This is a genomic window from Fusibacter fontis, from assembly GCF_055378735.1.
In genome coordinates this window covers 1,211,101-1,326,443 of record NZ_AP042445.1, presented here as the reverse complement: position 1 = coordinate 1,326,443, position 115,343 = coordinate 1,211,101, and the positions used below count along the sequence as shown (strand labels likewise).

At 38.7% G+C, this 115,343-nt stretch carries 113 protein-coding genes, 1 pseudogene, 1 riboswitch and 1 other annotated feature (2 of these 116 only partly in view); of the genes and pseudogenes, 71 read left to right on the top strand and 43 right to left on the bottom strand.

Annotation, left to right across the window (positions count from 1 at the left end; translation table 11 throughout):
• The 8 genes from ACZ41W_RS05980 to ACZ41W_RS05945 form a co-directional block, all read left to right on the top strand.
• Positions 1-401 carry the final stretch of an aminopeptidase gene (locus tag ACZ41W_RS05980; protein WP_464313976.1) on the top strand. 1,027 nt of this gene lie to the left of the window's left edge, so 401 of the gene's 1,428 nt are visible here — the last part of the coding sequence; its start codon lies beyond the left edge, outside the window; its stop codon occupies positions 399-401.
• A gap of 159 nt (positions 402-560) precedes the next feature.
• Positions 561-1,247 carry a response regulator transcription factor gene (locus tag ACZ41W_RS05975; protein WP_464313975.1) on the top strand — a complete coding sequence of 229 codons (687 nt, stop codon included), beginning with the start codon at positions 561-563 and terminating at the stop codon, positions 1,245-1,247.
• 9 nt (positions 1,248-1,256) lie between these two features.
• Positions 1,257-2,663, top strand: a complete 1,407-nt coding sequence (locus ACZ41W_RS05970) for a sensor histidine kinase (RefSeq protein WP_464313974.1) — start codon at positions 1,257-1,259, stop codon at positions 2,661-2,663.
• A 251-nt stretch (positions 2,664-2,914) separates the two neighbouring features.
• On the top strand, positions 2,915-3,331 hold the full coding sequence (locus tag ACZ41W_RS05965; protein ID WP_464313973.1) for an Hsp20/alpha crystallin family protein: 417 nt from the start codon (positions 2,915-2,917) through the stop codon (positions 3,329-3,331).
• A gap of 23 nt (positions 3,332-3,354) precedes the next feature.
• Positions 3,355-4,818 (top strand): S1C family serine protease, encoded by a 1,464-nt coding sequence (locus ACZ41W_RS05960; RefSeq protein ID WP_464313972.1) that lies wholly within the window; start codon positions 3,355-3,357, stop codon positions 4,816-4,818.
• 197 nt (positions 4,819-5,015) lie between these two features.
• Positions 5,016-6,359 (top strand): 23S rRNA (uracil(1939)-C(5))-methyltransferase RlmD, encoded by a 1,344-nt coding sequence (gene rlmD / locus ACZ41W_RS05955; RefSeq protein ID WP_464313971.1) that lies wholly within the window; start codon positions 5,016-5,018, stop codon positions 6,357-6,359.
• Between the two features lie 286 nt (positions 6,360-6,645).
• Positions 6,646-7,515 carry an SRPBCC family protein gene (locus ACZ41W_RS05950; protein ID WP_464313970.1) on the top strand — a complete coding sequence of 290 codons (870 nt, stop codon included), beginning with the start codon at positions 6,646-6,648 and terminating at the stop codon, positions 7,513-7,515.
• Between the two features lie 590 nt (positions 7,516-8,105).
• Complete coding sequence (locus ACZ41W_RS05945; RefSeq protein WP_464313969.1) at positions 8,106-8,414, top strand: putative quinol monooxygenase; 309 nt, start codon at positions 8,106-8,108, stop codon at positions 8,412-8,414.
• 147 nt (positions 8,415-8,561) lie between these two features.
• Here the strand turns inward: ACZ41W_RS05945 and ACZ41W_RS05940 are convergent, their stop codons facing one another.
• Positions 8,562-8,894 carry a winged helix-turn-helix transcriptional regulator gene (locus ACZ41W_RS05940; RefSeq protein ID WP_464313968.1) on the bottom strand — a complete coding sequence of 111 codons (333 nt, stop codon included), beginning with the start codon at positions 8,892-8,894 and terminating at the stop codon, positions 8,562-8,564.
• A gap of 278 nt (positions 8,895-9,172) precedes the next feature.
• Here ACZ41W_RS05940 and acgA point away from each other — a divergent pair, with 278 nt between their 5' ends.
• From acgA to ACZ41W_RS05850, 18 genes are all read left to right on the top strand, one after another.
• Positions 9,173-9,349: an ACGX-repeat peptide gene (gene acgA, locus ACZ41W_RS05935; RefSeq protein ID WP_464313967.1), complete on the top strand. Its 177-nt coding sequence runs from the start codon at positions 9,173-9,175 to the stop codon at positions 9,347-9,349.
• A gap of 105 nt (positions 9,350-9,454) precedes the next feature.
• Entirely contained in the window at positions 9,455-10,495 is a 1,041-nt protein-coding gene (acgM, locus tag ACZ41W_RS05930) for a radical SAM/SPASM domain protein, ACGX system (RefSeq protein ID WP_464313966.1), read from the top strand.
• Positions 10,492-11,457, top strand: a complete 966-nt coding sequence (locus ACZ41W_RS05925) for an alcohol dehydrogenase catalytic domain-containing protein (RefSeq protein ID WP_464313965.1) — start codon at positions 10,492-10,494, stop codon at positions 11,455-11,457. The genes acgM and ACZ41W_RS05925 overlap by 4 nt, the downstream gene beginning before the upstream one ends.
• Before the next feature lie 26 nt (positions 11,458-11,483).
• Positions 11,484-12,272, top strand: coding sequence for a protein-ADP-ribose hydrolase (locus ACZ41W_RS05920; protein ID WP_464313964.1), 789 nt, complete (start codon positions 11,484-11,486; stop codon positions 12,270-12,272).
• Positions 12,265-13,089 carry an SIR2 family NAD-dependent protein deacylase gene (locus tag ACZ41W_RS05915; RefSeq protein WP_464313963.1) on the top strand — a complete coding sequence of 275 codons (825 nt, stop codon included), beginning with the start codon at positions 12,265-12,267 and terminating at the stop codon, positions 13,087-13,089. The genes ACZ41W_RS05920 and ACZ41W_RS05915 overlap by 8 nt, the downstream gene beginning before the upstream one ends.
• Positions 13,090-13,371: 282 nt before the next feature.
• Positions 13,372-13,467: riboswitch (guanidine-I (ykkC/yxkD leader) on the top strand.
• Between the two features lie 274 nt (positions 13,468-13,741).
• Positions 13,742-14,449 (top strand): B3/B4 domain-containing protein, encoded by a 708-nt coding sequence (locus tag ACZ41W_RS05910; RefSeq protein WP_464313962.1) that lies wholly within the window; start codon positions 13,742-13,744, stop codon positions 14,447-14,449.
• 681 nt (positions 14,450-15,130) lie between these two features.
• Positions 15,131-16,807: an S-layer homology domain-containing protein gene (locus ACZ41W_RS05905; RefSeq protein WP_464313961.1), complete on the top strand. Its 1,677-nt coding sequence runs from the start codon at positions 15,131-15,133 to the stop codon at positions 16,805-16,807.
• Positions 16,808-16,899: 92 nt separating this feature from the next.
• Positions 16,900-18,396: a hypothetical protein gene (locus ACZ41W_RS05900; protein WP_464313960.1), complete on the top strand. Its 1,497-nt coding sequence runs from the start codon at positions 16,900-16,902 to the stop codon at positions 18,394-18,396.
• Between the two features lie 39 nt (positions 18,397-18,435).
• Positions 18,436-19,260: a hypothetical protein gene (locus tag ACZ41W_RS05895; protein WP_464313959.1), complete on the top strand. Its 825-nt coding sequence runs from the start codon at positions 18,436-18,438 to the stop codon at positions 19,258-19,260.
• A 160-nt stretch (positions 19,261-19,420) separates the two neighbouring features.
• Positions 19,421-20,395 carry a helix-turn-helix transcriptional regulator gene (locus ACZ41W_RS05890; RefSeq protein WP_464313958.1) on the top strand — a complete coding sequence of 325 codons (975 nt, stop codon included), beginning with the start codon at positions 19,421-19,423 and terminating at the stop codon, positions 20,393-20,395.
• A gap of 78 nt (positions 20,396-20,473) precedes the next feature.
• Positions 20,474-20,962 (top strand): cysteine hydrolase family protein, encoded by a 489-nt coding sequence (locus ACZ41W_RS05885; RefSeq protein WP_464313957.1) that lies wholly within the window; start codon positions 20,474-20,476, stop codon positions 20,960-20,962.
• 107 nt (positions 20,963-21,069) lie between these two features.
• Positions 21,070-21,990 carry a helix-turn-helix transcriptional regulator gene (locus ACZ41W_RS05880; RefSeq protein ID WP_464313956.1) on the top strand — a complete coding sequence of 307 codons (921 nt, stop codon included), beginning with the start codon at positions 21,070-21,072 and terminating at the stop codon, positions 21,988-21,990.
• Between the two features lie 66 nt (positions 21,991-22,056).
• A complete protein-coding gene (locus ACZ41W_RS05875) occupies positions 22,057-22,818 on the top strand; it encodes an RNA polymerase sigma factor (protein ID WP_464313955.1) in 762 nt (253 codons plus the stop codon).
• 78 nt (positions 22,819-22,896) lie between these two features.
• A complete protein-coding gene (locus ACZ41W_RS05870; RefSeq protein WP_464313954.1) occupies positions 22,897-23,322 on the top strand; it encodes a DUF3795 domain-containing protein in 426 nt (141 codons plus the stop codon).
• A gap of 147 nt (positions 23,323-23,469) precedes the next feature.
• Positions 23,470-24,075 carry a TetR/AcrR family transcriptional regulator gene (locus ACZ41W_RS05865; protein WP_464313953.1) on the top strand — a complete coding sequence of 202 codons (606 nt, stop codon included), beginning with the start codon at positions 23,470-23,472 and terminating at the stop codon, positions 24,073-24,075.
• Between the two features lie 153 nt (positions 24,076-24,228).
• On the top strand, positions 24,229-25,071 hold the full coding sequence (locus ACZ41W_RS05860; protein ID WP_464313952.1) for a 4Fe-4S binding protein: 843 nt from the start codon (positions 24,229-24,231) through the stop codon (positions 25,069-25,071).
• A gap of 18 nt (positions 25,072-25,089) precedes the next feature.
• Positions 25,090-25,980, top strand: a complete 891-nt coding sequence (locus tag ACZ41W_RS05855; protein WP_464313951.1) for a hypothetical protein — start codon at positions 25,090-25,092, stop codon at positions 25,978-25,980.
• Positions 25,981-26,209: 229 nt separating this feature from the next.
• Positions 26,210-26,698 carry a DUF2798 domain-containing protein gene (locus tag ACZ41W_RS05850; RefSeq protein WP_464313950.1) on the top strand — a complete coding sequence of 163 codons (489 nt, stop codon included), beginning with the start codon at positions 26,210-26,212 and terminating at the stop codon, positions 26,696-26,698.
• A gap of 123 nt (positions 26,699-26,821) precedes the next feature.
• Here ACZ41W_RS05850 and ACZ41W_RS05845 read toward each other — a convergent pair whose 3' ends face one another.
• Entirely contained in the window at positions 26,822-27,217 is a 396-nt protein-coding gene (locus tag ACZ41W_RS05845) for a pyridoxamine 5'-phosphate oxidase family protein (RefSeq protein ID WP_464313949.1), read from the bottom strand.
• Between the two features lie 296 nt (positions 27,218-27,513).
• Between ACZ41W_RS05845 and ACZ41W_RS05840 the strand changes: the two genes are divergently transcribed.
• From ACZ41W_RS05840 to ACZ41W_RS05815, 6 genes are all read left to right on the top strand, one after another.
• Positions 27,514-27,885 (top strand): winged helix-turn-helix transcriptional regulator, encoded by a 372-nt coding sequence (locus ACZ41W_RS05840; protein ID WP_464313948.1) that lies wholly within the window; start codon positions 27,514-27,516, stop codon positions 27,883-27,885.
• 47 nt (positions 27,886-27,932) lie between these two features.
• Positions 27,933-29,546, top strand: coding sequence for a diguanylate cyclase domain-containing protein (locus ACZ41W_RS05835; protein WP_464313947.1), 1,614 nt, complete (start codon positions 27,933-27,935; stop codon positions 29,544-29,546).
• Between the two features lie 153 nt (positions 29,547-29,699).
• A complete protein-coding gene (locus tag ACZ41W_RS05830) occupies positions 29,700-30,605 on the top strand; it encodes a hypothetical protein (protein WP_464313946.1) in 906 nt (301 codons plus the stop codon).
• A gap of 173 nt (positions 30,606-30,778) precedes the next feature.
• Entirely contained in the window at positions 30,779-32,269 is a 1,491-nt protein-coding gene (locus ACZ41W_RS05825; RefSeq protein ID WP_464313945.1) for an EAL domain-containing protein, read from the top strand.
• 176 nt (positions 32,270-32,445) lie between these two features.
• Entirely contained in the window at positions 32,446-33,810 is a 1,365-nt protein-coding gene (locus ACZ41W_RS05820; protein WP_464313944.1) for a S41 family peptidase, read from the top strand.
• Between the two features lie 171 nt (positions 33,811-33,981).
• Positions 33,982-35,205 (top strand): HD-GYP domain-containing protein, encoded by a 1,224-nt coding sequence (locus tag ACZ41W_RS05815; protein ID WP_464313943.1) that lies wholly within the window; start codon positions 33,982-33,984, stop codon positions 35,203-35,205.
• A gap of 24 nt (positions 35,206-35,229) precedes the next feature.
• Here the strand turns inward: ACZ41W_RS05815 and ACZ41W_RS05810 are convergent, their stop codons facing one another.
• The 5 genes from ACZ41W_RS05810 to ACZ41W_RS05790 all read right to left on the bottom strand — a co-directional run bounded on the left by ACZ41W_RS05810 (position 35,230) and on the right by ACZ41W_RS05790 (position 42,172).
• Positions 35,230-37,053 carry an HD-GYP domain-containing protein gene (locus tag ACZ41W_RS05810; RefSeq protein WP_464313942.1) on the bottom strand — a complete coding sequence of 608 codons (1,824 nt, stop codon included), beginning with the start codon at positions 37,051-37,053 and terminating at the stop codon, positions 35,230-35,232.
• 82 nt (positions 37,054-37,135) lie between these two features.
• Positions 37,136-38,137, bottom strand: a complete 1,002-nt coding sequence (locus ACZ41W_RS05805) for an aspartate-semialdehyde dehydrogenase (RefSeq protein ID WP_464313941.1) — start codon at positions 38,135-38,137, stop codon at positions 37,136-37,138.
• Positions 38,134-39,120 carry a homoserine dehydrogenase gene (locus ACZ41W_RS05800; protein ID WP_464313940.1) on the bottom strand — a complete coding sequence of 329 codons (987 nt, stop codon included), beginning with the start codon at positions 39,118-39,120 and terminating at the stop codon, positions 38,134-38,136. Before ACZ41W_RS05800 ends, ACZ41W_RS05805 begins: the two co-directional genes overlap by 4 nt.
• A gap of 32 nt (positions 39,121-39,152) precedes the next feature.
• A complete protein-coding gene (locus ACZ41W_RS05795) occupies positions 39,153-40,892 on the bottom strand; it encodes a homoserine O-acetyltransferase/O-succinyltransferase family protein (RefSeq protein ID WP_464313939.1) in 1,740 nt (579 codons plus the stop codon).
• Complete coding sequence (locus ACZ41W_RS05790; RefSeq protein ID WP_464313938.1) at positions 40,892-42,172, bottom strand: O-acetylhomoserine aminocarboxypropyltransferase/cysteine synthase family protein; 1,281 nt, start codon at positions 42,170-42,172, stop codon at positions 40,892-40,894. Before ACZ41W_RS05790 ends, ACZ41W_RS05795 begins: the two co-directional genes overlap by 1 nt.
• Positions 42,173-42,232: 60 nt before the next feature.
• Positions 42,233-42,474 (bottom strand) — a binding site (T-box leader).
• A gap of 206 nt (positions 42,475-42,680) precedes the next feature.
• On the opposite strand from ACZ41W_RS05790, the gene ACZ41W_RS05785 reads away from it, so the two are divergent.
• From ACZ41W_RS05785 to ACZ41W_RS05775, 3 genes are all read left to right on the top strand, one after another.
• Positions 42,681-43,283, top strand: a complete 603-nt coding sequence (locus tag ACZ41W_RS05785; protein ID WP_464313937.1) for a DNA-3-methyladenine glycosylase family protein — start codon at positions 42,681-42,683, stop codon at positions 43,281-43,283.
• 157 nt (positions 43,284-43,440) lie between these two features.
• Positions 43,441-43,905, top strand: a complete 465-nt coding sequence (locus ACZ41W_RS05780) for a flavodoxin family protein (RefSeq protein WP_464313936.1) — start codon at positions 43,441-43,443, stop codon at positions 43,903-43,905.
• 104 nt (positions 43,906-44,009) lie between these two features.
• Entirely contained in the window at positions 44,010-44,702 is a 693-nt protein-coding gene (locus ACZ41W_RS05775) for a CatA-like O-acetyltransferase (protein WP_464313935.1), read from the top strand.
• A gap of 122 nt (positions 44,703-44,824) precedes the next feature.
• Here ACZ41W_RS05775 and ACZ41W_RS05770 read toward each other — a convergent pair whose 3' ends face one another.
• The 3 genes and pseudogenes from ACZ41W_RS05770 to ACZ41W_RS05760 form a co-directional block, all read right to left on the bottom strand.
• Positions 44,825-46,675, bottom strand: coding sequence for a methyl-accepting chemotaxis protein (locus tag ACZ41W_RS05770; protein WP_464313934.1), 1,851 nt, complete (start codon positions 46,673-46,675; stop codon positions 44,825-44,827).
• Between the two features lie 231 nt (positions 46,676-46,906).
• Complete coding sequence (locus ACZ41W_RS05765) at positions 46,907-47,854, bottom strand: amidohydrolase family protein (RefSeq protein ID WP_464313933.1); 948 nt, start codon at positions 47,852-47,854, stop codon at positions 46,907-46,909.
• Between the two features lie 20 nt (positions 47,855-47,874).
• Positions 47,875-48,222 (bottom strand): annotated as a pseudogene (locus tag ACZ41W_RS05760) (winged helix-turn-helix transcriptional regulator).
• Positions 48,223-48,525: 303 nt separating this feature from the next.
• Here ACZ41W_RS05760 and ACZ41W_RS05755 point away from each other — a divergent pair.
• The 5 genes from ACZ41W_RS05755 to ACZ41W_RS05735 all read left to right on the top strand — a co-directional run bounded on the left by ACZ41W_RS05755 (position 48,526) and on the right by ACZ41W_RS05735 (position 52,443).
• Entirely contained in the window at positions 48,526-49,026 is a 501-nt protein-coding gene (locus ACZ41W_RS05755; RefSeq protein ID WP_464313932.1) for a nitroreductase family protein, read from the top strand.
• An 11-nt stretch (positions 49,027-49,037) separates the two neighbouring features.
• Positions 49,038-49,667: a flavodoxin family protein gene (locus ACZ41W_RS05750; protein WP_464313931.1), complete on the top strand. Its 630-nt coding sequence runs from the start codon at positions 49,038-49,040 to the stop codon at positions 49,665-49,667.
• Positions 49,668-49,822: 155 nt separating this feature from the next.
• Positions 49,823-50,380, top strand: coding sequence for a hypothetical protein (locus ACZ41W_RS05745; RefSeq protein WP_464313930.1), 558 nt, complete (start codon positions 49,823-49,825; stop codon positions 50,378-50,380).
• Between the two features lie 46 nt (positions 50,381-50,426).
• Complete coding sequence (locus ACZ41W_RS05740) at positions 50,427-51,101, top strand: response regulator transcription factor (RefSeq protein WP_464313929.1); 675 nt, start codon at positions 50,427-50,429, stop codon at positions 51,099-51,101.
• Positions 51,094-52,443 (top strand): sensor histidine kinase, encoded by a 1,350-nt coding sequence (locus ACZ41W_RS05735; RefSeq protein WP_464313928.1) that lies wholly within the window; start codon positions 51,094-51,096, stop codon positions 52,441-52,443. Before ACZ41W_RS05740 ends, ACZ41W_RS05735 begins: the two co-directional genes overlap by 8 nt.
• Here ACZ41W_RS05735 and ACZ41W_RS05730 read toward each other — a convergent pair.
• Positions 52,398-53,351: a LysR family transcriptional regulator gene (locus ACZ41W_RS05730; protein ID WP_464313927.1), complete on the bottom strand. Its 954-nt coding sequence runs from the start codon at positions 53,349-53,351 to the stop codon at positions 52,398-52,400. The genes ACZ41W_RS05735 and ACZ41W_RS05730 overlap by 46 nt on opposite strands.
• Before the next feature lie 247 nt (positions 53,352-53,598).
• Here ACZ41W_RS05730 and ACZ41W_RS05725 point away from each other — a divergent pair, with 247 nt between their 5' ends.
• The 3 genes from ACZ41W_RS05725 (at position 53,599) to ACZ41W_RS05715 (ending at position 57,638) form a co-directional block, all read left to right on the top strand.
• On the top strand, positions 53,599-54,663 hold the full coding sequence (locus ACZ41W_RS05725) for a heparan-alpha-glucosaminide N-acetyltransferase domain-containing protein (protein ID WP_464313926.1): 1,065 nt from the start codon (positions 53,599-53,601) through the stop codon (positions 54,661-54,663).
• 311 nt (positions 54,664-54,974) lie between these two features.
• On the top strand, positions 54,975-57,029 hold the full coding sequence (locus tag ACZ41W_RS05720; protein WP_464313925.1) for a methyl-accepting chemotaxis protein: 2,055 nt from the start codon (positions 54,975-54,977) through the stop codon (positions 57,027-57,029).
• A 204-nt stretch (positions 57,030-57,233) separates the two neighbouring features.
• The gene (locus ACZ41W_RS05715) at positions 57,234-57,638 is read left to right on the top strand and encodes a DUF2177 family protein (protein WP_464313924.1); all 405 of its coding nucleotides are present in this window, start codon (positions 57,234-57,236) and stop codon (positions 57,636-57,638) included.
• Between the two features lie 63 nt (positions 57,639-57,701).
• On the opposite strand, the gene ACZ41W_RS05710 is transcribed toward ACZ41W_RS05715, so the two are convergent.
• The gene (locus ACZ41W_RS05710) at positions 57,702-58,733 is read right to left on the bottom strand and encodes a YeiH family protein (RefSeq protein WP_464313923.1); all 1,032 of its coding nucleotides are present in this window, start codon (positions 58,731-58,733) and stop codon (positions 57,702-57,704) included.
• A 176-nt stretch (positions 58,734-58,909) separates the two neighbouring features.
• Here ACZ41W_RS05710 and ACZ41W_RS05705 point away from each other — a divergent pair, with 176 nt between their 5' ends.
• Positions 58,910-59,797 carry a LysR substrate-binding domain-containing protein gene (locus ACZ41W_RS05705; protein ID WP_464313922.1) on the top strand — a complete coding sequence of 296 codons (888 nt, stop codon included), beginning with the start codon at positions 58,910-58,912 and terminating at the stop codon, positions 59,795-59,797.
• Between the two features lie 22 nt (positions 59,798-59,819).
• Here the strand turns inward: ACZ41W_RS05705 and ACZ41W_RS05700 are convergent, their stop codons facing one another.
• On the bottom strand, positions 59,820-61,391 hold the full coding sequence (locus tag ACZ41W_RS05700; RefSeq protein WP_464313921.1) for an HD domain-containing phosphohydrolase: 1,572 nt from the start codon (positions 61,389-61,391) through the stop codon (positions 59,820-59,822).
• Between the two features lie 4 nt (positions 61,392-61,395).
• Positions 61,396-63,882, bottom strand: a complete 2,487-nt coding sequence (locus ACZ41W_RS05695) for an ATP-binding protein (protein ID WP_464313920.1) — start codon at positions 63,880-63,882, stop codon at positions 61,396-61,398.
• A 244-nt stretch (positions 63,883-64,126) separates the two neighbouring features.
• On the opposite strand from ACZ41W_RS05695, the gene ACZ41W_RS05690 reads away from it, so the two are divergent.
• The 17 genes from ACZ41W_RS05690 to ACZ41W_RS05610 all read left to right on the top strand — a co-directional run bounded on the left by ACZ41W_RS05690 (position 64,127) and on the right by ACZ41W_RS05610 (position 79,627).
• Positions 64,127-64,804, top strand: coding sequence for a TlpA family protein disulfide reductase (locus tag ACZ41W_RS05690; protein WP_464313919.1), 678 nt, complete (start codon positions 64,127-64,129; stop codon positions 64,802-64,804).
• Positions 64,797-64,946, top strand: coding sequence for a CD1871A family CXXC motif-containing protein (locus ACZ41W_RS05685; protein WP_464313918.1), 150 nt, complete (start codon positions 64,797-64,799; stop codon positions 64,944-64,946). Before ACZ41W_RS05690 ends, ACZ41W_RS05685 begins: the two co-directional genes overlap by 8 nt.
• 54 nt (positions 64,947-65,000) lie before the next feature.
• Complete coding sequence (locus ACZ41W_RS05680; RefSeq protein WP_464313917.1) at positions 65,001-65,846, top strand: 4Fe-4S binding protein; 846 nt, start codon at positions 65,001-65,003, stop codon at positions 65,844-65,846.
• A gap of 99 nt (positions 65,847-65,945) precedes the next feature.
• Positions 65,946-66,644, top strand: a complete 699-nt coding sequence (locus ACZ41W_RS05675) for a response regulator transcription factor (protein WP_464313916.1) — start codon at positions 65,946-65,948, stop codon at positions 66,642-66,644.
• On the top strand, positions 66,641-68,047 hold the full coding sequence (locus tag ACZ41W_RS05670; RefSeq protein WP_464313915.1) for a sensor histidine kinase: 1,407 nt from the start codon (positions 66,641-66,643) through the stop codon (positions 68,045-68,047). Before ACZ41W_RS05675 ends, ACZ41W_RS05670 begins: the two co-directional genes overlap by 4 nt.
• A gap of 146 nt (positions 68,048-68,193) precedes the next feature.
• Positions 68,194-68,871 carry a DUF2202 domain-containing protein gene (locus ACZ41W_RS05665; RefSeq protein WP_464313914.1) on the top strand — a complete coding sequence of 226 codons (678 nt, stop codon included), beginning with the start codon at positions 68,194-68,196 and terminating at the stop codon, positions 68,869-68,871.
• 314 nt (positions 68,872-69,185) lie between these two features.
• Positions 69,186-69,575 (top strand): C-GCAxxG-C-C family (seleno)protein, encoded by a 390-nt coding sequence (locus tag ACZ41W_RS05660; RefSeq protein WP_464313913.1) that lies wholly within the window; start codon positions 69,186-69,188, stop codon positions 69,573-69,575.
• A 291-nt stretch (positions 69,576-69,866) separates the two neighbouring features.
• A complete protein-coding gene (locus ACZ41W_RS05655) occupies positions 69,867-70,235 on the top strand; it encodes a NifB/NifX family molybdenum-iron cluster-binding protein (protein ID WP_464313912.1) in 369 nt (122 codons plus the stop codon).
• Between the two features lie 2 nt (positions 70,236-70,237).
• Positions 70,238-71,125 carry a nucleotide-binding protein gene (locus ACZ41W_RS05650; RefSeq protein ID WP_464314277.1) on the top strand — a complete coding sequence of 296 codons (888 nt, stop codon included), beginning with the start codon at positions 70,238-70,240 and terminating at the stop codon, positions 71,123-71,125.
• Positions 71,125-71,988: an ATP-binding protein gene (locus tag ACZ41W_RS05645; protein WP_464314276.1), complete on the top strand. Its 864-nt coding sequence runs from the start codon at positions 71,125-71,127 to the stop codon at positions 71,986-71,988. Before ACZ41W_RS05650 ends, ACZ41W_RS05645 begins: the two co-directional genes overlap by 1 nt.
• Entirely contained in the window at positions 71,985-72,860 is an 876-nt protein-coding gene (locus tag ACZ41W_RS05640; protein WP_464313911.1) for an MBL fold metallo-hydrolase, read from the top strand. Before ACZ41W_RS05645 ends, ACZ41W_RS05640 begins: the two co-directional genes overlap by 4 nt.
• Before the next feature lie 49 nt (positions 72,861-72,909).
• Positions 72,910-73,269 (top strand): NifB/NifX family molybdenum-iron cluster-binding protein, encoded by a 360-nt coding sequence (locus ACZ41W_RS05635; protein ID WP_464313910.1) that lies wholly within the window; start codon positions 72,910-72,912, stop codon positions 73,267-73,269.
• A 187-nt stretch (positions 73,270-73,456) separates the two neighbouring features.
• Positions 73,457-74,311: an AAA family ATPase gene (locus tag ACZ41W_RS05630; protein ID WP_464313909.1), complete on the top strand. Its 855-nt coding sequence runs from the start codon at positions 73,457-73,459 to the stop codon at positions 74,309-74,311.
• Between the two features lie 22 nt (positions 74,312-74,333).
• The gene (locus tag ACZ41W_RS05625; protein WP_464313908.1) at positions 74,334-74,582 is read left to right on the top strand and encodes a hypothetical protein; all 249 of its coding nucleotides are present in this window, start codon (positions 74,334-74,336) and stop codon (positions 74,580-74,582) included.
• Between the two features lie 156 nt (positions 74,583-74,738).
• Positions 74,739-75,353, top strand: a complete 615-nt coding sequence (locus ACZ41W_RS05620; protein ID WP_464313907.1) for a TetR/AcrR family transcriptional regulator — start codon at positions 74,739-74,741, stop codon at positions 75,351-75,353.
• Between the two features lie 195 nt (positions 75,354-75,548).
• Complete coding sequence (locus ACZ41W_RS05615) at positions 75,549-77,606, top strand: efflux RND transporter permease subunit (RefSeq protein WP_464313906.1); 2,058 nt, start codon at positions 75,549-75,551, stop codon at positions 77,604-77,606.
• 2 nt (positions 77,607-77,608) lie between these two features.
• Complete coding sequence (locus ACZ41W_RS05610; protein ID WP_464313905.1) at positions 77,609-79,627, top strand: hypothetical protein; 2,019 nt, start codon at positions 77,609-77,611, stop codon at positions 79,625-79,627.
• A 163-nt stretch (positions 79,628-79,790) separates the two neighbouring features.
• On the opposite strand, the gene ACZ41W_RS05605 is transcribed toward ACZ41W_RS05610, so the two are convergent.
• The 4 genes from ACZ41W_RS05605 to yedE form a co-directional block, all read right to left on the bottom strand.
• Complete coding sequence (locus ACZ41W_RS05605) at positions 79,791-80,690, bottom strand: HD-GYP domain-containing protein (protein ID WP_464313904.1); 900 nt, start codon at positions 80,688-80,690, stop codon at positions 79,791-79,793.
• 194 nt (positions 80,691-80,884) lie between these two features.
• Positions 80,885-82,456, bottom strand: coding sequence for a 4Fe-4S binding protein (locus tag ACZ41W_RS05600; protein WP_464313903.1), 1,572 nt, complete (start codon positions 82,454-82,456; stop codon positions 80,885-80,887).
• Positions 82,457-82,670: 214 nt separating this feature from the next.
• On the bottom strand, positions 82,671-82,874 hold the full coding sequence (locus ACZ41W_RS05595; RefSeq protein WP_464313902.1) for a sulfurtransferase TusA family protein: 204 nt from the start codon (positions 82,872-82,874) through the stop codon (positions 82,671-82,673).
• A gap of 10 nt (positions 82,875-82,884) precedes the next feature.
• Positions 82,885-83,964 carry a YedE family putative selenium transporter gene (yedE, locus tag ACZ41W_RS05590; protein WP_464313901.1) on the bottom strand — a complete coding sequence of 360 codons (1,080 nt, stop codon included), beginning with the start codon at positions 83,962-83,964 and terminating at the stop codon, positions 82,885-82,887.
• Between the two features lie 280 nt (positions 83,965-84,244).
• Here yedE and ACZ41W_RS05585 point away from each other — a divergent pair, with 280 nt between their 5' ends.
• From ACZ41W_RS05585 to ACZ41W_RS05575, 3 genes are all read left to right on the top strand, one after another.
• A complete protein-coding gene (locus ACZ41W_RS05585) occupies positions 84,245-85,201 on the top strand; it encodes a DMT family transporter (RefSeq protein WP_464313900.1) in 957 nt (318 codons plus the stop codon).
• A gap of 74 nt (positions 85,202-85,275) precedes the next feature.
• Positions 85,276-86,340, top strand: a complete 1,065-nt coding sequence (ppk2, locus tag ACZ41W_RS05580) for a polyphosphate kinase 2 (protein WP_464313899.1) — start codon at positions 85,276-85,278, stop codon at positions 86,338-86,340.
• Positions 86,341-86,458: 118 nt separating this feature from the next.
• Complete coding sequence (locus ACZ41W_RS05575) at positions 86,459-87,562, top strand: DEAD/DEAH box helicase (protein WP_464313898.1); 1,104 nt, start codon at positions 86,459-86,461, stop codon at positions 87,560-87,562.
• A gap of 78 nt (positions 87,563-87,640) precedes the next feature.
• On the opposite strand, the gene ACZ41W_RS05570 is transcribed toward ACZ41W_RS05575, so the two are convergent.
• Both ACZ41W_RS05570 and ACZ41W_RS05565 read right to left on the bottom strand, forming a co-directional pair.
• The gene (locus ACZ41W_RS05570) at positions 87,641-89,083 is read right to left on the bottom strand and encodes an alpha/beta hydrolase family protein (protein ID WP_464313897.1); all 1,443 of its coding nucleotides are present in this window, start codon (positions 89,081-89,083) and stop codon (positions 87,641-87,643) included.
• Positions 89,084-89,093: 10 nt separating this feature from the next.
• Positions 89,094-89,672: a TetR/AcrR family transcriptional regulator gene (locus tag ACZ41W_RS05565; protein WP_464313896.1), complete on the bottom strand. Its 579-nt coding sequence runs from the start codon at positions 89,670-89,672 to the stop codon at positions 89,094-89,096.
• 481 nt (positions 89,673-90,153) lie between these two features.
• Here ACZ41W_RS05565 and ACZ41W_RS05560 point away from each other — a divergent pair, with 481 nt between their 5' ends.
• From ACZ41W_RS05560 to ACZ41W_RS05530, 7 genes are all read left to right on the top strand, one after another.
• A complete protein-coding gene (locus ACZ41W_RS05560; protein WP_464314275.1) occupies positions 90,154-90,435 on the top strand; it encodes a metal-sensing transcriptional repressor in 282 nt (93 codons plus the stop codon).
• Between the two features lie 27 nt (positions 90,436-90,462).
• On the top strand, positions 90,463-91,155 hold the full coding sequence (locus tag ACZ41W_RS05555; RefSeq protein ID WP_464313895.1) for a SanA/YdcF family protein: 693 nt from the start codon (positions 90,463-90,465) through the stop codon (positions 91,153-91,155).
• Positions 91,156-91,232: 77 nt separating this feature from the next.
• Positions 91,233-92,018 (top strand): hypothetical protein, encoded by a 786-nt coding sequence (locus tag ACZ41W_RS05550; RefSeq protein WP_464313894.1) that lies wholly within the window; start codon positions 91,233-91,235, stop codon positions 92,016-92,018.
• 212 nt (positions 92,019-92,230) lie between these two features.
• Positions 92,231-92,464 carry a 4Fe-4S binding protein gene (locus ACZ41W_RS05545; RefSeq protein ID WP_464313893.1) on the top strand — a complete coding sequence of 78 codons (234 nt, stop codon included), beginning with the start codon at positions 92,231-92,233 and terminating at the stop codon, positions 92,462-92,464.
• Positions 92,465-92,956: 492 nt separating this feature from the next.
• The gene (locus ACZ41W_RS05540) at positions 92,957-93,649 is read left to right on the top strand and encodes a Crp/Fnr family transcriptional regulator (RefSeq protein WP_464313892.1); all 693 of its coding nucleotides are present in this window, start codon (positions 92,957-92,959) and stop codon (positions 93,647-93,649) included.
• Between the two features lie 31 nt (positions 93,650-93,680).
• Entirely contained in the window at positions 93,681-95,273 is a 1,593-nt protein-coding gene (rlmD, locus tag ACZ41W_RS05535) for a 23S rRNA (uracil(1939)-C(5))-methyltransferase RlmD (RefSeq protein WP_464313891.1), read from the top strand.
• Positions 95,274-95,614: 341 nt separating this feature from the next.
• Positions 95,615-96,283, top strand: coding sequence for a DUF2202 domain-containing protein (locus tag ACZ41W_RS05530; RefSeq protein ID WP_464313890.1), 669 nt, complete (start codon positions 95,615-95,617; stop codon positions 96,281-96,283).
• A gap of 80 nt (positions 96,284-96,363) precedes the next feature.
• Here the strand turns inward: ACZ41W_RS05530 and ACZ41W_RS05525 are convergent, their stop codons facing one another.
• The 23 genes from ACZ41W_RS05525 to ACZ41W_RS05415 form a co-directional block, all read right to left on the bottom strand.
• The gene (locus ACZ41W_RS05525) at positions 96,364-97,926 is read right to left on the bottom strand and encodes a recombinase family protein (protein WP_464313889.1); all 1,563 of its coding nucleotides are present in this window, start codon (positions 97,924-97,926) and stop codon (positions 96,364-96,366) included.
• A 4-nt stretch (positions 97,927-97,930) separates the two neighbouring features.
• Positions 97,931-98,344 (bottom strand): recombinase, encoded by a 414-nt coding sequence (locus ACZ41W_RS05520; RefSeq protein WP_464313888.1) that lies wholly within the window; start codon positions 98,342-98,344, stop codon positions 97,931-97,933.
• A complete protein-coding gene (locus ACZ41W_RS05515; RefSeq protein ID WP_464313887.1) occupies positions 98,345-99,907 on the bottom strand; it encodes a recombinase family protein in 1,563 nt (520 codons plus the stop codon).
• A 49-nt stretch (positions 99,908-99,956) separates the two neighbouring features.
• Complete coding sequence (locus ACZ41W_RS05510) at positions 99,957-100,178, bottom strand: SHOCT domain-containing protein (RefSeq protein ID WP_464313886.1); 222 nt, start codon at positions 100,176-100,178, stop codon at positions 99,957-99,959.
• A 132-nt stretch (positions 100,179-100,310) separates the two neighbouring features.
• Positions 100,311-101,006 carry an N-acetylmuramoyl-L-alanine amidase gene (locus ACZ41W_RS05505; RefSeq protein WP_464313885.1) on the bottom strand — a complete coding sequence of 232 codons (696 nt, stop codon included), beginning with the start codon at positions 101,004-101,006 and terminating at the stop codon, positions 100,311-100,313.
• Positions 101,007-101,420, bottom strand: a complete 414-nt coding sequence (locus tag ACZ41W_RS05500) for a phage holin family protein (RefSeq protein ID WP_464313884.1) — start codon at positions 101,418-101,420, stop codon at positions 101,007-101,009. It lies immediately after the preceding gene.
• Between the two features lie 114 nt (positions 101,421-101,534).
• Positions 101,535-102,896 carry a hypothetical protein gene (locus ACZ41W_RS05495; RefSeq protein ID WP_464313883.1) on the bottom strand — a complete coding sequence of 454 codons (1,362 nt, stop codon included), beginning with the start codon at positions 102,894-102,896 and terminating at the stop codon, positions 101,535-101,537.
• Positions 102,897-102,922: 26 nt separating this feature from the next.
• On the bottom strand, positions 102,923-103,114 hold the full coding sequence (locus tag ACZ41W_RS05490) for a zinc finger domain-containing protein (RefSeq protein WP_464313882.1): 192 nt from the start codon (positions 103,112-103,114) through the stop codon (positions 102,923-102,925).
• A 1-nt stretch (position 103,115) separates the two neighbouring features.
• Positions 103,116-103,889 (bottom strand): hypothetical protein, encoded by a 774-nt coding sequence (locus ACZ41W_RS05485; protein WP_464313881.1) that lies wholly within the window; start codon positions 103,887-103,889, stop codon positions 103,116-103,118.
• Positions 103,886-105,913 (bottom strand): hypothetical protein, encoded by a 2,028-nt coding sequence (locus ACZ41W_RS05480; protein ID WP_464313880.1) that lies wholly within the window; start codon positions 105,911-105,913, stop codon positions 103,886-103,888. Before ACZ41W_RS05480 ends, ACZ41W_RS05485 begins: the two co-directional genes overlap by 4 nt.
• Positions 105,914-105,928: 15 nt before the next feature.
• Positions 105,929-107,308, bottom strand: coding sequence for a hypothetical protein (locus tag ACZ41W_RS05475; RefSeq protein WP_464313879.1), 1,380 nt, complete (start codon positions 107,306-107,308; stop codon positions 105,929-105,931).
• The gene (locus tag ACZ41W_RS05470; RefSeq protein ID WP_464313878.1) at positions 107,305-107,673 is read right to left on the bottom strand and encodes a hypothetical protein; all 369 of its coding nucleotides are present in this window, start codon (positions 107,671-107,673) and stop codon (positions 107,305-107,307) included. Before ACZ41W_RS05470 ends, ACZ41W_RS05475 begins: the two co-directional genes overlap by 4 nt.
• Complete coding sequence (locus ACZ41W_RS05465; protein WP_464313877.1) at positions 107,673-109,952, bottom strand: phage tail protein; 2,280 nt, start codon at positions 109,950-109,952, stop codon at positions 107,673-107,675. The genes ACZ41W_RS05470 and ACZ41W_RS05465 overlap by 1 nt, the downstream gene beginning before the upstream one ends.
• A 203-nt stretch (positions 109,953-110,155) precedes the next feature.
• A complete protein-coding gene (locus ACZ41W_RS05460) occupies positions 110,156-110,542 on the bottom strand; it encodes a hypothetical protein (protein WP_464313876.1) in 387 nt (128 codons plus the stop codon).
• A 14-nt stretch (positions 110,543-110,556) separates the two neighbouring features.
• On the bottom strand, positions 110,557-111,147 hold the full coding sequence (locus ACZ41W_RS05455; RefSeq protein WP_464313875.1) for a major tail protein: 591 nt from the start codon (positions 111,145-111,147) through the stop codon (positions 110,557-110,559).
• Positions 111,148-111,150: 3 nt separating this feature from the next.
• Positions 111,151-111,489 carry a hypothetical protein gene (locus tag ACZ41W_RS05450; protein WP_464313874.1) on the bottom strand — a complete coding sequence of 113 codons (339 nt, stop codon included), beginning with the start codon at positions 111,487-111,489 and terminating at the stop codon, positions 111,151-111,153.
• On the bottom strand, positions 111,486-111,917 hold the full coding sequence (locus ACZ41W_RS05445) for an HK97-gp10 family putative phage morphogenesis protein (RefSeq protein ID WP_464313873.1): 432 nt from the start codon (positions 111,915-111,917) through the stop codon (positions 111,486-111,488). Before ACZ41W_RS05445 ends, ACZ41W_RS05450 begins: the two co-directional genes overlap by 4 nt.
• Complete coding sequence (locus ACZ41W_RS05440) at positions 111,910-112,242, bottom strand: head-tail adaptor protein (RefSeq protein ID WP_464313872.1); 333 nt, start codon at positions 112,240-112,242, stop codon at positions 111,910-111,912. The genes ACZ41W_RS05445 and ACZ41W_RS05440 overlap by 8 nt, the downstream gene beginning before the upstream one ends.
• 2 nt (positions 112,243-112,244) lie before the next feature.
• Positions 112,245-112,553: a head-tail connector protein gene (locus ACZ41W_RS05435; protein ID WP_464313871.1), complete on the bottom strand. Its 309-nt coding sequence runs from the start codon at positions 112,551-112,553 to the stop codon at positions 112,245-112,247.
• A gap of 24 nt (positions 112,554-112,577) precedes the next feature.
• Positions 112,578-112,805 (bottom strand): Head fiber protein, encoded by a 228-nt coding sequence (locus ACZ41W_RS05430; protein ID WP_464313870.1) that lies wholly within the window; start codon positions 112,803-112,805, stop codon positions 112,578-112,580.
• A 12-nt stretch (positions 112,806-112,817) separates the two neighbouring features.
• Complete coding sequence (locus ACZ41W_RS05425; RefSeq protein WP_464313869.1) at positions 112,818-114,026, bottom strand: phage major capsid protein; 1,209 nt, start codon at positions 114,024-114,026, stop codon at positions 112,818-112,820.
• 19 nt (positions 114,027-114,045) lie between these two features.
• A complete protein-coding gene (locus ACZ41W_RS05420; RefSeq protein ID WP_464313868.1) occupies positions 114,046-114,744 on the bottom strand; it encodes a head maturation protease, ClpP-related in 699 nt (232 codons plus the stop codon).
• Positions 114,741-115,343: the end of a phage portal protein gene (locus tag ACZ41W_RS05415; protein ID WP_464313867.1), read on the bottom strand. 654 nt of this gene lie beyond the right edge of the window; the window shows 603 of its 1,257 coding nt (coding positions 655-1,257); the start codon falls outside the window, past its right edge; its stop codon occupies positions 114,741-114,743. Before ACZ41W_RS05415 ends, ACZ41W_RS05420 begins: the two co-directional genes overlap by 4 nt.

Here is a 115,343-nt window from a genome sequence, read left to right as displayed (position 1 = left end):
TCTCAAATACTCAAGTTTTATCAGGTGACGTAGGTGCTGCTTACGATCCAAACTTTGCTGGTGCATATGAAAAGAAAAACTCGGCTCATGTCAGCAAAGGGGTTCAACTTGTGAAATACACTGGCGCTAGAGGAAAAGGCGGCTGTAACGATGCCAATGCTGAATTCTTAGGCGAAGTCAGAAAAATGTTTAATGACAATGATATCGTATGGCAAATTGGCGAACTTGGAAAAGTGGATCAAGGCGGCGGCGGTACAATCGCATACATCTTAGCAAATTCAAATGCTGAAGTCGTTGATTGTGGCGTTCCAGTATTGAGCATGCATGCACCATATGAAATTGTCAGCAAAGTAGACGTTTATATGACGTATAAAGCGTACAAAGTATTCCTAAACAGATAAGAATACAGCATCAACACAGCCGACACAATTTGTTTACATCCTGTTCAATAGATTGGTTGGAACTTGTGATAGTTATATTGTATAATAGAATATATTAAATGTGAAAGTGAGCATTATCTTAACGATAAATGCTCATTTTTTTTAAGGAGGCCATTTAAAATGGAAAAAAAGATTTTTGTTATTGATGATGATGAGAATATTAGAGAATTAATCACACTTTATTTGACAAAAGAAGGTTACTCCGTAGAACAATTTGAAAGTGGTGAAAAAGGTCTAGAAGGATTTAAAACAACGACTCCCGACCTTGTTTTACTTGACATAATGATGCCGGGCATGGATGGGTACGATACGTTAAAAGCGATTCGAAAACTAGGACAAGTACCCGTGATCATGGTGACAGCGAAAGATGAAACATTTGATAAAGTATTGGGATTAGAATTAGGTGCAGATGACTATATCGTAAAACCGTTTGATCCTAAAGAGCTTACTGCGCGTGTAAAAGCAGTTGTAAGAAGATTTCAAAATGCAGATAAAGTGGAGCAAGATGGCATCATCAATGTTCCAAATTTGACCATTAATATGTCGGATTATAACGTGGTTTATTTCGGAGACGTATTAGAATTGCCACCTAAAGAGATTGAACTTCTCAATTACCTTGTAAGTCACCCAAATCGCGTGTTTACACGGGAACAACTTCTCGACCATATCTGGGGATACGATTTCTTTGGTGAAACGAGAACCGTAGACGTTCATATTAAACGATTAAGAGAAAAATTTGAAAAACCTGATAACGGCTGGGAAATTAAAACCGTTTGGGGGGTTGGATACAAATTTAAGCTCGATTAGAGGTGAAAAATGAAGACGATTTTTCACAAATTTGCGTTTTTGTACATTATGATTTTTTTAGTAGCATTTATCTTGATTATCATCGGTGTACGAACCGTATTAGATTATTACTTTGTGACGCATGAAAACGAATTGATCGTTAAACGGGTATCGAACTATGAAGAACTCGTAAACAATACCTACGTCAACTCGTTGAGCCTCAACATTTTGCAGGAGCAACTCTTGTTACTGGATGGATATACCGGTGCAAATATTTGGCTTTTCCAAGAAGATGGCGCTATTTATACAACAGATACAGAACGTAATTTTTTAGATGTCAAAAAATATCCACAATTGGCTCAGGATTTAAAGCAAGTTTTTGACGGAGAAACGACGACTCGCGAGATTGAATTGAACGATATCAACATGTTGCAAGTCGGTTATCCTTTTCATGTGGGCAAAAATATCTATGCGATGTTTATCAATGTGCCCATGCCTGAAATAGAAGATACCATCTCAAAAGTATCTGTCATTATTTTCGTATCATTATCGATTTCAGGTGTGCTTGCCGTTATTTTGATTTTCTTAATCACGCGACGAATGGGCTATGAAATCAATATTATCAACGAATCTGCTAAGTTTATCTCAAAAGGAAATTTTGAGAAAAAAATAATTATTAATAGAAAAGATGAACTCGGAGAGTTGGCGGAAAGTTTTAACATCATGGCGGATGAATTGAATCGTCAAGAAAATACAAAACGGATGTTTATTTCAAGTTTATCTCACGATTTAAGAACACCTCTGACGACTATTAAAGGCTATACTCAGGGAATTCTTGATGGAACAATTGATACAGATAAGCAAGATCGTTATCTTAACATCGTATTAAACGAAAGTGATCGACTTATCAAGATGATTAATGACTTATTAGACTTATCCAAAATGGAAAGTGGCGCATTGGTACTCAATAAAACAGATTTTGATATCAATGAAATGCTGGTCAATGTCCTTGATAATTTTGAACATAAAATTGTCGATAAACGCATTAAACTGACCATTGACTTGATGAAAGATAAAATCCTTGCACATGGGGATTATACAGCGATTCATCGCGTCATCTATAATCTACTTGATAACGCCACAAAATTCGTCGACGAGGATGGCTCTATTAGCATACGTTCAGAGTTGAGAGGCGATAAACTTTATATTGGAATTAGTAATAGTGGTCGCGTTCTCAATGAAAAAGAACTGGGTCAGATTTGGGATCGATTTACGAAACTGGATAAATCACGAGGACTTGAGAAAAAATCTTCTGGTCTTGGACTTTCCATTGTAAAGGAAATTATCAAAGCGCATAATGAAAAAATTGATGTATTTTCAAACGAAGATATTGGCGTTGCATTTATCTTTACATTGTCGACGCAGATATTTAAGTAGAGTATGTCATTTGAAAATCGTAAGCATATAGTCAATGATATAAGTGATCATAGTCATATAAAGAGGTAGCAGTCTTATATAAGATAGCAGCATATAAAAGATAGCTGCATATAAAAGATAGCAGTCAATATAGAATGATTATAGGAATGGATATGGAAGATAAATTTTACATGAAATTAAAATTTAATTTTGTTTTTGTTCAAAAAATGTTAAAAAATTTGCCTTATTGTTAGTAAAGGAGGTGTGTAAAATTGTTGAAAGCGAATAATGGTTCAAAACATAGATTGGCATTGGATCAACTGTTTTACGATGTCATGGAGGAGAAAGTCAGCTGTACGATCAAAAAAGGCGAAAATGTCATCAATACCTTTGATGTTGATGTACGAGAAAATGAGACGCGCTTCATCGTTGAAGCAGATTTGCCTGGCTTTACCATTGATAACATCACGATCGTATATGAAGATAGTTATCTGAGTATCATCGCACAAAAACAGGATCATAGCCAAGGGCAAGAAGACGATTATGATTTTATACGCCGCGAGCGAAAATTTGGGATGTTTAGACGCACTTTTTTAGCGAAAGACGTTGATAAAGAAAATATACGAGCGACGTTAAAAAATGGCATTCTAAAAATTGAACTCCCAAAATCAACGCATACGATGTTATAAAGATAAGGCGAGGTGTTAGTTTTATGGATGAAAGTAAATGGAATCAAGAAGATGAAAAAGAAGATGAATTAAAAAGTGAAACTACATTGGAACATGATACGAGAGTGGAAAATGAACTCCATTCAGAAGTCGAAGAAATTTCTGAGAATGGAGTTGATCGTGCTGAGTACGAATCTGCTAGGATAAAAACTGAGGGTTATGAATCAGTAGACCAGAGCACTCAATATACTTCAGCGCCAGAATCGGAACGACCATCAAATGATATTCGGATTGAACATGTGCATTCAGAAGCGGTTGTGCCTGTCGTTAAGTCGAAAAAGAAATTTTTAGGTAAGGCACTTGCGTTTGTTTTAGCAGCTGCTTTAGTAGGTGGCACCACATACACAATCGGATATTACCAAGGTAAAATTCATATTGAAGACGATTTGATTAACGATCGCGTTGAAGCTTTAATTCAAAGTAATTACGACGCAGAAATTTATAACTCAGTGAAAGATTATATCGAAACATCTGGAATCAGCGCAGCTCAAACAGATGCAGATGTGAAAGAAATTTATAAAAATGTAAGTAGTTCAGTTGTAGGCATCACTAGTAAAACATACGTGTACGATTGGTTTAACAATAAAACAGAATCTCCTGTTAGTGGGTCTGGTGTGATCATAGATCAAACAGCAGATGAATTCTACATTGTAACTAATTATCACGTTGTGGAAAATTCAGAAGATGTCGTTGTTGAAATCGCTAAGGACAAAGTCATCAATGCTAAAATAAAAGGTGTCGATGAAGTGACGGATTTGGCAATCCTCGAAGTGAAAAAATCCGATATAGGCGATGAACTTCTCAAACAGATTAAGCCTATTGTAATTGGAAAATCTGAAGAAGTGGCAATCGGTGAGATGGCCATCGCTATAGGAAATCCATTAGGATACAACGATTCGATTACAAAAGGTATTATCAGTGCAGTGGAGCGTCAAGTCAATGAAGAAGATGATGTGATGTACATTCAGACAGATGCGGCTATCAATCCTGGTAACTCAGGTGGTGCACTAGTGAATGGCAAAGGTGAACTCATCGGAATCAACACTGTTAAAATTGCTGAAACAACGGTTGAAGGTATGGGTTTTGCGATTCCATCGGATACGATGACGGCTATTGCAAAAGATTTGATCAAAGATGGCTTTGTATCAAGACCATTTATAGGGATCGGTGGAGCGGATGTGGATGAAAATACTGCAAAACTCTACAATATTCCAATGGGTGTCCTCGTTAAATACGTCTATGAAGATTCACCGGCTGAAGAAGGTGGACTTAAGGTAATGGATTTAATCGTTGGCATCAATGATGAAAATGTTTATAATATGGATGATTTGATGGAAATCGTATCAAAATATAAGCCGGGTGATGAGATTACATTGAAAGTGATTCGAGACGAAGATGAAAAACTTGAAATCAAAGTCACACTTGGAAATCGTGGAAAAATGCAATAAGACTCAATAAGATACAATAAAACTAGGATAAACCACAATAAAATTTAATAAATGTGATTAAAGGCAGCTGAGTATACAGAGATATTTTGTGTACTGAGCTGTTTTTCATTTTTTGAGGGTAAACTATGATATAATAAGGAATCGAAAAGTTAAAGATCGGTCAAGGTTACTTAAAGATCAGTATAAATGGAGGGCATATGAAAGTTAAGATAGAGATTATCGACATGAGTGAATCTGGCGAGGGGATTGGAAAACATGAAGGACTTATTGTCTTCGTTCCAGACACAGTTCCGGGTGATGTGGTAGAATGCGAGATTTATGAACAAAAGAAAAATTATGCAAAAGCGAGAAAAGTGAAACAAGTCAGTGCATCAAAATTTCGAGTTGCTGCACCTTGTCCATGGTTCAGCCAGTGTGGCGGATGTCAACTACAAGAGCTTAAATATGAAGCACAATTGAAGTTCAAAACTCAGCTCGTTGAAGATGCACTTAAACGCATTGGTCATTTTGAAGAGGTGAATGTAGAGCCAATTATAGGCATGAATGAGCCTTTCAGATATCGTAATAAAGGATTCTACCAGGTGCAAGGAACATTTCAGCACCCAATTATTGGGTTTTTCAAGAAAAACTCACATGTGGCAGTCGATATTGAGGATTGTTTGTTACAAGACAAGCAAAATACTGAGATCATTAAGACGATTAAGCACTATATGAAAGAATTCAAAGTGTCACCTTACTCGACTAAAACCAAAGAAGGTACGATTAAGAGTGTGATGATCCGAAAGTCGGAATCAACCGGTGAAATCATGGTAGTTATCGTAACTGCTGGAAAAAAACTTATGATGTCAAAAGTACTTGCAGACTTACTGGTTAAGGCAAATGCTCAAATTGTATCTGTAATTCAAAATATTTTACCGGGACAAAGCATGAGTGGTTTAGGTGAAGAAAACAAGTGTTTGTACGGTAAAGAGACGATTACAGACAGAATAGGAAAGCTCGAGTTTGAACTGTCTGCGCATTCATTTTACCAAGTCAACGCGAAACAAACGGAAGTGATGTATCAGAAAGCCCTTGAATTTGCAGCACTTACAGGAACTGAAAATGTCTATGAACTCTATTCTGGAACAGGAACCATCTCGTTGTTTTTAGCGCAACAAGCAAAACAAGTATACGGCGTCGAAAGCGTAGAAGAGGCTGTTATCAATGCACGTGCAAATGCTGTGAAAAACAATTTATCAAATGTCCAGTTCGTTCTAGGTAAGGCAGAAGAAGCATTTGTCGCTTTATATGAAGAAGGACGTACAGCAGATGTAGTAGTGGTAGATCCACCACGCTCTGGCTGTGATGTGGCAGTCCTTGAAACTATCCTGAAGATGTCACCACAGCGAATTGTCTATGTTTCTTGCAAACCGTCTACATTAGCGAGGGACTTAAAGATTCTTTGTGAAAGTGGAATGTATCAAGTGAAACAGGTGCAGCCTGTGGATGTTTTTGGGCAGACGACGCATGTTGAATGCGTGGTGAAGTTGGAGAAGCGGTAGAAGTAAGTAATAGGAATGATTAAAACCACTGAGTGTTATAAAGACGCTGAGTGGTTTTTCTTATATGAACTAAAGAAAGTAACGACTTAAAACAGACAGTTTGTCTTGTGGAGCATTGTAATAGAATTGTTAGAATACATTTATACGTAAAGGAAGTTTATTTCGTAAAGAAAATCAAGGTATTCAGTTTATTCAGATGATGAGCAGGGTATAAAATATTTATGATAATCGTTATCAATTACAACAACATAAAAGAATTTAGCATCTCAACCAAGGAGGAAAATCAATGAAAAGAATCCATTTAGAACGAAAATTCAATCTAACACCAGAATATTTATGGGAAATGATTGTAGATTCAGATCACTATCGCAAATGGTCAGAAGCTTTTCATGAAGGATCAGATTTCGACGGCAAATGGATTAAAGGACATAAAATCCGCTTTATTTCTGAAGATGAAAATGGGCTTCAAACGGGGATGCTCTCTGTAATCGAAGAGTGCAACTATCCCACATTTATATCTATTAAGCATATTGGTTTAGTGATGAATGGTATAGAAGATTACGAATCCGAAGAAACAAAGCGATGGACACCAGCTTATGAAAATTACACTTTAACACCCAGTGATGATGGTGGATGCATCTTTGCTCTCGATCAGGATATGGTCGAAGAAGAGATTCAAGGTTTTATAGAAATGTGGGAAAAAGGTTTTGATTATATGCAAAGGTTAATCGATACTCAAGCATCCTTGGGTAAAGTGATTACCCTAAGAGAAAAGTCGTCCCTAACCCCAGAAGAAATTTGGCAAAAGCTCGTAACGCCAGAAAAAGTGATGACTTGGAACTTCGCTTCGGAAGACTGGCATTGCCCAAAGGCAAGCAATGAGCTTAAAATCGGTGGAGAGTTTCACTATGAAATGGCCTCAAAAGATGGGGAAGTGTCTTTTGACTTCTGGGGGCGTTACACGGTCATTGAGCCCGCTAAAAGATTGTATTTTACACTGGGTGATGGTAGATTCGTGCGCATTGATCTGATACAAAAACCTTATGGAACACTGATCGAAGAACGATTCGAAACAGAAACTACGTTTTCTTTAGACATACAGCGGCAGGGGTGGCAAAGTATTCTGAGTCATCTTGCCAGTGATGTTACCGTATGATAAGAGTCAGTCATTAATAAAGGTCAGCTACTTAGGCAAGGTCACGCTATGGCGTTATGGAGATATTTTATTATACATCAATGGATTGCAACTAAACATTATTCGATATAAAAAAAGATATCCGCGAAGATCATTAGATTCTCACGACATCATTTATCTCTTCACAATGCACGTGGAAACGATGATTCTGATGACGCGCAGTGGTTCGGGTGAGAAAAAGTAGAGTTTTACCACAACATATAGTGATTTTGTCTGAGGTTTGGACAAAAAACAGACGGAAAAATGACGTTTATGTCCCCGAAAAAAGGCGAAAATATAGATGATATAGTCGAAATCGAAAAAAAACGATGGTTTTGCTTAAGTTTTGATAACACAATTGAATATATAAGAAATGAGTAATTATGAGGCAAAGTCTACTGGTCAATTAGAAAGACCAATCAGCATTGCCTCATTTTCTTGTCTAAAGCACAACGTGAGCGATGTCAGATTTATAACTGGTTAAAGTCGAGTAGTAACAAAAAGGTGCGTACTTTTATTTTGTGTGTAATTAAGTATACTTTATTTATAAATCGCATGAAAAGGAGATTATTATGACACAAAATATTTCTTGGATGTTTGAGCTTACATTGAAAGAAGGACAAATAGGCAACTTTAAAAAAATAATGGAAGAATTGGTTGAGGCGACAAGTAAAAATGAGCTTGGGACAATGGGCTATGAATGGAGTATCAGTGAGGATCAAAAGAAATGCCATATCAATGAACGTTATAGAGATTCAGAATCAACACTAACCCATTTAGCAACTTTTTTAAGTCAGTATGCAGCAAGGTTAATGGAAACAGGTAATGCAACAGAGTTTGTCGTTTACGGAAATCCAAACGATGAAGTAAAAAAATATTAGATGGTTTCAATGCCATCTACATGCAACCTATAGGCGGTTTCATTCGTTAATTTAAGAAATGATTGCCTTATAACAACATAGATAATCCATAAAATAAATCAAAAAGAAGAAACCCAATTGCAGGGTTTCTTCTTTTTTTAGAAACTACTATTCAATTGTAATAGAATCCTTATAGGCCATTCCCCACATTTCCATTGAAGTTAAGATTGGGCGCATAGATTCTCCAAGTTCGGAAAGTGAATATTCAACACGTGGCGGTACTTCAGGATATACCACTCTGATGATAATGCCATCTGCTTCCATTGAGCGTAAACTGTCAGTTAAAATCTTTTGACTTATTCCCTCTAAACTTTTTTGTAGTTCATTAAACCGCCAAGGGCGTGCTAATAAATTTCTCATAATTAGCAGTTTCCACTTGCTCCCGATTAATTGAACAGTGGTTGCAACTGGACATGCAGGTAAATCTTTCTTTGGAATCATATCATACCTCTCCTTTATGTGATGTTACATTAATATTTTATGTTACATTAAATTTTAATGTGTTGAGAACAATGCGTCAAGTAAATTGATACATGGTATAAATGCTAGAGTGATTTCGAAAAAAAAATAATCCGTGAAACCGTTGAAATTATCCTTTAGTTACAAAATTGTGCGTATCCAAACAAAATAGTGCGTACTTATATGACTTGGAATAAGGCAATAAAATAAGAATCACAAGGACGATAACAGACCTTGAATAACTTATGGAGGTATACATTATGTCATTATCTAATTTATCTGATTGGAACCAAAAGGAAGCTGCTTCTTCATGTGGTGCATCTGATAAACCAGCAGCATGTGGCGCTTCTGACAAACCAGTGGAAGCTCCTGCTGCTTGCGGTGCAGCTGACAAACCTGAAGAAAAGCCATCTGCATGTGGTGCTGGAGAAAAGTAAACCCAGACTTCTGTTATCGGTAGGTACACTACCGATAGCACTTGCCTATTATTTTCGGATACATCCGAATTCATATAGATATTGCATATTAAAGGAGTACTAACAATGAAACAATATTTTGCTTTTCAGTGGCACATCACGGATGAATGTGATCAAAGATGTAAACACTGTTATATTTTTTCTGAAGACAATTGCAAGCCATTGGATTCTATGAATTGGAACCAGATTCAGCAAGTTTTTGATAATTGTATTGATATGTGTGAAACATATAATAGATTGCCCTATTTTTACATCACAGGGGGAGATCCAATTCTACACCCAAACTTTTGGGAACTTCTCCAACTTCTCAAAGATAAATTGATTCCATTCACCATACTAGGAAACCCCTTTCACTTATCGGATGCCGTGTGTAAGAGGTTGAAAGAATATGGTTGTGAAAAATATCAGTTATCCTTAGATGGTATGAAAAAAACCCATGATTGGTTCCGTAAACCGGGATCATTTGATACGACGTTAGAAAAAATTGCCTGTATTAAGAAAGCGGGTATTCGTTCAGTCATTATGTCTACCGTTTCTGGAACAAACATAAATAGTATTCCTGAAATTATTGACACTGTGGTAGAGCATGGTGTGGATATATTTGCCTTTGCACGTTATTGCCCTACAGGTGAAGAAAAGAAAACGGGAATGACACCTCAGGCATATCGGAATTTACTTGAAATCTGCCAAAGAAAATTTGATAAGTATGAGTCAGAAGGTTGCAATACCTATTTCAACAAGAAGGACCATCTTTGGACACTTTACGATTACGAGAAGGGTAACTTTAAAAGTCCCGAAGGTGTTGAAGCGGGCACAATTTATGGTGGCTGTAATTGCGGAAATTGCCATTTGACCATTCTCCCTACTGGTGATGTTTATGCTTGTCGGAGGTTTGAAAGTAAGGTTGGCAATGTCTTTGAAGACAGGATTGCAGATGTGTGGGTTTGTGATCAAATGGAATCCTATCGGGATTATACAAAGTTTAAAAAATGTTCTAAGTGCGAGCTTATAAGTTTCTGTAGAGGCTGTCCTGCTGTAACCTATGGAACAACTGGTGATTTTTATGGTGCAGACCCACAGTGTTGGAAGGAGGTCGATCTTTTATGACCCTCATGAAAGCTGTTTCATTGTCCGTTCCAACAAAAGGGAAGGATATTACACTAACTGAAAGAAATATACCAGAGGTTAAACCAGGGTGGGTCCTAGTTCGCGTCTATTCTTTTGGGCTCAATCATTCAGAAAAATTGCTGCGATTATCAGAAATAAATGCATCCTATATCCATAAACCAATAATCCCAGGAATTGAGTGTGCTGGTGAAATCATTGACCCATCAGATACCTCATTTCAAGTAGGTCAAAGGGTCATTGCACTAATGGGGGGAATGGGGCGCAGTTTCGATGGAAGTTATGCAGAGTACGTTTTATTACCGGCGCATCATGTTTTCTCAGTGAAGACGGATTTGACTTGGGTACAGCTTGGGGCCATACCAGAAACCTACTATACAGCTTGGGGTTCATTATTTGATTGTCTACATTTGGAACGAAGTGACAAACTTCTGGTCAGAGGTGGAACTTGTCCACTAGGATATGCAGCGATACAGATTGCAAAGACTCTAGGTTGTGAAGTGGCAGCCACAACTCATCGGATAGACAAATTCGATTTACTCAACGATTGTGGTGTAGATCAGATTGTTCTGGATGATGGCGAAATAAAAGGAAAAGTTTCTGGCATCACCAAGGTACTTGAGCTTGTTGGGGCAAAGACCCTGAGAGACTCTCTTAAGAGTATAGAGTCAGCCGGCATAGTCTGCAATACGGGTATTCTAGGTGGTCAGTATGCTCTTGTTGGATTTGACCCGATAAAAGAAATCCCAAACGGTGTTTACTTGACTGGCTTTTATAGCAACAGCCCAACGCAAAAAGCTATTGATAAGATGATGAAATTTATGTGTAAGGATAATCTTTCTCCACATATTGGCCGTGTCTATGATTTTTCACAAATAGCTGAAGCAATTGAAGCATTTGATTCAGGAAAGGTCGATGGCAAAATTGTTATTAGTGTAGTTTAATAACCTTTTTCAAATATGAGGCATCAATGAATAAATTGGCTTTATTAAAAAAACTCAATAATATGCTATTAGAAGAAATGCCACAGTACGTAAAATTTGCATCCCATTATTCAAATGAAATATATTCTCAACGGCAACTATTTCGATCTCTTATGAATGTACGTCCTCCAATGGTTTTAAGCGAAGAGTATATTGAGCTACAGAACATACTTCTTTCTCTTGAGAAAGAGGAGCGAGATGTAGTTGATGTGTCAGCTTTACCGAATACATTTCATCCAAACATCATATTGTGGCGTGGAGACATTACAAGGCTTAGTTCGGACGCTATTGTTAATGCGGCGAATAGTGAACTCTTAGGGTGTTTCCACCCTTGTCACAGCTGTATAGACAATGCGATTCACTCAGCCGCAGGATCACAGCTGCGTGATGAGTGCAATCGAATTATGAAGAAACAGGGATTTGAGGAGCCAACGGGACAGGCCAAGTTAACAGGAGCCTATAATCTACCTAGCAAATATGTTATTCATACCGTCGGGCCAATGATATCAGGATTATTGACTGAACAAGATTGCAAACGATTGAAATCCTGCTATTGGTCTTGTTTGTCACTAGCCGAAGAAAACCAGCTCAAGTCCATTGCATTTTCCTGTATTTCCACAGGAGAATACCGATTTCCTCAAGAAGAAGCTGCAAAGATTGCAGTAAATACGGTAAGGCAGTATTTTAAAAGCAACCCTAGTGAAATGAAGGTGATATTTAATGTCTATAAAGAATCAGACGAAGCCATCTATCGAAAGGAATTGGAGTATGATTGAAAAACTTCAAGAAGCAATTGATCAGGCAGAAGCGGTGTTAATAGGGGCAGGAGCTGGATTATCAACATCTGCAGGTTATACCTACTCGGGTGAACGGTTTCAAAGATTTTTCCATGATTTTAGTGAAAAGTACGGAATCCAAGACATGTATACCGGTGGGTTCTATCCGTTCGAAACTATTAATGAACATTGGGCATACTGGAGTCGATTTATTTATTATAACCGATACAATTTAGATCCCCAAAATGTCTATAAAGATTTGCTACAAATGGTTAGAAAGAAGAACTATTTTGTTCTAACCACTAATGTAGACCATCAGTTTCAATTGAGTGGATTTGACAAAAATCGTCTGTTTTATACGCAGGGAGACTATGGCCTTTTCCAGTGTGCTACACCATGTCACAAAAAGACCTATGAAAATGAAAATGTCATTATGCAGATGGTTCTAAATCAAGTCGATATGAAAATCCCAAATGCTCTGATACCAAAGTGTCCAATCTGTGGGAATCAGATGACGATGAACTTACGTTCCGATGACAGATTTGTTCAAGATGTGGGCTGGCAAGTAGCCGCTAATCGATATGCTGAGTTTGTTCAAAGGAACCAAAATACTCGAATACTATATTTAGAGCTAGGCGTTGGCTTTAATACGCCAGGCATTATCAAGTATCCGTTTTGGAGAATGACTGCTCAAAATCATAAGGCAATTTATGCATCTATCAATCTGGAAAAGTCAAGTTACCCCAAGGAAATTGAATCTCAAGCAATTTGTATAGATGCTGATATTGGTTATGTATTACAGGGTCTGAAATTATAAAGAACAGATATATATCGCCGAACAAATAGGTATTCTTTTGATCCAAATAGAGTAGTGGTTGGTTTTCTTGAATCGGATCTTAATGATTCGTTTTCGAGAAAATACCCCTCCGCCAAGGCACCCAATGAGTCCTCACGAGATCATTTATGACTACTCAAGACACGTGGAAACGATGACTATGATGACACTTAACAATTTGTTTGGTATAAGAATTAATTTGACATTTTAAAAATCAGATGTTATGATTCAATAAAAGTTGCAACTTTTCATTTAAAACAGCATAACAAAGTTTTCTAGGGTTCCGCAGTGTAAGCTGGTCAGGTCCAAGAGAAAACGCACAATGAGTTGTGTACACGGAAGGATAAAAGCCTGGGAGATATTTTAAATAATATTTCCCAAGGCTTTTTTTTATTAGAAATTATTAAAAAATGAACATGGGTATTTAAAAAAGGAAAAGGAAAAGATTCTTACGACTGCAAAATTTATTCCTATCACCATGGTTGTAATATCTGTGGAAATTGCATAATTACCTTTTCGGTGTGAAAATCATGTGTTGATAAAATTAAATGGCTCAATCACGCCATTTCAAAAATTGAGATTCTCACAAATAAGAATTATACAATTTTATAATCCAATTTAAGGAGGAAGAGTCATGAAAAAATTTATCATTGAAGAAGCATTTTGGGAAGTCTTTCCCAATGCGAAAATAGGGATTATTTTGGTTCAGGGCATAAATAATCATTTAGGAAATTCCGAACTCTATGAGCAAATGTTATTATCATCAGAAAAAGAAGCAACCAAGTTTTTTGTCGAGCCAGAGTTTAGTAACAACACTGTCATCAAGGTGTGGCGCGAAGCTTTTCAACAGTTTAAAACTAAAAAGGGTGCAAGATCTTCAATAGAAGCACTACTAAAACGAGTGAACAATGGCAATCATATAGGAACAATCAATCCATTGGTGGATTTGTACAATTCAATTTCAATGAAATATGCGATGCCATGTGGTGGAGAAGATATGGATACTTTTGTAGGGGATGTGAAACTCACAAAAGCAGCTGGAGGCGAACCTTTTATTACACTTGGGAGCGATGAAGATGCACCTCCTTATGAAGGAGAAATTGTCTATAAGGACGATGCGGGAACAATTTGCAGATGTTGGAATTGGAGAGAATCGGTAAGAACGATGTTGACCGAGAAAACAGAAAATGCTTTTCTGTGCATTGAACTTATAGATGAGAAAAGGGAATCTGAGTTTCATGAAGCTTTGAAAGAATTAGCAGAGCTAACACAGAAATATTTAGGTGGTTCGTACAAGTTACATGTTTTAGATAGAGAACATTTTGAGATTTTTATCAATTAAAACTATGCTTTTTTCTCATTTATGTATATCCTGATGATTGTACTTGCAATGTTTTTAGATGTCATTATTATAAGAATGTATCGCAATAAGAGCATTCCAGTTTATCATTTGATAGCGGTTTTAATATTAGCAGCTGGAAGCTTTACCAAATTAGGGTTAAGTATTTATGGACTGTTTACGAAATCAAGTGATAAAACGCAGTCGCTTTTGTTATCATCATAATAGGGATCAAAGGAATCATAACGGTATCTCGATGGATGAATTGAAAATGCAATGGCAGGCATTAAGAATCGGTTCAGATACTCATGACACACAACATTTAGCGGATCATAGTTCTGATGTTAAAAAGGAACTAAAAAAGTTAGGTTTTAATAAATACTGTACTTATGAAAAAATGATACCGATTTATCACGAATTATAAGCACTTCGATTTATGCAAAATCATACTATACTTATCAAGAAATGCTTTGCTTTAAAACTTCAGATAGTTTAAAACAAAAATGACTACCGTCTAATTTTTCAATAAATTAGCCCGATAGTCATTTTTTTCTATTACCAATAGCACTGTGATAAATCGACGGACTTCATTAAAATTAAAGTATAACCTAAAACGACATAGAAACATTAGTTTAGGGGCTCATTATAAATCAATTAACAAATAAGTTAAGAGGAGATATTTCTATGAAGAGAACATTAAAATCAGTCGTGTGGACCTTTGTGTTTGTGGCAATGATTATGATGCAGATCGCTCCTGGATTTGCTACAGACGGTCCAAGCGCTGTCATTAGCGCAGGTAAAGGTTTAACTTTTGTGATTAAAAAAGATGGCAGTCTATGGGGCTATGGAAGTTCAATAGGCGGTGTTGGAACGGGCAATAAAGAAACTGTGACGAGTCCTGTAAAAGTGATGGACGATGTAAAATCGGTAGTAACCAATGACATGACGAGTTTTTGTATTAAGAAAGACAATTCATTGTGGGCATGGGGGAAAAACGGAGGTAATTTTGGCAATGGAGATAGCAAAGGAAGCGACGTTCCAGTTAAAGTTTTAGAGGATGTCGAAATGGTTGCTTCAGAAACTGAATACACTCTTGTTATCAAAACGGATGGATCACTGTGGGGTACAGGAAATGTTCCCGGGATGCTTCCAGGATTTGATGGGTCAACTGTTTATGAGTTCAAACCAATTATGGCTGGAGAGACATTTAAGTTCATCTCTGTTTGTGGTTATTATGCCATGGCAATAAAAGAAAATGGAGAACTCTGGGGCTGGGGGAATAACGGTTACTCAGCACTTGGAATAAGTGGTGTAGATTCTATCAAAGTTCCTGAAAAATTAATGGATCAAGTGGCATTTGTTTCGACGAGTAGTTTTAACTCAATGATCGTTAGAGAAGATGGCTCATTATACATGAGTGGTTCAGGGTATAATGGAAAATTTTACGATGGTCAAAAAGTAGTGACTATGATCAATGGCGATGGAATTGTTAGAACGCCTATTAAAATTATGGACAATGTTTTATATGCACAAACAGACGGAAATCGCTGGATGGTGGTAAAAAAAGATGGATCACTTTGGTGTTGGGGATCGGATGCACAATTTGGACTGATGGGTCCACTTACAAAAAACACCATGATTCCGGTTAAACTAATGAGCGATGTGAGTTATATCTCAAACGGATCTAGACATTTGATCGTGCTCAAAAAAGACCAATCGCTTTGGACGGGTGGACAAAATGCTTCGGGTGGAATTGCAGGTCATGAAGCAGCTTACAAAAATTATCCATTACAACTTGATGTAAAAGATGTCATGGATGCTCCTGCTGCATGGGCATTTAACGATGTAAAAGAAGCCATAGAAAAAGGCTTAATTCCAACAGAACTTCAAAGTGATTATGCGAAACCACTTACGCGAAAAGAGTTTGCAAAATTAGTTGTTACTTTAATTGAAAAAAAATCTGGGAAAAGCATCAACGACTTTGTTGCTGAAAAAGGACTTAGCATACCCGCTCAAACACCGTTTACAGATGTCGACGATTTCTATGTGAATGCTGCGTTTAGTTTATCTATATTAAGTGGTGTTGGAAATAATCTATTTGCACCAGATAAGAGCATCAATCGTCAAGAAGCCGCTAAAATGCTAACTTCTACTGCAGAAGTACTCGGATACCAAACAAATGCGACGATGCCTGTATTTGCTGATGTGGATCAGATTAGTCAATGGGCAAAACCTTATATTGGCTATATGTTTGAAATTGGTGTTATGAAAGGTTCCAACAATCGTTTTGATCCAAAGGGCACTTATGTGAGACAAATGGCATTTGTTACGATGAATCATATTTTTGATAACTTAAAGTAAACTGTGATGAACAGAAAAATCAAATGAGACTGCATGATTTTAATAAGCGATGATGATAAGCGAGTTTTATGAGGTAACTTAGGATGGTGAAAATGAAGAGAATTATCATATTGAGTTTGATCTGTATTTTCGTACTTATGACAACTGGATGTCAAAGTGTGACGACTCCAAAGCCACCGAGTTCAGCTCAAGGTGGCGATGCTGCAAGTAGTGGTGCTGCGGATAGCTCGCTAGGTGATTTTGAAGATCATCCGGAAATTACAGATAATATTGACAGTATTATTGTAGACATTTCTGATGCACTCGGCGAACCACCAGAGGATGTGGTCGGATTTGGCGTAGGGTACAGAAGAAAAACAGCGATTAATCCAAGTGAAAATGAAGCATTACTGTCTTTATACAAGTCAAAAGCAGCAACTTTTGAGGTGTATAACATGGGCTGTGATGCATTTTACCAATCCGTGAATAATACGTGGATCGGCAAGGCGGGGTTTAATAAGTACGATCGATTGGGTAATTTAGACAAGTCAATTGGCAAAGCAGAGTTTGATATTGTGAGTCTCGATAAAACAGTTAAAAATGCATCCTCTGAAAAAGCACAAGCAGAAATTGATCGAGGGAGTATTTATGCATACTGGATCGTAAGTCTCCCGGATGATAATGATTTAGAAGGTGTCGTTTACGATCGAGGAGCAGATCATAATTTGGATCCTGTAAAAAAAGGCGTTCTACACTTCGAGAGAGTGGGTCCAGGTCCATCTTCAGTAGACGTACAAGTAAAGGTGGATGAGGCTGGAAAGTATACGGTTGAAGGCGAATTAACTGCGGGTCATTATAAGGTAAGTTTTGATCCGAAAGATGGCAAAGAAGAAGAAATACTCAACAATAACTGGCTATATATTCCTGGAGAGACACCTACTCAGGATTGGGAAGTTCTGGTGAGAAAGACTTATACAATTACGTACGACATCATTCATACTGCCGCTAGTGATAATTCCAAACTTTTTGAAGCCCATATGGAATGGCATCATATCCCGATCGATTGGAGCGTAGAAAGTGAGGAAGCACTTGAATTAGGGACACTACTGAGCTTTGACGGTATGTACTGTTTAACGCATGACTATTATGAAAACAATGTAGATGCACTAGAGCCACCGGATGAATCAGAAGATGAAAATGAAACGACGGGAACACCTGGTTATGAACCAAGTGTTCTTGAAGAAAACTCGCCGAAGAGTAGTGACGGATCAATCAAGATCACTCAAAAACCAACGCTATCATTCTTTAGGGCAAACAAAGGCAGTCTTTATAAAGAAGACGCATATTATATGAATTTAGAATATGGGGTATCAATGATAACCGGTGGTATGACAATCGATGTGCCACTTGCATTTGAAATCAGCCCATTGCCATATGACAATGAAGTTCAACTCTCAAAACAAGGATGGGGCGAACTTGCGAGAATTGCAAGGCTAAAAGATGAAGCGATAGAAGATTTAATTGAGAGTGACTCACCACTTGTTTTAACGTACGAAGACAAAGCACCCAATACGATTCGTGTCAAAGTTACTATAAAACTTGAAGAATAAAAAGTTCATGACAGAATGAACATAAAGAGGAGAATGTAGATGAATAAAAGAATTTCGATTATCCTATCAATCATCTTGATTTTGGGACTCATGATATCAATAACGGCTTGTGGCAATAAGGATGAGGAAAGTTCAGATGATCTCTTGGACCTTGCGAGCCAGTTAAATGAAGAAGCAGAAAAGTTAAAAGAAGACGTAGAAGAAATAAGCGAAGATGCGGAAAGTGCATCGGGCGTACTTGAGTATAGCTGGCCAGATGAAGCAAGTGTTTTCGGAGTTCCAGAATTAGAAGCGGGTAAAATAGAAGGATTAGGAATCACCAACAAGTCTATTGCAGTTGGTTATGCCGAGTTAAAAAAAGAAGACATCATGAATTATATCGATCTATTAGTCAGCGAAGGGTTTGTAGAAGGAATACAGTATCCAGGTGGTACGATGTGGAACTACTTTAAAAATAACGATGATGGAGCAGTAGATGTAACGATTGCATTTGGCGGTACAGATGGTAGAGCTTCTATTGTCATCAATCCTCAAACTGAAAGCATGACAGCATCGACTGAAGCATCTAGTGAACTTAAATGGTTAGATGCGATTCCAAAAGAAGTCCCTGAATTTTCTAAAGGGACCATTAAGGAAGCTATTAACAGCGATATGTTCATAACCATGGAATATGATGATGTAAAATCAGCCGATGTCGAGGCGTATAAAAAACAATTAATCGATGCTGGATTCAAGCTTGATGAAGCAGATTCGTCAGAAAACAGAACACAATTTGAGAAGGAAGATGTGGCGAAAATGTCGATCATTATTATTGAATTAGATTTTAATGATGGCTATCTAATTTTATCCATTGCATCGAACTAGGAGCGATTACAACAGTCTCCTTATTTTCAAATAAAAGGGCAGCTTAGCTGTCCTTTTTGATTTTGTATTTATGAAATCCTTGTAAACTAGAGTTATATATGACACTATAATAAGGTGAAATAGTTTCACTATAGCATCTAAACTTATGGAGAACATATCTATGTCAAAAAATGATCAAATGTTGGCAATCCTCTGGATGCTGAGTTCAAATAAAAAAATAACGGCAAAGCAAATTGCTGAAAAACTAGAGCTCAATATACGAACTGTTTACAGGTATATGGACTCTTTAAGTGCAAGTGGTGTGCCAATCATATCAGATTCTGGTCACAATGGCGGGTATTCCATAATTGAGGATTTTCACGACGCGCCTTTGATTTTTGATCTAGACGAGAAAAAGGCACTACTTTATGCAACTGCTGAAGCCCAAAACTCAGGATATCCTTTTAGTGATGCATTGAACCGAGCGTTGGAAAAACTAAAAAGATACTCAACCGATGAACAAGATGCCATTTTGACACGTCATTTAACGAGTTTTGAAGTTTCAAAACAGCAGATTTCTATGCAACTTAGGGAATTGATCGAACAGTTGACAGCAGCAGTAACGGATGAACAAACAGTCGAAATAGACTATCGGACTAAAACTGAAGACATACACCAACCCAGAAAGATCAATCCATATGGGGTTCTGTTTTGGCGAAATAAATGGTATGTGGTGGGATTTTGTCATCTTAGGCAAGCGATACGGAGTTTTAGAGTTGAGAGAATCCGCCAATTAACAACTTTAGAGAGTCACTTTGATCGTCCAAAGGATTTTTCTGCAAAAGAATTTTTTATGAATAGCCTGTTACCAGAAAATGAGCGCGGCGCGGATAAAATTTCACTAGTGATTACAGGCAGAGCAGAGTCATTGGATGACCTTTGTAATCATTGGTTGATGTCGTATTACTTAACGGAAAGAACTTTAAATCAAGCGATATTTGTGATGGAACCGACGGTTTTACTTACATATGTAGCGCCTATTATAATGACGTACGGCAAATCCATTCAAGTGTTAAGTCCAGAAAGTTGTAAGCGAAAGTTATTTGAATTGGCATCAGATTTAATGAAATATTATCAAATAGATGAATTTAACTGACAGTAAGTGTCAGTGAATGTATGGTATTCTTAAAACAATGATAGACTAATTTAAACAAACAAAATAAGGAGAAAACACATGAAAAATACAGCATTAGTGGTGATTGATCTTCAGAATGACATCACAAAAAACTACAAAGAAATTATCGACAATGTCAATGGTGCAATCGATTGGGCAGTTGATCAAAATATGACCGTTATTTATATTCGGCATGAAAATATATCGCCGGGTACAAGAACATTTAAGCCCAATACTCAAGGGGCTGAGCTCGTTTCAGACATGAAAATCGTATCCGATCATATTTTTACAAAAGTGAAAAGCAATGCATTAACGAGTGATGAATTTGCTACATTTATTAAGGACAATGCACTGGATACTTTTTATATTGCTGGTGCCGATGCAACGGTATGTGTCAAGTCAACGTGCTTTAATTTAAGAAAAGCAAATTATACAGTCAATGTGTTTTCAGATTGTATAACGAGTTATGATAAGAAGAAAATGGGCGAAATGCTCGAGTATTATGAATCTAAAGGTTGTCATGTGATGACAATCAGGCAATTACTATGAAAAAGGTGTCGATAGAATGCATTTCATTAAGGTGAAAATTTCTTAGCAATTACAGTCAAGAAAAATAAACCTCATTAGATTATACTCTAGTTGCAGGAGGTGAAAAAATGGATTCAGTTGAAGACGTGCAAGCTATTCAAAAGATGCAAGCAGTTCAGAGGATGCAGGAGCGAATTGAGCGATGCATACATCAAAAAATCACGTTAAAAGAACTTGCGAATGAAGCCGGGTATTCTCCTTGGCATGCTGAGAGGATTTTTAAGGAAATCACGGGAAAAACGCCTTTTGAGTATATTCGTGCCATGCGATTAACTCAAGCTGCGCTTATTTTACGTGATCATGATGAGCGAATTATTGATGTCGCACTTGATTTTGTATTTGATTCACATGAAGGGTTTACACGTGCTTTTACAAGAGCATTTGGACTATCACCAAGTCAATACAATAAAAATACGCCCCCGATTCAACTGTTTATGCCGTATAAAGTTTTTGATACCTACCGAGCATTTCATAAAGGAGAGAAAACAATGAGTGAGACAATTAGAACAAAATCCGTTTTTGTACAAGTGATTGAAAGACCGTCGCGCAAAGTACTTATAAAAAGAGGAATAAAAGCAAAAGAGTATTTTGCCTATTGTGAAGAAGTAGGTTGCGACGTTTGGTCGGTTTTGACAAGTGTTAAAGAAGCACTTTATGAACCAATCGGTATGTGGTTTCCGAATCATTTGATTCAATCAGGTACTTCTCAGTATGTACAAGGGGTCGAAGTTCCAATATCCTATTCAAATGAGGTTCCAGAAGGCTATGAACTGATAGAACTTCCACCCTGTAAAATGATGATTTTCCAAGGTGAACCTTATGATGACGAGGATTTCATGGAGGAAATTGGAGCGGTTTGGGCGCATATTGAAAAGTTTGATCCAACACTATATGGATACAAATGGGCACCAGAAATTGCACCAAGATTTCAACTTGCACCTATGGGATATAGAGGATATATAGAAGCAAGGCCTGTTCAAGAAAATTAAACATAAGAAAACAAATTAAGTCGGTTTATTGAAGCAAATGAATCCATAAAGTTGAGGACAAAATGTATGGAGATTAAAAGACAACTGGAAGTATTAATTGATGAAAAATACGATAAGTTATATGCTTGTGCATACCGAATGTTGGGCAATCATCATGATGCCGAGGACGGCTTACAGAATGCATTGCTAAAAGCCTATAAAGGATTGGATCATTTTAGAGGCGATTCGGAGCTGTATACGTGGGTGTATAGAATTGTTATGAATGAATGTAATCGTTCGTATCGAGTCATAAAAAAACTTCCAGTTGTCAGAATTTCAGAAAATTTAGGGATGAGTGAGTCTGAGTTTTTTTCGACGCTTAAGTTTACTCCAAACTTTGAGGATCAACTTATTATGGATGAGATGCGAGAAAAATGTTTGCATGCATTTTTAAAGTGTCTTCCTAAAAATCAGAGAATTTGCTTCATCCTTAAATCATGTTTGCATCTTAATTATGATGAAATCAGTCAAGTCATGAACATCTCTATCGAAAATGTGAAAGTGACACTATATAGAGGTCGTAAACGACTGCAAGAATTGTTTGAGATGCGCTGTAGTTTGATCGATCCAGAGAAGCCTTGCGAATGTCACCTATGGATTAAGTATATGAAAGATCATCATTTGCCACTTCCTAGCGGATATCATCAACCTAAAACAGAGACTTTAAAAACAGAACATTATAATAATATGTCCTTAATCCATAAAATGGACTACCTCTACACAGTTGAAGCAGTCATATCAAAAGATGAATTTATCGAGAATCTGAAAAAAATTACTGAAAACATGTAACTTTTTACGTCTTCAAAGGTCTAATTATATATCACAGGGAGTGTATACGACCTGTAAAAATATAAGGAGGCTTTCGAAATGAATAAAATAATTGCACCATGTGGTATTGATTGCTTTAACTGTGAAATGTTTGAAGAAAATGTGACGGACGAATTTCAAACTAGACTTTCTGAGAGCATGCATATTCCTAAGGAGTACATCACCTGTAAAGGGTGTAAGGATGGAAATGTGTGTCAGTTTCTCAAATTAAGTGGTAAAATATGCAAAACACTTGATTGTGTACAGCAAAAGAACGTGACGTATTGTTTTGAATGTGACGGTTTTCCTTGTGATTTGTTGATGCCATTAGCAGATGGCGCATCAAAATTCCCTCAAAATATCAAACTTTATAACCTGTGTTTAATGAAAAAAATTGGGGTAGAAAAGTGGGCTGAACAAGCAAGTGACATACGAAAAACTTATTTTACGAAGAAGATACAGATTGGTGAAGGTGGGAGTAAATAATCTGAATCCTATCATAGAATGTAAATGTAAGAGGATGATTCCGAGAAAGTTCGGAGTGATTCTCTTTTTTTATGAACTTCCAGTTTGACAAAGGATTTTTGCTGATGTATAATGAATGATGATTTATTCATCCAAAAGGAGTCTGAAATGCCCAAGTCTAAAAAACAGTGTGAAGAAATTAAAGAACAAACAAAACAAAAAATACTTGAGAAGTCTATTTTATATTTTTCTAGAAATGGATTTTCTGGAACGAAGATAAGTGATTTATGCCAATTTATCGGTATAGCACCTGGGAGCATTTATAACTATTTTGAGTCAAAAGAAGAACTCTACGATGAAATAAGAAAAATTGCTAAGACTTTTGATATTGATCCGATGAAAAATCTTCTAAAACTGCCTTTTGATGCGAGAACGAAAATATTATATCTGTCAAAGTACATTATTACACAGTTAGAAAGCAATCAGATGTTTGCAGCACAGATTGCACTTGGAACACAAGACGCGTTAGAAAAAAATCAAAACCATGCATCACACTTGCCTTATGAACTGGAAGTGTACACATTGCTTCATACTTTAATCGAAAAGGGACAAAGCGAAGGAACTGTCGTATCAGGAGATGTGTTGAAACTGGTCGATTATTACTGGAGCGTTGTGTACTTATATGCACTTAAGAAACTATTTACTGGAAATGAACTCATGATTCGTTCAGATGATTTGGCAAGAATCGTCTTAAAAGATCCGACAAATAAATGACTAGTCATACAATGACAAATCATATAATGACAAATCATATAATGACAAATCATATAATGACAAATCATTCAATGACAAGTCACTCAATGACAAGTCACTCAATGAAAAGTCACTCAATGACAAGTCACTCAATGACAAGAAAAGAGGGATAACTTGAAATTAATAAAGCAAATTAAAAACTATATGCTGCCAATTATGATGTTCTTGATTTTTGAGAGCATCGCCGTTATATTGTGGCAAACACTGGATAATGCATTTTATTTATACAACTTTACCTATATTGGTGGTTTCATATCATTGGGATTATTTCTTTATATAAAGAAATTTAAACACGCGCGATTGATCGTTCAATTGGGTGTAGGTCTATATATGTTTTTATATTTAGGCATCATTTCTAGAGAAAATATGCAGATTGAAAGATTTTGGTACTATCTTTTTTTAGGTGTTTTTGAAGCGGCGACCATTCATTATGCTGTCGCAAAAATTTTTGGACCGTTTCTGTTCGGAAGAGGTTGGTGTGGGTATGCATGCTGGACAGCGATGATCCTTGATTTGTTTCCATTTAGGACGCCAAAAACAGGTCGAAAGTCAATTGGATATATTCGTTACCTGACGTTTCTTGCGTCGTTTCTATTTGTCATGGGGCTATTTGTATTTAAAGTATCAGGAACAGAAAAAATCATTTTTTATAGTTTTATCATAGGAAATTTAGTTTATTTTTTAGTGGGCATCCTGCTGGCATTTGCCTTTCGAGATAACCGTGCTTTTTGTAAATACATATGCCCAATTCCTGTGTTTATGAAGCCTGCAAGTTATTTTTCCGTTCTTAGAATCAAGATAGATAAGAGTTTATGCAATGGATGTAATCTATGCAAAAGAGTGTGTCCAATGAATGTGGATATGACCAATTCGTCTAGAAAAAGAGCGAATGGTACAGAGTGTATTTTGTGCTTTAAATGCATTGAGCAGTGTCCTCGAAAAGCCTTACATTTATAATGACCGGGAGATTGAGTGATGAAAAGACATGAAAAAAGACATCAAAAAAGACATGAAAAAAGACATGAGAAAATTCAAAAATCAGATACTTCTTCTTTTGAAAATGTAAAGCGAAAACGTTCACTGAAAAGAATACTATTGGTTATTATAAGCATTATTTTAATTGTCATTTTAACGGGAGTTGGCTACTTTTGGAATCGATATGCAAACAAAAATAGTTTGATTGCAAGATTTGAAACCCCTGAAGGTCAAACAGTTTACTTACTTGGAACTATTCATAAAGAGCATTTTAATAAGTATCTTGGATATTCCATGGAAGATATCGTGAGTGCAATTGAAAATTTAGACGTGGACTCAGTTTTCATTGAAGCGAGAGAAGTCATTTATGAAGAGTATGGTGTGGTAGATGGCCCTGTTGATATGGCTGTGGCCTATAGTTATTGCGAGGAACATGGCATCTCAACAGAAATGATTGACTGGTGGGTTGTGGACAATGACTTCAAGTCGAACTCTACGAATCGAAAAAGAGATGATCGAATATTTGAGAATATTACGCGTAAATTAGAACAGATTCCACAAGGTAAAAAAGTACTCGTAATCTGTGGTTCTGGTCATTTTCATGAACAGTATAGCAGATTTGTCAAAAGCGGATTTATAGCAAAATCGATTCAAGAGAAAAGTCAGATTTTCAAGAGTTCCTCATCAAAATTTGAATATCCAGTAGGAATAGAAGCGGTTTGGGAAAAACGTGCATTTTTTTACGCCTACACACTACCTGAAATTGTATCAAAGGATGAACAGCTAAATCCGGAGATTCAAGCAGAGTTTACAGAAGGGAATCATGATGCGTTTTATATAGATCAAACGACCTATTGTGATTTATTTAGAAAGAATCAATTGTTCGAGTAAAAGCGGTCTGATCGGTTATGACCAATTGAAGGACAGGTAGACGAACAGGTATATAAACAAGAATGACATTCGGTTTGACTTAAATGATACTTTCATGTACAATAGTTGAGAAGTTAATAAAATCAAAATGCAAATGGTAGTGAAAATGATACAGATGGATCATTCCAGCGAAAGTTAGGAATGGGCATGCTGTATTTTTTTTTGCCAAATTAGAAAACGGAGGATTAATATGCCACAAAACAAAAGAGAAAGTGTCGTCTTTACCATCATGATGTGTTCATTCATGGTACTCATTATGAGCAACTATAATACAGCTTTGATTTTAGGTCAAGTGTCTGCGGAAAGCGTTCAAAAAGCTTTGCTAGGATTTCCGGTTGCATTTATTTTTGCGATGATTTGTGATTTAATGATTGTCTCACGTGCAGCGAAATGGTTCGTGTTTCGATTTGTAGTTAAACCTCAAGATGCCATGATTAAAAAAGTGTTGAGTATGTCTTGTGCGATGGTTGTTCCAATGGTAGTGATTATGTCATTTTATGGTGCTATTGAATTTGCTATTTTTACTGGCAATTGGCAATCGTTAGGGCTTACGTGGCGGATGAATATCCTAAAAAATATCATTGTAGCGCTTCCACTTCAACTACTCATAGCAGGACCTTTGGTAAGAAAAGCTTTTAGATGGATATATCCAATCACTTTAGTTGATGTAAATCAATAGATAAAATTAAATTGAGAATAAAATCAATATGATTGAAGAATCCCCCTTGCAAAATGTTAAACAATCAAGGGGGATGGATTTATACATTCAATTATGAATGTACCGTGGGTCAGAGTTGTTAGCTTAAAAAGTATAAACTACAGGCTCTGAAGTAAACGAAAAGAGTGTTGCAGTTGCATTTTTAAGAAAAAATACTTCCATTAACTCATCATCAACAGTGTAAAGACTTGATAGCGCTGCGGTGTTATCATCCATCATAGCCACACGTGCTTCTCTTCTTGAATCAAGGACAGCTTCTGCTTGTACACGCATCCAAGTCCCTTTATACATACCACAAATTTCAAGTTTTGGGATATTGCCCAGTTGAGAATATACTTTTTTTCGATTATTTGTTACGAGATAAAGTTTTTCTTCGAATTCACAGACCGCTCCAAATGGGCGCACATGAGGTTGATCACCTTCAATAGTCGCGAGGTAAAATGTTCCACAAGATTTGAGATAATTGAGTACTTCTTTCATTGGATGTTGCTCCTTTCAGTTTTTAACTTGATTTGATTACACACTTATTATATAATGTGTGAAAGTAATATCAAGTACGATATTTTATGATACCAGTATCAAAAACGATACTTAAGTTCAAAAGCAATGCATAACAAATTGCTAAAGCATAACAAATTGCTAAAACAAAACAAACTGCTAAAGCATAATACATTACCAACGCATAATATATTGCCAAAGAAAACTATATTGTTAAAGTATGATATATTTTCAAAGCATAATATGATGTAAGCAGATTAAATAGAAAGGATGCTCATATGCCTAAAAAAGAGTTGTTTGGAAAATGTCCATATGTAACCTCCCAAAAAGTATTAACCGGAAAATGGTCTATTTATATTCTCTATTTACTATCCACTGAAAATTCCATTCGGTTTAATGAGCTTTTAAGACGTATGCCAGAAGAAATGACGCACACCACTTTATCTCGGCAGTTAAAATTATTGGAAGACGAAGGTTTGATTACAAGAACAGAATTTTCGCAAATTCCGCCAAGAGTTGAATATTCGTTGAGTGAAATTGGATACAAATTTGAAAAAGTGCTAACGGCATTAGGCGAGTGGGGAGAATCCTATATTGAATATATTCATACGAGTCAGGAATATGCACGTTTGAATCGCTTGAAGTCGTGAGAAAAGGGTATTATCTATTTAATACTTTAAGAATGGCGGTGACATTGATGAATCAAGAGACTCAGCAGAATCGTAAAAGATTTATTGGATATTTTATCATATCTTTCCTTCTCGTATTTGTAAGTTCTTTTCTTATTTTGTTTTTTGTTGAAAAAGAAGTTCGTACGACACAAGTTGAGGCTATTAAAACTCAAGAAAATCGAGTTGTCGCTTTAGAGAACGACTATGTAGGCCGTGAGTTTCGCATGATATTATCAGACCTTCATTATTTACATCACGCATTTGAATCAGATTTAGTAAATGGAACAGACTATGAAAAAATAGCACAGAATTGGGTTCCCTTTTCCTCACAAAGGCTTATCTACGATCAAATTCGATATATAGACGTTCAGGGAGATGAGAAGATTCGGATTAATTTAGCTGAAAATGGCGCATACATCGTACCTAACTCAGAACTTCAAAATAAAAGTGATCGCTATTATTTTATTGAAACTATTCAACTTACAGACGAGAGTGTGTATATTTCACCATTGGATTTAAATGTTGAACTAGGGAAAGTCGAAATCCCTTATAAACCGATGATTCGATTTTCAACTCCAGTTTTTGATGAGAATCATCAATTGAAAGGAATCATTGTTTTAAATTATCTGGCTGAAGACTTACTTTCTGTGTTTAGAGTATTAGCTGAAAATAGTCAAGGAGAAATGATTTTACTTAATTCAAACGCGTATCGATTGTCTTCGGATACACCAGAAAAAGACTGGAATTTTATGTTTGACGAGACCAAAGGTCAGACATTTGAAAGCGAGTTCCCCGAAATATGGAAATTCATTCTTGAAGGAAATACACAAGTAGCAACTCAAGATGGTTTTTTTACAATTGCACCGGTCATATTGAGTCATAAACTCATCGATGAAGAAATGAAATCACATGGTTCTAAAATTGTGTTTGGAGATGTGAGCTGGTATATCGTGTCAGTGATCGATCAAAATCAAAAAGTGGGTGCACTTTTTAATCAAAATGTGTGGACAATGATACTTGATGTGTTAATCAAAAATAGTTACTATTTTATCGTTATTGCCATCATATCAGCATTGGTTGGTTTCTTAGTTTACGTGAATCGAAAAACATATGTAAAAATCAAATACTTTTCTGAATTTGATTCTTTGACAAAATCTTATAATCGACGCGCTGGAATTAACAAATTGAATGAGTTGTTTCCTTTAGATGAAAGACGACATTTCTTAGTAAGTCTATGTTTTATTGATATCAATGGTCTAAAAGAAGTCAATGATACCCTTGGTCATAAAAAGGGAGATGAGTTGATTCAAACAGTTGCAGAAGTGATTAAAAATACCATCCGAAAACAAGATTTTCTTATTAGATTGGGTGGCGATGAATTTCTAATCGTTTTTAGTGGAATTAAGATAGATGTAGCAGAGACCATTTGGAATCGAATCGTTCAAGTATATGATCGGATCAACCTTGAAGAAGATCGAGCTTATCTCATAAGCGTCAGTCATGGCGTAGTGGATTTTGATAATCAACAAAAGGCTTATGTCGATGATTTGATTCATTCAGCAGATGAAAAAATGTATCATGAGAAGAAAATCATTAAAGCAAATTTGAGTGTCATTAAATCATCCGTCAAAAATGAATAGCGACATTTGGAGTCCAATTAATTAGAAGGATTTAAATTTTAATATGACACAATATGAGTTAAATTATAAAGTGACGCAATAACTTTTCCAACAATGATTTGCACATGGTTTTATCAAAATTCTGACATTGATCTGAGGAGAAACCTGTTTTATATGGAAAAAAATCAAGGATTCATTAAAGAAATAGAAGAAACACAAATACAGGAAGCGGCACTATTTGCATGGAAAGTATATCAAGATGAATCAAAACGTACGACGCCACCTTATCATGATTTACAAGATATGGTCGCTCAATTTGAAAAAAAGGTAAAAAGTGTTTATCAAAGATTGTTAGCCTATACAGAAGATCAACAGCTCAAAGGTGTGTTTTCGGTTGATGTCAACGATGCTGAGAAATACATCGGAACCACGGGTGGACCCTATATAGAAGACATAGAGCGTTACGATGAAATTGCAGATGCTTTTATGGGATATTTAGAACAACACTGTAAAGGTTATGTATGCTATTTTGGTACGACTAAACCTAATGTTCGCTCTCAAATGTATTTAGAATCAAAAGGATTTGTTTGTACTGAAGATACAGTTCAAACGCGAATCGTACTAGAAAATTTAATGAGCGAAGCAACTCAGATAGTAACTCACAATGGTGAAAGTAATCAAGTCGAGCTATTAAAAGAGGAAGATTATGCGTTATACAGCCAGTTCCACAAAACTCATTTTCCTGATTATTACTGGACTGCGGATAAGATTTTTGAGGTCATCGACAAATGGCGAATCCATGTTGTTAAGCGTGAAGGAAAAATAATTGGATGCGTCTTTACTATGAAACAAACTGATATAAGTGGAGAAGTGTATGGCGCTACCGTTCTTCCAGAGTATGAGAAGACGCTTATGCTTGATCAGTTATATTATGCAAGTGCACAAGCGTGGTTTGAATGTGGCGTTCTTGAAATTGTGAATTTCATACCAGAAGGGTATATGCTAGATGCTGCAATCCGTGTGGGCTATCAGCCTTATGACACGTATATGTGTTACTATAAAGAATGTTTAATGGGTTAGAAAAGCAATGGTACTCATTCTAATTTTAATTCATGTAAAATGGTAATTATAAAGTTTTCAATTGTTAATGATAATTAATATCAATTAGATTTACAAAAGTAGCGCACTTTGTTATAATCTTAACAGATAGCACGTATGAGCCATCTGAATCTATTATACAAGGGAGCGCTATTTTGAAATTTCATAAAGGTTTGATGATTATACTCATTTTATTATTTATTTCGTCGGTGAGTCGCTATTTTTATACGTACCATTACGATTCAAATGATGATCCGAATCAAGAAATCTCACAAATGAATGAAGACTCAAATCTAGAAGGGACATCTAATCTCATTGAAATAATGATTATTTTTGTTCCTCTAAGTTGGATGATCATCATCAAATTTCTTGGTATGAGAAGTGAGCGATTAGGTTCTATGGATTTTTTAACAAAACTATCGAATCGAAGAGCTTTAGAAAAAAGAAAATCTCGGTATGATATAGACACAACTTCAGTTTTATATTTGGATTTAGACAATTTAAAGAAGATCAATGATACCATTAATCACAAGGAAGGCGATAAGCTTATTGTCAATTTCACAGATCGTTTAAAATCTATTTGCTCACACAAAAATATATACAGGGTTGGTGGCGATGAGTTTATAATCATCCACAAAGGAAATGTTGAACCTTTATTGTCAAAGCTTCAAAATGTGTTAAATAGTGAAGAAGATGAACTTCAAATTAAGAAGTTTTCATTCTCGGCGGGTGTCGTTGTCATGAAAGACTTGAAACTGTCCTCTTTTGAAGAGGCCATTAGTATCGCAGACTATACGATGTATGAGGCGAAAAATAGCGGCAAGGGAAATATTCTGATAGCGAATCAGGAACATGTAGAAGCGTTTAGACTCATTCATTATATCAAACTTCATCTTGAACGCACGTGCCAATCGCACGGTTTTATTCCGTATTTTCAACCGATTATTGATGGTGAGACTGGGCGGATAAAAGGGTTTGAGACGCTTGTTAGGATGCGTATTGGAGATCATTTTGCCCCGAATGACAGTTTAATAAAACAAGCAAGAGAACTCAACTTGCTCAGTATGATTGATATGCAAATGTATGAAGAAAGTTTGAAGTTTGCCCGTTATCTATTTAATCAAGGATTTGCGAATGATCAGTGGATTTTCAATTCGAACTTTTCTGCTCATACCCTATCAAGGGTGAAGATTGAGAAGTTGAAAGCGATTGCAGATTTATATGAAATCAACCCCAATCAAATTGTCATTGAAATTACAGAAGATGAACTGCTAGAAAAATCTATTCAAACATTTTTGTCGAGCTATAAGCAGTACGGGTTTAAGATTGCAATCGACGACTTCGGAGCTGCATATTCTTCGTTTGTTCGATTACTAGAAATAAAACCGGATATCATGAAAATAGACCGCTCTCTTCTAACCATGGATATCGCCTGCAATCAAGATGTGAAAAATATCTACAACAACATTGTGCATCTTGGTAGAGACTTAAACTCGACAATCACTGCTGAAGGCGTGGAAAATCTAGAGCAGATCGCATTGCTAAAATCGTTTGGAGTAGAGTCTTTGCAAGGGTATCACTTTTCGAGACCTGTTCCTAAAAGCGAATTTATTCGACTTCTTGGTGAACAGTTCAACAAAGCATAATCATCCTAGTTCTGCAATATCAAGCAACCTATTTCAGCTTTAATAGGTTGTTTTTTATGTCCATAAATCTAATTACTCATATTGATTTTACCAGATTTTAACTTGAGGTATAGAGAGTGGTTCGATATAATTCATAGTGGTTATACTTAAACAATTGAAAGAAGGTGTTATATTTCATGCAAATCATTAAAGTTGGAATTTCAAAAATCATCGGTTCTATAATCATACTTGTTGCAATCATTGTAGGCATCTATCTAATTTATCATAGACAATACAATGGGATATGGGAAATGAAAGGGTATGGATTTTCACTTAAAATAAACCATGGATGGGTTCAAGTTTTTGAAACAACCGAGCATTATTATTGCGAAGAAGAAGCTTATAAAGGCATTGTTTTTGGAAGAACTTTGTTCTCTGGTATGGGTAAATTTCAACTTGTTAAAGAGGGGGAAGTCCTTAAACTAAAAGACATGGGATCGCAAGTGACCTATGAATTGACAAGAAAATCTAGTCAATATTATGAGGATAAGCATCTCGTAAAAACAGGTGAACAAGTTGAAAAATTAGGGATGTTTTATGAGATGTATCAGGAGAATTATGCGTTTCAATCACTTTATCATACTGACTTGAGAAATCAATATGAGAAAATCAAGCAGACGATAACTCCTGAAAGTTCAGATGAAATGCTATATGAAGCAATGAAATCATTGGTATCAGATTTAAAAGATGGGCATGTGTCTGTTGAATTTGGAGATCAATCATATTGTCCAAAAGATTTTGTTCCTACATGGTACAAAAATCGCGATCAACTTGAGTTATTTTCGAAAGTTATCACGGAAAATTATGCAAAATCATATTATAAGTTTGAAGATTGCATGATTCGCTATGGGTATTTATCAGATGATGTTGGTCTTATTTTGATTCGTGGCATGGGAGTTGAATCCCTAGAAAAATCAAAATCAACTCAGGAAGCTATGAATCGAATCATTCGAGAATTTAATAAAAAAAATATTGGAAAAATTGCAATTGATCTTCGCTTTAACAGCGGTGGATTTGATGAAGCTTCACTTTGTATTGCGGGCTATTTCACAGACCAGTCCTATGTTGCTTATCAAAAGCAAGCTTTTTATAAAGAGAATTTTACAGAGTTACAAAGTATCTCCGTTAAACCTCAATCGGAATATTTTATGGGGGATGTATATGTCTTGACAAGCGGATTTACCATAAGTGCTGCTGAAACGTTTACGCGAGCTTTGTTGGCCAACCCAAATCACCATGTAACGATTGTAGGAGAACAAACAGCTGGATTTTATTCGGATGCAATACCGAGAACTTTACCAGATGGTTTTTCATACTCGCTTTCAAATGAGCGTTATATTGGGAAGACAGCATATCGTATGACGATAAAATCAACTTCATCTGATTCAGATGAAGTGTTCGAAGGACAGGGGATTGTTCCAGATTATATCATTCCAGTTTCAATGGAATCTGTGAGTCGTGGAAAAGACGATGCATATGAGTGGATATTACAACAACCATAAATAATCAAATGAATGAGTGCTTGCATATCATGATGAAATCATTGCATATTATGATAGATGCGTTGTATATCATGCAGATGCATGAGTGAATTGTTTAATTGACTTTTCGTGCGGTATACATTAAGAGAGGGATTAATTGAGTCTTTTGCTGTGCGGAAGTCAGGTGTCTACATGATTAAAAATATTTATCAAAATCAACCAACTGAGTATCAACCAAATTTTAAAAGCGAAATGATCCGATCGAACTTTAAAACGGTTTATTATGTTCTATTGGTATTAGTACCAGTTGCGGTTTTTATGCTTTTTATGTCTGTGATGATACACGATAAGACCAACATTATCATCGCAAATAGCTTCTTGCTAATCACGAGTTTCTGTTTATTAATGGGGCATAAGCGGATTCAGAAAAACGACTTTGGGTATTCTTTAAAATCTGCAAAAATAGTTACTCATTTAACTTATACCGTGATCTTACTTTGGGGAATGCATATGGTTGGATATAATCCGGATCAAGTGATTTTTGTGATGGATATGGTTCTTTCCATTTATACATTGGCTTTTTTATTTATGACGACTTATCAGGTATTGACGCTTTATTATGGTTTTAGCTTGATTTACTTAATGTTTTTTACGCCTTATTCAGAAGGCTTACTGACAGATCTACCTAAACTCATGTCGCCGATCCTCATCATGATTTCCGCATTTTTTATCTCGAGAATGCTCTATCTACAAATGATGGAACGTTTTGTGATGAGTGAAAAGTTAAAGGAAAGTCATATGGGATTGACTTCAGAACTTTTTAGAACCCTTGAAAAGTTACGTATGACAGAAAAAAGTATGAGTGATGATATCATTCGTACACTTGTAAAAGTATTGGAATATCATGATTCTTATACGCGAGGTCATTCTGAAAATGTGGCAGATTTCGCAGCTCAAATTGCCAGACAGATGGCGTTTTCTCAAGAGCAAATTGACGAACTGATCGTATGTGGCTTAGTACATGATATCGGAAAGATACTGATTCCATCTGATTTACTCAATAAGACGTCTGTTTTAACTGCCGAGGAGTATCAAACGATTAAACAACATAGCAGATTTGGATATAACATGCTGATAGAAGCGAAATATCTTAAGCGCATTGCTAAAATAGTGTTACATCATCACGAAAGATGGGATGGTAAGGGGTATCCTGATGGTCTAAAGGCAGATGAAATTCCACTTGAATCTCAAATTCTTGTGGTTGCAGATGCTTGGGATGCTATGACTTCTGAGAGAATTTACAAAAAAGCGAAAACCGTCGATGCCGCTTTACATGAGATGAAACTCTTAAAGGGCAGCCAGTTTTCGCCGAGTGTTGTTGATGTGCTTGATGAGGTCATACGAAAATCTAAGTAGATTTAATGACTCATTGTATCTAATTTACACAAAATCTTTTGATAACTGCTTAATTTCTTCATAATGTTCAATGACAATATCTGCGACTTTCGGGTGAAAATGTTTTCCTCTTTGTTCGATGAAATACGTGTAGACTTCATCATAACTCCAAGCGCGTTTGTATACGCGTTTGGATAAAAGTGCGTCCATGACATCTGCTGCGGCGACAATTGCCCCGATTAATGGAATGTCATCTCCAGATAACTGATTTGGATAGCCAGTTCCGTCGTATTTTTCATGATGTGTCCAAGCGATGATGGCTGCATAGTCCATTAAAGTGCTGCTAGCTCCATTTAAAATATTATAGCCCATATTTGCATGAAGTTTCATCACTTCGTATTCTTCTGGAGTCAAAGTAGTGGTTGAATTTAGGATATCATCAGGGATACCGACTTTACCAATATCGTGAAGCGTTGAGGCTAGTGCGATTATTTTAGCTTCTTCTGGAGCAAAATCCATTTTTAGTGCGATAAATTCAGTGATATCAGACACTTTCTGAACGTGTTCGCTAGTTTCTTTGGACTTTAGATCCACGGTACTGCCCAGACGAAGTAATAATTCCTTTTGAGTGTAGTTAAGCTCATCATTTAGATTGGTAATAGATTGATTCATTTCTTCAAGTCTTAGCATATAGGTTTTGTTAGAATTTTGAGATTCTACAAAAGAGATGGCCATAACGCCGATTATGAAGATTAGGAGCCACAAGACTCCCCAGTGTGAAATAAGGAGTGGCGTTGTTTGACTAATGATAAATGTAACAAGGCAGCCCGATAAGCCAATGGAATATAGGACACTTTTTAAGTCTTTCCGGTAGAGACTAAAAAGTGTGATTATAATCAATATGATTGATCCAATTGCTACAGTACCGTCTAAAAACATAAAGTAGATGCCATAAAGCTTATTGATAGTAGCACTCCAGTAGAAAAATCTAAAGATTTCCATAAATATTCCGATGCCTGCAATCATCCAAGACCATATGGTCAAGTAATGTAATGCAAAAGAAAACATCGTTCTTTTAAGGAGTGTCTTGTTGAGTTTCAAAAAGAGTGGAATCATCGTATCAGCTGATATGATGTAAATGATAATGAGCACCCATATCGGAACAATCGAGAAATTTTCCCGAATCCAAAAACTGTGACGATGAAAATCAAATATTGCCCAAACGCCAAAAATACCCGTAAAGTACGCGGTATTTTTTAAATAGACCACAATTTGAGGGTTCTTAATAATTACACTCATCACCAAAAGAAAGATGGCAACGACAATGAGTAAAAATGAAATTGCTAGACGAAGATCCGCACCAAGAAGTTTAGATTTTAATGAAATCATCTCCGTGGTGATATTGATGCCTATAAACGGAATCCCATCAGTTGATTCTGCAATAAGATAAAACGTATCGCCTTCAACGGGAATTGTTACCATGTTCACAAGATAACTGTACATCTCATAAGGCGATTCTGTGTGCCACTGATACAGGGCATTTAGATTTTGATCATATAGAGTAAATGCGTCGCTAAAAACCTGTGGAATATTAAACAATCTTAGATTGGATTGACTCGTCTTGAATCGCATGGCATAAAAATTCATGCCAGATTCAGGTGTAGGCAAATAGGGTTTATCTATTGAGATCCATGTATCTTTTAGCGCGTCAACTGAACTGGATTGAAGAAATTGGTAAGAATAACCGGTGATATCATACTGCTCAGTTGGTTTTTTTAGATCGATAAAGATAATGGATATAAACACAAAAATAAATAGGGTAAAACACAAAATGGATAAGAGCTTCTTAATTGTATGAAAGAAAGTCATGATGTTACCTCCTATCCATCATTTTACCCGTATTTAGAATGAATACAACATAAAATGACAAAATGTCATTTCCAAATGAAGCTTACAGAGAGTGACATCTATTGACACCCAGTAAATGTTCAAGAATTTGAACGGCATTTGTGCTCGCGCCTTTGCGGATATTGTCGGACACGCACCAGAGATTGAGGCCATTTTCAGTACTGAAGTCTCTTCGAATTCGCCCGACGAACACTTCGTCTTTTCCTTCGGCAGTGAGCGGCATTGGGTAGAGGTTTTGATTAGGATCGTCTTGTAAAACAAGCCCTGGAATCTTAGCTGTTTGATAAAGACTCAAAACCTCTTCAAGCGCAAAAGCCTGCTCTGTTTCGAGATTGATGCTGACTGCATGCGCATATTGAGTGGGAACCCGAACGGCGGTTGCGGTTACACAGATGTCCTTTTCAAATATTTTTTGCGTTTCAAGGATCATTTTTGTTTCTTCCTTAGTATAACCATTATCTAAGAACACATCGATGTGTGGGAGCAGATTGTTGGCAATTTTGTAAGGATAAAAGCGAGGAGTGTCTCCTTTTGAGGTTGCTTCTAAATCTGCAAGTCCATCTAAACCAGAACCTGAAACCGATTGATAGGTGCTGTAAATGATGCGTTTTGCGCCGTATTTTTTAACAATTGGATAGAGCGCTAAAACGGATTGTATCGTTGAACAGTTCGGATTTGCGATAATGCCCTTATGATGCTTTAAAGCATGTGCATTGATTTCGGGAACTACTAATGGAACATTTGGATCCATACGAAATTCGCTTGAATTGTCAATCACGATAATGCCTTTGCTGGCAGCAATAGGAGCATACTGCTTGCTAACCTCACCACCAGCTGCAAAGAGGAGATAGTCCAAATGGAGAAGGGATGATTCTGTGAGTTCCTGAACTTGGAGCACGGTATTTTTAAATGGTATTTTTTTTCCTGCCGAAGACTTTGATGCAAATAATTCGACAGTGACATCCAGCGATCTCTCTTCAAGTCTCTTAATCATTTCTGTTCCAACCAAACCGGTTGCGCCTACGATTCCAACTTTTTTCTTCATGTGATATACTCCTTATTTTTTATTATGTTTGTAATATCGCCAATAACAGCTGTTGCGGTTTCTCGAGAACCTGCTCCCGCGCCTGAAAAGAATAACTCTCCTGCATATTTTAAACGGATGAGAATACCATTTTGAGCACCATCAATAGAGTAAAGTGGATGGTCAGAACTGAGCAGTTCAGGCTGTACAGAGAGCGACAACGTATGATTTTCAAAAGACAAAGAATTGATGAGTTTGATTTTTTGGTGATTGTCATATGCAGTTTTGATGGTTTCACCAGAAATTTCTGAGATACCAATGCGTTTAATGGATGTTTCCGATGGAAATGTTCCTGTTGCGAGATATGCTAGTATTCCCAGTTTATACATAGCGTCATATCCACCAATATCAGAAGATGGATCAGCTTCCAAATACCCAAGCTGAGTGGCAATTTCAAAGGCTTCATCATAAGTATGTCCACGGCTAATTTGAGTGAGTATGAAGTTTGTTGAACCGTTCAAAATCGCTTGGATTGATTCGATTGAATCAGAGATGAGCGATTCTTCAAGAGCACGTATAATGGGAATTACACCTGCAACTGCAGCTTCAAAACGCATTTGTACACCCGCTTCATTAGCCTGTTTAATAAATTGCCCACCATCCTTAAAAATGGCCATTTTGTTAGCGGTAATGATATGTTTATTGTGCTCGATCGCACACTGGATGTAGTGTGGTGCGATGGTATTTCCACCGATAAGTTCACAGACAATTTTTATGTCATCATCTAAAAATATGTCATCAGGATTCACCGTCATAAGCGTTTGAACTTCAAGAGGGTATTTTTCAATCGTTCGAACGAGAATTTTTTTGATGCACACTTCAATATCTTGCCCTGTTTGTCGTTTAAGTTGACGCGTAATGTGGTCCTTTTGTTCGTTTAATATGGCGTAGACACCAGTCGCCACAGTTCCAAAACCCAGTAAAGCAATCTGTATTTGTTTCATATGTCACCTCTTTAATCAAATTATTGTATCGTTTATCTTGCAACAAAGGTCCCTTTTTTATCAGGCGCATTGGTATTTCGGATATTCAGGGGGATTTTATTTGTCATAATTGGACGAATTGCATCTATATGATACACTTGGTCTCCAATTTCACTAATTCGAATGAACTCATCGTAACTCAATCGTTCAATAAGTGTCGCATCCGAGTGCTTTCTTGGATCTTTATCCATTAAACCATCGACGTCAGTCCAATTTTCGTATACTAAGGCTTGCAGTGCACCTGCGATAATGGACCCCGTAATATCGGATCCTCCTCGTTTAAACGTCTTGATTTTTCCGTGTATATCAGTTCCATAGAATCCAGGAATGACTACTTTCATATCCTGTCCAATGGTTTTGCAGATACTTAGGTTCGTTTTATCCACATCGACGGAACCATCTTCCTGAAAGTAAATCAAGTTGGAAGCATCTAAAAATGTATAGCCTAAATAACAGGCCATGAGTTTGGCAGATAAATATTCTCCTCGGCTTAGAACGAAATCCAAATCTCGAGAAGTTTCGATGGATTCCATGGTGATATCAATATCTTCAATGACATGTGGATTCAAAGATAAGTTTCGAACGATTTTCAAGTATCGCGCTCTGATGATGGACAGAATATTTTCTTTTTCATTAAAATCCGAACATTCAAAGTAAGCAATCAATAGATCCGTTACTTTTATGTCTCCGGGGAATCGCTTTCCAGGAGCTGAGACGACAACAACACTTCGGTTCTCTTCGCTGGTAATAATGTCCTTAACTTTTTGATATTGGTCGCTATCGCATAAGGACGTTCCACCAAATTTCACAACTTTTTTAGCGGCAATCGCTTCAAGTTCATAAGGTGTAGATTCATAAATGCAGTAGTTAATCCAGTTGGAAAACAACAAACTGCTGTGAGCGCGCCATTTCATATGAATGTTTGATTCTAAAGGTTCCCCCATAAAATAATTGACTGGTGGATCTATGGAAAGTCCTTTATCCAAATCCCTCAGATATTCTTTATACAAGCTATCTTTATCGTATTCATTGTGACCGGACATAAAAATCAAACGATGGTCGAGACTTGAGGCCAAACAGACGCCAGTATCTTCTCGCGAACTGATGACCATCAAGTCAGGTGTATGCTTAATATCTTCTGAAAGCGTATACGTGTAGCGTGATTGTGGTGAGTAAAATGAATCATCTAGTCCACGGGTGAGAGGCGTGTGTTGTAAAATGTCGTATTCATAGACTCCGAAAATTTTCTTTTGACTCGCGTTTTTTTGAATACCATAGTAGTGATATAGTGCTGCTTGAGCTGCCCAACAGATAAATAATGACGAGTAGACATTTGTACGGGCGTATTCAAATATTTCTTGGAGTTCTTCCCAGTAGTGAACCTCCTCAAACTCTAGTTGTTCAACAGGAGCCCCTGTGATAATCATGCCATCGTACTTAAGGTGTTTGATCTCAGAAAATCGCTGATAAAACAGCTCCAGATGTTCTCGATCTGTATGTTTAGATTCGTACTGGCTCATTCTGATAAAATCCACATGAATCTGAATCGGCGTATTGGATAGAGCGCGAAGGAGTTGCTTTTCCGTTTCGTCTTTATTCGGCATCAAATTGAGTATTGCGATGCGAATGGGGCGAATATCTTGGGTTTTTGCGCGACTTTTACTAATGGTATAGATAGACTCTTTAAGTAATGCCGTTTTCGCAGGTAGATAATCATCGATTACAACTGGCATTAGGTATCACTCCTTTCAAACGCTTGACTCAAATCTTCAATGAGATCATTGCTCGATTCAATTCCGACAGATAATCGCACGGTGTTTTCTCTCACACCCGCTGCAAGCTGAGCTTCTTTTGTCAGTTGGCGATGCGTCATGCTCGCTGGATGTAGGATATGCGAACGCACATCTGCCACATGAACGGCAAGTGTAATGAGCTTCAGGCCATCGATAAAACGTTTACTTTCTTCATAGCCGCCTCGAATACCAAATGAAATCACACCGCTTCCACCTCGTGGGAGATATTTCTGAGCCAGTTCAAATTGACTGTTTTGAGGTAAATGCGGATAATCAACCCATTCAATTTGTGGATGAGCTTCTAAAAAGCGTGCAATTTCAAGTGCATTCGAGCAGTGACGGTCCATTCTAAGAGCAAGTGTTTCGCATCCGAGGTTGGTTAAAAATGCATTGAAAGGGCTCATCGTCGCTCCAATATCCCTTAAATAGACGGCTCTGAGTTTGGTCAAAAACGCAGCTGCACCAAACGGTTTTGTAAAAATTAAATCATGGTAGTTGGGGTCTGGTTCGGATAATGATGGAAATCGACCATTTTCCCAAGGAAATGTGCCCGAATCTACAACAATACCGCCCAAACTCGTTGCATGTCCGTCAAGGTACTTTGAACTTGAATGAATAATCACATCTGCACCATGTTGAAAGGGTTGGCATAAATACGGAGTAGGGAAGGTATTATCGACAAATAACGGTACATGATTGCGATGAGCAAGGGTTGAAAAACGTTCAATATCTAATACTTTTAAACTTGGATTGCTAAGCACTTCGCCAAATAATAGTTTGGTGTTTGGACGGAAAGCGCGTTCAATTTCTTCATCTGAATCGGTAATATCCACAAAAGTGACATCGATTCCAAAGTCCTTGCATCTCGATTGTATGAGCACAAAAGTCCCGCCGTATAAATTCTTAAAGGCCACAATATGATCACCAGATTTACAGAGTGTCAAGATGGCGAGTAGCGTTGCGGATTGCCCTGAAGCTGTGGTTACAGCACCGATTCCACCTTCAAGAGATGCTACTTTTTCTTCAAAAACACTCAGCGAGGGATTTGAGATTCGAGAGTAAAGATGCCCTTCGGCTGAGAGGGCAAAGAGATTTCCCACATCATCAGCGGTGTCGTACTTATAAGTTGTGGATTGATAAAGTGGTGCAATGCGAGGTTCGCCATTTTTAGGAGCGTATCCTGCTTGAACGCATTGTGTTTCAATCGATAAATGTTTCATATTGACCTCCTTGACATGTAATGGTGCTCATTTTTTGCAATAAAAAAAGCTCTCGTCCTATAAAAGGACGAAAGCTCTATGCTCCGTGTTACCACCTTAATTCATTATTGCCTCACAACAATAACCTCTTCGAGTACAATCATACTCTAGCGCTATAACGGGCACCACCGTACTGATCTAATCATCGCCTCGACCAGTCCTAGAGAAAGACCATGTTCATCTCCGTATCCTTACCTTCTCGCACCAACCGAAGGCTCTCTGAAAAGTGTCTAGAAATTACTCTTCTTCCTATAAAGTTTAAATATGAATTTTGTTTGAAGAATTTTAATTTATGTTCGTATGTTAGCATTGTTTAAAAATTCTGTCAATCCTATTTTGAAAAAAATTTTATCGTATTCAGAATCTTATTGTGATGAATGATGTCATTTTCTAAGTGAACATTATCATTTTTCTGGATGGAATTGGTGTATAATAGAGCATATAGAGTGCGTGAGAAAGGAGCGTGTTTATGCCATTTTTTGAGTATGGAATGAAAGAAATTGAAGCGTTAAAGCGCCAAGATTTAATATTGGGGCAAGCAATCGATCGAATTGGATGGATTCAGCGTGAAATTTTCCCAGAACCTTTTCCAGCTTTAATACAGAGTATTGTAAGCCAGCAGATTTCAACAAAAGCAGCCATCACAGTTTGGAATAAGTTTTGTAACTTGATAGGACCGGTAAACGCTCAAAATATCATGAACTGTCCAGATGAAGACATCCAAAAATGTGGAATGTCTCATCGAAAAGTGAGTTATATCAAAGATGCTGCAAGAGTATCTCTATCAGGTGAAGTCAATTTTGAAACGCTACACCTTCTGTCAGATGAAGAAATCATTCAAAAGCTTATTCAGATTAAAGGAGTGGGCGCTTGGACGGCGGAAATGATGCTTATTTTTACTTTTACGCGTCCAGATGTGGTGAGCTTTAAAGATTTAGCCATTTGCAGAGGGATGATGAGATTATATGGTTTGGAGAAACTTTCAAAAGAAACTTTTGAGCAGTATCGCAGGCAATACTCACCATATGGAACAGTGGCATCGCTGTATCTTTGGGCGATGGCAGTAGAATAGATCGTTATCACAATACGAATAGATAGTTATAACAATACGAATAGATAGTTATAACAGCATCGATAAAAAGTCGTAATAATGTAAAATAGTCGTAATAACACTAAATGGTCATATAAAATAAAAATAAAGTCATAGGTTCTGACTGAGGAGGATCGCGATGAAAATTGGTATTATTGTGTATTCACAAACTGGTAACACATTACTCGTATCTGAAAGACTTGAAAATCGACTGAAAAATAAGAATCACGAGGTTACCGTTGAAAAAATTCAAGTTGAAAATGAAAAAGCCCCAACTAAGTTGGTGTATTCGCCCAATTTACAGCAGTATGATGTGGTGATTCTGGGTGCGCCTGTGCAAGCGTTTGGATTAGCACCTGCGATGAAAACGTATCTTCAACAAATGGAATCACTTGAAAACAAAAAAGTGTTCATTTTTGTCACACAACACTTTAAAAAAGCATGGTTAGGTGGCAACGGAGCTCTCAAAAAAATGAACCAATTGTGCCAACTGAAAGGTGGAAAAGCGCAAGGCAAGATGGACATTCACTGGTCGAGTGATCAAAGAGATGCCCAGATTGAAGCAGTCGTTACTGCCGTTGAAACGTTTGTGTCCAATTTATAATCACGATAAGTGAACATACGAGGACTTCAAAAACAGACATAAGAACGAGTATAAGATCAAGTATAAACTCAAATATAAGATCAAGTATATGAAAGGATTCAACCATGCCTGCAAATATTCATAGTGAGAAAGATGCCATAAGAGCGTCATCTGAATATGACATCATTGACATGAATGCGTATAAAAGAAAAGCACATTTTGATTATTTTAAAACACTTGCATATCCATATGTCGGCGTTACTTTAGAGGTGGATGTTAGTGAGTTTGTTAACGAGATTCGCCGTAAAGAGATTCCGTTTTTTCTGTCGTTTTTATGGTGCGTTTCGCAAGCTGCGAATGAGGTTCCTGTATTGAGACAAAGAATTGTTGGCGAAGGCATTATTGAATATAAGAGGTGTTGTACATCCCATACTGTTGCAAAGGAAGATGGCACATACTCATATTGCACACTGTCGAGCGATATGACATTTGATGAGTTTATAAAGCAATCAAAACCACTTCATGAATTGGCAAAGCAACACGGAACGATTCATGAAGATGAAAATGAGATTCAATCTTTGTTTTTTATTTCTTCACTACCGTGGTTTTCTTATACATCTTTAATTCAACCTGTTCCAATACCTGCAGATAGCAATCCTAGAATAACATGGGGACGGTATAAGCAAGTTGGAACAGAACTTTTAATGCCATTGACCATATTGTGTCACCATGCACTTGTAGATGGTCAACATATAGCGGATTTTTATGAAAAACTCAAGCTAAAAATGAAAGTCTGTATAGATGAAATATCCAAATAAATAAAAATCGGCTTAATAGGTCATTCATACCTAATTAAGCCGATTTTTTTATGATAAAAAGTTTCTAGTACTTGCTTTCATATCTACTAATTTGGAATATCACAAGAGAACAATATAGTGAATTAACGACGTTTTAAATTGAAGCGACGAACTTCCTGTTTGAGCATTTCGGCTTGACTAGAGAGTTCTTCACTTGCAGCGGCACTTTCTTCAGCTGTTGCACTTGTGGTTTGAACGACATCGGATATTTGATTGATGCCGAGATGAATTTGTTCAACACTAATTGCTTGCTCTTCTGAAGCCTCTGCAATTCGGATCATTAAATCCGCTGTTTTGGTGATGTTTTCAACAATTTCTTTGAGTGCAACTGCAGTTTCATCTGCAATAGCGGTTCCTTTTCTGACATTTGACACAGAGTCCTCAATTAAGGAAGTGGTTTCTTTTGCAGCATCTGCCGAGCGTGCAGCAAGGTTTCTAACTTCTTCTGCTACAACGGCAAACCCTTTACCGTGTTGTCCAGCTCTTGCAGCTTCAACGGCTGCATTAAGAGCGAGTATATTGGTTTGGAACGCAATATCATCAATGACTTTGATAATTTTCGAAATTTTATCCGATGAAACATTGATTGTATTCATCGCTTCTAGCATATCCACCATTTTTTTGTTGCCTTCTTCAGCATGCCCCATGGATAAATCCACGATTGCTTGTGCATTTTTAGCATTAGTCGCACTTTGACGCGCTTTATTGGTGATCTCATCAATGGTGGAACTTAACTCTTCAACAGCGCTAGCTTGTTCAGTTGCGCCTTGAGCGAGTGACATACTTGAATCGGATACTTGGCTGGCATTTTCATGAACCTGATTAGAAGCGGAATTGATGATGGTCAGAACACTTTGAATACTGTCAATCATCTTCATAAAGGATCGAGATAAGCTACCAATTTCATCTTTGGACTGATTGTCTACATAAACATCTAAATCTCCATTTCCCGCTTTTTCCATTGCTTGTTCAATGACTTGGATTGGTCGAACAATCCAACGCTTGATCAATATGTAACCGACAAATGCAGAAATAAGAATACTGATAAGTAATACAATTAGCGTCACATTTCGAATGGTGATAGAAGTTGCTTGCAAATCTGCTTTGTTTGCAGTAATAATTAAAGTCCAGTTTTCTATTCTTTTAAATTTGACAAATTTTTCATCACCGTCATAGGTATAATAGCCGCTACCTTCCTCATCTTGAATCATTTGATTTGCGATCTTGTCAATTTCTTCTACGCCAAAATCAAACATCGTTTTCGCTTCTTCAACAAAAGTTTGATTTGGATGAGAAACGATAACCCCCGCATTATCGCCAGTTGCATCGATTAAATACGCATATCCATTTTCAGCAATTTTTGTTTCAGAAATTACAGACTCTACCATAGCAAAATCAATCGTTGCGATAATTGAACCGAGATATTGGTCGCCATCGTATAGTGGATCGCAAATTGCCATAACTTTTTGCCCTGATGCCTTGGAAATAATTAAATCGCTGATAACGACTTTTTTTGTAGCTATTGCATCCTTGAGATAAGCGCGTTGGCTTAAGTCTGCACCTTTAACACCGGTATTTTTTTCATCTACTGATACGACGATTCCATTTGCATCTGCTACTGAGATTAAACTGATGAGGTCTTCATTTTCTTTTGCAATGTCTGTGAATAGAAGATCTAGAGCCGGATCCATGGATAGGGCTTTTAGGCCTTCTTTAATTCGTGCATCTTGACCAATCAACTGAATCATTCGAGTGGTGCTGTTAATTTTTTCTTGAATGAGTTCGCTTCTTAAACTCAACTGATCATCGACTTTAGACATCATAAGACCATTGGTACTGGAGGATGCTTTTAAATATGAAAATAAACCGATAGCAGAACTTGATAATACGAGCAGAATTAAAATGCCAATTAATAATTTCTGTAATAATTTCATATAACCTCCATAGTTTTTTTAGTTTAGAAAACTGCATCGCTTAATTCATGCAATTTCCACAGATATACATGAGATAGATATCCTAAATAGGCCGTTTTAATCAGTGAGATGAAGAAAATATGAAAACATTAGTTATAGAGAACAACAAAAACGGTTTCGGCGTCAATTAAGCGCGAAAAAAACCGCGAATATGAATCGATTCGCGGTTAGTTTGAGCACAACAGTCTACGTTTATTTATTTGAATTTAAAGCGTTAAGTCGAATGATATCCAGTTCATCTGGTGTAAATACCCCTGATTCATAAAGAAATAAAAATTCTTCTGAAACAGTCCGATGAAAGAAAAGTAAATCGTCTGTGTTGACCGTTACGTTTAGTCCAAAATCAAAAAGTTGTCGGATGGGATGTTCTTGAATGGAAGGAACGGCACCAAGTACGACATTTGAACTTGGGCAGATGTTCAGTCGCGTTCCCTGATGCTTCAAACGTTTCATGAGTTCTTCATTTTCATTTGCAGTAATGCCGTGTTGAAGTTCATCTGGATTAAGCAAGTTCAGGACATAGTCGATAGAAGCAGCATCTGAAAATTCACCGATGTGAATCTTTGTTTTTAGTCCCCGAAGTTTAGCGAGCGTCATATATTTTTTTGTTAACTCAGGTTGAAACCAGTTCTCACTACCATAAAAATCAATGGACTTAAAAACGGAACTTTCAATACAAGGAAGCAGCATTTTTTCTGCTGCATTTTCTGAAATGCCTTTAAAGACACCTATTTCTGGTCTGAAATCAATCATCGGTCCATACTGAATCACACAATTTTGAATATAATTTGTAAATTCATGGATATCAAAATCATAATCCATGAGCCAACCACAATCAATACTGGTTTCAAGTAAAGTGACGCCATCTTCAATGGCGGCTTCTATTGTAGCTTTTAGCAGAAATTCAAAACCATACCGATCATTGACATAAGGTGCAGTAACTTTGGACATATAGTCATCCATGCCTTCAATTCCATTCATTTTGGAAGGAGGATAAGGTATGTCGGATTGGCAATAAGCTTTAAAGGTTTCAAAGCGCATGCCCAAACCAGAATGATTGTGTAAATCCGCTTTGGGGATGCGTTTGAGAGCTTGAAGGTCTTTGTTCATGAGGGCTTGTTTGAACTGTTCTGAATGCATATGTACTCCTGATATTTTACTTATTTTCTGTTTTGATAGTATTCTTGTCCCCATTTACACATTTGACTGAGGATCGGCATGAGGCTTTCTCCGAGACTGGTTAACGTGTATTCGACTTTTGGAGGAACTTCTGCGTATACTTTTCTTGAAACCAAACCATCAGATTCAAGTTCACGTAACTGCTGTGTCAGCATTTTTTGAGTGATTCGAGGCATGATTTTTTTGATTTCATTGAATCTTTGAGTTCCTTTTGAACCTAGATGTCAGATAATCAGAGGTTTCCACTTGCCACCAATGAGATCCATGGTGATTTCAAATGTACAAGTGTATTGCTTGTGATTCATTTCGAGAATAGGACAAGATTCCATAGTGCCTCCATCAAATAGATGAATTCGTAAATAGACGAATTCGTAAGTAGGTGAATTCAAGTGTGTGATAATTAAACCTTATAATTTGAGAACAAGAAAGTGTTTTTAGATTCTAGGTACAATTTTAGATTCGTAGTAACATTTAAAATACAAAGTATGCTAATAGATACTAAGTATCTTGTAATTCTGTATAGCGTATTTTTAACCCTACATTACTTTAAAGTGCGTAATTGCGAAATTTAAACTGATTCTATACAATTATAACATGATTATGACTAAAATCAAACGATAGGAGAGTATATAATGAGTGTATTAACAAGTAGAAAAAGTATCCGTAAGTACAAAGAGACCCCAGTTAGTGAAGAGATGGTCAACACGATTTTAAGAGCTGCAATGAGCGCACCATCTGCTGGAAATCAACAACCTTGGGAATTTATCGTCTTAAGAGATCACGAAGTTATGAAGGCAATCACAGAAGTGCATCCATATTCCAAGATGCTTTTACAAGCAAATGTTGCAATTGTCGTTTGTGGAGATGCGTCCAAAGAAGTCTTTAGCGGTTTTTGGGTACAAGATTGTTCCGCAGCTACTGAAAATATATTGTTGAGTGCAGAAGAAAACGGACTTGGTGCAGTATGGTTAGGCGTTTATCCAGATTCCGTACGTGTTGAAGCGATCAAAACAATATTAAACTTGCCGACATCCGTTACGCCACTTTGTATTGTTCCAATTGGATATCCAGATGAGGTAAGAGAACCAGTCAATCGTTTTAATCCAGAACGCATTCATTTAAATCGTTGGTAGAAGGAGACTTTATGAAAGTAATTGCATTTAATGGAAGTCCTAAAAAAGAAGGCAATACGTATCACGCACTTCGAATTGTCGCAAATGAATTAGAACGAGAAGGCATCGAAGTAGAAATCGTTCATGTAGGAAATCAAGTCATCAGGGGCTGTATCGGTTGTAATAGCTGTGCGAAAAATCCAAAAGAGATGTGTGTGTTTGGAGATGATCTCGTGAACAGCAGCATTGAAAAAGTGAGAGAAGCTGATGGTGTTCTTTTTGGCGCACCTGTCCATTACGCTGGAATCCCTGGAACGATGAAATCTTTTATGGATCGACTTTTTTACGTGGCAAGTAAAGGCGCGTTAAGACATAAGGTAGCAGCTCCTGTTGTTGCGGTTAGGCGATCTGGTGGCGTTACAACAATAGATCAACTCAATCATTTTATCAACTATGCTGAAATGCTCGTTCCTAGTACACATTATTGGAATGTTATCCACGGAACAAAACCGGGTGAAGTGTTAGAAGATCCTGAAGGTGTACAAATCATGAGTGTACTCGGCAAAAACATGGCGTGGCTTTTGAAACTTGTAAAAGAAGGAAAAGAAAACATTCCAGCACCTGAAAAAGATTCAAAAATCTATACGAATTTCATTCGATAATAGGGTGCAATTTTATACACTTTTTACACATTTATTATGAAATTCTCATATAATTTCTTTCTATACTAAAATTAATCAAAGGGAAATCTACACGAATCAGCGATGAGATATTTCTTTGATCACTCAGACTTTTATGTATGAAAGGAGAATGATTTATGTTTAAAAAATTATTATCATTGGTACTTGTTATTGGTTTAATGGGAAGTTCACTTGCTTTTGCAGGAGAAGCGCCTAAGCAAAGAGAAGCTGCTCAACCTAAAGGCGATGAGAAGCTCATTGAAATCGTAACAACTTATGCCCCAGAGTTACTTCCAAACTTTGAAGCCGCAATTGCAGAACATCAAAGTGTTCATGTTCAACTTGAAGCGAAGGCAACTGAAAGATTTACAAGTCAATTAGAAGCACATCAACTCTTTTTAGCCGATATTACCAGTAAGTTAAGAAGTGGTGAAATTGACAGAGCAACAGCAAAACAAATGATTGAAGCACGTCGAACAGAGGTAAAAACTCAAAGAGAAGCCGTAAAAGCAGAAATTCAAGCGTTGAAAGCAAGCTTTAACTTGTCTCCAGAAGTGAATAAAGCGATGATGCAGACACTTAAAACAGCAATTGAAGCAGAAGATACTGCACTCATCACTGAAACATTAAATGCAATCTATTCGACTTTACTCACACATATTCAATTTGATTATGCGAAGTTAGCAATGGAATAAACAGTGAAGTAAATACTGGAATTAGCTTTAAAAATGGGAGGGCATTATGAAGCATATCTTTGTCGTAGACGATGAACATAATATTCGAGAGTTGATTAAGAAATACCTTGAAAAAGAGGGCTATAAAGTCACTTTGTTTTCAAATGGCAATCAAGTCTTTGATGAAATTGTTCATCTTAAGCCAGATTTAATTGTACTCGATATTATGATGGACGGAATATCTGGATTAGAACTATGCCAAAAGATTCGTCTTCATTATGACCTCCCGATTCTTTTTGTTTCAGCGAGAGATGAGGAAGTGGATCGCATCATTGGACTAGAACTCGGCGCAGATGATTATTTATCAAAGCCTTTTAGTCCAAGAGAATTGGTCGTTAGAATAAAGAACATCTTAAGAAGAATCGGATCAAACGTTCAAGAAGTCACAGAAATCAAAGTGGGACAACTCAGGTTAATGACACAGCTGAGACGTGCATATATCGGCCCATCAGAACTTAAGTTGACCACAAAAGAATACGATGTGCTTGAAATTCTTTCGAAAAATCCCAAAATGCCTTTTACAAGAGAACAGCTCATGGAACGGGTTTGGGGATTTGATGCAGAAAGCGAGTGTCGATTGGTAGACGATGTGGTTAAAAGGCTTAGGAAAAAAATGAAGGAAGCCGGATCAGAGACTGAAATTACAACGGTATGGGGCTATGGGTATCGGATTGATGACTAAAAAAGGAATTGGTAAAAAACTGCTATTATCTTATGGAGTGCTCATTGCACTTATTTTTCTGATAACTGGTTTCCTATTTTCTTTTATCAGTCGAGCTTATGTCACATCAGAAGTGAAAAAGCAATTAGAAGACGAAGCGAGTAAAATTGGCAGCTTAGTGCAAAAAACCTTAAAGAATAACGAGCAAGCGTTAGCGGACAATCTGACGCTAAGAAAGAATTTAAGGGTTGCAGGAAGCCTCATTGAATCTCATTTAATTGTGACAAATCCAGCCAATAATCAAAAGATTGTCTTTACAAACCTCGAGGCAGAAGAAAAACTTGAATACGTATCGCTTTATAAGAATGGATTACTAGATGAGACAAATATTGTTTACTCAACGGAGTTTACTTTAGAGGATCAGCGAAGGTTTCAAGTGACTTTGTTTACTAAGATGAAAGATTTTAAACCTTTAAATCAAATGATGCGCCGAGCACTCTTATTAAGTTTACTCATTGCAGGCGCTATTTCGTGCGTCTTAGCAGTCGTATTTGAAAAGAGAATTATGTATCCCATTAAAAAGCTTGAACAATCGATGAAATCTTATGATCCAAATCGAAAGAACATGATTGCTGTTATAGAGTCTGGAGATGAGATTGAAGCACTCTCTCGAAATTATATCGCAATGGTGGAGAAAATTGAACAATACGATCAATTACAAAAAAGTCTACTTCAAAATACATCGCATGAACTAAAAACACCGATTATGTCCATTCAAGGGTATGCAGAGGGGATTTTAGATGGCGTTTTAATAGGAGACGAGGCAAATGAAGCTCTTGAAGTGATTATCTCAGAAAGTAAACGACTTAAGAAAACCATCGATGAGGTATTATATCTCAGTAAGTTGGACAATCAACATGTCACATTGAAAAAAAGCTTTGTAGCGGTGGATGATTTACTGAATTCTGCGGTAAAGGCGATAAAACCGATTGCAAATGAGAAAAAAATCAATCTCGTATTGGAATTAGAAGAATCTATGGAAGAGACCATACTCGTAGATGGCGAAAAAATTCTTAGAGCAATTATCAATTTACTAGGAAATGCCGTTCGCTATGCACATCATGAAATTTTGGTGTCGGTGGTAAAAGGGCAATTACTCAGTATCACTGTCAGCGATGATGGAGATGGTTTTTCTGAGGAAGATCTACTCCATGCAAGTGAGCGGTTCTACAAAGGAAATAAAGGTGGTACGGGGCTTGGACTTACCATCACAAAAGCAATTGTTGAAGCGCATGGAGGCACACTAAAGATCAGCAATCAATCAAGAGGTGGCGCCGAAGTGACCATCATGTTGAAAGTTTGAGTCATTTCATAGATGAACATTTCAATTTCTTTGATGAGATGATTGGATGATCGATACAAAAATCCAGTGGTGAGTTGAAACGGTGTATCCACAATGGGAATGTAAGTTAATGAGCCGTGTATAATCAACGGATTAGAGGTATTAAAGTTCTTTTGACCAATAGAAAATGCCGCTGGATTTTTACTGAGAAAGTACAAAAAGCTCGAGTGATGGTCAAAAAGAACCGTTTCTTTCTTAAATGCTTTGAAGTATGTGTTGAGAGGATGTTGGTCATTATTTTCTTTCATAAAATTTAACTTATGTTGTTCAATGAGGAGTTTGTAAGGAAGTATAGCTTCTTTTGTCAAACTAAGCGCTTCATGTAGTGGGTGCTGAGAACTCATAATGGCGTATAGATAATCTGTTTGTAAAGGGATAAAATCCAATTGATATTTCTTAAACAGTTCAAAATACGCACTCATATTACTTGTGTCTAGATAAATAATTCCAAGATCAGATTCATGAGATTTTACTTTTTCAAATACATTGGCATTTTGAGTTTCAAAACATCTGAGATGGCAATTTGGCACAATGTGACGTTCATCAATTGCATGAATCAGTTCTATTAAATTAAATGAGTGAAAGCAACTGATCTGCAGATCTTTTGTTTGAGTATAATCGAGTTTAAGTGACTCGATTTTTTTTGTGAAAGTTTCGATGGTCAGAGCATATTCAATAAATTTTTCTCCAATAGGGGTAAAATCTACGCCTTTAGCATGTCGCCTTACAAGCTCAACGCCAAGCTGCTTTTCTGTTTCCTTCAAACATTTACTTAAATAAGGTTGTGAAAGTAACAAGCTTTCTGACGCCTTGTTGATGGATTTCGTTCTGTATATTTCTAAAATATATTGGATGTATTCTAGTTTCATTATTTTCACCTCGATTACTCATTAGAACAATTAACTTTTATTCAATATACCATAAACGCCAAAAAGTGCATAGTCGTTATGAGGATTTGTTATAACTATAAGTTATAGCTCGATATGGGGATTTCATCATAACGCAATGAACTATTTGTACATTATACTGTTAAAGGTGTTAGTGATGCGGGTCATGTCAAGTGATGAAATATGGATAATGCATAATGACCTTTTTAAATTAATAGGAGATGACGAAATGAGTGTTTTGAGTCGTGAAATTGTGAATAAAGGAAGACAACTTGAGCTCGATTTTGCAAGAGGAATCGCAGTTCTATTTATGGTGCTGATTCATATGCAAGAGTATTTTTTAACGCAAAGTGCCAGTGAAAAAACGATGGGGCTACTGATAGATTTTGCAGGTGGTATGCCTGCTGCGCCGGTTTTTATGGTGCTGATGGGAGTAGGCTTTGTCTATTCGCGAAAGAGTACACCAGGAACGTTGTTTAAACGCGGAATCATCATTTTCTTCGTGGGTTACGCTCTCAATCTTGCTAGAGGCGTTATGCCGAGTATGTATCAATATTTGCTTTATGGTGCACATGAGTCATTAGAACTCGCAATTGAGCAATTGATGTATGTGGATATATTTCAGTTCTCTGGTCTGGCAATGATTTTCTTTAGTTTTGTTAAAAAGATAAATTTGCATTGGGTTGGTTTAGTCCTATTTTTAGGGATATTTGCTGGTTTTAATGTCTATGTTTCAGATGTTGCTGTAAATTCTACACTACTAAAAAGCGTGACTGGGCTATTTTGGGGATCCAATGATACGTCATTTTTTCCATTCTTGACATGGATTTTCTATCCAATTATTGGTTATCTTTTTGGTCAGGTACTCATAAGAGTTCAAAAGAAAAATTGGTTTTATGTAGGCCTCTTTATAGCGAATGTGATGCTCTATGGTATTTTTATATATGCTGCGAATTATTTACAGTACGATTTGATGTTATTTTCCGAAGAGGGATATTATCATCATCAGTGGATAGAAAATATCGTTGCAACGTGCTTTGTTTTTGCATGGCTCTCAGGAATTTACCTCGTAAGTCCACTTTTAAAAATCATGGTGAAAAAGCCGCTGGTTAGATGGAGTACCAATGTAAGTGAGATTTATTTTATTCACTGGATCCTCATTGGCTGGTTTGTGCCGTTCTTTGGGTATAACACCCTTACTGAGCCATACTTCTATCTTTTGCTTGCGATGCTGTTTGTCATCAGCGATGCACTGGCGGAGTATGTCAATTTAAGAAAAAGAGTCATTTCATAAAAAGATTCTATAGGACTAAAGTAGTATATTCGCACTTTTTGAATATACTGCTTTTTTTATATCGGTTCTCATGTTAGTATAGGTAATCATATCAACCTTTTTTCAGTGATTTAGTAATGCAGAGAAAATAACTAAATTTATTGATAAAGTTAACGAAATTTGCTAAAAAGTATGTTTCGATGCGAAATAATGGGTATAAATGACACAATCAATGTCGTTTATCCTTAATCTGTTCAAGACAGACTTAGAGCGATTTAATACGGGTTGATTGAGATCGAGGGGATCAAATTAAGTTATTTTGGGAGGCAGCTATGTTCGTTAAAAACATGAAAACAGTAAAAAACAAACTATTATTAATCGTCATACCCATTGTAGTCTTAACCTTTTTAGTGTTGGCGGTTACCATTACGTTAAGTTCAAAAGGGGTTATTGAAAAGGAAATTAACACAAAAATTGATACACAAGTTGGGAAAGCAATTGCAGATATTAATTCGCATATGTTGACTCATGAGAGATTGCCAATCGGATTAGCTCGAATGGTTGAAGGTTTAGGGATTACTGAAGAAACTAAATCTGGCTATATTGATGTTGTTAAATCAATGCCACCAACAAATCCCGACACTTTAGGAACAGGAATTTTTATGGCGGATCAATATGATGGCGAATATTTTTGTCCGTATGCCTATAAAGTCGATGGTCAAATGACTTATACTGAAGATTATTTTGTTGATAATACAAAAGAAGGTTGGTATGTCATTGGAGATACAGAAAATCTAGTGGCGTGGTCAGACCCTTATTATGATCCCGTATCTGGAATTACCATGATTACAGCGACTTCGCCAATTCGAAATGCTTCTGGGAAACTCATTGGTGTGGCTACTGGTGATATGGATTTTACTAGCGTTCAAGAGATCGTATCTTCTATTACAGTTGGTGACAAGGGATATGCTATGTTACTTACTCAAGATGGTTCATTTTTAAGCAAGGGTAAAGAAGTGATTGCAGCAAATGAAGACGGCGTTTTTCCAAATATCACAACAGATGAAAATGCATCACTTGCAGAATTTGGTCAAAAAGCTGTTGCAGATAAATCGGGAACTGGAACTTTTGAAAGTAATGGTGAAACCTATCATGCGGTTATTGCCGAGATGAAAAACACAGGCTGGATTATTGTACTTGCTATGCCAGAAAGTGAAATTGTGAATCCAGTATTGGGAATTATCTTTAAAGTCATTTTAATTACTGTTTTAGCACTTGTATTTTTAAGTATTGTATTGCTATTGATTGCAAATAATATCACTGCTCCACTTAAACCTCTTAAAGCTGAAATCGAAGCAATTTCAAAGGGAGATTTTACACGTGTGATTCATCAAGTATCTCATGATGAGATCGGACAAATTGCAGGTTCAGTAAATGAAATGGTCGCTTCATTAAGAGAAACCATTACAGATGTCGCAAATAGTTCTAAAACTGTTGCGCATACTGCAGAAGAATTAGAAGCATCTGCGACTCAAAATGGTCAGGCAGTAGAACAAGTCGCGATTGCAGCCACAGAAATCTCTGGATCAAATCAAGAAATTTCAAGAGTGACTGCGAATTTAGATCAGTTGATTCAAACTGTGAGCAAACAATCATTTGAAATTGAAAATCAGATGAATCATGTAACGAGCTCGCTTTTATCTATTGATAAAATGTCAGCTGAAAGCAATGATTCTGTTAAAGAACTCATCGTTAACATGACTTCTGCATTTGAAGATGTTCATACACTTTCAAATATTATGGGTGAACTTGCAGACCAATCGAGCAAAATTAATACAATCATTGAAACCATCCAAGGAATTGCAAATCAAACAAATCTCCTTGCGCTGAATGCATCCATCGAAGCTGCTAGAGCGGGTGAAGCAGGTCGAGGATTTGCAGTTGTTGCCGATGAGATTAGAAAGCTTGCAGAACAATCATCAGATTCTGCAAATACAATATCAAAAATTGTATCTGAAATCCGAAATGCCACACTTGAAGCAAACTCATCTACTACACATGTTGTTGAGTCTATCGGAAATGGCAAAGCGTATTTAGTGAATGTTGGAAATAGCTTTGATAGTATTGCAACCCGAATTTCTCAAATTGGTAAGCTCGTTGAAGCCGCAGATCAACTTGCAAAAGTCATTAGTTCACAATCTAGTGAAGCAAAAGAATCCGCAAGTGAATTAACTGAACTTACAAATAAATCTGCAGAAGAAGCATCTTCAATTGCAGCAGCAACAGAGGAGCAACTTGCTTCAGTGGAAGAACAAACATCTGCTACTTCTGGACTTGCAAATATCGCCGAAGAACTTCAAGAAAAAGTGAATTTGTTCAAATTATAGAGAGGATTTATATTGAATATATTCGACTCATGACAAAAAATAATTAAAATAAGCTGTTGCTCTACTCATTGTAAAATGATGTGAACAACAGCTTTTTTTATTTGTAATGAGTACAAATTGAATGAATGGGTATATACAGTTCCATAAAGGACTGTTATACGCAATTGTGTATCAAACAATCCCATTCAATCAAGGAGGAACTGTATGAAATTTATAAAACTATATGGAATTGCCTGGGTGGTATTTTTTATTATTGATATCATTTGGCTCACTGTAATTGCTAGAAAACTCTATCAAAAAGAACTTGGTTATATTATGAGCGAGCGACCAAATTGGTTTGCAGCGATTGCATTTTATCTACTTTTCATGGCTGGACTCGTTTTTTTCGTCATTCAACCCGCTGTTGACAAAGAGAGTCTTTATCAAGCACTCTTCACAGGGATGTTCTTTGGACTTATTACGTACGCTACCTATGATTTAACCAATCTCGCTACACTTAAAGATTGGCCTCTGAAAATCACCATTATTGACTTAATATGGGGTACGACTTTGGGGGGAACGGTATCTGCCATCACTTATCTCATCGCAAAACAGTTGAAAATCGGTTAGAGGAATCGTGTATAATATTAAAAAATAGTATATGTTATGATAGCTCAATTCGAAATGTGTTGTCTACCATATTCCCATGATATGCTGCATGATCAAACTGACACCTGTAATCCCAATCCAACAGCAAAAGCCCATGATTAAAGGCTTGCCGCCTGTTTTAATGAGTTTAATGATATGCGTGTTTAAACCGATTGCTGCCATGGCAGTTGTGATGAAAAATTTACTCAGGTTTTTCATTGGATAAAATATCTCATTGGGAACACCCAGTGAAGTCAGTACAGTCGTTATAATGGAGGCTAGAATAAAATAGAGAATAAACACAGGGAAGCTTTTCTTCACATCATAATGAGAAGCTTCTTCTTTTTTGCTCTTTTTCGACTGAATAAAGGCTAAGCCAAGGGTAATAGGGATGATAGCCAGTGTTCTCGTTAGTTTAACGGTAACCGCCTTGTCGAGAGTTGAACTTCCAAGCTGATAAAGACTATCCCATGTTGATGCTGCTGCAGTCACACTGGATGTATCATTAATCGCCGTTCCAGCGAAAATACCGAATGCATCTCCCGTGGTTGTCGAAAAACCTATCCACGAGCCCAATACAGGAAAAATGAGCGCTGCAAGGACATTAAAAAAGAATATCACAGAAATGGATTGTGCCACCTCTTCATTGTTTGCGTCAATGACTGGCGCAGTTGCTGCGATAGCAGATCCTCCACAGATTGAAGAACCTACACCGATTAAAGTCGATATATTTGAAGGAAGTTTTAAAAGTTTATGGAGGATATACGCAATCGTCAGCGACGTCAATATTGTGCTCATGATGATCGGAAGCGAAGTCACCCCCGTTTTGAAAATAACCGATAGATTGAGACCAAACCCGAGTAGGATAACTGCATATTGAAAGATTTTTTTTGAACTGTATTGAATGCCCTTTTCAAAGGGCTGCCTATTTTTTAATATTGTCGCGAGAATCATGCCGAGCAAGATCGAAAAAACAGGACTTCCAATTACGGGAAAGTGATTTCCCAAAAAGGTGGCAGGAATGGCGATTGCAATGCAAAGACTGATGCCTGGTATAAGATGATTGAAGCTTTTCATGATGACCTCCATGTATGTTGAACGACTATGTATGTTGAACTACTACTAAATTAACATAAAATATACATAATATGAAATTATGATAATTTATCAAATGATAAAAAATAATAATAAGTAGATGAGTTTTTTAGTTGTAGGGGGTATAATCTATTTAAGCACATCATGAGGAGGCTATAATGGATATTCGACTGATCACTTTTTTAGAGGTCTGCCATCAACTCAATTATACAAAAGCGGCTAATAATTTGAATATGACGCAACCTGGTGTTTCTCAACATATTAGAAGTCTAGAGCGCTTTTATGATAAAAAGCTGTTTTATTTTGAAGGAAAGAGATGTTTCTTGACAGAAGCAGGTACTTTTTTATATCAGTTCGCAATGTCGATGCAACAAAATGAAGCCTATTTATTAAGTCGCATGAAGACGATCGGAACCGATCAACGCATGCTTAATTTTGGAGCGACGTTGTCAATTGGCGAATATGTGATGCCTAAAGTGCTTGAAAATTATTTGACCAGTGCACCTAATACAAAGATACGCATGATCATTGATAATACTAAAGAACTACTTGAGCTATTGTGGGAAGGTGATATTGATTTTGCAATTGTTGAAGGCAATTTTGATCAATCGAAGTTCGATTCGAGCGTCTACTCAGAAGAACGATTTATTCCTATCTGTGGTAAAAACGAGTTATTTGACCCTTCAACTGAGACGGTTGAAGATTTACTTGATAGGCGCATCATTGTTCGTGAAAAGGGCTCTGGTACACGAGAAATACTGGAGAGGAATCTGGAAAATCTCAATTTGAGTATCGAGGACTTTGACGGTGTCATGGAAGTCGGCGGTATGAATGCCATTAAGTCATTGGTAGAATCTCATCTAGGCATATCCTTTTTATATGAAGTGGCCGTAAAAAAAGAGCTTGAGGCAGGCAGCTTAAAGAAGATTCCACTGAAAAATTTTGACATTTCACATAAATTTGCTTTTGTATGGAATAAAGAAACGCAATATCTGGATCATTTAAAAACAGTATTCGAACAAATAAAAACATCGTCACAGATATAAAAATTGTGACGATGTTATTTTTTTAATCTTCTAGACCATCGAGTATTTCATCGATATTATGAACAAAGAGTTCAAGTAGATTTGGGTCAAAGTGCGTACTGCTATTTTCTAGCATCATACTCAAAGTAGATTCGATGGAATCTGCTTCTTTATAGACCCTCTTATGTGTCATGGCATCAAATACATCAACTATCGCCATCATACGTGCGCTGATAGGAATTTCGCGTCCTTTAAGACCATATGGATAGCCAGAACCATCGTATTTTTCATGATGATTCAGGGCGATGTCTGCGGCGATTTTTAAAATATCGAGGTTGGATTTACTGAGAATCTGATGTCCGATAATCGTGTGACTTTTGATGACTTCAAATTCCTCTGGTGTAAGGCGTCCAGGTTTTTTTAATATCGCGTCAGGTATGGCGATTTTGCCTACATCATGCATCGTACTTGCCACTTTATACATCTCACATTCAGAAAATGAGAAATGACATAACTGTGCAAAGCGGTACATAATTTCCGATACGCGTCGAATGTGCCCACCCGTATCGTCAAAGTGTTTTTCAACCACTTCACCTAAAGTGATGATAATTTCTTTTTGAGTATTTGAAATCATAGAATTTAATACAAAATTATCAAGGGCAACAGAGTAGTTGGTCAAAAATAGATTGATGAGTTCAAAATCATAGGCATTTGGATCTCCTTCGATATAGATGTAATTGTTCAATCGTTTTTTGCCATTCTTTTTAATAATAAATCCATTTTTCAGGTAATGAATTTCCTGTGGACTACTGTTATGAGCATTCATCCATTTGTAGACATCCGTGAGTTCTTCTACTTCACTGATGGACTTGCCTATATAAGGGGAATATTTCCCCGTAGCAGCCATAATGGTAGGTTTATCCATCTGATCGATGGTAACGACGCCCCCCACGAGATTATACGCTTCATTAAATCGGTGTTCTCGAATAAATAAAACATCCGTTTCTTCCGTGTAAAATGAAGAAAGTTGACTGAGAATGCCATTGAAAAAGTCTTCCATTGAAGAATGTTTGAATAAATTTGAGCTTGCCTTAATGATTTTTTCAAGGCCTTTCTTGCTGCGATCAATTTTCTTAAGATCCCGATAATTCCGAAGTGCATTGTAAAGAGTTGTCGTTAAACGCTGAACCGTCATCTCAGTTTTTAGGCGATAGTCATTGATGTCGTATTCACGAATGACCTTTTCTTCAGGCGCTTCACCGGGTTGCCCAGTTCTCAAAATAATACGTGTCATTTCATTTTTAAGCGTTTTTCGCAAATAGTCCACAACCTCAAGACCAGAGTGGTTTTTCTCCATGACGACATCCAGAAAAATAATCGCGGTATCTGGATACATGGCAAGTGCTTCTTTGGTTTCTTCGCCGGAGTATGTGTCTATAAATTCTAATCCATAGCCTTCAAACTGAAAATCGCGCAGAATCATTTTCGTAATGGAATGGACTTCAACGTCATCGTCTGCAATGATGATCTTCATTGTTTTCAGTTTTGGTGTCACGACCTTTTGTTCGTCTGTTAAAAAATCTAGGTTTAGGCTGTTTTCATCCCATTTTTTCATATGCTTACTCCTTATCGTCTATTTCGATTGTGAAAGTTGTGCCTGCGTCTTCTTTTGATTCGCAATGAATTTTACCGCCTAATTGACCCGTTACAAGATTGTACACGATGTTTAATCCTAAGCCACTACCACCTTTGTTGCGATTTGTCGTAAAAAATGGATCGAATATCTTCGAAACCACCTCAGGTGGCATGCCTTTCCCATCATCTTTGTAGATTAAAACAAGTCTTTGATCACTTTGTGTGATATCAATGTGAATTTGACCATGTCTCTTTTCACTGTACCCATGAATAAATGAGTTCATCAACAAGTTGGTTAAAATTTGAGAAAAGGTTCCGGGATAACTGTTGATTTCAAGAAGTGGGTCACAGTGGAGTTCGATATGATGACCAGCTTCTTTATACTCATGTCTGAGGCTCATGATTGTAGCATTTAGATAATCGTGGACATTAAATAACATCCTTCCTTCAATACTCTGCTTGACTGCAATTTCTTTGAAGCTTTTCACGAGATCTGCAGCGCGAATAATATTCGTATTGATAATGGTGATGCTTTCATCCATGTCGGTCATGAATTTTGCAAAATCTGTTTTTGAAGCGATGCCTTTTGTTAGTTTTTCACCAAATTCGGTCAATAGTTGATCAAGATAAGACCCGGCAGATACTGCTACACCTAGCGGTGTATTGATTTCATGTGAGATTCCAGAGACAAGCGAGCCTAAAGAAGCGAGTTTTTCTTTTTCAATCAGTTCATTCATCGCCTGTTCGAGTTCAAATGTACGTTCTGCAACGAGTTTTTCCAACGTTTCTTTTTCAACAGCTAACAATCTTGTGATTTCCTGTTGTGCATAAATGAGTTCGGTAATGTCCGTGTTGGTTCCGAGAATCATTTCAAGCGTTCCATTTGAACTGAGTATTGGAATCAGTATGACATCGAGAATTCTTGGGTTACCATCACTCTGAGTAAATTGATATTGGAGTTTTACTTTTTCTTTATTCTGCTGAATCCATGTGATTTGTTCTCGCCAATACTGCTTATCTTTCTCGTGTACAAAGACAATCTCAAGTGGCTGGTTGTATAACGATTCTCTAGATCGTCCAACGGTTTGTTCAAATATTGCGTTGACTGAAATGATATTGCCCTCAGGAGTTACACTGTATATCATATGGTCCACATTTTCTATGAGCGAACGATATTTTTCTTCGCTAAAAGTAATTTGATTAAAAGTTTCTTGAAGACGCTTCGCCATGGCTTCTAATGCAGAACCGAGTTGATGTGTCTCATAAAAGACAAATCCATGCGGATTAAATCGAGCATCCCAGTTTCCATAACTTATTTCAGAAGCAGTATCAGCTGCCGATAATATTGGTCGTAAAAATTTGGAAATCACCACGGCGCCAATAGCAGTTGAAAGAATGAGCAATAAAACTACGAGAGAAGTCATCGTACTTTGACGTTGTTTAACAACGCCCAACAAATCACTTTCTGGTATGACGACGACGATGCGCCAATTTAGACTAACAGGTTCTTCAAGGGGTGTGATTCGTGCAAAGTAAGAATCACCTTTTATTTCAAATCGAATCACATCTTCGGAATGCGTTTGATGTTGAATTAAATAATCAGCGCTTCCTTTAACGAGTATGTTGGTACTCTCTGCTGCTGGCAATAACTCTCCAGTAGGAGGATCTGATGAAGTGATTTTAACGGTATTATCACTAAGGGAATGGGCGATAATACGCCATTCGTCATCAATAATGTAAATTTCGCCGTTGCCTCTATTTTGATCGTTTGCTAAAAACGTATTAATTCCAGATAGTTTCACGTCGATATCCGCCACACCTCTAAATTTATTGTCGAGGTCATAAACTGGAACGAGTGAAGAAATGGTCGCCTCGTTCTTTTCATCTATGTTGATGTAGATTTCAGACCATTGCGAGATTTGATTTACTTTTACAGGCGCATACCATGGTCGAGTTGTTGGATCATAACCTTCATATGAACCTGCTATTTCTGACTGATTGGTCTCATCCGAATAAATATTTAAAAGTCCATTCGTGCGTGGATCTTTCAGCATTAAGTCAAAGTGATTCACATCGTCAGACATTCTGTAACCGATGAAGTTTTGGAGTTCGTCACCATAACTAACGACGCTTATTTGAGGCACTTCTTTTCGAATGGATTTTGACAGCTCTAATGTGTACTGTTGAAGCTTGGATAAATCGTCCCCCTCATACAATGCACTAAGTTCAATGTTTTGTGCATAAAGTTTGTTAATGCGTTCAGGTTCACTTAACATGTAGGAAACTTTTTGATTGGTATTTTCACTTAAGGCGTTGATCATTTTTTCGCCTTGTTCTTCGGCAATTAATTGATAATTTTGTCTGAATATGAGGACAAAAATGGCTATAATAAGCAACATAAAGACAAAAAATGGTAACATAATCGCGGTTCGAAGCGACATATATGGTTGAGTTTTGTTAAAAAATCTCATAGCGCCTCCAGTTAAATAAATTCAGCTAGAATGATACAAATCAAAAGGATGTCGTTTAAAATTATCCTATTTATACTTATACCGGTTATCGAAACATTTTAAGCAAGAAAATATGATAAACACATCACACTTACAGAAATGGTTGTCAGAATATTCGAAAAACAGTAAACTGGTAATAAATATAACATCCATAAAGAAATAGGAAGTAGGATTTCTGCCATTAGAAAAGATCAAGGAGGTAAAGATGAACATAAGACGCATTTTAACAGGGGGATGCATATTGATTTTGGTTGTGGCAATTTCAGGTTGTTCACAGATCAATCAATCAGATGGAAACAATGAAACTGAAAAGCAAAATGAAACTGAAAAGCAAAATGGTAGCGAGGCACAAAGTGAATCGTCATCTCAAGAAGATACTCAAGCTCAAGTAGATTCGATTGAAGAGATCACAATTTTTCAAACATTGGACACATTAGACTTAGAAGGTAATGCAGTAACAACCGAATCTTTATCAACTGCAAAACTAAATGTCATCAATGTCTGGGCATCTTGGTGTGGCCCTTGTGTTGCGGAGATACCAGAAATTGAAAAGGTATGGCAAGAAATGCAAGCAGGTGGAGAGGTTGCGATATATGGCATGCCGCTTGAGTTTGACGCATCTACTGGTCTCATCTTAAAGGGGCTATCCTCTACAGAAGAATCTGTTATCAAGGATTTAATGGATGAAAATAGTGTGACGTATTCGCAAATACTTGCAAATGAAGAGATGATTGAACAGCTACTTTTGATAACTGGTTTTCCAACGACATTCTTTGTAGATCAAGAAGGCAATTTAGTTGGAGAACCCATGATCGGTGCTGCAAGTGCGCGTCAATGGAAGATGGAGATTGAAGATCGATTGGAGATGCTAAAAAATGATTAGATGGCTCAAAAAAAATAAAGCGGCATGGGTCATTTTAAGTCTGTCGATTCTATTGATAGCAGGTGGCATTTTGCGTGGGGAAATGGGAAGTGTGTTTATCAAAGCCATCCGAATTTGCTTTGAATGTATTGGAATTGGATAAGATGTGGAGCCCACCTGTATCCCCATATAATAAAATAAATCATTGGAGTGAACCATGAAGTTAATTCGAAGTATTCGAAATAATCTACGCGTCATTACACAAGTTGGTTTTACAGCGATTACCAATGGCTACATCAACGGGTTTTTAGAAGGTAAAATCTATCAGGGACAGTCGAAAAAATGGTGTGTCCCTGGCTTGAACTGCTATTCATGTCCAGGTGCACTTGGATCATGTCCAATTGGTGCACTTCAAGCCGTAATTACAACAAGAGATTATCAGTTTTCTTTTTATGTAATCGGTCTTCTTATGGGATTTGGAGCCATTTTAGGTCGATTTGTTTGTGGCTGGTTATGCCCGTTTGGACTTGTTCAGGATGCATTATACAAAATTCCCGCGATGAAAAAAATAAGAAGATTGCCCTTTGAACAAGTATTAAATAAACTAAAGTATGTCATTTTCATTCTTTTTGTTATGATTTTACCCATGACACTTGTGACCTCTTATGGTGCTCAAACGCCTTGGTTTTGTAAACTAATTTGTCCTTCTGGTACATTGATGGCAGGGATTCCACTGGTATTGACCAATCCGCTGCTTCAAAATAGTATCGGTTGGCTATTTAACTGGAAAATGGCCATCCTCATCATAATTGTTGTGTTATCCATCAAAATATATCGACCGTTCTGTCGATATTTATGTCCTCTAGGCGCCTTTTACAGTGTTTTTAATCCGATATCTCTCATGCGTTATCAAATTGATGTAGAGGCATGTACAAGTTGTGGAAAGTGTCAAAGTGCTTGTGGGATGGATATTCCCGTTTATGAAAATGCCAATAGTCTAGAATGTATTCGTTGTGGAAAATGTATAAAAGCATGCCCTCATCAAGCACTTAAAAGGTTGTAAGGAATATGTAGGATGCTAGAATTTTGAATAGATGCTAGAATTTTGAATAATAGATTATTGAATAATAGATTATTGAATAAAAAGTCAGGAGGATCACTAATGAATCAAACGATAGATCAACTCAATGTACTAATCGTAGATGATGAGCGAGGCATTCGAGAAATCATTCGAGAGTATCTCGAGTTAGAAGGGTGTGTTGTTTTCGAGGCGTCGGATGGAAAACAGGCTGTTGATGTATTTGAGTCTCAAACAATTGATTTTATGATTTTGGATGTGATGCTACCTAAAATGGATGGATGGCAAGTTCTTAAAAGCGTTCGAAAAAGCAAGCCTGTCCCTGTCATTATGCTCACTGCAAGAGGTGAAGAATATGACAAATTATTTGGATTTGAGCTTGGTGTAGATGACTATATGGTCAAACCGTTTAGTCCAAAAGAGCTCATTGCACGTATGAAGGCGGTATTATCGCGTTCACAGAAACAAGTGATAGCGGAAAATAAAAAACAACTAGGGGATTTATCCATTCATTTTGACTCAAGAAGAGTGAGCTTGGGTCAAGAAAGTCTAAACTTAACACCTAAAGAATACGACCTGCTTAGTTTTTTAATTCAACATCCAAACAAAGTATTCACAAGAGACCAACTATTAGATTTGGTCTGGGGATACGAGTTCGTTGGAGATGCAAGAACGGTAGATACACATGTCAAAATGCTGAGAGAAAACCTAAAACAGTATCGAAGATGGATTGTTACTGTCTGGGGAGTAGGCTATAAATTTGAAGCGGAGGAATTAGAATGAAAAAAATCAGAACAAAACTCTGGATTGGCATGATGTTTTTAGTGCTGATCGTACTCATTCTTCTCTGGTTATTTCAAATCGTTTTTTTTGATCGATTCTATATGGACTTCAAAAAATCTCAGATTGAAAATGCTGCAAACACAGTTATTCAATCGCTGGATCAGCAAAATGTGAGCGATGGTACTCTTCAAGTGGATTCGATCCAAGACCAGTTGGAGTCATTGGTCGTTCAGCAGCAACTTTCGGTAGAAATTGCAAATTCTAACCGATGGCTCGTGTATAAAGCCAATCATTCAAATGCGCTTAGTCAACCAAATGCCATAAAAGAAGCAACTATAAACGCACATGAAGGAGCGAATCGAGGACTCAAAACATCTTCAATTGTAGAACATCCTAAACTTGGGTATGAATTTTTAATTATGGGAATGCCTATTGAAATAGAAAAAAGCGTCATTGGATCAATGGTTTTAATTGTACCGCTAGCGCCAATAGATGAAACAGTTGATCTAATCAAATTACAACTTTGGGTGATCACAATCATTTTACTTATTTCATCGATGACGATTTCATATTTTCTTTCGAGGCATTTTGCTAAACCAATCAGTGAACTCAATCAGCAAGCAGTGTTCTATTCGGAAGGACTATTTGACGTAAAAAATCATGTTTCTGGTAAAGATGAAATTGCAAACCTTGCGAAACAGATGAATCATATGGGCGATCATTTATCCCAAAATGAACGCTTACAGAAGGAAATTATTGCCAATGTGTCACACGAACTGAGAACACCTCTTACTTTAATACGTGGTTTTGCAGAAACAATCAAGGATGTCACGGGAAATCAACCAGAAAAGAGAGATCGACAACTCGGTGTCATCATCAACGAAACGATTCGACTCAATCAATTGATTGACGAAATTCTCGATTTGTCACAGTTACAGTCAGGGACGTTTGATCTGAAAAGAGAAGATTTCTCCGTAGTAGATTTACTTAAAGAATTAAAAGAAAAATTTGAATCAAGTACAATAAATCGTCAATTTGTGATTGAAGACTTGAGTGCGAATCCAGTTATGCATGCGGACAGAAAAAAGATGGAGCAAGTCTTTTATAATCTCATCTCAAATGCATTTTATTATTCGGCAGCAGATACAAAAGTAACGGTTCGTTTGAGAGCTCTAGAAAGTCGCCTCAGAATTGAAATAATCGATGAAGGCATTGGAATTGATGCAGAAGAACTAAAGCACGTATTTGACCGGTATTACAGAGGAAAACAAGCACTTGATTCGCATTCTGGAAATGGATTAGGACTTGCCATTGTACACAGTGTTTTGGAAGTACATCAATTTCCGCACGGCGTGGAAAGTAAAGTAGGAAAGGGAACACTATTTTGGTTTGAAACAATTTAAATCATTTGAAACGATTTCATAAATCTTTCCGGTTTCTATCATAATTCTATCACATCTTTCTTTTATACTAAAAATGTAAACAGTCATTGACGATTTGAAATCAGAGATGAAACACATGAACCATATAAAAAAAGGAGTGTACAATTATGAAAAAAACAATGAAAAAATTAATGGGAAGTTTTTTAGCAGTCGGGTTAGTCGTATTAAGTCTTTCAGGCGTTGCCTCTTATGCATCCACTGATGTAGGTTCTGCTGCAGCATTAACAGATAAGGAATATACCTTAGAGGAAATGCTCACTTATGCGATCCAAGATGAACACATGGCACTTGCAGAATATGAAGCCATCATTGCAGCATTTGATGTAACACGACCATTTACGAACATCATTAAGTCCGAAAATACACATATTGATTTATTAACACCGCTCTTTACAACGTATAAAGTTGCTCTTCCAACAGAAAACTGGAGCCAACTTGTAACTGTACCCGCATCACTTGAAGAAGCTTATAAAATTGGCGTTGAAGCTGAAATTAAAAACATCGATATGTACAAAAGTTTCTTAAAACAAGAATTGCCTGCAGATGTAAAAGCTGTATTTGAAAAATTGATGAATGCATCTGAAAACCACTTAAAAGCTTTTGAAAGACAAGTTGATGGCACTTGTACAGGATTAGGGTTAGGACAAGAGAATGGAAATTTAGGTAAAGGTCAAAGATCTGAAAATCGTGGTAATGGTCAAGGTGTTGGTCAAAGAGGTAATGGCGGATCAAATGGACAAGGTACAAGAGGAAATTCTCAATTAGGAGAATGTTTACTTCCATAAAATTGAGTTAAAATAATGTGAAATAATATAAAAGTATAAGATCAAAGGTGGTACTGCTATCTAATTATTTAGATTTGCAATACCACCTTTTTTAGTCTTTGAGATTGTATACCGTATACATGTTACAAAAATTTCGATTGTGTCATGATAAAGGGCTATGCTAAAATAAACAATGTATTAGATGCAATTTAATTGCGCTTAACGAAAATTAGGATTTAGCACATGAAAATTTAATGCAAATGAACATTAAGTACAAATGAGCATTTAGTTCAAATGAGCATTTAGTGCAAATGTGCATTTAACGGAGGTAGGATTTGAAATATTCAGCACTCGATTATTATATTGGAAAAGATGGGTTACGTAGACGTAACTGTGCACAAGCCATTCTGAGTGCGCATCAGGAAGCTCTTAAACTTTCAGATGAGACAATCAATGAATTTAGACAATATGGCAGTGGCCAAGCGCCAGAGAATACATGCGGTGCAATTTATGCTGCTGAGTATTTACTAAAACTTACGGATCATGAGGATAGAACAGAGGATTTGCAAGTGCTCTTTTTCACTGAAGCAGGTTCTACGAAATGTCAAACGATCAGACAAAATAAGCAATTATCTTGTCTCGGATGTGTTCAAAATGCCGATTGTTTTGTAAGTGAAGTGATCTTTGGTGAAAGTGATTTATCTGAAAGCGAGAAAGTCATCTAAAATTTTTGACAGCATCAATTGAATCGTTTATATATGAGGCTGGATAATTGTCTTTAGTAGCAATATACGACTAAATACGAGCAAATACAAGTAAAATACAAGTAAAATGCTTGTGGAACAGAAAATCCTAACCACTCAACAATATGTTTGAGTGGTTAGGATTTTTTTTATTATTGACATATGTTCTATACGGCGTATAATAAAATTGTTAATGACATATGTTCAAAATGTATGTTCATAATCGAGTCAGATCATAACATACAGATTATTATTAAGAAAGTGGGTAATATCATGAAAATAGCAATTCCAGTAGACGAGGCGTCAATGGATTCGAGTGTGTGTGTATCTTTTGGAAGGGCACCGTATTTTTTAATTTATGATACAGAAACTGAAACATCTAACTTTGTTGACAATCAAGTTGCTGCGTCAAGTTCAGGTGGTGCTGGGATAAAAGCGGCTCAATTAGTTGTTGATCAAGGTGTCGAAGTGTTATTAACTCCAAGATGTGGTGAAAATGCAACTGATGTATTTGATATTGCAAAAATAAAAAGATTCAAAACGATAAATCATTCTATTCAAGATAACTTGAATGCTTTTAAACAAGGTCAACTTCAAGAACTTGTGGAAACTCACAAAGGGCATCATCACGGAGGAAATTGATGATGAAAATAGCTGTGCTGAGTGGTAAAGGAGGCACTGGAAAGACTTTTGTATCGGTAAATCTCGCATCAATTCAAGATCGTGCGACGTATATAGATTGTGATGTTGAAGAACCGAATGGACATTTGTTCTTTAAACCTCAACAGATAAAACAAGAGTCTGTGACCGTTCAAATTCCAGTGGTTGATTCTAGTAAATGTACGGGATGTAGAGCATGTGTGGATTTTTGTGAGTATCATGCTTTGACGTATCTACTAGGACAGATTAAACTGTTTCCCGATATCTGTCATTCATGTGGAGGTTGTAAACTGATATGTCCAACTCAAGCAATCACTGAAATACCTAGAGCGATCGGACGTGTGGAAACTGGAATATCGGAAGGTATTGAGGTGATGACCGGTATATTGAATACTGGTGAAGCATCTGGGATCCCCATTATCAAAAAAATGTTAAGTCAAGTAGATGATCAAAAGCCTTATATGAAATCAAAGACGGAGCGTGTTACAGTGATAGACTGCCCTCCTGGAAGTGCATGTATTGTCATGGAAAGCATTAAAGAAGCAGATTATTGTGTCCTTGTGGCTGAACCGACAATTTTTGGTCGTCATAACTTAGAGATGGTCCACCAATTGGTAACATTATTTAATAAACCGTATGGTGCAGTATTAAATAAATGTACCGATGATGAAAATCCTTCAGAAGTATATTGTATAGAACATTCGATTCCTTTACTTGGTAGAATTCCTTTTGATGAGTTGATCGGAACTCAGAATTCAAATGGAGAGATACTTGTTCGTACAAATGCGTTCTACGCTAAGGAGTTTGAGCAGATATTGCATAAAATTGAGCTGAGTGCATCGATGGCTCAAAGAACAAAGGGGGTTGAATGATGAAACAACTTCTCATACTGAGTGGTAAAGGTGGAACGGGTAAAACAACTGTAGCTTCTGCGTTTATTCAACTTTCAAATGCTGTGGGTTACGCCGATTGTGATGTAGATGCCCCTAATTTACATTTACTTGTTAAACCAGAAGTTGAAGCGTTACATTCTGACTTTTTTGGGATGAAGGTAGCTGCAATCGATTCTGAAAAATGTATTGGCTGTGGCATATGTCAAGAGACTTGTCGTTTTGATGCTATATCACAGATTCATTCAACATATGAAGTGAATTCATTTGCCTGCGAAGGATGTGGGGTATGTGCGTATATTTGTCCTGAAAAAACCATTACAATGACGCCTTCAAAAGCAGGCGACTTGATGCTCTATCAAGGAGAAGCTATATTTTCAACGGCTAAACTACAAATGGGACGGGGCACATCTGGCATGTTGGTGACTCAAGTTAAAAAGAATTTACAAATTCACTTAGTGGATCAAAGTGAACTTGTCATCATTGATGGATCACCTGGAATTGGATGCCCAGTGATTGCATCACTAAGTGGTGTGAATCATGTGTTAATTGTAACAGAACCTTCTTTATCTGGTATGAGTGACATGATTCGAATCATTGAAACTGCAAGAAAATTTCAAACACCGATTTCCGTTTGCGTCAATAAATATGACACAAACAAAGCGTTAACAGAAAAGATTAGAACGTATTGTATCGAAAATGATATTGAATATGTAGGAAATATTCCATACGATTCGATGGCAGTTCAAGCAATCAACCATAATAAAAGTATTGTTGAATTCGACTGTGAATCGGGGAAAGCCGTTCGTGAGATTTATCAAGTGATCCTTAGGAGGCTTCAATGATTGTAACGTGTTTGGTGGAGAATCATAACGAATTGGACGAAACCCAAATGAGTCACTCACTAAAAGCGGAACATGGATTAAGCCTATTCATTCAGACGAAACAATCGACTATTCTATTTGATTTTGGTGCTTCAGATGCGTTTGTTGAAAATGCTCAAGCACTGAATGTCGATTTGAAAATGATTGATTTTGGCGTTTTATCGCATGGTCATTATGATCATGGTGGCGGGATCTCTTCATTTTTAAAAGAGAACGATTGCGCGAGAATTTTTATTAAATCAGGCGCATTTGATTGTCATATTTCTGAACGCGCTGAAAAAGTACTTGTTGAAATTGGACTCGATCAAGCGCTTTTGGAACATTCTTGTTTAAGCGCATCTTCACCGGAGACGTCACAGTTGGTTATTCTAGATGAGTCGTTTTATCAACTGGAAAATGCAATGATTTTTTCCGATGTCAGTGAAAAGGCGTTTTATCCAAATGCAAATGCATCCATGTTTACACGGCGCGATGGGCAATTAGAACAAGATAATTTTAGTCACGAACAACATCTGATTGTGAGTGAAAATGGCTTTAATGTACTGTTTGCAGGGTGTGCACATCAAGGAATTCTAAATATTGTTCATAGAGCAAGTGAGCATATAGGAAAAATGCCGGATGTCGTATTTGCAGGATTTCATCTCACAAGTAAACGCCAAGACTTAAATACGCGTGATGAAGACCTTTTGAAACTTGGGCAAGCTTTAAAAGATACAGGCGCTACTTATTATACGGGGCATTGTACTGGTGAGCATGCTTTTGAGATATTGAAAACAGTCATGGGTGAACAAATTAAGCGAATATTCACAGGTTTTACTTGGTCAGATCATTAAAAAAAAAATAAAAAATAAAAAATAAAAAAGATAACCTGAGGAGGTCAATATGAAAATAGCAGTAGCAAGTGATAAGAATTTGGTAACTGGGCACTTTGGACATTGTGAACATTTCCACATCTTCAACGAGGAAAATGGCGTGATTCAATCGATGGAAACAGTTGCAAATCCGGGACATAAACCAGGATTCTTACCAAATTATTTACATGATTTAGGCATTCATGTCATTATTTCTGGTGGTATGGGTGGCGGAGCTGTGGACATCTTCAATGAAAAAGGGATTGAAGTTGTCGTGGGCGCAACTGGCGAATCTGAATTGGCAGTTAAAGCGTATTTAAGTGGCAATTTAAAGTCAACAGGTTCTGTTTGTCATGAGCATCATCATGCAGATGAATGTGGTAACCATTAAAACTGAATCTTGGTTACGAAAAGAGCATATAGGTTGATTATGCTCTTTTTTATTGGCGGTGTAAGGCTTTTTTACAGTCTGATTACAAAATAGCGTATTGTTTTATATCTAAGATTTACATATGTTATAATAAAAATATCAGTAATTTTAGGTAGCAAATTAAGAAAATTAAACGGTGAGGCACAATATGTACTTGAATACATTTATTTTTCCCGATGAAAATGATGAATTTGCATTTTTTATGAGCATAAAGAGAACGTGTTATGATTCGTATTATCCTTTCCAAATTCTCACGAAGCATCAGCTGAGAAGACTTGATTTTGAACCGGTCACAATCCTATATGGCGGCAATGGTTCTGGAAAATCAACTGCGCTGAATGTCATCGCTGAAAAAATCAAATTAAGCCGCGTTTCAAAGTTTAATAGGTCAAACTTCTATCAAGATTACCTAAATTGCTGCGAGGCAGAGAATGAGGAAGAAATTCCACCTGCGAGCCAAATTATTACGAGTGATGATGTATTTGATTTTATGCTCAATATCCGTCATCTCAATGAAGGCATCGATTTAAAAAGAGATCAGCTATTTGAGGAATATTTGGAGGTCAAACATTCTGAGTTCAAGTTTCGCTCAATGGAAGATTATGAAACCCTTAGACGCGTCAATAAATCCAGAAGTAAGACGCAATCCAAGTTTGTCAGAAGTGAACTGATGGATAATATCAGGACGTATTCCAATGGAGAAAGTGCATTTCGATATTTTGTCGAGAATATGAAAACTCAAGGTCTCTATATCTTAGACGAACCTGAAAACAGTCTATCTCCGCAAAAACAGCTTGAACTTGTGGCGTTTATTGAAGAAGCAGTACGCTACCAGAATTGTCAAGTGATTCTATCCACACATTCGCCGTTTATGCTTGCCCTTAAAGGCGCTAAAATCTACGATTTAGATGAAAATCCAGTGGATGTGAAGAGATGGACCGAACTAGACAGTGTTAAACTTTATTTTAACTTTTTTAAAAAACATCAAGATGAATTTTACTAATGAGACCAAAGGAGACGCAGCAGTGATTGATCAACGCAATAGACTAGAAGAAGAGCCGTTTACATATCGTATTTTAAAAGATGACAAGTTACAGATTTATTTTGAGAACAAGCCGATTATGCTATTAAAAGGAAGTTCTTCCAAAGAGATTATCGAAAAGCTCAACCGAGCAGAGACGATTTTAGAGGAACAATTGGTGTTGGCAAAAATTACTGGACAATTTAAGCACGGAAATGAAAAGACGAGTAAACATTCAAATAAGTACAAGTAAGCATTCAAATAAGTACCAAAATTTCTCTAAAGGACATCCTATTTCAGTTTGACCATCAGGTGGGATATTTAAAGCTTTTATGAAATCAATTTGCAAAAAAAAGCGTTCTGTGTTAAGTTGTAATGGAAAAAGGTCGGATGAATTGAGGAATATTTAATGAGCAAGTGGGATCAGAATAAAGAGCAAAAAGAAGAGAATTTATTTGATACTGCGTATCGGTTGTTTGTGGATAAGGGATTTCAGCAAACCACCATCAACGATATCGTCCAAATGGCAGGTGTCGCTAAAGGTACGTTTTACCTTTACTTCAAAGATAAATACGACATTCGAGATCGCATCATCATTAAAAAGACTTATACATTAATCTCAGAAGCGCTTGAACATCTTGCAAAGATGCAAATTTTCGGCTTTGAAGATCAACTGATTTTCATCATTGACTATATTGTCGATTATCTTGATAAAAATCGCGCACTTCTTAACTTCATGCATCGAGATCTCATCCTTGGAATTTATAAAACCGCCTTTTCAAAAACCGTACATGACGATAGTGAAAAAACACTTATTGAACTTTTCGTTGAAGGGGCAGAGAAAAATCATTATAAAATGGAAAAACCTGAGTATGTTTTCTGTATGATTCTGGAACTCATCAGCACAGTGACATTCAGTTCCATTGTACTAGAAGAACCAGATACGATTGACGTCGTAAAACCCTATCTTCAAAAGAGTATTTTGGGAATACTCAATAGTTATAAAGACCCCGAAATTCATTAATAATTTGTCTTATTTTGCAAATACAAAGAGATATTTATCACTGTAATAGAGAGATTGCAATGGCTAAAAGTCCATTCAAACTCTCTTTTTATTTTGTTCAAAATTCCTTTACAAATTAATTATTGACCAACGGTCATAAAAGGACTATAATCCTAAAAGTGACCAGTGGTCAAAAATATTTTTAGGAGTGATAACGTGGATAAATTTGGCGTTTGGATTGGGAAAAATAGGAAGCTAATCATTTTGCTATCAATCATCTTAATGATTCCTTCCGTAATTAGCATGCTAAGTATGCCTGTAAATTATGATATCTTGTCTTACTTACCGCAGGATGTGGATTCAGTAAAAGGACAGCATGTATTGTCAGATACATTTGAATCGTCCAATATAGGATTTTTAGTATTTGAAAATACACCAGATTACATCATTGATGATAAAATCGAACAGATTAAAAATGTAAAAGGTGTACACAAAACACTTTGGGTAAGAGATGGACTCGATATGGGCATTCCAGTAGAGATCCTCCCTGAAGAAGTTTCAAGTATGCTTTACAAAGATGGTTGTGCGCTTACAGCAATTATATTTGAAGGTGCAGCGACAGATGAGTCCACTCAAAATGCCATTGCAGAAATCAGAGAAATTTGTGGTGACAATAGTTATTTAAGCGGTATGGGCGCACTTATCAAAGATACCATAGATATTTCAAATTCTGAAAAAGTGATTTATCTAGGCATGGCAGTATTACTTACAATCGCCGTACTTGCACTTACATTAAAATCGACGATTATTCCAATTATATTCTTAGTAAGTATTGGATTTGCCATCGCGGTCAATTTAGGAACGAACTTCATTTTGAAAGATGTTTCATATGTAACGGAAGCAATTGCAGCTGTTTTACAGCTCGGTGTGACTATGGACTTCTGTATCTTCCTTTATCACCGATTTGAAGAAGAAAGAGAAAGAAGTGATGACCATTTACATGCCATGGCAATCGCGATTCATAAAACAGCGGTTTCTATTTCAGGCGCAGCACTTACAACAATCGCGGGTTTCTTAGCACTATGTGCAATGAAATTAACCATCGGCAGCAACATCGGTCTTGTTATGGCAAAAGGCGTATTTATCGGCGTTATCGTAACATTGACATTAACACCTGCACTTATTTTAACTTTTGATCGAGCAATTCATAGATTCCAACATAAAACATTGATGCCAAGTTTTGATAAATTATCGAGATTTGTCGTAAAAAGACATGTGATTGTGTTATTGATCGGTTGTATCTTGCTTGTTCCAGCGGTATACGGAACATCAAATACAAAAGTATATTATAAATTAGATGAATCTTTACCGAAAGATTTGGATTCAATAGTATCACTTAATAAAATGAAATCAACTTTTGATATGGCAACAACGCATATGATTTTGTTAAGAGATGATCTTGCATCTTATCAAGTAAACGAAATTATATCAGAGCTTGAAAATTTAGATGGCGTTTCAAAAGTCATTGCTTACGATAAAATTATTGGACCAACGATTCCAGATGAAATCCTACCAAGTGAAGTAGGCGATATCTTTAGAAAAGGTGGATATGAGCAAATTATTGTCAATTCATCTATGGCAGTTGCAAGTGAAGACACGACAAAACAGCTTGAACAAATTCGCAAAATCGTTAAAAAATACGATGAAACCGCATTAATCGCTGGAGAAGGCGCTTTAACTCAAGATTTGATCGATATTTCAGATATTGACTTTAAAAATGTGAACATCTTATCGATTATCGCAGTATTTGCAATCATCTTAATTTCTTTTAAATCCATCAGTATTCCAGTAATCTTGATTGCGACGATTGAACTTGCAGTTTGCATCAATATGGGGATTCCATTCTATACAGGAACGACGATACCGTTTATTTCTTCTATTGTAATCGGAACCATTCAGTTAGGTGCAACAGTAGACTACGCAATTTTATTGACGACGCGATTTAAAGAAGAACTTTCAGTTCAATCGAATAAATTTGAAGCGATGGAAGTTGCCCTTAAAAGTTCGTCTAAGTCAATCTTAACCAGTGCACTGACATTCTTTGTCACCACAGTTTCGGTTGCAGCTGTTTCAAAAATCGACTTAATTTCATCTCTTTCAGGTATGATTGGTCGAGGTGCACTTATCAGTATGATTACAATTATGTTGATTTTACCATCAGTCTTATTAATCTTTGAAGGTTTGATTAAAAGAACTACTTATAAATGGAGGTAATTATGAAAAGAAATCATAAAGCAATTAGAAAACAATTAACGGCACTTGGAATTAGTGCAGTATTAGTGGGAACTGTTCCAGTTTTCGCCCTTGAAAATTATCATTCTCCAGAAACATATAAAACAGTGAGTGCTTACACAGCACTCAAAACACTTGCAACTTCATATGAAGGCATCGAAAAAGAAGAGACTGTTTATGGGATTTTAAATGCAAATGGTTCTCCCTCAAAAGTGATTGTAAGTGACTTTATTCATTCAGATAAAAAAATTGACACGTTGACTTTAAATTCTAATTTAGAAGGATTAGCAGACCTTCAAAAATCAGATGCGCCTGTGATCAATGGTGAAGAAGTGACTTGGAATGTTAACGGTTATGAACTCAACTACCAAGGTGAAAGCAAACAAAGTTTACCAGTAGAGACTAAAATCACATATTTCTTAGATGGAACAGAAGTTGAAGCAAATGACCTTACAGGTAAAAGTGGTCAACTCAAAATGGTGATTGAGCAAACAAATAATCAATTTGAAGAGATGACCATTGGTGGAAAAACTCAGAAATTGTACGTACCTTATTATTCATTAGCGACTATGAGACTTTCATCTGATGTCTTTTCTAATGTCCAAATCAATCAAGGAAAAGTCATTTCAGATGGCAAAAATTTACTTGTAACAGGTTTATTAGCTCCAGGTATGAAAGAAAACTTTGAAGGTATTGTAGAGTTAAAATTAGAAAATGCTCTTGAAATCACAGCGGAGATTCAAAATTTTGAATTTAGCCCAATCTACATGGCAATGTCAAATCAATTGCCACAAGTGGATTCAATTGATGCACTTGATGAACTTGAAAATTTAAGTGCTTCATTGGCAAAATTTAAAGAAGCTGGTGAGAGTTTAGTATCAGGTGCGACAGAGTTTGAAGCTGGACAAGCAAAATTCTTTGAAAGCTTTGGTGGAGCAGTTGATGGATTACAAGATTATTTAGCTTCAATTGGTGAATTATCAAGCAAACTAAAAGGCATGGTAACGCCAGTAGATCAACTCACAAAAGGAGCTGTATCTTTACACGAAGGTCTGCTCAAATGGCAAACAAGTGCAAAACCTTTAGTTGCAGGATACGCACAATTTAGTGAAGGCACAAAAGCATTTGCTGAAGGCGCTAAAACACTTGGTGAAAAAGTCAGCGTATTAACGGATTCTCTTACGAAAGTAAGTGCAAATGCGACATTACTAAGCGGTTCAAGCGCACAACTTACAAAAGGTATTTCTGATTTAAATGCAAATGTTGCAAAGTTATCAGGTGGCAGCGATCAACTGTATGCGGCGATGAAACAATTCCAAAAATCGCTTGATCCAAATAGTGCAAACTATGCAGCATATGATGCCATCTTAAAACAAATGGAAACGATGAATACATCGACGAAAGCGGTATCTCAAGGACTTGGGACATTAACTGAAAAATCCACTCAGTTCAATGCAGGATTAGGCGAATTTGCTCAAAAAACTTCAGCACTTGGTGAAGCACCTAAATTAATCGCTGATGGCGCAACAAAATTAACAGCAGCATCATCCAGTTTAGTGGAAAATGCCGCTAAATTACAAGCAGGTACAGATCAATTAGTTGGTGGAATGGGTGCTCTTGTTTCTGGTAGCGAAACATTAGCTGGTGGCATGACTCAGCTCAATGACGGTATCTTAAAACTCAACACAAACATCCCTGTTCTTGAAGGCGCAACTGCTAAGTTAAGTGCTGGTTTTAAAGCATTGGATGAGAATTCAGTGAAATTAACTGATGGCGCGACGAAACTTAAAGACGGTATTGTAAAGTTCAATGAAGAAGGCATTAAAGCAATCGTTGAAAAAGTATCCGTAAAAGGCGATAAAATTGATGAAGCAGTTGAAATCAAAGATGCGCTTTTGTCATTATCTTCTAAATACAATAGCTTTAGTGGTGTCAATGAAAGTTTAACTTCAAAAGTTAACTATGTATTTAAAATTACCAATCAAGCATCAGAAGAAAAATAGAGCTTACTGATCAACAAATAAAAAAGGATGTTTTCACTTAAGATTGTTCGAAAATCTTGTGAAAACATCCTTATTTTGTTTTATTATAAAGTGAAATAACTATAAATAATATTGAGTTGATACACGTATCTAATAAAAAGTAGAGATACAGTATCAAGAACTCTTATAACTTGTTAATCATGCGAACAAAGATTTTTACAAGTTCTGGATCATAGAGGATTCCAGAGAGTGATTCAATTTCCTCAAGTGCTTTATAAACCATTTTCGCATTGCTATACACTCGGTTGCTGGTCATGGCGTCAAAACTATCGCAGATGGCTAAAATCCGTGCACCAATTGATATCTCTTCGCCTTTCAGTCCTAGCGGATATCCAGAACCATCCCAACGTTCATGATGTTGAGCAACGATATCGTAGATATCTTGATTATAAACTTCTAAAATGAGGTCTTTTCCTAAAACCGTATGCTGCTGAATCCGCTTATACTCTTCTTCATCGAGCTTTCCAGGTTTATTTAAGATGGCATCATCGATAAAAACTTTTCCAATATCGTGAAAACGCGCTGCTTTATTGAGATTGTAGAGTGCTTTAGAATGATAACCAAGTTCAAGTCCCATATATTTCACGAGACCAAAAACACGATCAGAATGTTCTTTTGTATAGTGGTCTTTTAACTGAAGGTTGGCCAGAAGTCGAATCATCTTCTCAGAACTTTCTTCATAATGCGTGATAGAAGTAGATTGTTCAACATGGACAAGCAAAACAGCAGGTTCTGTCGCCATAATACTCAAATAATCATCAAAATGATCGATGAGGATAAAATCACCTACGTGCCACTCTTCTTTTGATTCTAAATCAACGACGCATCCTTCAATAACTGTGTAAGTTTTAATACAGCCAACACAATCAATAGGCTCGATATATAAGATCGAATCTTTTGTCAGGTGATACTTAGCGATATCGATCTTATCATTTGAAAAAATGCGCTCCACTTTACTATTAATGTACTCATGCATCGCATCTGGGTGGATGAGTTCTTTTTTAAATAGCTCATATTTATTCATAGTGACCTCTAATGGTAGGATATTCATAAGTATATCCTAAAAAATAGGGATTTGACAAGAGCTTGATTTGGAATTTGAACAAGTTAGATAGATTAATTGTTTATAATTATGCACGATTGTTGTATATCATTCAATAATCAAATGACTAAAGATTGCTAAAGTTAAGTGGAATTTAGGAAAATACAAAATGCATTTCATTCGTTTATCAGTTCTCCAAATTTCGACTTGATTTCAGAAAAAGATAGATTGTTTTCCTGACAAAAATCCCGAACTTTTACATTTTCAGCGGGCATACTCATTCCGAGCACGCTCTCAATGTCAGCTTTTGTTAAACCGAATTCAAGTAGAGTAAAGAAAGTTGTATTACCATTAATTTCAGAAGCTTCTTCATCGGAATTTTCGCCACTGTTTTTTTCTGTTGTTATAGCGACTGAAGGATCTTCAGCTTTAGTCTGTACACGATTGATTTTATCTAATATATCAACATCTAAATTATTGGATTCATAGTATTCATATAGTGCATTGAGTGCACTTTCAGGCAAAATGATTTGATTGAATTGCGTTTCTTCAATTGGAAATTGAATGTACAATGCAACGAAATATTGCAAACTTTCATTGCCAATTTCAACATTAGAATTTTCAAATAGTGATTCAATATCTTTTGATTTAAACGTACTAAAATCAACATCTAAAGGCAAATTAAAAGCTTCTATCAGTACAGAATCAGGAATTTCAAAGTTCACAACCACATCTTCCATGGTGTAAGAGCCTCTAATTTCGAATGGGTCCGATATAAGGGTATCTTTAGTCTGATTTTGTTCATTTTCTGTGTTCCAATATCCAATTGAGGATGTGATTGCAATTCCACCAAAAATAACCAAAAACGAAATAATGGCAATCCACAGACTTTTCACATGTTTCAGTGACTTCTTTGACAGGGACAATGCAACTGTTTCATTAACAGGACAAGCAATTTCAGATGTACATCTTAAACAACTGATACACTGATGATTGAGTACTGTCTCACTTTGTGAAACTGTTATATTCATAGGACACTGATTGGTACAAGCTTCACAGTGGATGCAAGTATTTTTATTTCTTCTAATTTTAAAAACTCTAAATAAATTTGTGATACCGAGTAAAGCACCATAAGGACAAATATATTTACACCATGGTCTTTCAATCAAAAGTGACAGAGCAAGTACAATTAAAAGCACAATTATGGATAAAATAGTAGCTTCACCAGTCCAAAAATGAAACAGAGCATAGTAGGGATCTAAATTAGAAAATAGTAATTGACCAGAACGATATGTCATGTATAAAATCCATACTAAAAATCCATAACGAGCATATCGTAGATAATGATCGATCTTAGTCGGAATCATTTGATTATAATTTTTTTTGAACAATTTTTTCCCGATTTTACCAATCCATTCTTGTACAGAACCTAAAGGACAAATCCAACCACAAAGTATTGGTCCGAATAAAACTGCAAGTATAAAAATCAAAATAAAAATAACAACAGATGATTCATGAATTTTTTGGATATAATCTCCTGTTGTCATGAGTTGATAAGCAGTTTCTATTCCTCCAAATGGACAAATTGCATGCACTGAAGCAGTGGAAACAAATGGAATTTTTATATCATATTCTACTAATGTGTGCGCTATTGTGATCACTGCAATTAGCGATAAGAAAAAAATTTGTACGATGAGTCGAATTTGTTTCGATTGTGTACCTTTTGCAGATGTTGAGGTTTTACTCATGCCTACCTCCAGTTATTATTTATTCAGCATCACTCGATGTACCATTTTTGACACTGTAGTGAGATTTTACCCTATTTGCTTCTATTAAATCAAATGCCAATCATTGAAACGTCAATATAAAAAACTCATAGCAATTATTGATATCAATAAATACTATGAGTTCTAGAATGCTGATTTATGTTTGAATGTGTTTTCCTTATTTAAGTGTGTTTGACTATTTGAGTTTCAAGATTACTGTATATTCGCCTTTTGCTTCTGTTGAGATTGCTTGATAATGACAAAGATTTGCAAATCTCATCACTTCTTCTAATGCAGCTTTAGAATCAACCACAATTTTTATGGGATTTTCTTTTTCATCCATTGCCTTTTTAACCAGTATTACAGGTTCTGGGCTGGACAATCCTCTACCATCTATCATATAGAGCCTCCTATGATTTGGATTTTGGGTTCATTTTAGCCGTGTTGACAAATGCTAAAATCAGTACGACGAGCAGACCGATCACAACGGCAATTTTACCATTCATCGTCGGACCGCCTTTTAATGAAACCATATTCATATTTTGTGCGAATGCCACACCAACAAACATGCCCAATAAGGTGATGGCTGAGTCCGTATTTCCTTCAGTTGCCATGACGGTTTGTCGGACTGGACATCCACCTAAAAGAGTCGAACCAAATCCAACCAATAACATACTTAATAAGTTCCAAAGTCCATCTTTATGTGCCACTGGTTGGTGTGACAATCCAATCATAAATTGATCGGTGACGATATTAAAAATAAAAGCAGAAATCAGTAAGGCTAAAAATCCCAAAAGTAAACGCCATTCATTAAAAAGAAAATAATCTCTAAATCCACCGATCATGCAAAATCGCGTTCTTTGAGCCAAAGCTCCAATGGCGATTCCAACTGCTAATGAAATATATACAAACGCGTGTTCAGCGCCAATTCCCATGCCGTGTTCAGTGAAGTTTAAAAAGGAAGGTGCAAATAAAAGAACGACTAAGAGAATGATCGCTGCGGTACTAAAAACAGATCCTTCTGCGATTGATACTTTGTTTGCACGTCTGAGTGAAAAACCATTGCTTAAAAATAAAACGCCTGCAAAAATACCACAGATAAGACCGATGAGTCCTGTTAAGGCATTTAAATCGCCACCTGCAATTCTGAGTAACATTCGGATAGGTGAGCCTAAAAACACTAAAGCACCAACCATGATAAAAAATCCAACGACAAAGCGCGATATCGGTGAAGAACCGCCTTTTGGGCGAAACTCTTTTCTGGCAAGTGCCATGATTAAAGCACCGACAATTAAACCGAGTATTTCTGGTCTGACATATTGGAACTCAACTGCATGATGAAAACCCAATCCACCTGCAATATCCCTTAAAAAACTCGCTGTATCAAAGCCCATGTTACCTGGATTTCCCCAAATAACAAGTAAAACAGAGATAATGCCAATGAAAGCGCCAGTGACAATTATTCCGATTTTTTCAATTAAGTTATTCATTTTTTCCTCCAATTGTGCATTTATAAAAATTTGAATGAACATTGCATATGGTATAGGTTATAGCACTATGTATACTCTATAAATAATGACATCAAAATACCATCCGTCTATAGAGTAATCTATAATTTCCGTGTATAATGAAAGTAGATATGTCAACGTACTTAGTTAGTTTACGACACAATAGTCTATCAGTCAATAAAAGTAACTAAATTTTAAGGAGTTAGTCATAGCAAGGAATCTCGAAATAAAGACATAAATTTAAGACTAAAGGAGTGTATTTATGAGCAAACGGATGATTGCAAATTTAGTACTATTATTAACAGCAGCGATATGGGGTTTTGGTTTTGTTGCGCAACGAGTGGGTGCACAGTACATCGGAACCTTTACATTCAACGGTATTCGATTTGGACTAGGGTCATTATCATTGTTACCACTGATCTATTATTTCAATCGTAAAAAAGAAACTGAAAATAAATCACAAAGTAAAAAAGAAAGCAAAAAACAAAGTAGATCACAAAGTAAGACTGAGCCACAAGTACAACGTGCAACTCTTAAAGAAACACTTCTAGCAGGTGTGGTTGTGGGCATTGTATTATTCATCGCAGCTTCACTTCAGCAATATGGGGTGGAGTCGGGAACATCTGCTGGAAAAGCGGGTTTTATAACAGGTCTGTATATGGTATTTGTTCCGTTGTTGGGAATTTTGCTAAAACATAAAGTGAATTTAAATTCTTGGATAGGCGTTATTATCGCTGTTGTGGGATTATATTTACTCAGCATAAAAGAGAATTTTACGATTGAGGAAGGAGATAAGTTGGTTCTCATCGCCGCGTTCTTTTGGGCAATTCACATCCTCGTCATCGACAGATTTTCGAAACGAGTAGATGCGCTCATTCTTTCAAGTCTGCAATTTGGAACATGTGCAGTAATCAGCTTGATTGCGGCGTTCTTTACAGAGGAAGTCACCATGGCTGCTCTTAAGGGAAGTTTAGCACCTATATTATACGGGGGCTTACTTTCAGTAGGCGTTGCATATACGCTTCAAGTTGTGGCGCAAAAGAATGCAAAGCCATCTCATGCAGCCATTATCTTGAGTACAGAATCGGTATTTGGAGCAATTGGTGGCGTTTGGCTTTTACACGAAGTTATGGGAATGAAAGAAATTATTGGCGCTGTTATGATTATGGCGGGGATTTTAATTTCACAGATGGAATTCAAATCACGTGTGCATAGATAGAGGATATCGGGGTATAGGTACATCAATACAACAATGATGATCAAGAGGATCATGATGATACGGTGAGGTGCCTTATGAAACTGTCAAAAGAATTATATGAAAATGAGCTTGCGAGATTGCAGACGGAACTGGTGAAGTTACAAGAATGGGTTGTTTACAAAAAGTTAAAAGTGGTGGTGATCTTTGAAGGGAGAGATGCTGCTGGAAAAGGCGGCGTCATTAAACGCATCACCGAAAGCCTTAATCCACGTTCTTGTCGAGTTGTTGCTTTACCAAAACCAACTGAAAAAGAAGCCACTCAATGGTATTTTCAAAGATATGTCGCGCATCTACCAAGTGCAGGCGAGATGGTTCTGTTTGATAGAAGTTGGTATAACCGCGCTGGTGTTGAACGCGTCATGGGATTTTGCTCGGATGAAGAATATTGGGAGTTCATCAAATCGGTTCCTGAGTTTGAAGATATGCTCATTCGATCCGGCATTATCCTGATAAAATATTGGTTTTCAGTCTCAGATGAAGAGCAGGAAAATAGATTCCAAGAACGTATTAACGATGAAACTAAACGTTGGAAATTAAGTGATATGGATTTAGAAGCCCGTTCAAAATGGGTGGAATATTCTAAGGCGAAAGACGTGATGTTCCAATATACAGATACAGAAACATCGCCATGGTATGTAATTGACTCTGATATCAAACGAAACGCGCGGATCAACTGCATGACGCATTTATTGTCTCAGATCCCATATGAAGGCATCGCGTACAAAAAACTCGTATTGCCAAAACGACAACAAAATTCAGGTTATGTGAGACCGCCAATGGATTCGATGAAATACGTTCCAGATGTGGCAAGTCAACTCGCACAGACCCAAAATCACGAAGATAAAAAATCAAAAAAAGAAAAAGAACCTAAAAAAGAAAAAGAGTCCAAAAAAGAAAAAGAACCCAAAAAAGAAAAAGAACCTAAAAAGTCGATTGACTTAAAAAATGTGAAAGACTCGAAAAGCGTCAATGACTCTAAACCAGTCAACAACTCTAAAGCGGCTAATAATGTCAAACCAGCTAAAAGTTCTAACGCACCTAAGGGTTCTAACGCACCTAAGGGTTCTAACGCACCTAAGGGTTCTAAAACGGCTCGATAATTTATGTAGTTATAAATATCAATTGTTTAAATGTAGCTCCTTTTATTCAGGGTGAACAAGTATGAGTAAAAGGAGTTTTTTATGTGTGAATTTAATCGATTTAAATTTTGGAGGGATTATGTCATTTTATAAATTAGGCGTGAAAGGAGATTTGGTTTATGTACTTGAACAGCACCAAATTACTTCACCTACACCGATACAAGCCATGAGTATTCCACTGGCACTCAAAGGAAATGATTTGCTCGCAGAAGCTCAAACCGGCACGGGAAAAACTTTGGCGTTTCTATTGCCGATGTTTCAGATGATGGATGAAACTCTAGATGTCGTTCAAGGGATGATCATCACGCCAACGCGTGAGCTCGCCATTCAGATCTCAAAAGTCGCAAAAATGCTACTAGAAGTAAGAGATATCAAGATTTTGACTGCTTATGGCGGTCAAGATGTCGTGGCGCAACTGCATAAGTATGGCGGTAAAGTGCATTTAGTCATTGGAACACCTGGACGTATATTGGATTATATGAGAAGAGGTTCGATTCAGTTAGCGGATTTAAAATATCTCGTTGTAGATGAAGCGGATCAGATGTTTCACATAGGATTTAAAGAAGAAGTGGATGCGATATTGAATCAAACGCCAATTGAGAAACAAATATGGTGCTATTCAGCAACGCTTAGCCATTCTGTAGACAGTTTTGCAGACCGCGTACTGAAGAATCCCAAAACCGTGAAAGCACCTCGAGAAAAAATTACGCTCGATTCCATCGATCAGTACGTAGTGCTAACATCCAATCGTCAAAAATTCAATGACTTTAATAAAATTATCAAGATGTGCTATCCGACTAAATCCATTGTTTTTTGTCGCTCTAGAATAGGTGCGTCCACGATGTATGAAGAGATGCTTGCCTTTGGTTATAAAGTTGAAGTGTTACATGGTGCGCTCACACAAGCAAAACGAGAAAGTGCTCTTCAAAGATTTAGAGAAGGCGAAGTGGATTACCTCGTGGCAACGGACGTCGCTGCCAGAGGTCTTGATATCGATGGGATTACACATGTCTTTAATTACAACTTGCCTGATGATCCAGAAAACTATGTACACCGCATCGGGCGTACTGGTCGAGCAGGAAATTACGGTGTTACCTATACGTTTTTAACTGGAAAAGACGAAAAACGTTTAGAGGCAATCGAATTGTTTATTGAAATGAAAATCAAGCAGATGAAGCTCTAGGCTTACAAGCTCTAGGCTGACAAGCTCTAGGCAAATCATGCGCTAAGTTGATAATCTCTATGCTGAGGATTGACTTGTTTATTTCAATCCTTTTTCTTGAGTCAGAAAATCGTATTGCTTGAGCATTTGGCTTACTGCATCGGCATCGGTCTTAATGTTCAATAGTGTTTCGTTGAAATAAGCAACGCTTAATTCCGCTTGAAGCATGGATAATTCATCACCATTTATTTCTCCAAGCATATGAAGTGCTTTGGTCAAAGGTGAAAAAAGGTACATCAAAGTGAAATCTGAATGATCCGAGCCTTTGACCTGTAACAAGGTACTTTCACTTGAGTGTGAAAGGACCTGATATAGATGTTGGTCATTGGTGCCTTCTTTCCATTCATCACTTCTCAAAAATAAGGTAGGAACCGTTAGGCCTGCTTGAAGCGTTTCAGAATCAATGGGTTCAACCCAAGGATCAAAAGCGAGGAGCGATTTGATACGCGAATCTTGAAGACTGGTTAGAACAGCGGCTCCACCTCCAGTTGAATGACCGATTATGCCGATTTTTTCAAGATCGAGATGTCCTGCTAGGATGTCTGGATCTTTTTTATGTTCTTGAATGGATTCAAGTGTCGTAAGCACGGTGAGGATATCGCCTGAAAAAGTTTGAATGAGGCGATTACCATTGGCTAAAAAACCTTCTGAATAATCCAGCGACGGTAATGTTTTTTGAGAAAAATACTGGGTACTACCATCTGCGAAATTCGTCACAACAGAGCCATAAGTATGTTCAATTCCTACGACAATATAACCGTTACTTGCAAGTGCTTCTGCCATATTGACATGCAAAAGCCTTGAACTCGACCATCCGTGAGAGAGTAAAATGACAGGGAACTCAGATTTTGATAATGAAATTGGGACATCTAAGTAAGCATTTGAATCCACAAAAGCGAGCTGATTAAAAACAAAACTTGGTAAATGCCCTAAAGTTGCGAGTCCTTTTGTCGTCGATTTTCCACCGGGTAGCCAAGGAGATTTTTGGATAGATTGTTTAGCAGTTTCAATTGAGTGTGGATCTACTGGATACCAGACTTGGAACATGATTTTTCTAGGGAGATTGTCTGTTTCGGCATATGGATCCATGCGTGTAGGATCGGTGACATCGACTAAAGTCGTCCCAACAGAAAAAGTTCCAGTAGGCTGTGACAATTTTGGAACGGGAAATGCATAGAGCAAAAGTGCAAATGCTCCCACCAGTAAGAGGCTCATCAATTTGAACCCAATGTGATTAAATGAAGGAACGACCAAACCACCTTTAGAAAGATACATAAGAACCATCATCGTGGTCAAAATTGCAGATACATAAAGAACCCCGTAATTCCACCTAAAACCCTGCATGAACCATTGAAGCAACAGCAAAATATCAAATAAAATGGCAATCACGACGATCCCTTTCATCGGAATGGTTCGCGTCCAAAATAATAGGCCGTATAAAACGGTTAATAAACTGAGATTCATCATATCAAATATAGACATTTTAGCCTCCTTATGTCGGTAAATACGCTTGAAAAAGTGTCGCGTAGATGGATTGAATTTGTTCTGTGGTAAATGGGGCGTTTGAGAGTGCCCATTTTTTAGAAAGCGACTCATAGAGCTCAATCATCAAAAACGCAATTAATGTCGTATCACATGGCAAAATGAGTCCTTTGACGACATAAGCGTCTAGTATATTTTTCAGACTGATCAGTGCGACATCGTCAATCTGTTTGAGTCCTTCTAGTACCACCTTCGTCCCAGAGATTTCCGCTTCCATGCGCAGTTGATCAAAGAGCTTTTGCTGGTTTTGGCATTTTAGTGCAGACTCTAAGTAGTGATTTAGAGCTTCGAAACCAGGTTTGTCGCTTGAAATTACAGCATTTGAATAGACGGTGATGAGATGAATTTGCTGCTGAATGATTGTCTGAAAGACTTCTTCTTTTGAACTGAAAAAATTATAGAAAGTGCCTTTTCCCATATTCGCAACCTTTGTGATTTGCTCGACGGTCGTGGACTTATATCCAAAATTCTCAAAGCACTTAAGTGCGGCGTCTAATATCAGAGTTGATTTATCTTGTTCTGGATTCATTGGGAATATCCTTTCAATAGTTGATTAAATGACTTGATAGGATCACAAGTCGTGTTAGAAGTTATGCTAAAAACATTTGCGTGACCAGATGACCGAAATTAAATTCTGGTCACTTTCAATTTTAAGTTATCACGTCAAGTGCGATGTGTCAATTACATTTTATAAAATTTAATTTATAAAAATCAATTTGCAAAAACTGCATAATTTGCCCGTGTTGACTTTTCATGTCAGCTAATTTCGAGTATACTATTATAGAAGAAAAGGAGTATTCATCATGGCTAGAAAAATAAAACAAGAAGACATTGAGCAAATGGATTTAAAATCGGTCTGTGGGAAAGAGGGCGTTCATACACATAACCACGATCACGACCACGATCACGACCACGCTCACGATCATTCACACGACCACGAGCACGACCACGATCATCCACACGACCACGATCACATTCCAACCATTACGCATTTAAAAATAAACGAATCCATCACCAATCATCATCCACACAAACATACCAACACCAAAGCCGTTCTCAATCGCTTGTCTCGCGCGAGCGGTCACCTTGAATCGGTAAAGCGGATGATCGAGGACGGAAAAGATTGCAGTGAGGTGCTTATACAACTCTCCGCAGTTATTGCAGCACTAAACAACACAGGAAAAGTGATTTTGAAAGATCATTTGGACCATTGCATCATCGATGCTGTGGAACACGGTGACCACCAATCTCTAGAAAATTTGGGTAAAGCCATCGACAGTTTTATCAAATAATGATGTGAAACAGGGGAAAAGCAAATCATGAAACCATACAACACAACAAAGCAACCAGCACAGTACATAAAAAAATGGATATTTCGTCTATTTATCGTCATGTTGATAGCCACCATAGTGATCCTTGGTATTGACCAATATGTCGCGTATACCGGTAAAAGTACTTTGGTGACGGTGGAAGCGGCTCAGCCAGCACAGGCCATTCTGGTATTAGGCGCATATGTGAATCCCAGCGGCGAAGTATCACGCATACTCAAAGATAGACTCGATTATGCCCTAGCGTGTTATGAGGCTGGAAAAGCGCCAAAGATCATCGTTAGCGGAGATCATGGATCTAAAACTTATGACGAAGTACGCGCCATGAGCCAGTACTTGGAAGAAGCAGGTGTACCTCCAGAAGACATATTTTTAGATCATGCGGGTTTTAGTACCTATGATTCTGTTTATCGCATGAAGTCCATTTTTTTAGTAGACAATGCCATAATTGTCACTCAGGAATATCATGCCGTTCGTGCTGCTTATATTGCGAAACAAATGGATATTGAGGTCCAAACGATAGCATCCGACACTTATGTGTATGAAGAAATGGCATATTATCGTTTCAGAGAAGTCGGTGCAAGACTAAAAGCATTTATAATGGCTGGAATCGTAAAACCAGAGCCCAAATATCTAGGCGACGTCATCCCAATTTCAGAAAGTGGATTAAAAACTCGTGACTAAATTACTAGTTGTGAGTTTTTTTATTTGGGTATATATGTGTCGGGAGTGTAAAATTATGAATTTAATTGGGGGTACATATGAAACGTTTATGGCTTTTAAGTTTAATTTTAATAGTGGTTTTAATGGGAACAGCCTGTTCATCTAAAAGTAAAGATGACGAGGATTCAAAAGCAGAAGATGAAAGTCAAAGTATATTAGAGGTTGCAGAAGATTTATCTGAAATTGCAGCAAGCGTCGGCGAAGAATGGCCAGAGGAAGCGGATCGACTAGGAATTCCTGAACCGATGGCGGGTAAAGTAGGTCAAAGCGGAACCATTAACGAAGTGACTTCTGTGGGGTATACAGATTTTACTCGTGAAGATTTGGATGCCTATTTTGAAGATTTAACAGAGAGTGGTTTTGCACCTGGGTTAGTGTACCCTGGGGGTCAAATTTGGAATTATGTTAAAAATGTAGATACTGGGTCAATTGATATCACCATGACGCTGGACATCAATACCGGTGAATTTTCTATGGTCATCGTGAACTCCGATCAAAAGGCCGAAATTACAGAAGCGTCTACATTAACACTTGAAGACATTCGTTCAAGAGTTCCTGAGGACTTTAAACTCTTTGAAGACGCTGACGTACTCACTGTCACAGACAATGGTTTTATGATTACCGTGGAATATAAAAATGTAAAAGATGACCAAGTTGAAAGTTACGTTGAAAGCCTAGAAACTGCTGGATTTGTAAAAGAAGAAAGCAGTGATTCAATGGAGACGACGTATTCAAAAACCATTGAAAATCCAATGGCATTTTATTATATTAACATGATTCGCTATGAAAATGGCTACATGACAATTTTGTATTCAGGTTTTTAATCTAGTTGTTTCTCTAAAATAGATTGTGTTCTTTAATGTGCAGTGCACATATAAATGTGCAGTTTACACATTATGGATGATTTGTGTGATTAAGTGACTTAGTCACGGATGAAAGCACATGAAAACTCTATAATCGAAATGAAGTATAAGGCTCATGTGATTGGGTAAAATCATATGAAAATAAAAATAATTTGATTATTAGAGGTGAAATGATGTTTGATTTTTTAAAAAAGCAAAATGGCGTGGCGGGAGCAAAAGAAGACAGAACGATGGTCGTTATCAAAAGTAGATGTCCGCAAAACCATCCATGTCCAGCAGTGAGAGTGTGTCCGGTAAATGCCATTAAGCAACAAGGATTTAAAGCGCCAACCATTGATGAAGAAAAATGTATCAAATGTGCAAAATGTGTACGATTCTGTCCGATGGGCGCATTGGCGTTAGAATAGGTCGCTTTGAGATACAGAATAACATCTAAATAATATTTAAATAACTTATTTTAAGTAAGCCGATATTATCCTTATCGTTCTTGGCCCATATCACCCACGAATTATAAAATAATAACAGGCTTTTGTTGAAAACTCGCTTTATATGGTATAATCTAATATACTGTATAAGCGAGTTTTTTTCGTGAGGTATATGAAGTTTACGAATAATAATGGATATATATTTAATGGCTCAACATTTTATGGTTCAACATTTAATGAATCAGCATTTTATGGCTTAATATTTAATGAATCAGCATTTAATGGCTTAACATTTAATGGTGTATATTTTTATGTCGATAAATACGTGAATCATGAAGTGATGAATTAAAAATTAAAATTTATAATTTAAAATTTATAATTTATAATTTGAAATTTAGAACAAGTCTTCTATAAATATAATAGGAAGGACGATGAAGCACCGATTGATAGAATCGTGTTTTGTGAGTGAATCAAATGAGAGATTTGACGAAGATTTCCGTCGTTAAAAAATTAGAAAGTATGTTAGAGTTTTGGCCAAAACTGTCGCCTGCTGAGCAAAATCGCCTCGTTGAAAATACATATCCTGCAGATTATGCTGGAGGCGAGATGATTCATGGTGGTGATGGAGATTGCTTAGGCATTATGCTCGTGGAAACCGGAACGGTTCGCGTGTATATGCTTTCAGAAGATGGGCGAGAAATTACGCTCTATCGATTGCATGAAGGCGATGTGTGCATCTTATCTTCATCTTGTGTACTAAGTGAAGTGACTTTTGATGTTCATATCGACGCAGACACGGACTGTGAACTCTTAATCATCAACTCAAAAGTGTATTCCGAACTTGCGGATCATAATATCTATGTTGAAAACTTTACATTGCGCGAGGGAATGTCGCGATTTTCGGATGTGATGTGGGCCATGCAGCAAATACTCTTTATGAGTTTGGATAAGCGATTAGCGGGATTTTTAATGGATGAAGTGGCAAGAACGGGAGAACTTGAAATTCAACTCACGCATGATCAAATTGCCAAGTACATCAGTTCAGCCCGAGAAGTGGTATCGAGGATGCTGAAGTACTTCGCTTCAGAGGACATTGTGGAACTTAGCAGAGGAAAGATATTGATCAAAGATAAGAATAAACTTAAAAAATTAACGGGTTATATGTAACTGAATAATAGATTGAGAAGAAGAGGCGAATATGGGAAATAAGAATCAAGGAACTAAAAATCAAGGAAACACACCGTTTTATGATGCATTTGATAAGAAAAAGAAAGTTGTTAAGCACAATGAAATCGATGACGATTTTGAATTTGAAGATGAATATTATTCAAAGAAGAAAAGAGAAAAAAAGGCAAATAAATCAAGTAACACGAATACTACAAATAGCGCAAATACTAGCAATACCACAAAAAACGGCAATCGTACAACAAGCGCAAAAAAGGCAGATTACGTAAAGAAAACAGAAAACGCAACTAACGCAAAGAAGTCAAATCATACATCGGTTAATGATAATGCAAAAAGCGCACCTTCTGATAGAAAGAAAGAAACCTATAAAAATACGCGACCTGAATTAAAAAGAGAGTTTATAAAAGGCGATTCGAAGGGTAAAGCCTATTTTTCAAGGGCTTATGATGCTTATCGAATTGAACCCAAATGTGGCGCATCGTCAAAATGTGGAGGATGCCAACTACAGCATTTGTCATATGAAGGACAACTGGTTTATAAGCAAAGACAGGTTGAAAGTTTGTTAAGTGAATTTGGAAAAGTGTCTCCAATCGTTGGCATGAAAGATCCGTATCACTACAGGAACAAAATCCATGCAACTTTTTCATATGATAAAAAGGGCAAAATTATCGCGGGAATTTATGAGGAAGAGTCGCATCACGTAATCGCGACAACGGACTGTATAATTCAGGACCAACGTGCCAATGCGATTATTCAAACCATCGTGAAACTCATGCCATCTTTTAAAATGACGCCATATGATGAAGATTATGGAACGGGTTTTCTGAGACATGTATTGATTCGCACCAGCAGTATCTCAGATGAGGTCATGGTAGTCATCGTGGGTGGAAATCCTATTATGCCATCGAAAAACAATTTTGCAAAGGCGCTCACTGAGGCGCATCCGTATATTTCTACTGTGGTATTTAACGTCAATAGCCGCAACACGAGTATGGTACTTGGTCCCAATGAGACGGTGATCACGGGAAAAGGTTATATTGAAGATGCACTTTGCGGGACGAAATTTAGAATTTCTCCTAAGTCATTTTATCAAGTAAACTCGGTTCAAGCGGATAAACTCTTTAAGCGCGCAATTGAAATGGCAAAGATCAAATCCACTGACAATGTGCTAGACGCTTACTGTGGTATCGGTACAATTGGCCTGATTGCAAGCAAAAAAGCCGGTCACGTCATCGGCGTTGAGCTCAACAAAGATGCAGTTGCAGATGCCAATTACAATTCAAAACTCAACGAAGCCGACAATATCGAGTTTTATCAAGGCGACGCCGGAGAATTCATGGTGGAGATGGCAGCAGAAGACGAAACCGTAGATATCGTATTCCTCGATCCCCCTAGAAGCGGCAGCAGCGACGACTTCTTAAAATCCCTCGTCAAACTTGCACCAAAAACAGTTGTTTATATTTCATGTAATCCTGAAACACTCGCACGTGATTTGAAATACCTCACGAGCAATGGGTATAGTACAAAAGAGATGGTGCCATTTGATTTGTTTCCGTTTACGGGGCACGTTGAGACGGTTGTATTGATGTCAAGGGTAAAAGAGTGAGTGTAGTAAGAAGCCTGTAAACAAAGGGGTTTAGAGGTTTTGCCGTAAAATTCGGACGAGTAAAAATTGTGAAATTATCTGTTCGTGGAAACAAGTCTAAAGGCATGATTTTGAACGTGACAGAGCGATTTAGATAACATGCGTTTGCGTGTGGTCGATTTAGATAACATGGGTTCACAGTGGTCGATTTGGATGTTTTTTAGATTTACCGGGGTTGAGAGAGCAGTTTGGTTATTAGAATGAGGATATTTTAATTTCATTGAGCAAATAATTCGTGAAAACATACTTTCATCACATTCTTAATATATAATGATATTAAACAATTTAAAGGAGGAATTACTATGAAAATTGATAAATCTATAAATCGACATTTTGTCACTGTTCTGATGGTTTCTGCACTTGCAGTTAGCAGCATTTTTATGTTATCAGGCTGTAGCACTTCGAAAGATAGTACTACAGATACTACCCCACCTGTTCAGGAAACCACTAGTCAAGAACCAGCAACTACTCAACCGATAGATCATAATGTTGACATTGATCCAGCTCCACTCACCGACACTGACAAATCTCTATCTCTTGAAGGATATGGCGCGAAAGGCGCACTTGCAGATAAAGATTTAACTATCAATGATATGCTAATGTACGCAGTTCAAGATGAATATTTAGCTCATGGCGAGTATTTGGCCATTGTGGACAAGTTTGGCAGTCAGAAGCCTTATACTAATATTATCAGTGCCGAAGAAACACATCTTGCTTATTTAAAAGAAGTATATCTTGCATATGGACTTGATTTCCCTGCTGATGAGTCAACCAGTCATATTGTTATACCTGCTAATTTGCTCGAAGCAGCAGAGACAGGTGTCCAAGCTGAAATAGATAATATTGCGATGTATGAGCTTTTCTTGACGTATGACTTACCTGAAAATGTCTTTGAAGTGTTCTCCGCTTTAAAGAGCGGCTCTGATAGCCATCTGCTGTCATTTCAAAAGCAGGTTGATAAACTAAAGTAATAAATAACACCTTCTAAGCTATCGGAAACAAAAAAATAGCTCCTCGCTGCTAGTAAAAATTAGCAACGGGAGCTTTTTTATTAGATTTCAATGGTGACTCCTGACTTAAATTCCACTATGAATTTGTATTCATAGACAGTGACCTTTTCAATCAGCCGCCGGACAAGCGCCTCGTCGTATTCGGTCAGGGCAGTGGGTTGCTCCTGCAGAAATGCGCTCATGTCGGTGATACGTTTTTGCAGTTCATCCCGACCGAGGTTCTCGACCTGAGCCTTTTGCTTCTCGTCACGTAGGCGATAGATTTCATCGCCGACATTCTCGTAGTCAGCCTTTGAGCTGGCGAGCTTCAAGAGCTCTGCTTGAAGTTCTGTAAGCCGTTTATCGATTGCGGTAAGGGTATGACTGTTTTCGTGGCAAATTACAGTTTCGATATTTTTCTGCAGCGTGCTGAGAAAATGATCTTTATCACACAATGCTTGATTGATGGCCATGACCATCACTTGCTCTAAAGTGTTCTCAAGTACCGTTCGGGCTTCACAGAACAAGCCGGTGTTCTCTAATCTGCTGACACACCGCCAAACGACTGATTTCTTGCCTCGGTTGTTCCAGTGAACCCTGCGGAACACCTCGCCGCAACCTCCGCAAAATATCATATTTGAGAAGCAATGAATGCAGCTGAAGGTCCTGTTCTTACCGTTCGGGCTGGTGTGGACGATGCGGCGTTGGATGAGCTCCTCTTGTACCCTCATGAATATTTCACGCGGGATAATGGCTTGGTGGCTGTTTTCCACATAATACTGCGGTACGACGCCGTGGTTCTTTACTCGAGTCTTTGTGAGGAAGTCCGTGGTATAGGTTTTCTGCAACAGGGCGTCTCCAATGTACTTTTCATTTCTTAGAATTTGATTGATATTGCTGGTATGCCATTTTTCATTCCCTGCGCCATTTAGGATGCCATCGGCTTCAAGCCCGCGCTTGATTTTCAGCATGCTGGCACCTTCGAGATATTCCCGATAGATGCGCTTTATGATTTCTGCTTCCTCAGGGACAACGATCAGGCGCTTTTTATCATCCTTTATAAACCCGAGGAAGCGGTTACAGTTGACCTGGATTTCGCCTTGCTGGTAGCGATACTGAAGCCCCAGCTTTACGTTCTGGCTTAGGGACTGGCTTTCCTGCTGTGCAAGAGAAGCCATTATTGTGAGCATGACCTCACCCTTGGAATCCATGGAATTGATGTTTTCCTTCTCGAAGAAAACGGGTATGTTCTTTTCCTTAAGCTGCCTGATATATTTCAGGCAATCCAGGGTATTGCGAGCAAACCTACTGATGGATTTTGTAATGATCATGTCGATGCTGCCCGCCATGCACTCATCGATCATTCGGTTGAATTCTTCACGCTTCTTAGTGTTTGTGCCGGAGATGCCGTCATCCGCATAGATACCTGCCAGTGCCCAGTCCGGGTGGCCGTTGATGTAAGCTGTGTAATGTTCGATCTGCGCATCGTAGCTGGTAGCCTGCTCGTCACTGTCGGTTGAAACCCTACAGTAGGCAGCAACACGGAGTTTTGGTTTTTCTTCATCACTATTTTTTCGGGTATGGTTCCTAGCTGGAAGCACCGTAACAGTTCTATTTGTCGCCAATTATCTACACCTCGCTTTCTATTAGACTATAGGCATATGCCGCCTGTGCAAAAGGATCATCATAAACTTGTGTTCCTTCGATGATGTGGAAGGTAGTAGGGTGGACAACCACTTTATCTTCTGTAGGCTCGCGTATTCTACCGAGAGCAGATGCCCTTCTAAACCGTTCTTCTTGAACAGCAGCAAAGGTATCTGGGTCGATGATCGCTGGGTAATAATCATCGCCAAGGTAATGGCGATTTTTCAGTATTTTACCGACTCCTGCATGAAAGGCATCAATGCCTACCTTATTTGCCGCAGTCTTTAGAGCATTACCGGACAGGTATGCTTTATAAAGTGATTGAATCTGTTCTGCAGCGAGATCTTCAATTACTGCGACACCATTTTCTATCCTGTATCCGAATGGGGTATGGCCCATTTATTTCACCAACCTTTCTTTTAGCGTTATGCCGCATTTCAATACAAATCCTATTTCCATCCTCGAATAGACAATTATATGATCAACAAACCGGTTGAAAAGCTCACCGACAAAGCCAGACTGCATGGTAGCTTTCGTTGAAAACTGTAGGAGTGCACTGACTTCACTCAGGTGACGAGTGTCGTTGCTGATGAAGTTTATAAGCGATTCCTTCCGGCGCTGCAGTTGTCCAGCTTCCTGTAAAAGGTCGTTGTTTCCTCTAGTGTAGACGGCAGGCTCAAGGTAGCCACGTGTCTGTAAGCCCATGAGCACTTTTCGTTGATCTTCGATGTCAGCAAGCTTTTTGTCGATTTCTTGTAAGGTTTCCATGCTGTTATTTGAATCGATACATCTAAGACTCATAAGGAGAGGTCTGAGAACGATTTGATGCCCGAAAATGAGTTTGTTCATCATGGTGACAAAGGCTAACTCTAATTCAGAATTAGAAATGTACTTCATGGAGCATTTTTCAATTTCAGTGATATGCGTATTGCAGCACCATGCGATATATTTTTTACCGCTGGAGTGGATACGACGTTTAAATGTGTCACCACAATGGTCGCAAATGATTTTGCCAGAGAAAGGGTAGCGGTTTTGATATTTCTCGTTTTGCTTTTCTACGCCTTTTTCTTTGCCGCGCTGTTCTAAGACCAGTTGTGCGGCAGCATGATCCTCACGGCTGATTATTGCCTCATGATGGTCCTGAATCAAGTATTGCTCACGCTCTCCACGGTTTGTAAACCTGTTGAACTGACTGTCACTGTAGGTCTTTTGAAAGATAGCATCACCAATGTATTTCTCGTTGCCAATCATCCCTCTGATGGTGGAAGAGGTCCAGCGGCCGCCGTTCTTGCCTTTAAGCCCGCGAGCGTTTAAGTCTTTTGCAATCATATGAACGCCTTTACCGGACAAGACCTCTGAGAAAATAAACCTAACAATTTCAGCCTGCTGTTTATTTACGATCAACTCACCATCAACAGCATCGTAGCCATAAGGAGAGCAGCCGATTTTATAGGTTCCGTTTTGAAAGCGTCGTTGAATGGACCATTTGTTGTTCTCAGCAATGGACGCTGATTCTCCTTCGGCCAGTCCACTTAGGATCGACAGCATGAGTTCGCTTTCCATAGAACCCGTGTTGATGTTCTCACTTTCAAAATAGACGGAAATGCCAAGTTTGGTAAGTCTGCGGACCAACTCAAGGCAGTCCATCGTGTTTCGGGCAAATCGACTTATCGACTTCGTCATGATGAGGTCGATATTTCGTTTTTCACAGTCTTTTATCATCCGAAGCAGTTCTGGGCGTTTTTCTTTCTTGGTACCTGTTATGCCCTCGTCGTAGTAAAGCCCCGCAAACTCCCAGGCTGGATTTGCTTTGATGGTGGATTCGTAATGACTTTTCTGGGTTTCAAGACTGACCAGCTGATCCTCGCTGCCAGTCGAAACACGGGCATATGCAGCGACTCTCAGCTTAGGTTGCTCAATTGAATTTGCATTGTTTGGCGCTATTAAGGTAACCTTTCTCAATTTTTCACCTCCTGTTAGTGTCACATATTACCTCTGAAGCCGTGTTATATCAACGTTTTTCTGGCATTATAGAAGCTAGTGCTGGAGTGAAGGATTGACGATTGAGTAGGGTAATTTTATTGAATTCGGACAAGGAAATAAGTCCATTTTTAAGCATCGAATCGAGCATTAACTGCGCTCTTACATAATCCACTTCGCACTGTAATTGCTCTTGTGAAAAGGGTTTCTTTTCATAATTGATTTCTGGATTTGTGCCAGTAATATTTGCCATCCATATGTCCTCCAATCTGAGAACTTCGTCCTCACTACCCAATGGAGGTGAACAAGCCTTTTGAACGAAAAGACGGCAAAAAAATAATGCCTACCGAAAGACGGATCTCTCAGTAGGCATTAAATGGTGTGTTTATTCGCTGTATTTGATAAAAGCATCGGTGAAGCCAGCTGCCTTGACCTTGCGTAGCATGGCATCGGCATTCGCCTTAACAGAAAATGCGCCAAGCTGGATGCGGTAAAACTTCTTCCGAACGACGGGAGCGACCGGCGCAAGACCTGCTTTTACATCCGCACGGAAGGTTTCCATCGACTTGCCATGCCTTGGAAACCAGTGCATGACGTCGCCGTGGTTGCTGGCAACGCCAAGTTTATGGCCCTCTGAGTGGCAGATGATATCCTTTTCTGTGAGCCCATATTGCTTGCAGAGATAGACGCAAAGCTCCACAGCTTCCTTATAAACGGCATTAAAATACGAGGCATCAGTCAGACCATCCTCGCAGATTTCAAAGCCTATATGTGAATCGTTTGCTGCGCCGCCGGCATGCCAGCCTCTATGATTCCAAGGTAGTGTCTGATAGGTGACAATGCTTCCATCAGCCAGTTTGCCGATAAAACCGTGAACACAGACCTGCCTGCCATCTGGCTTGTCCTGATTCCAATGATTGCCCGACTGGTTCTTCCCCAGAAGTCCGTCGTCTGGTCCGATATAGCGTTTCAGAAAGGGATTGTTTGCCCCGGTAGAATGCACCATGATGCCCTTTGGCTTAATAGTCCGGCCAGCCTTGTAACAGGCATTGTTTATCAGAATTAGCTTTCGAAGATTCATTTAAGAGTCCTCCTTGTCGCTTCGGTTATGAAGTTGTTCCAGGATATCCTTTAGCTTTTGTGGCACTGGCAAGCCAATGTGTGCCGCATTCTCAAGGATGGAGACACCCTCGTTTGATAGGTAGAAAAAGATGACAGCCGTTCTAATAACAGAGCCGTCACCGATAACACTTTGGTCGACGATATTCCCTATTGCCACGAGCGAGAAGATAAGCACTTTCTTGAAAATGCCTCTAAAGCCGATCTCACTGGACAAATTCTTATCTAGCACTGCACACATCAGGCCAGTGACATAGTCGATGATTACGAAGGCTAAAAGAGCATACAAAAAGCCGTCCCATCCTCCGAGGAAGTACCCAAGACCTCCGCCTGCAGCAGCAATTGCCGCCTGTGTCCAATTCCAAAATTCCTTCATAGTAGTCCTCCTTCAAATTTGCTGTACAAAAAAAGACGCCTCTAATTAGCGGACGCCTCTATAGCTGTTCAGAGATTGTTGATATATAAAGCCCGGATACCTCGGAGCACTGATTTATTCATAAACGCGGCTGCTGCTGGTCCGGTCTTTTGTGATCCTACCGATGTAGTCGCTGAGTCTGCCTTTGCCGAGTTTGCCGCCACTGTCCACGGTAAAGTCGGTATAAAATCCGTCTTTCCCGAAACGGTGCGTAATCTCCGTGATCAGTCCAAGGCTGGTGGAGCCTTCGCTGTTGACGATGACCGCCTCGTCGCCCAAGAGGAGCTGCGGCTTGAAAGGACCTGTAAAGCTTTCGATTTTTCCAACATACTGCAGGCTGTCGGCAATCTGGGTGGCGTAGCTCTCGGCATCCGTGAGTGTTGTTCCTTCCGGTACGTTGATGTAAAGAGTCTTGTTCGCTTGAAGATTCCATCCGGTATAGGTCTGGACATTCCGGTACACCTTGATGCTGAAATCCCGATTGTGAACGCAGACCCGTCGGTAGGCTTCCTGATCGTCCCGGACGATGTTTCTGGTAAAGATGTCCTTGTCACGCTGAAAGACATAGCTTGAGTTACTTGCAAATCCAGCAAAGGTTGAAGCCCCAATTACCACAATTCCATCAACAAGTTCTTTGATTTGCCAGTTATCAAACGCTTTTAGAACTTCCATGACGCCATCAAGAAAGCTCATATTGGGGTCGAACATATAGCCAGCTGACAGAGAAGTGTTCTGCACCAGCATTTCATCGGTGCTGATATTAGCCTTATCAAGGATATCCCTGATTGTCTGATGCAGGAGCTGGTAGGTGTAGGAGTTGTCTTCATCGAAGCTCTGATCGCCCAGTGCTTTACCGATAATGTTCCGGCCATCCACGCTGATACTTTCGCCGAGTAGTTCAAAATTGCTCCGGTCCACATAAAAGCTCCCCATTGGATAAGGCTCACTGTCGCCAATGATGAACTCAAATACCACTTTACTGCCAGGAGAGAGAAGACTGGATTCTTCTGAAATGGCAACGTTGCCTTCGTATTCAGGGTTTTCGTTAATCGGGTTTTCAAGACTCAGCGTAAAGGATGTGATTGGGGTGTCCATTGAACATTTGATGCTACCTGAATCCATATATCGGTCCATCTCGAACATGTACTCATGGATGAGCAGCTTCTGAGCGTATGGCGTCCGAAAGCAGCCTACTATACCAAACCCAGAGAGTGATTTCAGCTCAAGATTGCTTAGGCCGGTATCATTTTTGGGGCTGATGTACACCGTGTCCTGCCAAACCGGAGCTGAGAAGTCGCCATTAAAGCGATTACTCGGTGTGCCATAGAGCAGACCGCCATTGATGAAAAACAGCTGGCCTTCTGTTTTAGGGAATTGAATAAAATCAGGATAAGTGCCGTTCCCGACAATAGCATCATTTTCGAATGTCAGCTGCATGCTTTCACCTCCACTAACTCAGAATTTCATTGCTCTGGTTCTTCTTCCGGGACCACTTCTGAAGATTTCTTCGTTTCTGCAATTTCAATAATCGGAAGCTCCGACAGATCAATCGGTGCATCACACAAATAACAGTTTATGCTGTCCGATATAGACTTGATGGTTAAGACGGTGCCGCAACCGCTGCAGACGACCGTTCCTACGTGCCACATACTCATATCATTCATCTCCCTTCGTTTTTAGGATCACATCCCGGATGTATGGACCGATTTCACTTTCAATATGGTCTTGTCTGCCCTGCAGCTTGAAGTGGGAGATGCCCCCTTCATGTAAGGCATTAATTTGCTCCATGCCGAGCCTCATTTTGAACCGACCGCCAGATTGGTCTTTGCAGATGCAGACGTCCTCGTAGGATTTATCGAAGCGCTTCATTTGAAGTGATAACTGTCTGTAGTGCTGTCCGCGCTCTTCACAGTTTTGGTAGCAGTTTTCGTTTACCAATATCTGCAGCTTTTGAAAACCAAGGCCTGCCAAGTCCTCCAGATGAGAATTGAAATCCGGGCTCACCGCATAAAAGTCACAGCCTTCAATTTTTGGCACCACAGCGGTAATCGATGAGGTGACCGCAAGCCCAGGATAATATTTCTTAATGTGGTCAAAGAGCTTCTGTTCTGAGAGAATTACGCCGTTCAAAGGGCTGACCGCTAATTTGTCAAGCACTGCATTGCACTCGTAATCCATCAATTCATGATCTTCAACGATTCCAGAAAAGGTCGCATCTACACCGATCTCATTCGCATTGAAAAGCTCGATAACCCTGATAAAATCTTCAAATCCAGTGTCACGGTTAAAGGGTATCCGGCCACCGTTCCATAGCGACGTGAATGCCGCATCATAGACCTGCACTCGATACCCATTCTCCATCAAGAGCAGCGAATACTTCAGCAGTTCCTCCGGGTAAGACACTGCGCCGCCTAAATGCCAAGTAATCATACGCCCTCCGCATAACTGACCGAAAAGGTCACATCCAACACGAATTGGTCTGTCTTGTGGATACCTTCAGTTTTATAGGATGCTGTAACTGCCTCCGCGTCTGTTGGGGGTGTGGCTAGCACCACGAATACCTCCGAATCATCCACATAGAAGGTCCTGGCAGATCGGTCAATCCCGCAGTAGAATATTGGGCTGCCATCAGTGATGATGTTGTTTACACTCGTCACTGAATGCGAAATAGGTGACTGTGGCGCGTAGTACTCCACTCCATCCGGAAGTAGCTTGATGAATTTTGCGTTGGCGATGTTGGAATCGCTGATCAGGCAAAGACCCTCGCCAACCAGACCTCCGCCGTAAAGCGACATGGTATTGCCATATGTGCCTGAATAGGCCAAAGTGAATACGCCGCTTACCAGCTCGTAGATTTTGTAGTTGCCCGCAGCAAAGGTATATATTTTCCCGTTATACTCGCAGACTGCGATTTGATAAGTAGCGTCATTGATCTCCTGGGTAATCGTTTCGTTCACTGAGTCGATTGAGACGATGACCAAACCGTTGTAGCCTGAAAGAACTGCATGGTTGCCATCAGCTGTGATGAAATTATTTTGAAAGTTGTTTCTACCAGAACCTCCAGCTTGCGATGTTCCCGCGCGGTAATACTTCCCATCGACTGCTTTCTTTGCAAGTCTGACATAACCAGCGCTGTTATCAGAGTAGATCAAAAACAAGTCGTCAGTTGTCATTACACCTGTAGAGGGTGTAATATCTCCAAATCTTGAGAGCGTTGATTTTGCAAGATCAGTTGAATAGTCAATCCATACATTTGCCGGAAGTACGCATACCTGTTCGGTGTTAAGGAAAATGGGCTGGCAAGATGATTTTGAACTGTACCACGGTTTGTCTGGAATTGATCCAACAGATGGGCTAAATGAGCCGTACTGTCTTAGAAAACCCCGGTGAACCTTGCCATATTGAATTTTGTACTCGCCATTACCGATCCACTTGTTTCCCCAAGGTGTCGGATACACCACGCTGGGATAGGAACTAAATCCTGAACCACCGTTACCGTGATTGGTACCGCATGAAAGTGCCACCCTTGGCTTTTTCTCAAGGGTATGTGCGGTAGCGATTGAATTGACCTTCACATCGACTATCGGAGTTTCAACGTATGGACTTGGAATCAGGAACTTTGTTTTCACATTATTACCGGTCCCGAGAGGCACGTTTTCATAGAGGACTTTCCCAATAATGGCGCTCTCCGGTACAATGATAGACGCTGTCTCTGCCACCTGAATTTCCTTGATGAATAGATTAGCATCAGCGATTTCAAATCGGACCTTGTAGGATTCTGTGGCTGCTGTAACATCATAAGCAATCCGATTGGACGATTTCGAGGCTGCACTGGCATCACTGATCCCTGCCGCATTGATAGAGTCTGCATCGAGTGGTAGTGGATTTCGCCCTACCTTGATCGTCGATGTGATGTATCCATAATTCAAAATGTAATACGCCGCTCCATAGGACACCTGTGATTGGCTGAAGCCCAGCGGTGAAGTAACCGAAATCTTGCAGTAAAGGGTCGCGTAAATGGTGACGACGTCTGTATCGGTTTTCGTAAAACTGATTGGATTGCCTTCAGCATCCTTAAGTAGAGCGTGGGTCACCAGCCGGCTATACCCTCTGATGCCAACTTCAGTTATAGTCTCCCCAACAGCCGTGCTGGGTGAAAGCTCAATCTTCTCCTTAATGTAACCCGAGTCACTTGAATAGACTTCTTCCACACGGGTAGAGCTTACCTGGGCAATCTGAGAAAAGAGCGATGTTCTGGTTGGAGAAAGTTCTCCGGTTCCACGGCCGTAGCAGATATAGTCAAACGGACTTCTCCTGTCCGAGATGATCTGGGTCCACATTGCGCTGAGCACCATGTTATAGGCAGTGCCGATCAGGCGCTCTTTGCCCGTTTGCATGTCTTTGACATACACTTCAAATTTATTGTGAAGCTTGACGCTTGCGTTAAAATTCATAGTATCCCTCCTGAACTAAAGTGGATTTGTCCCGACCTTGATCAGATCAACCGAGGCGATGCTCAGGACAGCTGACACTTTCTCGTCTCCATAAAGACTTGAAAAAATACACTGGATGAAGCTGATGCTTGTCAGACTCAAGGTCGGCTCAATGGTTTCTGAGACAGAAGGTGGTTCACCAGTTGCGAGTACAGAAAAGCTTCCAAACTCAGGCTTACAGCATTCAGAGTGGTAAGAGTTGATGCCGCCAAGGCCGTTATAGGTAACCGTCCAGCTGCCAACACTGACCAGCGTATTTGCTGTTGTCAACTGAAGTATTCTGCTCCCTGACTTAGCCACAGCCACGATCGTGTTGTTTGCGATGGTAAAACATTCAGGACAGTCAGGGACCTCATAAAGAGCCGTGTCGTATTCAATTTCAATCAAATTGTCATCCATGCGTTTTGCGCGGACGATTGTAGGCACAAAACCGATGATCACATCAAACGGACAGAAGTTAACCTTGCCAAAGGTGATGCTCGAATCAACACGCTCTGTCTGTTTCAGATCAGTGTATATAATCGGGATCAGCTTTACTTCGTTCAGAGATAACGCTGCATGAACGTTCTCTGGGATGATAGCCATTCCCGACCAATTTCGCTGGGTGATGATCCACTGAATGTCCTTATTTGTCTTTTCAATGCTAAACCCGAGCCGGTAGTCATTGGTCAAAAACAGGTTTAAGTGTACAGCACCTGAAACAGAGGGAAGCACTCTGGCGATTTCCCAGATGACTGTGCCGTCAGCTTGTCTGCAGTAGTTGCGGTACCAGACAGTCCCATCGGTCTTGATGTAACCGACGACAATTCCCTGATCAAGCTCGGAAGAATACTGATTTCGCCATGCCCGAATTGCCCGGACATAACTGACGCCAGTATCGAGCTGAGAGAGGGTAGATGAATCGTCCCAAAGCTGACGCCACAAAATGCCGGAGGAGTCCACCCAAAATATCCACGGTTTTTCATCCGTCACCAAGCGCCATACACCACGATACCGCTGCCAGTTACCGTCAAAGGCAAGTGCTACAGATGAGCCACTGCCCAAGGTGAACTGATCCTTCCAGCCCTCCTTGAAGGTGTCTGGGTACTCCCGGATTGATGTTCCCACCACACCGTTATCAACATGAATTTCATAGATTCTATTGGGACGACCGTAAGGCTTATAGCGTCTGGGCGCAACGCTGACATCCCCAAGTCCGGTCTTTTGACGGATGGTTTCAACGGTCCAATAATCCGAGTCCATGATAGTCGATCTAGCCCGGCTTACTTGGATGCTCATTTGTGGTGCAGCTTTATTGGCCGGCGTCTGCTGATCGCTCTTTAGCTTTTCTTCCATCAAGGAGTTCACGCTTCTCACAGCGCCACCTCCTCTTTAAGGATCATTCTGAGCTTGCCTTCAAAAAGGCTTTTATCCTTGTTTCCGTGGGCAAAGTTAATGCGTTTCCAGGCAATTTTATCGTCAGCATACACAAGGTACTTCTTGTCAAGAAAGATCAGCACCAGCGGGTTACCTAGGTCAATCAGACTGTTTAGTTTTTCAGCCTGACTGAAGGTGGACACGATGGTGCCTTCCATGCTTTTAAGAGCGCTGCCGACAATTTGAACGTGATAGCTCCCGTCTAAAAGTCGGTTTACTTGCCTGTTTGAGGAGTATTCAGTCGGGGAGATTTCCTTAAGAATCCTCGACAAGATTTCGCCTGTAGATGTTTCCAGTCGTATCATCAGATTCTCGCCTCCCTCCTGAACTGATCCATAATGATTTCAACAACGCCAGTGAGTTCTTTTTTGCTGTTAATTCCGCGGACTTCGATGACACCCGTATGCTCGACAATTGATTTTGTAGCACTGGCTAGGCTGGACCCACTACCTTTCATGTTGAAGTTTGTATCTACGTTAAAGTCGGTGGGGATAGATGTTTGCATATCCCTTGAGACCTTGGTCATGATCTGGTCAAAGCCAACCCCGATACCTGCGCCCATATTCTCACCAATTCCTGCAAATACAGTGGAAGGTGAATGAATACCGAGCAGGTCTTTTGCCCCATCAACAATACCGGAAAAGAAGCCGCTGACTTTATCACTGATCCAATTGCCCATGGATTTGATTCCGTCCCATAGGCCGGTAACGATGTTCTTGCCAATCTCAAATACAGCACCTACAGCTTTGCCCAGCCCAAGAACTAGAGCTGAGATAATTTGGGGTAAGGATGCAACAAGCTGAGGTATAGCCTTGATGAGTCCTGCCGCAAGTTGAACGGTGAGCTGTATACCCATGGAAATGATGGCAGGCAGGTTATTGGTGATGAAATTGATGATGCTCGTAATAATTTGAGGCAGTGCAGCAATCAGCTCTGGCAGCGCGTTCAGTAATCCCTCTGCCAAGCCCTTGATAATTGCGAAGGCTGCCTCGAGGATTTTGTCCATGTTATCGAGTAGCACCTGAACGATCAGGAGAATTGCCTCAACGATAGAAGGAATCAGTTCAGGGAGAGCCTCCGCGATACCTAAAGCCAGTGTGACGATCATCTGAACCGCGGCTTCAATGATAGCAGGCAGATTGGCGATGATGCCTTGCACCAGCGTAAGGACAAGCTGCAGAGCGCCTTCCGTGATGGCGGGCAGCGCCTCGATTAAACCTTGAAGCAGCGTCATGACTATAGAAGAAGCACAATCAACGATCGTTGGTAAGTTCTCAACTATAGAACTTACAATGGCCATGACGATGTCCATACCAACCTGAATGATCCTTGGGAGGTTCTCCATAATCATGTCCACCAGACCGCCCATCGTATTTCCAATAACCTCGCTGATTTTATCGAAGTCATCGCCAGCTTCAACGAGTCCGGAGGTGAAGTCTCCGAGTAATGAAACTCCGTCATCTGCGAGGGTTTGCAGCTGTGGCAGAAGTACGGTTCCCATAACACGCTGTGCGGCTTCTGAACCTTGCTTCAGCTTCTGAACAGAATCATCAAAAGCACCTAGCTTTTCGATGCTTTCTTCGCTTAAAACAGCACCCATCCGTTTTGCTTCCTCGGTCAACGCGGCGATTCCGGCACTACCTTGAGCAATCAGGGGATTTAACTCTTGCGCGCTCTTTCCAAAAATCTGCATAGCAAGAGCGTCTCGTTCGGTTTCGTTTGAAATTTTACCGAGGGCATCGATGGTTTCCCAATATACCGTCTCGCTGTCCCTTAGTTGACCATTACTGTCTGCCACGGAGATGCCCAGCTTCGCATATGCATCAGCGAATTTTGCCGAGCCATCTCTGGCATTCGACATTGATTTTACCTGCTTAGACATGGAACCGGTTAAGGTCTCCATGGAAACATCAACAAGGTCAGCCGCATAGCTGTAGGCCTGCAGACTTTCTACGGACATACCGGTGACGGTGGATTGTGTCAGCATCTCGTCTGCATAAGCGGCTGCTTCAACCGTCATGTCTACGAGTGCTTTGCCAGCCCCAATTGCAGCAGTGCCGATAGCGGCGAAGGCCACCCCCATAGCCGCACCGACACCCTTGACGATGGAGCCCAGCTTTTCAAATTTATCTCCGGCTGAGTCCGCATCTTTGCCTGTTTTATCAAGCTCATCGCCGAACTGGTCCGCTTGCTTTTCAGCTGCATTAAACTCGTCGGCGACGCTATCAAGAGCTTTTTCATTGCCCTTTAGCTCACGCTCCATACTATTGAGTTCGGCTTGGGCGTTATTGAGCTGAACCGCCCATGCTTGAGTACGGCGGTCATTTTCACCAAACGATGAGGATGCATTCTCAAGTGCTTTACGCAGGGTTTCGATTTTATCCTTTTGAGCATCGATCTGCTTGGTGAGCACCTCATTCTTGGAGGTGAGGGACTGGACGCTATTTTCGTTTTTGCCAAACTCAGACTCGACCAGTTTCATCTCGGAGCCGAGAACCTTGAAAGACTGATTGATATCGGCAAGGGCTCTTTTGAACTCTTTTTCACCCTCGACGCCTATTTTTAGGCCAAAGTTATCCGCCATGTTCCCATCACCTCCTTAAATCCCGTTTGGTATGATTTCATCGATGTAATACTCACGGGCTGCCTTAGCGAGTCCGTTGAACTGCTTGTATACCTCCCACTGGTCGAGTAAATGCCCGATCGGCATCAGCCAAACTTCATGCTCAGACCGATGAAGGAGGGACACACCATAAAAAATCAGTCGGGCAAACAACTCATCGTCGCTTACCCGACCTGTGCGTTTTTTGAGGGTTCATCCTCGCTTTCAACATGGCGCTTCGTTCCTTTATACATGGCGTCCATGATAGCGTTTTTATACTCCGCGAGCTCAAAGGGAGAGGTGAGAAGCTCAACAGTTTCCTCCGTAAGCAGAACACGCTTTTTTGAAGGGTTCTGCAAGTTGTGAACCAGCACCGATTGATTGGCCAGAAGAGTGATAAGCCAAACAACCTCATCCAGTGCCATCTCGAAATTCTCCGTTTTCATGAGCTTTTCGCCCAAATTAGAAAGACCGCCATATCTCTTGGCGATCTCCTTCGTTGCCTTAGTGGTCAGGAGCATTTCATACTCTTGACCACCGATTGATATTCCTGAACTTCTTTCATTATCCATTTGCTATCCCTCCGTTATGGTGTGACGGTGAATACAGGTTCATAGACCTGCGTGTACCAGCCGGTAATAACAGATGATGGAACGCTTGCGTCGTCCTCATTGACTTCGGCTTTCCACGGATGCTTGCCGTTGCCATCAAGCTTATTTCTTCGCACCACAGTTCCTTCGATGGTCGGAGTGGAAAAGGTGATACTGTCGCCCTTGGTGGCGAGGTTGGTTGCCGGGATGCCGAATACCACACGGTAAAGCCAGAAGTATCGATATTTACCGTTTGACTTCTTGGCCCTGAAGCCGACAGCCACAGGTGAACCACCATCCTCACTGCCAGACACGACGACGTTGTTATCATCAAGCGTTGCTCCGGTCAGGTCCTCAGCTGCTGTCACGCCGATATCATCAATGCCGAGAGAAAGGGTCCCGCTCTTAAATTCTTTCACGATTTCAGCAGGCCCATCATCGGCATACAGAGTCGCTTCAGCAAGCTCTACGGACAAATCCGCCTTCATCGCTTTTGCAAGCTGTATGGGCGTGCCGTAGGTTTCATTGCCACTTGAATCCTCTGTGATTTTGGCGTAATACAGTTTATCTAATCCGATAGTCGCCATTTGTTAATCCTCCAATTCGTAATTTTTCGCCACATCAATGGCGTAATGGTGATAGCCAGTATCATCCTCATGTCCGATGTACCGGCGGTCGGTTATAATAAAATCCGCATCCAATAGAATGCGGACAATTTGGTTTTTGAGAGCCGTATAGCTTCCCTTGTCAAACAGGGATATCCGTGCCTCCTGGATTTCATGCCGGGGTTTATCGTCTGTGTATAGCTCGAACGTATCCACCATCGGCGTGACCACAGCGTAACGGTCTGGTGCAGGATCTGAAAACACGCCTGTTTCCAGTGGAACGAGGGGTGAGATGATGGTGTTCAGTTCACTGAGAAGGCTCATATTTTCTCAACCTCCTCCTCAAACGTCGCAATCATCGCATCCACGCAGGCCTTTTTACTTGCTGTTTTCGCAGGCTTCAGAAAAGGTTTAGGCGGCTGTCCGTGTTTGCCATATTCCAAAACACCTGCAACCATAGCATTGCTTTTGCCATCCCTGCGTGGTTCGCTAAAGCCGACCTTGACGTTGAAATTTCCGTCCCGGTCTTGTCTGGCAGAGGAGACGCCAAGGGCTGAAACGAGCTCGCCAGTGGATCTGCTATCTTCCTTAGTGCCATTTCCAATAACACTCTGTAGATTGCTTTTTACTTTTGCCTCGACAACCTCGCCGCCTGCTTTCAGTACGCGGGGAATGATTTCATCTGTTTTCTCGCCAAGCCTTGAGAGCTTCATCAGGAAGTCATCCGGCATTTTAAATGTTGCTTTAGCCACTGGGTTTCACCCCCTTGGCAAGAACCTCAATATACATGCCGCGACCCTTGACATCTTCCACCGAGGTAATTTCAAAGCGGCCTTCTTTGTTCACCACAACCATCGATGTCGTAATGGTCACACCAGCTATGCGGCGAAAACGGAAAAGGTCGGTGGCTTCAGAGAAGCTGGCTCTGTTTGCCCATTTCTCATTGCCGTGCCGACCCTCCCGATACGCTTTGACAGAGGCGATGATGTTGTCGACTTCCGTCCTAAAACCCTCCGCATCTTTCGTTGTCACTTTTTCCACGATGTCGATGAAGGTGTTCATCTTTCCATAGCTCATAATCACACCTTCCAATCCCGGTCCAGCCGAAGTAAGAGGTTGACCGTATTCCACACTTGCTGTCCAGCTTGGACATTGTCCGCAAAAAAGCCGCCCGTGCTGCCGTCCCTTGATTCATAGAAATGGGACGACAGCATGATAACGGCTTGCTCTGTAGTGGGTGGCATTGCGTTTTCGGCATAGTTGTTTTCAGGCAGATGTTGATAGCTCTCGGCATACCTGATGGCAGCGGTGATGTACATCTGCAAAAGCTCATCATCTGCCGAGTGCTCAAGAATGAGGTTTGCCTTAACTTTTTCAAGCAGTGTCATACCGTCACCATCCTTTCATTGTTCTTAACTATCAGCTGCCATCAGGCCAGCAGCTTTTAACTTTGCAAGCAGCGCGTTGAAATCAACAACAAGTCCGGCAATGGTTGTAGCGGTTGAGTCTGACTGGTTTTCAGCCGGTGTGAACTGCGAAGGAAGCCCCGTCACCGAGGCTCCCTCCTTAATTTCAAGTGTGCCGCCTATGACGGTTTTTTCACCGCCTTGCTCGGTGTAGTTCTTTGCGTTATAGCTCATACTGCACCTCCGTTAAGCCTTCTGCTGGAGCACCTTGATAGCCTCCGGCAGAATCAGTTTTCCATCGACACGCTGAGTTGCAACAAAGCCTACCTGACCGGTAGCTGCATAGAGCTCGTTGAGTCTCTTGAAAACACGGCCCTGACGATCGGCGACCCAGTAGTAACCGAAATCGCCGAACGCGATCGTCTTTGCAGAAGCCGCAATTGCAGGAACATAGGCTGAGGTGTACAGCGGTCTGTTCAGAATGGTGTCCGGCGTACCGGCCTGCAGTGAAGGCTGCCAGAGGTATTGACCCTGACCGTCCTTCAGCTTGCGGATCGCCTTAACCGTGGCATCATTCATGACGAACACCGCTTTGTTTCTGTACGGTGCCTTAAGGGAGTAGAACAGGTCAAGAATCTCATCGATGGTAATTGCAGTAGCGCTCGCAGCGGTCACGCCAAGCTGTGCACCACCGGTAGCTGCAAGGAGACCCGTAGGTTTCCCGGAGCCATCGCCAGTGAAGAATGTATCTTCTTCCTTGTTTCCGATTCTTCTGGCGAACTCTTTAGCGATGTAGGTTTCGAGGTTGAATACGCTGTCGTTAAGCAGCTCCTCGGAAACCTTGATCATGGTCCCAAGCTTATAGGCCCCAATGGATACCTGACCAAAGCTGTCATCACTTTCAGGGATTGCACCTTCCTCATCGATCCAAGAAGCTGTGCCCTTAGATGCTACGACTGGGATTTTGCGGTCACCGGAAGAAGTGGTAATGACGTTGGCCAGCCTTCTGAAGATGTTCTCGTCCTCGAGGGTATCCACAAGGGTGCGCTCAAATTCATCAGGCACAAGGTAGCCGCCTTCAGTGTCGGTTCCGATCTGAAGCGCATTTCTGATAACAGGATCAAGTCCTTCGCCAGCGCGGGTACGCATCGCATTCCAGAACGCTTTTCTGTACTCGTCAGATGCTCTGCCGCTTCTTGTCTCCATGCCCGGAATATTAGGTCTACCGGTAAGAGGCATATTTAGTGGCTTTGAAAGCTCGCGGTCGAGGGTTTCCTGCTTTTCCAGGCGATCGATTTCATTGCCAAGGGCTACCACATCCGCTTCCATCTTGTCGTAAACGGCGGTATCCTCAGCTGAAACGATGCCATCCGCACCACGTTTGGTATCGAGAAAAGCCTTAGCTGTTTCCCATGCCTTTGCGCGTTTCTCACGCAGTTCAAGAATTTTGTTCATAGTATTTTCCTCCTCAAAATTAGTGTTGAATTAAAGAGAGCCGCTTCTCCAGCGACTCAATTGGTGTACCTGTTTGTTGTTTGGGCAGCTTGGGCTTTACCTTGTCCAGCAGAGAGTTGGTAACGGCCCTGCGGCTAAAGGCATAAGTAAAGTCCTCAGTCTGTAGTCGTTTCTTTTCGTCATCAAGAATGCCGTTTGCAAAACCAAGCTCGATGGCTTTCTTAGCATTGAGCCAAGTTTCAGCGTCCATCAGGTGGGACAGTTTTGCCCGTGACTGTCCTGTTTTGATCTCGTAGGCGTTGATGATACTTTCCTTAACCTCCGAGAGCATGGCGATGGCCTTTTGCATTTCCTCGCTGTCGCCGATTGCTACTGTCAGCGGGTTATGCACCATCATGAGGGCAGTCGGTGCCATCAGCACGGTTGTTCCAGCCATTGCGATTACCGAAGCGGCAGATGCTGCGATACCATCAATTTTCACGGTGACATTGCCTTTGTAATCCATGAGCATGGTATAGATCTGACTTGCAGCAATGCAGTCTCCGCCGGGAGAGTTGAGCCAAATAACAAGGTCACCCTCACCGGCAGTAAGCTCTGCTTTAAATGCCTTAGGGGTGACATCATCATCGAACCAGGACTCTTCTGCAATCACGCCGTCAAGGTAAAGTGTTCGGACACCGGAATTATCATCCCGTGCCCAGTTCCAGAATTTCTTCATTCGGTTTCCTCCGTTTCTTTTATATTTGCGAACGCGCCAGCGTCCTGCAGTTTGGTCATCGCGCCGTTGATCAGGTAGAGGTCGCCACCAAGCTCTGCCGGGATGCGGTCCAGGTTTTCAAGCTCGCGGATATCGTTGGCGCTCATCCAGCCGTTCTGACGTGCGGTTGCGTAACCGCTCATACGGCTCACATAATCGCCGCGTAGCAGTCCATCCACATTGAACTTAATGAACAGCTTCGACTTTTCGCTCTCCATGAGCAGGGCGCGGCACATGGACTGTTCCCAGCGCACTACCCAAGGGTCGAGGGTGTATTTCACGAACTCTAGAGATTGCTGTTCGATGTTAGAGAAGGACGATTTCTCAAGGTCAGCCAGCATATGAGGTGGCACCCTGAAGATTCGGGCGATTTCATTGATCTGGAATTTTCTCGTCTCCAGAAACTGTGCTTGCTCTGGTGAAATCCCAATGGGCTGATACTTCATGCCTTCCTCGAGAACAGCTACCCTATGAGAATTTCCACTGCCTTGGTAGGCTGCATTCCAGGATTCTTTAATTTTTTGTGGGTCCTTGATGGTGCCGGGGTGTTCCAACACGCC

Excerpts from the sequence above, each read along its gene's own strand:
- ACZ41W_RS05780 (WP_464313936.1), top strand. The coding sequence starts at position 43,441 with ATGAAAATTGGTATTATTGTGTATTCACAAACTGGTAACACATTACTC.
- ACZ41W_RS05595 (WP_464313902.1), bottom strand. The coding sequence starts at position 82,874 with ATGATAGATGGTAGAGGATTGTCCAGCCCAGAACCTGTAATACTGGTT.
- ACZ41W_RS05490 (WP_464313882.1), bottom strand. The coding sequence starts at position 103,114 with ATGAGTATGTGGCACGTAGGAACGGTCGTCTGCAGCGGTTGCGGCACC.
- ACZ41W_RS05725 (WP_464313926.1), top strand. The coding sequence starts at position 53,599 with ATGAGTGTTTTGAGTCGTGAAATTGTGAATAAAGGAAGACAACTTGAG.
- ACZ41W_RS05820 (WP_464313944.1), top strand. The coding sequence starts at position 32,446 with ATGCAAATCATTAAAGTTGGAATTTCAAAAATCATCGGTTCTATAATC.
- ACZ41W_RS05605 (WP_464313904.1), bottom strand. The coding sequence starts at position 80,690 with ATGAATAAATATGAGCTATTTAAAAAAGAACTCATCCACCCAGATGCG.
- ACZ41W_RS05425 (WP_464313869.1), bottom strand. The coding sequence starts at position 114,026 with ATGAACAAAATTCTTGAACTGCGTGAGAAACGCGCAAAGGCATGGGAA.
- ACZ41W_RS05805 (WP_464313941.1), bottom strand. The coding sequence starts at position 38,137 with ATGAAGAAAAAAGTTGGAATCGTAGGCGCAACCGGTTTGGTTGGAACA.
- ACZ41W_RS05750 (WP_464313931.1), top strand. The coding sequence starts at position 49,038 with ATGAAAGTAATTGCATTTAATGGAAGTCCTAAAAAAGAAGGCAATACG.
- ACZ41W_RS05655 (WP_464313912.1), top strand. The coding sequence starts at position 69,867 with ATGAAAATAGCAATTCCAGTAGACGAGGCGTCAATGGATTCGAGTGTG.
- ACZ41W_RS05885 (WP_464313957.1), top strand. The coding sequence starts at position 20,474 with ATGAAAAATACAGCATTAGTGGTGATTGATCTTCAGAATGACATCACA.
- ACZ41W_RS05690 (WP_464313919.1), top strand. The coding sequence starts at position 64,127 with ATGAACATAAGACGCATTTTAACAGGGGGATGCATATTGATTTTGGTT.
- ACZ41W_RS05810 (WP_464313942.1), bottom strand. The coding sequence starts at position 37,053 with ATGACTTTCTTTCATACAATTAAGAAGCTCTTATCCATTTTGTGTTTT.
- ACZ41W_RS05755 (WP_464313932.1), top strand. The coding sequence starts at position 48,526 with ATGAGTGTATTAACAAGTAGAAAAAGTATCCGTAAGTACAAAGAGACC.
- ACZ41W_RS05505 (WP_464313885.1), bottom strand. The coding sequence starts at position 101,006 with ATGAATCTTCGAAAGCTAATTCTGATAAACAATGCCTGTTACAAGGCT.
- ACZ41W_RS05550 (WP_464313894.1), top strand. The coding sequence starts at position 91,233 with ATGAAACGTTTATGGCTTTTAAGTTTAATTTTAATAGTGGTTTTAATG.
- ACZ41W_RS05950 (WP_464313970.1), top strand. The coding sequence starts at position 6,646 with ATGAAAAGAATCCATTTAGAACGAAAATTCAATCTAACACCAGAATAT.
- ACZ41W_RS05745 (WP_464313930.1), top strand. The coding sequence starts at position 49,823 with ATGTTTAAAAAATTATTATCATTGGTACTTGTTATTGGTTTAATGGGA.
- ACZ41W_RS05915 (WP_464313963.1), top strand. The coding sequence starts at position 12,265 with ATGATTGAAAAACTTCAAGAAGCAATTGATCAGGCAGAAGCGGTGTTA.
- rlmD (WP_464313971.1), top strand. The coding sequence starts at position 5,016 with ATGAAAGTTAAGATAGAGATTATCGACATGAGTGAATCTGGCGAGGGG.
- acgA (WP_464313967.1), top strand. The coding sequence starts at position 9,173 with ATGTCATTATCTAATTTATCTGATTGGAACCAAAAGGAAGCTGCTTCT.
- ACZ41W_RS05685 (WP_464313918.1), top strand. The coding sequence starts at position 64,797 with ATGATTAGATGGCTCAAAAAAAATAAAGCGGCATGGGTCATTTTAAGT.
- ACZ41W_RS05815 (WP_464313943.1), top strand. The coding sequence starts at position 33,982 with ATGATTAAAAATATTTATCAAAATCAACCAACTGAGTATCAACCAAAT.
- ACZ41W_RS05840 (WP_464313948.1), top strand. The coding sequence starts at position 27,514 with ATGCCTAAAAAAGAGTTGTTTGGAAAATGTCCATATGTAACCTCCCAA.
- ACZ41W_RS05830 (WP_464313946.1), top strand. The coding sequence starts at position 29,700 with ATGGAAAAAAATCAAGGATTCATTAAAGAAATAGAAGAAACACAAATA.
- rlmD (WP_464313891.1), top strand. The coding sequence starts at position 93,681 with ATGGGAAATAAGAATCAAGGAACTAAAAATCAAGGAAACACACCGTTT.
- ACZ41W_RS05680 (WP_464313917.1), top strand. The coding sequence starts at position 65,001 with ATGAAGTTAATTCGAAGTATTCGAAATAATCTACGCGTCATTACACAA.
- ACZ41W_RS05530 (WP_464313890.1), top strand. The coding sequence starts at position 95,615 with ATGAAAATTGATAAATCTATAAATCGACATTTTGTCACTGTTCTGATG.
- ACZ41W_RS05695 (WP_464313920.1), bottom strand. The coding sequence starts at position 63,882 with ATGAGATTTTTTAACAAAACTCAACCATATATGTCGCTTCGAACCGCG.
- ACZ41W_RS05665 (WP_464313914.1), top strand. The coding sequence starts at position 68,194 with ATGAAAAAAACAATGAAAAAATTAATGGGAAGTTTTTTAGCAGTCGGG.
- ACZ41W_RS05485 (WP_464313881.1), bottom strand. The coding sequence starts at position 103,889 with ATGATTACTTGGCATTTAGGCGGCGCAGTGTCTTACCCGGAGGAACTG.
- ACZ41W_RS05435 (WP_464313871.1), bottom strand. The coding sequence starts at position 112,553 with ATGACACTGCTTGAAAAAGTTAAGGCAAACCTCATTCTTGAGCACTCG.
- ACZ41W_RS05730 (WP_464313927.1), bottom strand. The coding sequence starts at position 53,351 with ATGAAACTAGAATACATCCAATATATTTTAGAAATATACAGAACGAAA.
- ACZ41W_RS05510 (WP_464313886.1), bottom strand. The coding sequence starts at position 100,178 with ATGGCAAATATTACTGGCACAAATCCAGAAATCAATTATGAAAAGAAA.
- ACZ41W_RS05675 (WP_464313916.1), top strand. The coding sequence starts at position 65,946 with ATGAATCAAACGATAGATCAACTCAATGTACTAATCGTAGATGATGAG.
- ACZ41W_RS05790 (WP_464313938.1), bottom strand. The coding sequence starts at position 42,172 with ATGAAACATTTATCGATTGAAACACAATGCGTTCAAGCAGGATACGCT.
- ACZ41W_RS05620 (WP_464313907.1), top strand. The coding sequence starts at position 74,739 with ATGAGCAAGTGGGATCAGAATAAAGAGCAAAAAGAAGAGAATTTATTT.
- ACZ41W_RS05585 (WP_464313900.1), top strand. The coding sequence starts at position 84,245 with ATGAGCAAACGGATGATTGCAAATTTAGTACTATTATTAACAGCAGCG.
- ACZ41W_RS05735 (WP_464313928.1), top strand. The coding sequence starts at position 51,094 with ATGACTAAAAAAGGAATTGGTAAAAAACTGCTATTATCTTATGGAGTG.
- ACZ41W_RS05720 (WP_464313925.1), top strand. The coding sequence starts at position 54,975 with ATGTTCGTTAAAAACATGAAAACAGTAAAAAACAAACTATTATTAATC.
- ACZ41W_RS05640 (WP_464313911.1), top strand. The coding sequence starts at position 71,985 with ATGATTGTAACGTGTTTGGTGGAGAATCATAACGAATTGGACGAAACC.
- ACZ41W_RS05460 (WP_464313876.1), bottom strand. The coding sequence starts at position 110,542 with ATGGATAATGAAAGAAGTTCAGGAATATCAATCGGTGGTCAAGAGTAT.
- ACZ41W_RS05520 (WP_464313888.1), bottom strand. The coding sequence starts at position 98,344 with ATGGGCCATACCCCATTCGGATACAGGATAGAAAATGGTGTCGCAGTA.
- ACZ41W_RS05670 (WP_464313915.1), top strand. The coding sequence starts at position 66,641 with ATGAAAAAAATCAGAACAAAACTCTGGATTGGCATGATGTTTTTAGTG.
- ACZ41W_RS05970 (WP_464313974.1), top strand. The coding sequence starts at position 1,257 with ATGAAGACGATTTTTCACAAATTTGCGTTTTTGTACATTATGATTTTT.
- ACZ41W_RS05565 (WP_464313896.1), bottom strand. The coding sequence starts at position 89,672 with ATGAATCCAGAACAAGATAAATCAACTCTGATATTAGACGCCGCACTT.
- ACZ41W_RS05440 (WP_464313872.1), bottom strand. The coding sequence starts at position 112,242 with ATGAGCTATGGAAAGATGAACACCTTCATCGACATCGTGGAAAAAGTG.
- yedE (WP_464313901.1), bottom strand. The coding sequence starts at position 83,964 with ATGAATAACTTAATTGAAAAAATCGGAATAATTGTCACTGGCGCTTTC.
- ACZ41W_RS05650 (WP_464314277.1), top strand. The coding sequence starts at position 70,238 with ATGAAAATAGCTGTGCTGAGTGGTAAAGGAGGCACTGGAAAGACTTTT.
- ACZ41W_RS05960 (WP_464313972.1), top strand. The coding sequence starts at position 3,355 with ATGGATGAAAGTAAATGGAATCAAGAAGATGAAAAAGAAGATGAATTA.
- acgM (WP_464313966.1), top strand. The coding sequence starts at position 9,455 with ATGAAACAATATTTTGCTTTTCAGTGGCACATCACGGATGAATGTGAT.
- ACZ41W_RS05545 (WP_464313893.1), top strand. The coding sequence starts at position 92,231 with ATGTTTGATTTTTTAAAAAAGCAAAATGGCGTGGCGGGAGCAAAAGAA.
- ACZ41W_RS05775 (WP_464313935.1), top strand. The coding sequence starts at position 44,010 with ATGCCTGCAAATATTCATAGTGAGAAAGATGCCATAAGAGCGTCATCT.
- ACZ41W_RS05455 (WP_464313875.1), bottom strand. The coding sequence starts at position 111,147 with ATGGCGACTATCGGATTAGATAAACTGTATTACGCCAAAATCACAGAG.
- ACZ41W_RS05870 (WP_464313954.1), top strand. The coding sequence starts at position 22,897 with ATGAATAAAATAATTGCACCATGTGGTATTGATTGCTTTAACTGTGAA.
- ACZ41W_RS05740 (WP_464313929.1), top strand. The coding sequence starts at position 50,427 with ATGAAGCATATCTTTGTCGTAGACGATGAACATAATATTCGAGAGTTG.
- ACZ41W_RS05845 (WP_464313949.1), bottom strand. The coding sequence starts at position 27,217 with ATGAAAGAAGTACTCAATTATCTCAAATCTTGTGGAACATTTTACCTC.
- ACZ41W_RS05835 (WP_464313947.1), top strand. The coding sequence starts at position 27,933 with ATGAATCAAGAGACTCAGCAGAATCGTAAAAGATTTATTGGATATTTT.
- ACZ41W_RS05890 (WP_464313958.1), top strand. The coding sequence starts at position 19,421 with ATGTCAAAAAATGATCAAATGTTGGCAATCCTCTGGATGCTGAGTTCA.
- ACZ41W_RS05450 (WP_464313874.1), bottom strand. The coding sequence starts at position 111,489 with ATGAGCCTTCTCAGTGAACTGAACACCATCATCTCACCCCTCGTTCCA.
- ACZ41W_RS05880 (WP_464313956.1), top strand. The coding sequence starts at position 21,070 with ATGGATTCAGTTGAAGACGTGCAAGCTATTCAAAAGATGCAAGCAGTT.
- ACZ41W_RS05765 (WP_464313933.1), bottom strand. The coding sequence starts at position 47,854 with ATGCATTCAGAACAGTTCAAACAAGCCCTCATGAACAAAGACCTTCAA.
- ACZ41W_RS05785 (WP_464313937.1), top strand. The coding sequence starts at position 42,681 with ATGCCATTTTTTGAGTATGGAATGAAAGAAATTGAAGCGTTAAAGCGC.
- ACZ41W_RS05710 (WP_464313923.1), bottom strand. The coding sequence starts at position 58,733 with ATGAAAAGCTTCAATCATCTTATACCAGGCATCAGTCTTTGCATTGCA.
- ACZ41W_RS05495 (WP_464313883.1), bottom strand. The coding sequence starts at position 102,896 with ATGCAGCTGACATTCGAAAATGATGCTATTGTCGGGAACGGCACTTAT.
- ACZ41W_RS05895 (WP_464313959.1), top strand. The coding sequence starts at position 18,436 with ATGAATAAAAGAATTTCGATTATCCTATCAATCATCTTGATTTTGGGA.
- ACZ41W_RS05940 (WP_464313968.1), bottom strand. The coding sequence starts at position 8,894 with ATGATTCCAAAGAAAGATTTACCTGCATGTCCAGTTGCAACCACTGTT.
- ACZ41W_RS05865 (WP_464313953.1), top strand. The coding sequence starts at position 23,470 with ATGCCCAAGTCTAAAAAACAGTGTGAAGAAATTAAAGAACAAACAAAA.
- ACZ41W_RS05855 (WP_464313951.1), top strand. The coding sequence starts at position 25,090 with ATGAAAAGACATGAAAAAAGACATCAAAAAAGACATGAAAAAAGACAT.
- ACZ41W_RS05920 (WP_464313964.1), top strand. The coding sequence starts at position 11,484 with ATGAATAAATTGGCTTTATTAAAAAAACTCAATAATATGCTATTAGAA.
- ACZ41W_RS05900 (WP_464313960.1), top strand. The coding sequence starts at position 16,900 with ATGAAGAGAATTATCATATTGAGTTTGATCTGTATTTTCGTACTTATG.
- ACZ41W_RS05645 (WP_464314276.1), top strand. The coding sequence starts at position 71,125 with ATGAAACAACTTCTCATACTGAGTGGTAAAGGTGGAACGGGTAAAACA.
- ACZ41W_RS05715 (WP_464313924.1), top strand. The coding sequence starts at position 57,234 with ATGAAATTTATAAAACTATATGGAATTGCCTGGGTGGTATTTTTTATT.
- ACZ41W_RS05800 (WP_464313940.1), bottom strand. The coding sequence starts at position 39,120 with ATGAAACAAATACAGATTGCTTTACTGGGTTTTGGAACTGTGGCGACT.
- ppk2 (WP_464313899.1), top strand. The coding sequence starts at position 85,276 with ATGAAACTGTCAAAAGAATTATATGAAAATGAGCTTGCGAGATTGCAG.
- ACZ41W_RS05465 (WP_464313877.1), bottom strand. The coding sequence starts at position 109,952 with ATGGCGGATAACTTTGGCCTAAAAATAGGCGTCGAGGGTGAAAAAGAG.
- ACZ41W_RS05600 (WP_464313903.1), bottom strand. The coding sequence starts at position 82,456 with ATGAGTAAAACCTCAACATCTGCAAAAGGTACACAATCGAAACAAATT.
- ACZ41W_RS05635 (WP_464313910.1), top strand. The coding sequence starts at position 72,910 with ATGAAAATAGCAGTAGCAAGTGATAAGAATTTGGTAACTGGGCACTTT.
- ACZ41W_RS05925 (WP_464313965.1), top strand. The coding sequence starts at position 10,492 with ATGACCCTCATGAAAGCTGTTTCATTGTCCGTTCCAACAAAAGGGAAG.
- ACZ41W_RS05705 (WP_464313922.1), top strand. The coding sequence starts at position 58,910 with ATGGATATTCGACTGATCACTTTTTTAGAGGTCTGCCATCAACTCAAT.
- ACZ41W_RS05945 (WP_464313969.1), top strand. The coding sequence starts at position 8,106 with ATGACACAAAATATTTCTTGGATGTTTGAGCTTACATTGAAAGAAGGA.
- ACZ41W_RS05480 (WP_464313880.1), bottom strand. The coding sequence starts at position 105,913 with ATGAATTTTAACGCAAGCGTCAAGCTTCACAATAAATTTGAAGTGTAT.
- ACZ41W_RS05470 (WP_464313878.1), bottom strand. The coding sequence starts at position 107,673 with ATGATACGACTGGAAACATCTACAGGCGAAATCTTGTCGAGGATTCTT.
- ACZ41W_RS05630 (WP_464313909.1), top strand. The coding sequence starts at position 73,457 with ATGTACTTGAATACATTTATTTTTCCCGATGAAAATGATGAATTTGCA.
- ACZ41W_RS05430 (WP_464313870.1), bottom strand. The coding sequence starts at position 112,805 with ATGAGCTATAACGCAAAGAACTACACCGAGCAAGGCGGTGAAAAAACC.
- ACZ41W_RS05555 (WP_464313895.1), top strand. The coding sequence starts at position 90,463 with ATGAAACCATACAACACAACAAAGCAACCAGCACAGTACATAAAAAAA.
- ACZ41W_RS05420 (WP_464313868.1), bottom strand. The coding sequence starts at position 114,744 with ATGAAGAAATTCTGGAACTGGGCACGGGATGATAATTCCGGTGTCCGA.
- ACZ41W_RS05575 (WP_464313898.1), top strand. The coding sequence starts at position 86,459 with ATGTCATTTTATAAATTAGGCGTGAAAGGAGATTTGGTTTATGTACTT.
- ACZ41W_RS05975 (WP_464313975.1), top strand. The coding sequence starts at position 561 with ATGGAAAAAAAGATTTTTGTTATTGATGATGATGAGAATATTAGAGAA.
- ACZ41W_RS05540 (WP_464313892.1), top strand. The coding sequence starts at position 92,957 with ATGAGAGATTTGACGAAGATTTCCGTCGTTAAAAAATTAGAAAGTATG.
- ACZ41W_RS05910 (WP_464313962.1), top strand. The coding sequence starts at position 13,742 with ATGAAAAAATTTATCATTGAAGAAGCATTTTGGGAAGTCTTTCCCAAT.
- ACZ41W_RS05610 (WP_464313905.1), top strand. The coding sequence starts at position 77,609 with ATGAAAAGAAATCATAAAGCAATTAGAAAACAATTAACGGCACTTGGA.
- ACZ41W_RS05905 (WP_464313961.1), top strand. The coding sequence starts at position 15,131 with ATGAAGAGAACATTAAAATCAGTCGTGTGGACCTTTGTGTTTGTGGCA.
- ACZ41W_RS05570 (WP_464313897.1), bottom strand. The coding sequence starts at position 89,083 with ATGTCTATATTTGATATGATGAATCTCAGTTTATTAACCGTTTTATAC.
- ACZ41W_RS05850 (WP_464313950.1), top strand. The coding sequence starts at position 26,210 with ATGCCACAAAACAAAAGAGAAAGTGTCGTCTTTACCATCATGATGTGT.
- ACZ41W_RS05700 (WP_464313921.1), bottom strand. The coding sequence starts at position 61,391 with ATGAAAAAATGGGATGAAAACAGCCTAAACCTAGATTTTTTAACAGAC.
- ACZ41W_RS05875 (WP_464313955.1), top strand. The coding sequence starts at position 22,057 with ATGGAGATTAAAAGACAACTGGAAGTATTAATTGATGAAAAATACGAT.
- ACZ41W_RS05500 (WP_464313884.1), bottom strand. The coding sequence starts at position 101,420 with ATGAAGGAATTTTGGAATTGGACACAGGCGGCAATTGCTGCTGCAGGC.
- ACZ41W_RS05770 (WP_464313934.1), bottom strand. The coding sequence starts at position 46,675 with ATGAAATTATTACAGAAATTATTAATTGGCATTTTAATTCTGCTCGTA.
- ACZ41W_RS05795 (WP_464313939.1), bottom strand. The coding sequence starts at position 40,892 with ATGCCAGTTGTAATCGATGATTATCTACCTGCGAAAACGGCATTACTT.